We start from the raw sequence: 93,993 nt of genomic DNA, 5'->3' as shown, positions 1-93,993 counted from the left end.
CACTCCAATCCTGCCCATTCAGGGGAGTGTGACACTTCAGCTTTGCTCATGTGGGACATTCTAACTTGGCGCTTACAGTTGCGGAATCTGATAACGACTGTTATGTTAAAAATTGATGTTGCCTGATGGCGGCTCTTTGACGGAAACGCTTTCTATGAAAGCCTCTCGGATCACCTACGCAGGTCACCCCTCCGCGAACAAGGCTTTCACACCGAACATCGATGCAGAGATCGAATCCATCACCGCTCTGTCTCGCAACGGCCCTGGTGGGCAGCTCTCCCAGTTCCTTGATCCTATCGACAGGTTCTTTGCCACTCGGGTTGAAGGCACGATCGGTGAAACCTGGTTCCGTCTGAGGCATGTATGTTTCCTCGCATTCTGCAGTTCAAAGATGCGAGCAGTCCAGCAACAGACCAGCGCCGACAGCTGTGGCATGTGACGACACACGAAATTAACGCCGATGACGGACACTGTGGGTCGCGCACCTGAGTGCGCGTGGATTGGAACTACGGTCCCAAGCTCGAGTTCGTGCTAGCTGAGATCTGATCGACCGGGCCATCGTGACATGAGTGTTAGCGATGGCCCGGCTCGTACTTGTCATGAGATCATCGTGCTGATGGTTGAGCGACGTGGTTTTGCAGCCATGCCGCCACATCGGCGACGGCTACCATTTCCTGAGCGCCGCCCATTTTCAGAGCGACATGACCGGCTGACGCCTCGCGCTCCCCGATGATGGCCATGACCGGCACTTCAAGCTCCCGAGCGGCTACGATCCGCCGCGACAGGGTCTCGCTTTGGCTGAACATGCGTGGCCGGAGCCCGAAAGCCATCAAGAGGTCGTAGAGGTCCTTCGCAGCACTGTGCTGGGCATCCGATATGGGAAGGATCGCAATCTGATCCGGGGACAACCACAGCGGAAGCCGCCCGGCATTCTCTTCCAGAATGATCCCGATGAACCGGCCGATGGAACCAAAAACCGCGTGGTGGATCATGATTGGCACCTCAGGTTTACCATCCTCGTTCACGTAGCTGGCGCCCAGGCGGCCGGGGAGCACACTATCGAGTTGAACAGTGCCGCATTGCCATGCCCGACCCATTCGATCCCTGAGAGCGAACTCCAACTTCGGACCGTAGTAAGCCCCCTCGCCCGGCTGCATCTTAGGATCGAGACCACATTTACGAGCAGCATCAAGCAACTCGGCCTCAGCCCAGTCCCATTGCTCGTCCGACCCTGATCGCTTGTCCGGCCGCAGCGAAAGCGCCACCTCGATGTCCACGAACCCAAGACATGCGTAGACCTCCTGAAGCAAGCCCACGAAGCGCTTTACTTCGTCCCGAACCTGCGCTGGTCTACAGAGCACGTGAGCATCGTCCTGGGCGAATGCCTTGGTGCGCAAGAGGCCGTGTAGCGAACCAGATGGCTCATCGCGATGGCACTGCCCGAACTCGGCATATCTCATGGGAAGATCGCGCCATGACCTCTTGGCGTCGTTGAAGATCTGGACGTGGCATGGGCACGACATGGGCTTCAGAGCCATGTCCCGACCGTCTTCCCTCGAGATCGAGAACATGTTCTCCCTGAATTTTTCCCAGTGGCCTGACTTTTCCCAAAGCTCGCGCGCCAGGAGTTGCGGGGTATGCACCTCTTCATAGCCAAGGCGTCGCATGTGCTCGCGGATGAAGTCTTCGAGGAGCCGGTAAATGCGGTAGCCCCGGGGGTGCCAGAAGATCATGCCGGGAGAGTGCTCCTCTACGTGATAGAGATCGAGCCGCTTGGCCAGCATGCGATGATCGTGAAGTTCCATTGTCGTCGTGTCCTATTTTCAGAGATGAAGGCCGGACACGGACAGGCATACGCACAAAAAAGCCCCGCTCGCGTCCGGCGGGGCTGTGGTGATGTCTGGGCTGGAGGTGTTTAGAAGGCGCCCACGACAAAACCGGCCGCCACCGAGATGGTGGTGGTCGTTGCCGTCGTTGTGGTGTTCGCTGCGTATGCCATGACGATTGATATACTGGATGACGATGCCTAAGACAAAGTTTAAGGCCTTAGGTCACCACCTTTTTCTGGACGTAGCCAAGGTCCCTGCCCCTTCGCCGCCAGTTACTCTGGTCTGGCAAGCTTTGCTCCGTAGCGTCGAAAGGCATCTTCCTGGCCCACCGCAAAGAAGCCTTCCATGTCATTGAGGAAGTCACGGTTGTGGGCATCCACCGTGTAGGCCAGCCGTTCTCCGAAGTAGACGCAGGCCTTGCGCATATGTGTGATGATCACCGTCGGAGCCTTTGTCTGGGTCTCTTCGGCATCCTCACACATGAAACCGAGTGCGGTGGTGGGCCAGCGCTGGGAAAACAGCTCAACATCGACTTGATCGACAGATAGCGGCTCATCTCCCTCTTCCGGGAGGTCGTCGCGCAGAGCTTTGAAAAGTGCTGACTGCAGGCAATCGACAGGATGATACCTATTCACGGTGAGGCCCTTCACGCGGCGACCTCCAGATCGACAAAAGTTACCTTGTCGACGCCCTCGACGACTTTCGGTTCGTGCCCCTTTCTGTTGATCACCCACGGAGAAATCTGGATTTTCAGGCCAGACGCTTCCTCGAGCTTCGCGACCACGTAGTCCCGGAACTCTTCAAGGGACGCCCGCGGGCATCCTACGGGCAAATTGATGCCTCTCATGACCGGAAAGTGTGCTTGTTGGCGCTGTCATAGTAGAAGGTGCCCTCTCGGCGCCGTTCCCCACCTTCGAGGTTGCCGTACTGCCCGACGGAGATCCCTCCTTGGGAGTCGGGCATCAGGTTGTAGATTCCGGTTTGGGTGCTAACTCCAGTGGGGACGGGGCACAGAGCGAATGATGCCGAAGGTACTACGGCAAGAGCAACGAGGGTGGCAGCGAGTTTGTAAAATAGTTTCATCTGTTTCTCATTTTTCAGTGTGAGCTAGGTGTCAAATCAGGAAATGGCAGCGGCGTTCAGCATACTCAGTTACATCTGGCTGACACCTCAGCGAAATATTAGGTCCGGTAGTCATCACCCGTCATTCCGGACTTCGACGATAACCTGGAAATCGCACGGGCCAGTCTTGTTGGCTCTGATCTTTCCGGGGAATCCGCCTGTAACGACCTTAGGAGGATTTGCGGCAGGGATTGGAACGTAGTGACCATAGTTTGATCCACCACCGACCTTCTCCTTGGAGGCGCTTGCTTCGAGATCGCCAAGAACAACGCGGTATTGACCGCTACTTAACAACTCAGCGCGCGCGGTGCCAGGAGTGTAGCTGGATGAATATGAATAGGACCAGTTTCCGTCATCACGACTCCTGCTCCCTGAAAACTGCAATGATGTAAATGATTGCCATGTCCCGTTTACCATAGTTTCCAGACTGCATGAATACAGCCCGCTGCTGGTCGTTCCGGTCAACTGAATGTACCCATAAATGGTGTAAGAAGAGGCCGGGTTGTTTGCGATTGCTGCAAGAGTTTGAGTTGTGTCTCCGGGGATGTCATAGGGACCGTAGATTTGTTTTTTCGAAGGAACCGCAGTGCCTGATGTGCCCGTGTCACCACCTCCGCCCGCGCTGGTAGCAAGGACTGACATCCAGTCAGTGCCATTGCAAAGCATCATCTTCTTGTTGGCACTGTCGTAGTAGAAAGTGCCCTCCCGGCGCCGCTCCCCACCCTCCAGGTTTCCATACTGACCGACAGAGATGCCCCCCTGGGAATCGGGCATCAGGTTGTAGACCCCGGTTTGCGCGCTGACACCTGTGGGAACAGGGCAGAGGGCGCTCGCCGCGGATGGAAGAAGGGCTGATGCGATCAGCGCAAACAGGAGTTTTTTCATTCGGGACCTCATAAAATGCTCTAAATGCAGACATACGATTCTATTCTTAAATATGCAGTCGATCCGCGCGAGGCAAATCTTGGTGAGATCGAACAAAAAAGGCGCCCACGTCGGGCGCCCTTCAGGAAGACTGAGCAACTTCATTGTTCAGAAGTTCACGTACTCTTTGGTCATCTCTCCCAACTCATCGAACTCACGCCGGCGGCCGGTGTTGGGATGCCGATGCCAGCCCTCAGGTTCCCCCACCCCGTCCCAGGCATCGAACGCCGCCTTGGCCTTTTCGTAGGTCTCATAGCACCAGCGATCGTTGTAGGTGCCATACTGCCCGATCCGTCCCACGATGATCGCGTGGGTGAAGATGAAGTTCACGATGCAGGCGTACTCATCATCACGAATGGGACGGGGATCAGAGTAGCCTTCCTGGGAGAGTAGGTAGGTGAAGTACTTCGCGGTTTCGAAGTTGTTGGAGATCATCGTCCTCAGTGCCCAAATTCAGAGTCCTCGACTTCATCGCACAAAGTGCCGCGAACGAAAATCAGAATTTAGGCGCCGACGCCGCATCAGGATCGTAGTCGGCCGCGAGTTCTCGGGCCTCTTCCCAGGTCAGGATGCAGCCCGTGTGGTCACCATCCCGCCACGTCGAGGGCTCTGCCAGATGGACATGAGGCATGCACCGCAGAGCCACTCCTCGGGTGTCGCACCAGCCCTGGTCGACGCCGACACCCATAAAGCCACAAGGGTTGGCTCCACAGACGGGATTATGGCCGGGACCGCCCTCGAGGAGCATGGGCCCATCCTCGGTTTCGAGGAAGTCGAGCGAACAGGAAAGATCGTCCCTGCCCCACTTTTCAGAGATTTTCGGGTTCTTGCCGCTATGGCGCAAGAGTTCGAGGTCCATGATGCGCGTGTGCACCTGCAGCTCCTTGGCTTTCTCCACGATGCGCTGGGCGGCCTCGACAGCTTGCAGAGCCCGGTAAGCGTTCTCCGGCTCTGGATCACAGGTCCAGGCGTAGTAGGAGGAGACACCGACGATTTCCCCGTGCTCCACAAAGACCCGCCACTCTGATGGCCACGTCCCCTTGCCGGCAAACACGCTGCCATGGCGATGGGGATCGTCGGCCTCCAGGTACCGCGATGCGGTGATCCATGGGCGCGCGAGGAAGTGGATATCCTGTGCCGGGCCGCTCTGCCCGCGGGCGTACATCTCGATGAAGCGCTGGTCACGCGTGTCGATGCAGCGCCGGTTACGGACCGTCAGGTAACCCGGGCCGATCTTGACAGCCTCGCCGACACCAGTGAACTCACTCGCATCCTCGACTTGTCCGGTACCAGCGGCGGCTTTCAGCAAACTGCTACCGGACAGGTGGGTTCGAACCATGTGATCTGCCGGGACATCATCCATGGCGGCATAGAGGCGGTCGTAAATGGCCTCGAGCTTGGACTGCCGATCTGCAGCGGTAGTGGTGACCTCGGCATCTTCTGCGGCCTGCAAGTCGAAATCAGGATCGTTCTCGAGAGCTTTGCTCACCCGGCGCCGAAGGGCGCTCTTGTAGAGTTCAGGTGCATCCACTTTGCCTGACACCATTCCAAACTCGTCTTCGGTAAGGCTCAGGATCGTCCGCGCGGGGACGAACGGCACCCCTGCCAGCTCTGCAAGCTGCAGCCAATGTCGGGTGTCACAAGCATTGATCGGTGAGGCGCCAGGCTCGATCAGTTGCTCTGGCTCTTGCCAACTCGCCTGCTCCGCGTCGGCGAATGCCATCAGCTCCCCCATGCCTGTCAGCGCTTTCTTGAAATTCTTGGGCCCCTTCATGGCCTCCTTGAAGGTCATCGCCAAGAGCCTGCGGGCATCGCCCATCTGGGAGCGAACGTTGCCTGCAATCGTGGCGCGGGTGACGAAGTCGAGAAGCTGCTGTCTATTCATTACCCCTATTTATCCTTCAAAGGGTAATGTCACAATCCCTGTTGATCGTGTGTGTCATCTTTTCATAGCGAACGTCACGCGCAAGCAGCTCGAGGTCACATCTCTGCTCGAGATGAATCCAGACACCTGCCCCGGTCACGACGGATCGAAGCTCAGGGTTCTTTGTCATCAGGCTGCGGAGGATGCTTGCGAACAGAACTCTGAATTCGTTCGCGACCTCCTTGGCTGCAGGGCTTTCGCCTCCCTGTTCCAAAGCATGGACACTTTCAATGACAGGGCCGTCCTGTTCCGAGCATTCGATGAGGAAACCGAGCCTGCCCGGATACATGATGTCCTTCGGGGCCGGAAGAGGACGCGACGTCAGCAGCCGTAGCTCTCTTGCCGAGAGGTTGAACCGGTACCATTGTTCTTCCTCCCGCCGGTCAAGATGCTCAACCGCAGCGTCTTTGCCGGGAACCCAACGCAGTTCACCGAAACCGCCCCAATCCTCAGCCCAATCGTGCTTGAAGCGTTCAAGCATTTCCAGACCAAGATCGTGGACTTCATTCTCTGGGATAGCGCGTTTACGGATCTCCTGAAACGACAGGAAACCGCCTGCGGTCGAGAGGTAGTTGATCGTTTTGACCTCCTCTCGACCTTCTTGGCCATCATACCGGAACACGACGGCTTTAACCCCCGCGCCGGCCAATGTGGTTGCCAAGCTTTGCATCGAATGCGGCACACCCGCCTCCTCACTTCATACGCTGGACCTTGCACAGTTCGTTAAAGAGATCGCTAACCACGCTTTTAAGGGTCAGCGCCACCTGCAGGAAACAGGTAAGAAGGCAGGCACTGATGAGCGAACAGAATATCGAGGACGAAGGTTACTTCCCGCAGGATGAGATCGAGATCGGCAAGTATCAGGAACGCCCCAAGATCATCCGGTCGATCACGCTACAGGTCGTGGCCCGGCTCCTGGAAACATACGACTGCGGCATTGAGATAGGCGGTGAGGAAGAGGAGATGCCGCCGTTTCTCAGAGTACAGACCTTGGGCGGCCTGCAGTTCTCGGCACATGTTCTCGACGAGGGTGAGTTCGTCTTGAGTCCTTACGACGAAGGCGACGAGCTGGTCATGGGGGCAACGTTCGATGTCGTAGGCGAAGGCTTGTCCGCCGATCAGCTCCACACCGTGGTCAATCGATGGAACCGCACCCACAATCATGGCACAGCAACCCTGAACGAAGGGCTGGTGGCGATCGACTTTGTGATCGTGGGCGAAGGCCTTCTCTCAACCAAGTTCGTGGAAATGATCGAAGGGTGGTTCACCATCGTCAGCGACTTCGTGAACTTCGTGAAGAAAGAGGCTCTGGACGAAATCTCCTGAACTTAACCGTGAGACAAGGTTCCGGTGATAGCATCGTGTGACCTATTCAAAGTCATTGGCCCATGAAGACATCACGCATTTTACTGACGACTGGCAGCAACATCGGCCTCCTGGCTGTTGTCGTTGCCCTTCTGCATTCTCCGGATGACACAAGCGAGCAAGTGGCGGTGCTCCAACCGAGCACGTCTCTCGAAGCAACCGCCTTGCCCGTTTTCCCGGAGGCGACCGAGGAAGCAGTAGAATCCTTGCTGCTCACGCCTGGCCGTCATCTTGATCCGGGACCCCGCTCGCGGCCTGTGAGCCCTCGCCAATTGGATGAACGCACGTCGCAAGGGGAGGAAGCGCCGGAACTGGCGGAGATGGAGACAGCCGCCATTGAGCCGCCGATCCCCATGCGGGTCATCGCTGAGGTTGCAACCCCGGCGGTGCTCGATGCAGAGGGCGGTTACATAGTGAAATTTTCAGAGTCTGCGAACAGCGATTCAATTGAAGGCGAAGATGTCCAAGCCTGGCCTCTGTTCGGGAACGAATACCGCGTCGCCGACTTCCCAGGTTACTGCCAGGTGGTGGCGTTCTCCAAAGACCATGGGCTGCTATGGCCCCCGGCGCTCTCCAACACCGTTTCGACCGATGCGCCTGAACTCCAGGCAGTCCAGCTGCGTCTGTCAGACCCAATGGCTCGCGCTGGCAACTTGCCTTCTGGCCTCGGGTCAAACGCAGTAGACAGCTGGGTCGTCTGCATGGAGCGAACCCTCGATGATGGTGTCTTCCCTTTCGTGGAGGCAGCAGCTCTCGCTCGTCTTGATGGCGTCAGTCTTGGTGAGCCGAGCCGGGTCTACTTCAAGAAGGACTAGGCCAGATGTCAGACGAAATCCTTCAGGAGTTCATCAGCGAAACGATGGATGGCCTCACCGATCTCGACGTCTATCTTGTCCGGCTGGAGGCAGACCCAAACAACCCCGAGCTTCTGGACAAGATTTTTCGGGTGCTGCACACGATAAAGGGGACGTCCGGATTCCTTGGGTTGAAAACGCTCGGAGCGGTGGCCCACGCCGCGGAAGGCCTCCTGGACTTGTACCGGAGCGGCGCCCAGGTGGACAAAGATGGTGTCAGCATCATCCTGGCGGCGCTCGATGCGATTCGGGATATCGTGAATGGAGTGGATGCCGAGACCGGTAAGGAGCCGACAGACGACCAGGGACTTCTGCTCGATCTGATCAGGGACTTCACCAAGGCCCTCGAAAATCAGGCGCTCGATACATCGACTGAGCCTGGGTCAGAAAGCACGACTCCAGCGACTGTCGGGGGTCAAACGCCAGACCCGGTCCCTATGGTGGCCAAGCCTGATGATCGAGCCCTGCCCCATGAGGAAGAAGTCCACGGAGGCGTACCCCGGCAGCCTAAATCCGTCCGGATCGATGTAGACCTGCTCGATAATCTGATGGACCTCGTCGGTGAGTTCGTCCTCGTGCGAAATCAAATTCAGCAGGTGTCCCGCGCGATCAACGATAGAGACCTCAAGGGGCCGGTCCAGAGCCTGTCAAAAATCGCCTCCGAGTTGCAGGAGAGCGTGATGAAGACGCGCATGCAACCGGTGGGAACCGCCTTCAAGACATACCACCGGACGGTTCGCGACCTGGCGAGCGATCTTTCCAAGGAAATCCAGCTCGAGCTCCGGGGCGAGGAAACCGAGATTGACCGCCAGGTTCTCGAACTCATCAAGGACCCCCTCACTCATATGGTGCGGAACTGCGCCGACCATGCCTTGGAGAGCCCGGAAGAGCGGGTGGCCGCAGGAAAGCGGCGCAAGGGCACGATCCGCCTCGAAGCCCGCCATGAGGGGGGATTCATCATCCTGCGCGTTGAGGACGACGGACGCGGCATCAACGTCGACAAGGTGCGCAGGAAGGCGATTGAAAAGGGCATCGTCACGGCTGAACAGGCGGCCAACATGGCAAACAACCGGATCAGGTCACTGATTTTCGATGCCGGGTTTTCCACGTCTGACTCCGTATCCGCCATCTCCGGCCGGGGGGTCGGGATGGACGTGGTGAAGACAAACATCGAGAAGCTGGGAGGAACTCTCTCGGTTGAGAGCGAGGAAGGCGTAGGGACCACCTTCTCGATCAAGATCCCCCTGACCCTGGCCATCGTGTCTGCGTTCACCTTCTCGGTCGGCTCTGAAATCTTTGCCCTCCCCCAGCTCAACGTGGTCGAGATCATGGATCACACTCATCCCAGTACGAGCTATCGCCTGGAGAGCATCAATGGGGAACCCTTCCTGCGGTTGAGAGGATCTGTATATCCCCTCATCGACATGGCGACGGCATTCGGGCTCGAGGGAAATGGGGCGACGACAGTTATGGTTTGCCAGGTGGGTTCTGAAATTTTCGGCATCCTGGTCGACAAGGTCCTCGATACCGAGGAGATCGTGGTGAAGCCTCTCAGCAAGGCGCTCTCCAAGGTGAAGGTCTATTCGGGCAACACCATTCTTGGCGATGGGCGGGTCATCATGATTGTCGATCCAAACGGGCTGTTCTCCACCTTCAACATCCCGGCCAAGATCTCCGATCAGGATATGGAAGAGGATACGGTCGAGGTCGAAAACGACATCGTGAGCGTGGTCCAATACCGTGCCGGCGGAGCAATGCCGCGTGCTGTTCACCTGTCCGTCGTCAGCCGGATCAACATGGTTCCGTCCTCTTCCATCCATCGCACTTCAGACGGCCGGCACATGGTGCAGAATGGGAGCTCGATGCTCCCGCTGGTCACCTTGCCGGACCATACCCCTGACTGGTCGCAAGAGGAGCAGAAGGTCATCATCTTCGAGGATGAGGATTGCTCCATGGGGCTGCTGGTTGATGAGATCATCGGCGTGGTCGAGACGGACGTTGTCATCGACATCACCTCCGAAACCCCTGGTATCATTGGAAGTGCGCTGATCAACGGCAAGCCCACCGAGATGATCGACGTGAGCTACTACCTCGATCAGGCAGTCTGCAATTGGTTCAATGGCGAAAGGCGCTACCGAGTGAGTGGCGAGGTTCGGGTCCTGATTGTCGATGACAGTCAATTTTTCAGGAACATCCTGTTCTCGATGCTCGACACGCGAGGCTACGAAGTAAAAGTGGCCAGTGGTCCGTACGAGGCCCTAGACCTCCTTTCCCGGGAGAGCTTCCATGTGCTTGTCAGTGACATCGAAATGCCCGAGATGAGCGGTCTGCAGCTCATCCGTCATATCAGGGAACAGGGCCCGCAGAAGGATATCAGATCGGTAGCCATCTCATCACATGGGGAAGAAGAAGACCGTGCCGCGGGGCTCGAAGCGGGCTTTGACGCCTACCTTTCAAAGACCGACCGCGACAGCATCTTCGAGTTCCTCCAGGAGCAGGTCCACATGACGGAGGAAAGAACGTGAAGAGGTCTACACAAGCACATGGCACCCGCTCCCACCTACTCTTCGAGGTCGCGGGGAACATGGTCGCCCTGCCCGTACGGAACATCAAGGATGTGCTCTTTGAAGCGCGAGTGACCAAGGTCCCTCTCGCCAGCAAGGAGGTCTACGGAGTTCTGAACCTCAGGGGTCGGATCGTCACGGCGATCAGCAGTCGTGCGATTCTGAATTTGCCGACCCGCGAGCCCGGGGACGACTTCACGGCGATTGTTGTCGATCACCATGGTGAGGACTATGCGATCATAGTCGACACCGTCATCGAAACGATCGCCCTGGCGGAGAGTGAGCGCGAGGAGACGCCCCGCACTCTGGACCCTCACTGGCGCCGGATATCCTCAGCCATCTACAAGACAAAGGACCGACTGCTGCCGGTCCTCGATCTCGATGAGATGCTGTCGTTCCTGGATGAGGGTATCATCCAGATCACCTGATCACTTGGCGGTGTTGGTCAGGATGACCTCAACACGGCGGTTCCTGGCGCGACCGTAATCGGTGTCCCCAAGCACGGCCGGCTCATACTCTGAAAATGATACCGATGTGATGTCCGCTGGCCGGAGATGCTGAGACAGCAGATAGGAGGTGACCGCATTGGTCCGGCGCTCGGCAAGGGTCTTGTTGTCCTCTTCCTTGCCCACGCTGTTGGCGTATCCACGGACCTCGATCTCGTAACTATCGTACTTGGAGGCTTCCGCCGAGAATGCGTCGAGCTGTTTGCGTTGCTCGTATGTGAGCTCATATTTGGCGCTCTCAAACTCCAGCACAGCGCGCTCTCCCCTCAACAAGGGGTCGTAGTGAGCCAGCTCCATTCCTCGAGCGTAACCTTTGCTTTCCGCGCGCTCTTGCTGGAGGACTGCCTCCTCCTGAGGCGTCCAGTTGTCGGTCTCAATTGTGGGGATCGTGTACTGGCGCGCGCATCCGGCCAGAGACATGCCACACAGTGCAATGGCGATCAGGATTTTTGAGTTGGTCACGGAATGTCCCTCTGAAGGTGATTTCAGAGGGACAGGTGGTGACGGTATCTTAAGCGTGGGTTTGCGGGCCGTAGCATGATGGGCCATAGCGAAATGGCCTAGAAGAGACGACGCTTCACTTGATGCCCATGAAGTCGGGCAGCGGGGCGCCGATCTCCTTGCAGTGCTGCAGGGTCGCCATGAAGACGACGGCGTACTGGGGAACATCGAGCTTACCCTGCACCCACTTGCCGACGGTGGCCTTGTTCACGCCAAGGAGTTCGGCCAGACGGCTCTGACCACCGTAACCAAAGATGTCGGTCAGGGCTTCAGCAAATTCGCTTCCGGTCGCGTGGACTTTTTTGTTCTTATCTTCTTCCTTCTGCACGAAGACCTCCGACAGGGTATAGGCGCGAGCGCCGGTCTGCTCGAGGACGCCTTTGCGCACCAGAGCGTTGACAGTACGCTGGTCGCCGAAGGCTGCCAGATCGTCACCTTGGAAGAAGCCGCCGCTCTTCTGGATCTTGTTGACCATCTCTTCCTGGCGCTGCGACAGAGCAATCTCCTTGGCATTTACCGTGGTTTCGGTCACGGCGTTGGTCTCAGGGGCGAATTTGGTCAGCATCAGTTGATCTCCTTTGAGATATTTATGCCTGAAGCATAAACTGATGTCAACATTTTTATGAATAGATTACAAGGATAGGTCCAATTTCTGCCTTGGCTTGGGTGTTCTTCCCAGAGTTTTGATCCTGTTCGCTCTCTTCTCCTGAAGGCGCATGATCGGACCTGCGCTCAAACTGCGGGTGTCCTGCACTCCCGTGGAGAGCTCATCCGCCACGGCCTGAGTGCAAAGCGCCCTGCCCTGCTCGGAGTAGAAGCCGCCATTGAACTGCGTTCGGCTCATGACGATATCCTTGAGGAGCTTGAACGTAGGCTCATCCGGGGTCATGGGCGCTGTCCAGAACCGATCAAGCGAGCCTGGATTCGCAAGAGGGGTAAAATTCCAGAATGCTGTGCCAAGAGCCTTTACCGGAATGCCGCGGGAAATCGCCTCGAGCCCGAACGAGCTGTTGATGGTCACGCAGCCAAGGCATCCATCTAGGACTTCGCTGACCTGGCACTTGTGAACGAAGACCACCCTGTCCTGAATATTCAGGGATCGGGCAATGCGATAGGTGAGATCACGGGTTCTGGTCCACTTGCAATCATAGGGATGACTTTTCAGGACCAACGCCGTGCCCGCCGGAGCCTGCTTTGCGAAGGAGGACAGCAGATAGCGGATGAAGTCTTCGTTGCGCTGGAAGGGGCTGTATTTGCGAAGCTGGAAGTCACCCTCGAGCTGCAGTGCCGCGAGGTAGTGGCCGTTGGTTTTCAGTGTCCGGAAGGCCTCCACATCGCCCTCTTCCGAGCCGCCCATAGCCCTGCGCGCCAGACGATGCGCCCATCCCGCCATCTCTGCGAGTGGAGAGCGTTGCCGGTGGTATTCGAAATGCGGGTACTTTCCTGACAGCGCCTTACCGAACGCGTGGTACCGTCCCAAGGTCGGCAGGAAGTCCTTCAGCCACGGGTCTACAGGATTGCGCTCGGGGACCCGGAGCCGGGTCGCGGTGCTGGCGGCCTGACGAAGGTCTTCTGCCGATGCCGGCAGGCTGCTGCGCGCGTTGACCCCATAGTGGTCCAGGGTGATCCAATTGGGGCGGAAGTAGCCTTCCTCGAAGACCCACACCCGCAACTCGGGGTTGGCTTCGGCGAGGATCTCGATGGCATCTTCATGGTACCGGCGACGATCGCCAAAGAGAACGAGGTCGGTAATGCCAAGTCTGCTGCAGATACCAATCAGGTGGCTCGGCCATTGCGCCGGGGTTCCGGTGTAGCTCTCAGCCTGGGGGAAGAACGCATCGTCCCCACCCCAGAAGTTCACCTTGTGGACCGCATGGCCACGCACTTTCAGAGCGTCGGACAACTCTCTGAAAAATGGACCAATAGGACCCTGCAGCATCAAAAAGCTGCGCTTGTTGGCTGCCTGGATCATGTCAGGGCCACCCGAAGCTTGCGGGCGCGGCGTTTCCACCAGACGCAGAGAATGTAGCTGCGCGGCGCCTGAGGCCATCTGCGGCCGCTTAGAATGAGATCGATGGTCTGCTCGGGCGTACTTTCCTGCCCGGTGTAGGGATCGACATAAAGCGGGTATGCGCAGAAGGCGCCGTATACCAGTTCCTCGAGGGTAAGCACTCGCCCGCGGTCATGTCGGGTGCCAATATCGTCGGTGAGACCCCAGCCCGCGTAAAACGGAACGCCATGGCAGACCACGTTCACTCCGAAGAGGAGCGCTTCGAACCCTGTTTGAGAGGAGGCGACGTGCACGTTGTCCGCTTCGCGCAACAGCTCAATAAGGTCGCCACCTGCAGCGAGGCGGACATCCAGCGCGTGGAGGGTGTCTTCGCTGACGGCCCCATTCCGTAGTTTGGCGACGACGTCTGGGTGCGGACGGTAAGCAATGTCTGCTTTCGGGTGGCGGGTACGGACCTGAGACAGAAGCCCCTCATTCCCCGCAATCCCTGGCGCACCGTATCTCAGGGAGGCATCGTCACCGACCTGCCCGATCACGAGGATCTTCTCGCGCCGGTCGGCACCGCGATCTGGCCAAAGCGATTTGCGAGCGCCGGTCGTTTTCAGATTATACTTGGTGATACCTTTTGCGCGCATTGTGTCGACAAGAGCCTGGCCACGCAGCCGCTCCTCTGGAGTGAATTGGTGCGTGGCCAGGAAGAGCTCGAGGTTAGAAGGTTGGCGCGCGTCATAGTGGATGCCCTGGCGCGAGAAGCAGAGGCTTGCGGGCATGTTGAGTTTGATCCCAAGCCCGGAAGACCGGATGAACCCATCCTCCACCAGGAAGAGTTCGACACCCGCCGCTTCGGCAGCGGCCGCAAGACCGTCCGTGGCCGAGGACGCCCAGCAGATAACACGCCCACCCCTGGTTTGTGCGTCCCTGATTGCGCGGTCATAGTCACGCAGGGCGACGAATTCGGCATTCTCCTTGCCTCCGACAAAGAATAGGAAGTTTGCGCGCTTCCAACGTGTGATACCGAGGCAGAAATTGAATTTGGACTTCAGTTCTTTAAATGAAACGGGCTGCATGGATGCTAGGTGAGCTCTTCGCAAGTGTTGTCTTCGAGAACTGCAACGATTTTAGGATCGAGTGGCCGCAATTCTTTTTCGTGAATGTTGTGACCAATATCCCGCAGAAGGGTTTCGGCGGAATTTACGTCGAGCTTTCTCAGTTCCACGCCCTGAAGAGCTGGCAACCCGTAGTCCCACCACGCTATCCGCTGGAAAGCCTCAATGAGCTCATCGGGAAAGATTTTTCGGATTACCTTGGCAGGTACCCCGCCGACCACGGTGTATGGCGGAACGTCTCGGGTCACGACAGAGCCGGCGGCAACAACTGCGCCGTTTCCGATGGTGACCCCACTGCGGATGGTGACGCGACCGCCGATCCAAACGCTATGCCCGATGGTGATCAGCTTATCCTGATCGCCCTCCTCTCGGTCATAGGCGGCGCGGGCCCGGCCGACGCTCTCAGGATTCTGGTCGTAAAAAGCGGCAACCTCAGGCCACCGCCGCGACCAAGTGCCCTCGAAGATAGGATGAGGCGAGATCGCGCCAACACGGTGTTCCGGCGCCCCTGTCTGTAGATTGGGACCGATCGCGGTGAACCGGCCGATGCCCCCAACCCGCCGAAGGATGGTCTCGCCTCCTCCCAGATAGGTGAAGGCGCCAATGCGCTGGACATCGTAGCGACCTGCGCGCAGCTCGCAGGGACACTCCATCTCCACACGCATGTTCCGGCCGACACCGAAGTGGAGCTCATCATTGCGCGCCGAGAAGGTTACGCCATGGCTTTCCAGAAAGTCCCTCTGCGCCTTGATCACTTGCGCCCTCCATAGAGCGCGGCGCCCAGGGCTCTCGCACATGCACTTTTGCTGTCTCTGAAAAACGCGACGGGTTTGCGCTGGAACTTGTTTTGGAGACGCTCGGAGACGGTCAGGACGACGCCGGCGGCAACTAGCCGTCTCAGGACCCCGCGCGCTTTGTCACGGAAAGCCGGGGATAGCTTGGCAGCGGTGTGCACTTCCTTCCCGCTCGCCGCTGCGGAACCCTGCTTCCATATGACCCGGTCGCTATCTGCGATCTTGCCGGGCGGGATCAGCCATGAGGTGGCGCGTGCATTGAAGGAGTCTTCGAACGGGATGCCTTCGAAGATTGCTGCATCCGCCGCCCCGGGCGCATTCAGGAACGACAGGAATGCTTGGACTGCTTCATGAGCGGGGAGGTTCGCTTCAGGGAAAGATTCTGAAAACTGCGAGGTCCAATCCCTGGAAAAGCTCTCAATCTCGTTGTGGAGCGTCCTGGCAAGGTTCTGACGCCGCAGTTCCGGTGCCGAGCTCTCCTGGCGGGTGACCGCTTGTCCCCTTGAGAAATACTGAAAGCTCTCATCTGCGTTCAGGAAGACGCTCTCGAACATCCGCAGATGACGTTTGTATGGATGCGCTGAACTGGAAGAATGAAGCCTGTCGGCGAAATAGCTCTGCGCTCGATGTCGCCCCGGGGCGAGGGTCTGGTCGATCTCCTGAAACGTGCTGAAGTAGAGCCCGAGCGTGCCCTCCAGTTCGAGGAGCCGGCTGATGCCCGCCTGAATGGTTCCAGCGTGGCCAATGTCGACGAAGGCAATCTCAGAGCCATCGCGATCGAAGTGCAGGCCCATGCGCTCGTATGCGAGCCTGAGTTCCTGGGCCTCCTGCGCGGCGTTCGACAGGATCTCGGCTTGGATTGCCGGGGACAGAACCAGGAGCTGAAGCTTCCCGAGGTGCCTCTTGTAGCTCATCTTGTCACCGGAACAAAGGTTTACTCCGAGGTGCTCAAGTTCGCTCCTCACTTCAGGAGTGATCTGCTTCAACCCAAAGCGGGACCGCAAAAGCGTCTCCACGGTGCAGTCTTCGAAAGGTGTCTGCAGCACCTTCAGGATGTCTTCCTGGGACCGGATAGAAGCAATACGAGTCGAACGGCGGGATGCCGGCAGGTAGTGCAGGCGCGGATCTCCAGACAGCCGGGGAAGCACCTCGCAGCAACGCTTGGCTATGTGACCGTCACGAGCGAAGAAATAGATATCCTTGATACCCTGCGCACGAGCGCTTTTCAGGATCCATTGCGCGAACCCCATGAACATCGGCCCGAGAACGCCATAGCCAAGCACACCTGCGTCTCCGCCAGTCATGCCGCGGCTTGCATCGAAGGGTTGGGACGTCAGCCTGCGCGCCGCAAGTCCCTGGATCGAGGCCCTGAGCCTTGGGTCGGAAATCGCATCCTGGGCGGAGGCCAATCCCGGAACGCTGTTGTAGACCGCGGCCGACGACGGCAGGTAACCGATTTTCAGCCCCGCCGCCTGCCCCATCGCAACATCAGATTTCAGATTGTCGCCGATGTGCAGAACATCCGAGGCGGGCAGCCCTTCATGCTGAAGGAGAATCTGAAAAAGAGAGCCTGAGGATTTCAGGCATCCATACACGGATGACAGGTAGAGCGCGTCCACGTGGTAGCCTGCGTCTGCAAGGCGCTCGCGCACGAACTCCGGAGAGAAATAGGTGTCCGAAGTGCACACGATGCGTTTGCCCATGGCCCGAGCAGCCTGGAACAGCTCCCAGCCAGCCCACCGCCGCTTGAGAAGCTTGCGTTCGGCGTCCAGTTCGCAATCCAGCAACGCCCTGGTGAGTTCTTCCGGCCACCCGTGACGCTCACCGAGCGCCTGGTAGCGGCTTTCAAGAGTGACCTCCTCCCCTACCCCAAGATGGCGCGCGCACCCTCTTGCGTTTCCCCTCTCGGACAGGAAGTCGATCGCCGGATGACCTGCCTCACGAAGAAGGCTGTCGATCTTCGGCTGGATGAGCGGAAACAGGTTTTCTGGGGTTCGAACCTCCCTTTCTAAGAGAGTCTCAAAGATGTCGAAGGAGATAAGCTGTGACGTCTCAACCAGCGCCCCTAGCTCAGCAAGAACTCTCGACGACTGAGCGGGATTCTGAGTTATATTGCTCACTGGGGCCGGAGCAGCCCGAGGCGGTGTCGGCGCAGTTACTTCAGCGGAAGGCATGGAGGAGGTTCTGATGGCCTCGAGCTTATCGATATGCCGATAGCCCCAGTAAAAGCCGAGCATGTCCCGAAGCTTGTCCTTCTGGCTGTCGAACTCGACATGCTCAATGTCGTTTCTCACGGAAGAATGCCGGATGTTGGAGTAGCCCATCGCGAGGCAATCCGCCCAGAATTTCGGACTGATGATGCCATGCATGATCGAGCGGTAGCGCTGGGCTACGTCAGAAGCGGTGATGGGGATCACGGGCTTGTGGAGGTAGGTAACCTCCTTGCCCATGAGACAAGCCTCCTCGAGGCCCGAGGACGAGATCGACACCACCTTGGAGACATTCGGATGGGCCATGGCCTTGTAGGCCGGGTAGTCGACCACGCGAGCCCTTGGCAGGCTGCCCACGAAGCTCAGTACGGCCTCGTCACCGCTGCGCATGTAAGGGTGGCGCAGGTAGAGAAGTTCACTGCTCTGCTCGCAGAGCCGGGCGATCTGATCCTGAAAATCCAGAGCGGTCAGAAAACGACCATCACAGCAGACACTTTTGTCCTGCCCCATCTGCCCCAGGAAGAGCGCCGTGTTAGGCGCAATGGGAAGCTCCGAGCGTTCCCAGCCCTTGAAGGCCTGAACCCTTAGCCGATCGCCGTAGAGCTCCATCTGGCGGTGAGACACCTCCCAATGGCACAGCAACGAATGAATGCTGGCGTGGCTTGCCCTCACGGCGAACAGGATGTCGTCCATGAAGCGGACAGGGTGAAGCCAGATATCGACGTATTCGGCACCTGTCAGAACGATGAGATCACGCGTCGGCTCGCTGAGTTCGTAGCCGACCAGGAGGTCTCCGGCCCCGATGACCCCCTTCAGGGCAGCGAGCGACATTTGAGAGATTTGGGCCGCCGCGAAAGGAAACTGGGTTGCTCCATTGGGGAGATCTATGTCGCTGCGAGAGAAGAAATCACCCCTGTCGATAAACGGGCCACCGGGCGTGCCCCAAGTGACCACAGCCACGTCGTGCCCGACCGCGTCCTTCACGGGCCGCCGGAGTAACTCGCTGAACCAGCGAAGGTTGGACTGCTGTTCGGCATCGGACGTCATCAGAAAGTCCGAGCACAGGATCACGCGTTTCAGGGTCTGTTTGGTCATGAGCTTTTCCCGGGCACAAACAGGCCGGGCCAGGAGACTTCTCTGGCCCGGCCTGGGATCATTGCTTGGCGATATCGTCGAGGCGGAGGAGGTGCTCGATCAGGTCCTTGAGAGCATGGATTGGCACCATGTTCGGGCCGTCGGACGGCGCGTTGTCGGGGTCTTCGTGGGTTTCGATGAAGAGGCCGGCCACTCCGATTGCTGCGGCTGCGCTGGCGAGCGCCTTGACGAATTGACGTTGGCCGCCGGAGGTGGTGCCATTGCCACCGGGCTGCTGGACGGAATGGGTCGCATCGAAGATCACCGGGTAGCCGGTCTCCGCCATGATCGGCAGGCCGCGGAAATCAGACACGAGCGTGTTGTAGCCAAAGGAGGTGCCGCGATCGCACAGCATGATCTGCTCGTTGCCAGTGGAGGCAACCTTCTCTGCGACGTTCGCCATGTCCCACGGCGCCATGAACTGGCCCTTCTTCACGTTGATCGCACGCCCAGTCGCGCCGGCGGCCAGAAGAAGGTCCGTCTGGCGACAAAGGAAGGCCGGGATCTGCAGGACATCGCAGACTTCAGCCACGGGGGCACACTGTTCCGGCGCGTGGACGTCCGTCAGAACCGGCATGCCGAACTGGGACTTCACGTCCTCGAGGATCCTGAGCCCCTCATCGATGCCGATGCCGCGCGGGGTCGCAACCGAAGAGCGGTTGGCCTTGTCGAACGACGACTTGTAGATCGGCTTCACGCCCAGCGCGCTGCAGATCTTGGCAATCTTCTCAGCCATCATCATGGCGTGGTCGCGGGACTCGATCTGGCAAGGTCCGGTGATCAGGGCGAGCCTGGCATCGTTCGCTATGGTAATGCCACCGACAGATACCTGTCGGTGGGGAACTGAAACTGCGGTCATTTTATCCTCTGGGTGCGAAATATACCCAAAGGTCATAAAGAATAGAATCCAGTTAATCAAGAATAGATATGACTCAGTAGTCCTTCAGGAGCACAGCAACCATGCGGGTCATTGCAGCAAAGGCAGCAATCACTGTCAGGGCGAAGAGGAAGCTCAGCAGCCGCCGCGGGTAGGCCGCGAAATCCGCGAGATCCGGATGATCGATGATGACCAGGTGCTTGGTGGCTTGCATCGCCTGAATTTTGGCCATCTCGAGCGTCTTGCGGGCAGAGGCATAGTCTTCGTTGGCGAACTGAAGCTGGCTGTTGAGCATATTGAAATGGATGGTCGCATCGGCAAGGTCTCCAGCCTTGTCGCCGGACATGCGGTTCCTCATCTCCTCGATCTGCTCTTCAAGGTTTGCGATTTTGCGCTTCTGGGCGACGACCTGGTGGGTGTCATCCTGCAGATAGGTCTCGAGCGAGCCCAGTTCACCCTTGGCTGATGCGAGGGCTGCCTCCAGCTCAGCGAGGGTCTTCGCGACCACGCCAATGTCGGTTTCTGGATCGACCATCTGAGATGCCGACTGGGCCTGTCTGATCTGATCGGTGATCTCGAGGACCTGCGCCTGCGCGCGTTCGAGATCTTTCTGGGTGTAGGAGATCATCGCATCAGAGGAGGTGCGTGCAAAGGCGTTGATGTAGTCTTCAGCCTTGTGGATGAGGAATTCATTGAGGTCCCGGGCGGTCTCCGGATCAAAGGCATTGGTCTCCAGCGTCGACACGGCCGCCTCTTCATCGAAGGTAAAGTCGATCATCGCCCGGTAGTGCGAGAGCTTCGCCTTTACCGGACTGCCTTCAGAGACGTACCACAGCTGGTCGACAAAGGGCCCGCTGAGAGCATCAGCGCCAAATTCATCGAAGACCGCTTCCATCATGTCCCGTGAGAGAATGTAGTCCCGCACGAGGAGCTGGTCCTGCTTGGCGGCGCTCGCGCCCCCAAGGATGCCAAGATCAAGGCTTGTGGCAGCCGAGACTTCCCCCTGTGATTTGATCGTGAACCGGCTTTCCGACACGAAGCGATCGCCTGCCAGGACGAATAGGTAGATGGCCACCAAAAGCGCGGGGATGAGGATGGTCAGATGCTGAATTTTGAGTTTTCTGAATTTCATGATTATCGGCTTTGGAGGCTGTTGAAGGTGCGGAAGGCGCTGTCGACATCATCGAAGGTCTCGATGCGGCCATGGCGGAGAAGAACGCATTTGTCGCAGAACTCACGCACGGTGCTTTCATGGTGGGAGATCAGAACCACGCGCGATGACCGGACTTTCTCCAGCAAGGCCTGACGGCTCTTTTCCTTGAACAGGCGATCGCCCACCGAGATGATTTCGTCGATGAGGTAAATATCGAACGACACCGCGAGGCTGAGGCCGAAGGCGAGCCTGGACTTCATGCCGCTCGAGTAGGTCTGGACAGGCATGTCCATGTAGCCATTGAGCTCAGCGAACTCTTCGACCTCTTCCATGATGCTGCGCACGTTCTGACCATAGATGCGGGCCACGAACTCAACGTTCTCGCGACCGGTCATGCTGGGTTGGAAGGTCCCGCTCAGGCCCATGGGCCAGGACACACTGCCGACCGTCTTTATGCGCCCGGAGTTGGGCAGCTCCGTCCCGGAGATCATCTTCACCAGGGTCGACTTCCCTGCCCCGTTCATGCCGAGAATGCACACGCCTCTCTCCGCTTCGATGTCGAGCGTGACATCATCGAGGATGAACTTCTTGCCCTTGGGCGTTCTGAAAAATTTCGTGACATTCTGAAAACTCAGCATCATGTGCCTCTGATCGATGCCTTGGGGCTGCGCTCTGCGTAAACCAAAGCCGCAGTCCCAAGGGTGAACACACCGAGTATCACGGCAAGGGTGTAGCCGATGTTAAAGTGGCCGCCGGGAAAGTTTTGAAAAAGACCGTATCGAACCATCTCGGAGATGTTCAGAAGCGGGTTCCACAGGAATACCTCACGACCGAACTGCGGGATCATCGAGGCGCAGAAGAACACGCCAGAGGTCAGGAAGAGGGCTCTGTTGAGGATCGGGACCACCCGCTTTACCACTCCCGTCAGAGACAGAACTGCCGCTGTCAGGATACCACACGCAAAACCCAGCAGGGCTGCAAAGGCAAATCCGAAGAAGACATAAGGGAACCGGGCGATCTCGTTGATCATCTCAAAGTAGAAAGCCACGATGACCAGGATCATGAAACTGATGGTGTAGAGCAGGACCTCCAGGATGCACCGGGCAATCAGAGTGTCGATCGGCTTCATGATGGGATAGGACAGCAGGCTCTTGTTGGCGTCGATCGCCGTCATCCCGCGGACCATGGTCTTCGAGAACAAATGGAATGGCATCACGCCGGCGACCATGAACACCAGCACATTCGCGCCATGCGGTGCCCCCCGGTCAGTCAGAGTAAAGATTGCCGCAAAGAAAGCCACATGGATCATCGGCTCAAGAAACGCGGTGGCCAGCCCGAAGAGGTTCCCGCCAAAGCGCTTCTTGGCTTCTCGAAGAAGCAGGGCATCGATCACCCGGAGCCGCGTTCGCAATATGTCTCTCACGCTCATGTCCAGTCCTTATGGGAAGACGACAGCGTTGGCCGTCATCGCAAGTTGGTAGACGATCTCGAGGACGTCCTTCGCCATCACCAACCCCTTGGTGTCGAGCTTCGGCAGGGCAATGATCTGGTCACCGTTGGCCACCACGGTCTCGGAACCCACGATCTGCGAGCTTCCGTTCGGATGGTTCACGATGAAACGCTCGCGATCAGCGTTTCCAGAGAGCCCGCCCGCGAGCATGACGTAGTCCTTCACGCGAAGACCTGGTTCGAAGACGAAAGCGTTGGAGATCAGGACCTCTCCAGTTAGCGTGACGACATCGGATTTTTCAGGAATGACGATCCGGTCGCCATCGCGCAGAATGATGTCCGACACCTGCCCGCCCCTTGCGAGGATAACCTTTCCGGGGAACTCAACCTGGGAGGCGCTTTCAACAAAGCCGCGGATGACCTGTGCCTCGCTCGCCCGTATGGAAGCAGCTGCGCCGGTTGTAGAGCGAGCGGTGGCTTCCTTCTGAAGACGCTGGAGGCTTTGGTTGAGAGCCAGCTTCTGCGCCCTGGCCACCGACGCCCGCTCGATGTGGATCGCATTCGTCAGGGCGACTGAGGGGTCAACTGCGATGAAGGAGAGGAGCTGCTTGAGCGAGGCTCCCTTCTTGAGAGCATAGTTCTTCTGGCCCTCCACCGCTCCGGTGATTGCCACCGTGATGGTGTCTGATTTAGCATCACGCGTGAAGTAGACCTCATCGCCGTTCTTGAGTTGGAACCCCGAGAAGTCCTTCATCAGAAGGTAGATGTCCTTGCTATCACTGTCGGCGGTTCGGCGTACCAGCGCATGGGTGGTCCCGGGCAACGGATCAGCGGATGCCACGAGCGTCTTGCCGGTCATCTGCTGGGCCGCAAACTCGAAGGCGTTGGTGTTCCTGGCACCCCCTGCGACCGTCACCGAAGGGCGTCGGTCATTGACGATGATCGTGTCCCCGCTCTGAAAATCAAATTCAGAGAGTATCCCCTGGTCCATGAAGTCGTAGAAATCATAGGACGCCTTCACGAAGGTGCCCCGGCGCACATCAACATCACGGTAACTTCCGGCGCCAGGATGAATGCCGCCCGCCCTGATGATGTAGTCGAGGACGGTGTCGTTCTGGGTGCCTTCGAATCGCCCGGGATGGACCACATTGCCGGCCACATAGACGGAAATCGGATTTACATCAGCGAGCGTGGCGTAGACCGAAACGTTGTCCCGGTAGATATCGCTGACCGCCGCCTTGATCGAAGCCTGCACCTCGGACATACGCTTTCCCGAGACCTTCACAGGCCCGACATCGGGGATGAAAAGGTTCCCCTCTGCATCAACCATGATCAGGTTCTCAAACTGTTGCGCGCCCCAGATCCGCAGAAGGATGCGGTCCCCAAAGCTGACCAGCCGATTGGGATCGGTGATGGCCGAGCCAGGGCCCGGCGGCGTCGATCGGAACAGCGAAGCTCCATAGGGCTCGACTTGAGCCTCTGAGCGAGCCTGCTGCCCTTCCTGAACGGGAGAACTGTCATTCTCTGGCGCCGCCGCGCCCAATGTGGTGCCGAGCAATGCGATGGAGGCTGCCACAACGAGAGCTTTGAAGGGGACTTTCACTTGTAGATGCCTTTCGTTCAGTGCGATCCGGAAATCACGTTGGAAACGACGAGCTCGCCGCGCCCCTGGCTGCAATGCGCGGTCGGGCTGCCCCCCTGCTCCATGCGACAGGTCTCTCCGTTCGCCGAGACGTACGTTCCCGGAGCCAGGGACTGAGATGTCGGCCTGACGGTTTGCCGATCTTCTGCGAGGCGGAAGTCTCGCACCTGCGGGGCGCGGGTGTCGCTGTATGTGACCGGCCCCTGCGCGCAACCGGCGAGGGCCGCCGTCGCGATCAGCGTGAGGGCGATTGCGCGCATCATTGAACCCTCACGATACCAACCGGTTTGCGGCCATCAATGACAAGGCAGGCTTTCATAGCCTTGGTGCGCATCCGTGAAATGGCGGTTGCCATGCTGTCGTCGGGATGCACAACCGGCTCAACCTGTCGCATGACGCTCTTCGCCAGGGTCATCTGTTCCGGCTTCACGTCGTCCGCCGAAATCTGTCCCACCAAGTCGCCGTTCTCATCAATGACACCGGCAATTCCAAAGCCCTTGCGCGCCATCACCCACAGAATGAGCGTTGCCGGCGTGTCAGGCGAAACGAGTGGCATGCTGTCACCGGTCAACATGACTTCACCCACGCGCCGGGTGCTTGCCCCAAGGCTGCCGCCGGGATGCAGGCGATTGAAGCTATCCCGGGTGAAGTCACGCATGGCAGCAAGGCCCACCGCAAGCGCATCTCCGAGGGCGATCTGTGCCGTGGTCGAGCTGGTGGGGGCCAGACCAAGGCAGCACCCCTCATCGGCTTTGGGGATGATCAGCGGGACCGTGGAGGCTTTGGCCAGCTGGCTTTCGACGCCCATGGTAACGCCGATGACCGGGATTTTGTTGTCCATCGCGTACCCCAGGATCGGCAGCAGTTCACTGGTGTTGCCGGAGTTGGAGAACGCAAGGAGAACATCGTCCTTGGTCAGCATACCCATGTCTCCATGGGAGGCTTCTGCAGGGTGCACGAAGTGGGCGGGAGTTCCCAGTGACGACATGGTGGCAGCAATCTTCGTTGCCACGTGCCCGGATTTACCCATGCCGCTCAGGATGACCCTCGCCGAAGTGGAGAAGATGACCTCAAGGGCCCGATCGAACTCCTCCCACCCCGCATCGTACTTTGCCGTCAGGGCACGTACGATATCTGCTTCCGCATGAAGGAGGGCCGAGACGGCTCTCCGCTTACAACTTGTTTCAACCATTGGCGTGTTATCCATTAAGACGAATGCTGTTTTGTTAACAAGCAAGGTTGAAACAAGGATTAAAAAGGTTGAAGGAAGAACTGATTTCCGCGAGTGAACGAGCCACCTCCTCCAAGAAGGAAAGGCCCTCTAAGCCTAGGAAGCATATGCAGGCTGCCGAGAACCGACGGAGGTCAAACGTGCCTGCGGCCGAGCCTGTCCCTCTGGTCGTGGACGTCCGCGTGACCAACCCTGGAGACATTGCCCCCGCAGTGGGCGTCGCAATCTCGGAGCCCTTCTGGATGAAGCTGCCCAAGGTGGCGTTCTTCTGGCTCCGATTGCTCGTCTTCCCGTTTGTCGTTCTGAAATTCCTCATGGAGGTGGCGGTCTGTGCCATCTTGCTGGGGATTTTCGGCGTACTCGGGGCCTGGGGAGCGGGGCTATTCACTCAGGAACAGGTGATGCCATTCATTGCGGACTTCGGCGATCGCACACTCGCCCTGATCCGAGCCCTTGGCTTTCCGATCTGATCGAATTTTCAGGAAGTTTGCATCCGGGTGCGCACCTTGATGACACTGCAAGGAGCCTGCCATGCCCAGAAACAACCTCACGACCCCTCATCGCGCTGCCATGGTTGCCCGCCGCATCCTGGAAGGTGGCGCGATCGCCAGTTCCACCACGGAGCTCGGCGGCGTTCGACCTTCAATCGAGAGCGAGAACTACATCCGCGCTGCCGCGGCACACATGGGGCCGGATGTCCTGGAAGCTGCGGCCCGAATTCAGGCGAGCTACGACGAGAACCAGGCACGCAGGCAGGAACAAGCTGCGGGTTTTCAGGGTGAGCCCGCTCCAGCAGACGCGGGCGCACTCGAACACCATGAAGATGAGGTGGTGGATTTCGGCCAGAACGCGGAAGACGCTGCCCTGAACATCGCAACGGCTGCCATCGTCCGACATGAGCCCCGGCAGACGGCCGTTGGGGAGCCACGCACCGATCAAACATGGCACCGGTTCACCAGCCTTGCGATGAACCGGACCCAACGCAACTATATGCAGAATGCCGCCACAGGCCTCTTCCGAGCGTTCCCATGCTTTGGGGAAATCGCGAACCGCGAGGGAGCCAACGCAGCAAACCGACTGAAAACGGTTCTGAGAGTTCAGCCGCAAAGGCATGACCCCCAGATGCAAAGGATCGGCCAGCTCGCGCCTGCCATTCGCCACCAGATGAACTTCAACGCAGAGGACGAACTCGAAGTCGTGGGCCGCTGGATCCGCGACAACGCCCTGGTGCTCAGCTCGAGCTCTGTCCGCTTTCCGGACCTGCTGCCCAACTACGCGCCGAAAATCATGTTTGCCGTGAGTGAGGATGAGACCTTCCTGCTGGTCGAAGAAAACATCGGTGTGGCTGATTACGCCTTTGAAGAGCGAACTGGCGACATCTCGGTGACAGTGAAACCGAACAAGACAATCAACAACGGCGACACGCTCAAGATCTTCAACTGCTACGGTCAGGAAGAGGCTCTGAGACAATCTCATGGCTTCGTGGACTTTAACGAGGGGAGCAACCTGTCGATCATCCGGGTTGATGCCTCGCGCCTCGCGCTGATCTACACAGGAGATCGCACGCTGAATGGCGGAGATCGGCTATACGGTCGTCTCGAGGCTCCGGACGATGTCTATGATCAGGCTTTGAAGGCGTCCATCTCAGGGCAACTGGAGCCAGTTGGTGTGCTCGACGCCGGCAAAGGCGGGACCGCTCCGGTGGATGGCAAATACATCTACTCCTGGCCCGGCGGCCGTCAGTACTACCAGGCACATCCTGAAAAGCTCGCCGAGCTCGTCGAGATGATGACCGCTCGCGAAAGCATCGAGTTCACCATGGATGCCGCAGGGCTGCCACGCAAAGCCCCCACACGCCCAGCGCTTGCGGCGAGCAGACCCAGACCCGCACAGGCCACCCGCGCAGTTGTCGCCCCTCAGCCGGAAGCACCTGCCGCAGAGCAATCGGCCGCGCCGACTCCCGAGGTCAACGAGCCGGAGGCGCCTGTGGAAAGGCCCAGCATCACCCCGGCACGAGCTCGCAGAGCGCGCCCCTCGAACAAACCCACCAAAGCTTTGGCAGTCCTGCGATCGGATTTGGGCTTCGCTCTCGCCTCCGCTCCAAAGGAAGGACAGGAGCAGCCGGTGAAGGCAGCTGTGAAGCCATGTGACGATGGCAGCTGCCTGGTGATCACTGCGGCAGACGGAAACGCGCTTCCGCTTGCCAAGAGCTTTGTTATCGAACACCGGACCGACCTGCAGGAGCCCGGTCAGGAGATCGGCCGGTTTGAGGACGGCATCCCGAAGGACGACATCGAAACGGCGATTGCTGATGCGGTTGCCCAGCTTTCCGGGCCCCGTCCGTGACAAGACAGGGCCACTGGTCCTGTCACCCTTAACCCCTTGTAATTCAGTGATCGTCAGTTCCCTCTAGAAGAGAGGACGAAAGAATGACGGCACATGACCTGGCACCGGTGATCGATGACACCGAAGATGAGGGCATTCCCTCAGAGATCACCCTAGTGAGCATGGCGGGGGCGCTCTACGGGGACGCACTCCGAGAAAGGCTCATGACCGCGAGCCGAAACGCCGGAGGACATGGGGATGTCAGGATCAACGTCCTGCTCTCTCCCGGTAGGTCCATTGCCATCCTCAGAATGCTCTTCCTGCCTTTCAATGGCGGGGTGTCGTGCTCGGTCAACCCATCAGACTTCAACGCCACATTGAAATGGATCGAGGGGCAGAGCTGTAAGGGCCATCCCGACATTACCGCAGCTGGTGACCTGTGCGCACTTCGGAGGAAGATGTCTCAGCTCGATGTTCTGCGCGTCGATCATGACGCGGAAATTGTCTTCCGGTCTCTGAAGCATGCCAACTGCCCCGCCCCTCGCGCTGTCAACGTCATCGGATAGGCATTGACTGTCGGAGCCTATCCTTTAAAATAGGATTAAATAGTTGTAGCACGGCCATGATTGGCTATCTTGAAGGAAGCATTCAAACCAAGCGCTCGGGCATGGTTGTCGTCAACGTCAATGGTGTTGGCTATCTGCTGCACTGCGCAGCGTCGCATGTGAGCGGGATGGAGATTGGCGACAGCGAAGCCTTCTACGTTGAGACCAAAGTCTCTGAAAATGACATCGCTCTCTATGGGTTCGAGACCGAGGAGGATCAGGAAGTGTTCGTCCGCCTGACCAAGGTCCAGGGCGTCGGTGGCAAGTCCGCGCTGGCTGTCCTCAGTGCCCTTGGATTCGGGGGCCTGTGTAATGCTGTCGTCGACAAGGACCAAAAGATGATCTGCCAGGCGGACGGCGTCGGACCCAAAACCGCTGTGCGCATCATCAACGACCTGAAGGCCTTCGCCGAAGAAAACGCCCAGGGCATCCTGCCCGGACAGCTGGACCCCAAGCAGGTCCGCAAGGTTGAGGTCTCGGTCATTGCCGGCCTCATGCAGATGGGCTTCAAAAAGCCGGAAGCCGATGAGACTTTCAAAAAGGTCATCAGCGAGTATGACGGGGAGCCGGAGGGGCTACAGGTCGGTGCGATCCTGTCAGACTGCCTCAAGCAGCTGGGCGCGCTTCAGGGACAGGCCCAGTCGGCGTGATAAGGTCAGGTTTCGGCGCAATTGGGACTCTCACCACCCGTCGTGCTGGAGGTGAACGCTCCCAGCTTCCAGGTGAGGTGCCATATCGAGAAAGGCTACATCGACAGGCAGGTCGCGCTCTGCGCCCATATTTTGCATCCAACCCATGATCCTAAACCTGGTCGCCAGCGTGTAGCCGCCGGTCACCAAAATATCGACGTCAGAATCTGGCGTGACCCTGCCGCGGGCAAACGACCCGAAGACCCGCAGGGAAACACCCTCGCGCGCAGCTCTCTGAGCAATATCTTCGCAGAGCTTCGCAAGCGCATTCCGGCGTTCAAGCGACCTTTGGGCTCTGATTTTGTCTAATCGAGTCATTCTACACCTCGGGAGTCAGTAGGCGTCAAGCCTGTCGTATCCACTGGTCTCAAGCTACCTCTGTGCAGCGCCATTGTGTCCGACATTCATACCACGCTGGATGAGGTTCTGTGGCTGCTGAATTCTTCCTATTGGACTTCAATCATCGAGCAACCCCCAATAAACAAGCAACCCCCCGGTTTTGAGCTCGGCCTCTCGACCGGTCGCCTGGGGGGTGTTGTTGTGAGAGAGCTATGTGCGGTCCGGGTGAATGTCAACGTACGTGCGCCCGAAGGGCATATCTCCGCAGAATACAAATGGGTGAATCCGCAGTCATGAACTCTAGGCCTCATTTGCCTGGATGGGAATATTGATGCCGACGCTTCCCAGCATCTGGTAGATGTGGGCAAAGGTCTCGTCCGAGGACATGGCTTCGTGCTTGCGTTGGGACAGGAAGGACTTGATGTCAGCGCTGAAGGCGATCGCGGCATCGACGAGCGGGTCGGTTCCCCCCTTGTAGGCGCCGACCCGGATGATCTCTTCCATATCCTCGTGGCGAGAAATCAGAGTCTTTGCCTCCTGCATGATCCGGTACTCCACGTCGTTATGGCAGTCGGGCAGCATACGCGAAACGCTTTTCAGAAGGTTGATTGCCGGGTAGCGGCCTCCTTCCGCGATCTTCCGGTCGAGCACGATGTGACCATCGGTGATGCCGCGCACGGTGTCGGAGATCGGCTCGTTGTGATCGTCCCCATCTACGAGCACCGTGAAGATGCCGGTGATGTCGCCACTGCCGGTTGTGCCGGGCCCGGCCCGCTCGAGCAGCCTCGGCAGCTCTGAAAATACAGTGGGCGGATAGCCCTTGGTGGTCGGAGGCTCGCCTGCAGACAGGCCAATCTCGCGCTGGGCCATCGCAAAGCGTGTCACGCTGTCGAGGAGCAGAAGGACATGCTTGCCCTCGTCGCGGAAGTGTTCAGCCACCGTAACGGCCGTCCAGGCCGCCTGACGGCGCATCAGGGGCGGCTCATCGCCAGTGGATACCACGAGTACAGCCTTTGTCATGCCTTCCGGGCCCAAGTCCTCCTGAATGAAGTCCTGAACCTCCCTGCCCCGTTCACCGACGAGCCCGATGACAATGACGTCCACATCCGCGTTACGGGTGAGCATCGACATCATTGAGGACTTCCCCACCCCGGAGCCGGCAAAGATGCCCATACGTTGGCCCACGCAGACCGGGGTGAAGACGTCCATCGACTTGATCGCGGTCTGCATCTTGTGGCCGACGCGCTTGCGCATGAACGCATTGAGAGGATCGCCTTTGAAAAATCTCGGGGTACGCCCCTGAGGGAGGGGTCCGGCACCATCCATCGGCCGGCACAAAGCGTTCACAACGCGACCGATCCAGAGGTCATCGGGGTAGATGACGTCACCGTCGGTGCAGGTCCGTACCTTGTTGCCGACACCGACACCATCCCAGGTGCCAAACGGCAGCAGCACCACCCCACTGTCTGAAGAGCCTACCACTTCAGCGAGCACATCCCCTCGTCGGCCGGACACGCAACATCGCTCGCCGATGCCCACAGCGTCTTCGAGGCCGGAAGCAATGAGGCTCATGCCCGTGATGTGTTTGACCTTGCCGAAGGTTGTGGAGCTGTCCAGATCGCGCATCTGGGCATTGAGGTGGGTGATCTGGGTCTGCATGAGGAAATAAACCATCACTTAAAAAGAATAGGGCAGAATATAACAGACCAAAGGTTACAGGAAAAGAATTAATGGATCTCAGTTCCATGAGCGTCTTCCAGACCGCCTCTCAACGGATGCATCACCTGTCGGTGCGCCAGGAGGTGATCTCGGAGAACATCGCGAACTCGGACACGCCGGGTTATGAGGCACGGGACGTGCAGAGCTTCTCGGACTATGTCTCCGGGGCCCGCACCCACGGGCTGGCGGCCACCAACCCCCGGCATATCTCCTCCGGCCGCGCTGGTGATGTCGCTGTCGAAGAGGTGAACTCCTGGGGCACGAGCCCGAACGGAAACAGCGTGATCCTCGAGGAGGAGACGATCAAGTCTGCAGATACCGCGGACAACTACATGCTCGCCTCCATGATCTACAGCAAGGCCAACAGCATGCTGCGCTCGGCCATCAGCGGAAGGGGCTAACTCATGGATGCTCTTTCCTCGATCATGAAAATCGCCGGCAGCGGCATGCACGCCCAGTCGAAACGCCTGGAGATCACCTCTGAAAACGTCGCGAACGCGAATTCCACCTCCGACACCCCTGGAGGTGAGCCCTACCGCCGCAAGACCGTGACCTTCGGAGAGATGGTCGACAAGTCCTCGGGAGCCTCAATGGTCACGATCGATGATGTTGGCCGCGACATGTCCGACTTCCCCATGGAATATCGCCCAAACCACCCCGGCGCCGATGCGCAAGGCTACGTGAAGATGCCCAACGTCAACACACTGGTCGAGATGACGGACATGCGCGAGGCCTCCAGGGCCTACGAGGCCAACATGAACATGTTCGCCAACGGTCGGCGTATGCGTGACCAGACAATTCAGATGCTCAAGTAAGGAACTATATGGCACTCTCACCCCCCCTTCTCAACGGTTCGGTGAATGGCGCCTACGGCGTCTCCAAACGACTGTCCCAGATGCCCGCGGAAACCTCGGAAGCGAATGCGCCCAAGGGGAGCTTCACTGCACTGGTCAAAGAGGCCGCCGAAGACGCCGTGGCAACCATCCGCAATGCGGACGTGGCCATGCAGGCCGGGCTACGAGGAGAAATCGGCACCCAGAAGGTCGTGGAAGCCACGATGTCTGCGGAGGCCACAATCTCAACCATCACTGCGACCCGCGACAAGCTCGTCGAGGCCTATCAGCAAATCCTCCGGATGCCGATCTAACGCGCCTATTCATAAAGCCTCACTTCGAGTCGCCATCTATCCTTGCAAAACCTTTACGGTTCTCGTAACAGTGGACGTGAAAAGAAGGATAACATGGACCAAGCTCAAGCAATCGACATTCTGTCTCTGGCCGTCTTCACAATTCTGAAGGCGGCCGGTCCCGTGCTGACTGCGGCACTGGGGATCGGTCTGACCATCGCCTTCTTCCAGGCCCTCACCCAAATTCAGGAGATGACGCTGACTTTCATCCCGAAGATCGTCGGCATCTTCTTAGTTCTGATCCTGAGCCTTCCGTGGATTTTTCAGAGGGTGAACGACTTCATTCTGAAAATCTTCGACCTCATCCGTATTGCGGGAGTGTCCTGACGTGTTCCTCAGAGCACTCTGCAGCTTCTTGCTCCTCATCCTCGCAGGGGCGCCCGCCTCTGCAGGAGGGTGGTCCTGGCTCCGATCTGATGGAACTGCTGCCGCACACAGCACTCAAGCGACTCCCCCGGAGACACAGATGGAGGATGCCGCACGTTGTGTGGTTGCAATCAGATCGGCTCAGGACCGCTACGGCATCCCGAACGACATCTTGCTGGGGATTGGCCTGCAGGAAACCGGTCAGAGCGATGACAGCGGCAAACTGACCCCCTGGCCATGGTCCGCGAATGCTGCTGGTAAGGGGCGGTGGTTCGACAGCAAGGCAAACGCCGTTTCGTGGGCGCGACACCAGCTCAATACGGTCACTTCGTCGGTGGACGTCGGGTGCATGCAAATCAATCTGCGCTGGCATCCAGATGCATTCGAAAACCTCGAGGCGGCCTTCGATCCAGACACCAATGTGGACTATGCGGCGCGCCTTCTGCTCAGGCTCAAGCAGCAATCCGGCACCTGGGAACTGGCCGCTGGCTCCTATCACAGCGCGACCCCCAAATATCGCCAGCAGTACCTGCGACTGCTGCGCAAGAAATTCAGCTACATCGAGCAGAACTCCGAGCACTACACGCAACTCGCCTCTGCAGGCGCCCAGCGCGTCACGACCGCTTCGGGCCCCGAGCGTAGAACTTCCGGGGCGATCTGGAGCTCCGCATTGTCGAAGTCCACCGGCTCGGGTGGCAGTTCACTGATTTCCAGCGGCCGCATCTCGTCGCTGTTCTCGAATTGACAAGGACCCTCTTTTCATGACGACGACTGTTTCATCGAAGTCTTCTTCCAAGCTTTCTTCACACAAGGATATCGGTTTCGCGTTGGGCATGGTCCTGGTGCTTGCCGTGCTGTTCATTCCGCTGCCGAAATTCCTCCTCGACTTCGGCCTCGCACTGTCTCTCACCGTCAGCGTACTCGTGCTGATGGTGTCGATGTGGATCCGCAAGCCTCTGGACTTCGATGCCTTCCCGACGCTGCTTCTGGTCGTGACCATGCTGCGCCTTTCGCTGAACGTGGCCTCTACCCGGCTCATCCTGTCCGAAGGCCATACTGGTACGTCGGCCGCCGGTGACATCATCCAAGGATTCAGCCAATTCATCGTTGGCGGGGACTATGTGATCGGCGTCGTCGTCTTCGCCATCCTCGTCATCATCAACTTCATGGTGATCACCAAGGGTGCCACGCGTATCGCGGAGGTCTCGGCCCGCTTTACCCTCGATGCGATCCCCGGCAAACAGATGGCGATCGATGCCGACCTTGGCGCGGGCGCGATCGATGACGCGACAGCACGCCGCCGCCGTGAGGAACTCAACGAGGAATCCGCTTTCATGGGCGCCATGGATGGTGCCTCGAAGTTCGTGCGCGGCGACGCCGTGGCGGGCATCATCATCACCCTGATCAACGTGGTCGGCGGGATCATCATCGGTGTCATGCAACATGGCATGAGCGTTGCGGACGCTGCCAACAACTACACCATCCTCACCATCGGTGACGGCCTGGTGTCGCAAATTCCTGCACTGGTGGTCTCCCTTGCCGCGGGCCTCCTGGTTGCCAAGGGTGGCCGTGAGGGCGCTGCGAACGAAGCGGTCTTTGCGCAGCTGAGCAAGTACCCCCGCGCCATGTACATGGCCTCGGGCCTGCTTATGCTGTTCGGCCTCCTCCCGGGCTTCCCGCTGCTCGTGTTCCTGTGCCTGTCGGGCGGACTGGCCGCTTTTGCCTACACCATCCAGAAGGATGCCAAGGAACGTGCCCGTATCGAGGCGGCCCAGGAAGCTGAGGAGAATGATCCCAACACGTCCTTTGCCGAAGAGACCCCTCAGGACATTCTCTACCTTGATGACCTGCGTCTCGATCTTGGCGCCGGCCTTGTCCCGATGATCTCCAGCATGGATGCGGCTCTGCCCGGCAACGTGCGCTCTCTGCGCAAACTCTTTGCCGAAGAATATGGCTTCATCCTTCCCATGGTACGCATCGTCGACAATGCAGAGATGAACAGCAACTCCTACACGATCAACCTGCAGGGCTCCCGAGTGGCGGAGGGCGAAGTGCGCCCCAAGGCGATGATGGTCATCGATCCCGCGAACGGGAAGATTGCCATGCCCGGTGAGAAGACCCGTGAGCCCACGTTCGGTCTCACCGCCCTTTGGGTTGACCCCAGCCTTGCCGAAGACGCGGAGAACGAAGGCTATACGGTCGTTGACCCCGAGAGCGTGATCACCACCCACCTGACGGAGACCATCAAGGAACACATGCCTGCCCTCATGACCTACGGGGCAACCCGTGAACTGGTCGAGGGTCTGGATCGCGAGTACCAGAAGCTCCTCTCGGACATGAACAACCAGGCCCCCACCGTTATGCTGCAAAGGGTTCTGCAAAACCTTCTGGCTGAGCGCGTCTCGGTGCGGAACCTGACGCTCATCGTCGAGGCCCTGACAGAGGGAGCGACGCAAACCTCGAGCCTGGTCAAGATCACCGAGCACGTTCGCCAGAAGCTCTCGAACCAGATCTGCCAGAACCTTGCCGACGGCAGTGGCTTCCTGCCTGTGGTGACCATGTCTGCCGAATGGGAGAACGCCTTCCTCCAGGCGGTCCGCAGGAACGGCGACGAGATTGATTTCGTCATGGAGCCCGCGCGCGTGCAGGAATTCGTTCTGGATGCCAAGAAGGTGCTGCAAGCATTCGCCCAGCGCGATGAGTGGCCGGCGGTACTCGTCACCCCAGAGGTGCGCACGTTCGTTCGCTCCATGCTCGAGCGCATCAGTCCGGCAACTTCAATCATCAGTCACAATGAGGTCCACCGGAAGATCCCGATCAAGACCGTCGCCGTGATCAACGCCGACTGATCCATGGACCTCACAGGGTATATCAGCAACTATCTGACTGGCTACTTCCTCGTCTTCGCCCGCATTGGCAGCATCATCATGTTCATGCCGGGCTTCGGGGAGAAGTATGTGCACTCGCAGGCCAAGGTTCTCTTTGCCGCAGTGCTCAGCCTGGCTCTCATGCCGGCCACCCCGGTGGGGCCAATCGAGGTCGATGACGTCGTTCTTCTCCTGGGCATGCTTGCGGTGGAGGTTACAGTAGGCGTCTGGATCGGCGTCATGTCGAGGACGATCATGTCGGCTCTGCAGTTCGCAGGCTACCAGGTTGGTCAGGTGTCCGCCCTCGCCAATGCCTTCGCCCCGAGCACTGGCCCCTTTGCCGGCGAGACCATGATGGCATCTTTCCTGACCATCAGCGGCATCGCCCTGCTCTTCATCACGAACACCCACCACCTGATGTTGCAGTCGATGATCTACTCCTATGAGGTCTTTCCCATGGGCCACCTGATGCTCGCTGACATGGCTGAGCAAGCGGCGCATATCGCGGGCAAGAGCATGTACATCGGCATGTCTTTGGCGGCGCCCTTCTACATTCTTGGGATCATGAACAACGTCGCGCTGGGCCTGGCGAACAAGATGATGCCGACCCTGCCGGTCTTCTTCGTGGCCTCGGCGATCCTGATTTCTTCCGGCTTGTTTCTGTTCGGGATCGCAGCCCCCCACATGCTGACAGGCTTCCTCGAGGAGTTCTCGGCATGGACCACAACCTTCGCCTTCGCAGGAGAGTGAGATGTCAGACGAGGACAAGTCCCAGAAGACAGAAGAGCCGACACCGAAGAAGCTTGCCGATGCCCGGAAGAAGGGGGACGTCCCGTCTTCCAAGGAGACCGGCAATGCCATGTCGGTCTTCATCCTCATGATCATCGTGGTCTACGCCATCCCCGCAGGCATCGGCCCTTTGAGCCGCGCTCTTTCGTCGCTATTCACGATCGCTGGGACCTTCAGGTTGGGCGAAGGCAGCGCTGGGCTGGTGGACATGGAGGACGTCCTTGGAGGTGTGCTCGTGCAAGTCATGGTGGTGATCGGCCCGATATTTGTGCTCATGGCGATGGCAGCCATCTTCGGCACCATTGTGCAGGGCGAGGTTGTGGTCGCCTCCGAGCGCCTGAAACCAAAGGCATCCAACATCTCGCCCGCCTCCGGGCTCAAGAAGATCTTCGGGACCAACAATCTCGTGGAGTTCCTGAAAAGCTTCGTGAAGGTCGCCGCCATCGGGATCATCGGGTACATGATTATCTCCAAGGCGATCTTCGGACTGGCACAGACCGAACGCTACCTGCCCGAGGCGATCTTGCCCTTCGTCGGCGACCGGGTGGCGCTCCTGCTGATCATCGTGGCAGCCTTGCTGGCCCCCATCGCGGTCATCGACATCATTTGGAAGCGTCAGCAGTGGCTGAAGAAGAACCGCATGTCGCTGAAAGAGATCAGGGACGAATTCAAGGACCAGGAAGGCGACCCCCACATCAAGGGCAAACGGGACGAGAAGCGTCGTGAGATGTCTCGCAAGCGCATGAAAGAGGTCGTGCCAACGGCAACGGTGGTGCTGACCAACCCGACGCACTTCGCAGTCGCCCTGAAGTACGACACAGCGACCGATCCAGTACCGCGGTGTGTGTTCAAGGGGACGGACGCCATGGCAAAGAAAATCAGAGAGGTCGCCCGGGAGAACGAAATCCCGATCGTCGAGAACCGGCCGCTTGCTCGAGCGCTCTATGCGACGGTCGATATGGGGGATGAAATCCCCACAGATCACTGGCAAGCGGTTGCAGAGATCGTCGCCTACGTCATGGACCTCAAGAAAAATATCCGTCGCCGGCCGCCGTCAGGTAGCGAGTTGCGGGAAGATTGAGGGGCTCATTTTATAAGAATAGCCGCCGCATCCAGCTTGCCATTTACGCCAACCAAGTATAGATATTGGGAGCGGGCTGCCACTGGTTGCCTGTTCTCCGAACTGGACAGCTTCGGCGGGGTACCCCGGCCAGTTGGAGGCGCACTGCTTGCCGGCAGTCGGTACACCACGGTAAGGCGCTAGAAGCACGACGACCCCTTGGCTCCGGCCGAGGTCTGCCAGTGAGGTGAGAAGACCCGCCTCATACACCACCTTGCGGTAAAGTAGCGTGGCCGCGCGAAGAGATCCGGGAACGAGTAGACCCATGCTCGTTGAAAACTGGGACCCCGGCACTGGCAATCAGCAATACGATCAAGAGAAGAGGGTCCTGTCATTCATTGGCAGGGCCTTTGTTCCGGGGCAATCACAGTTTACCTCATCGATCCAAGCGCACGCCCTCCTGAGCTACGGCGTAGCTGATCGTGTTCGGCACCATGCTCGCGCCTAGGAATTCACTGGCTCTGGCGGTAAATAGATCGGCACGAGCCTTAGATTTTCTGCGAAGTCTGAATACCGCCCTGGGTGTATCGATGCCTTCCGGGGCATCATCTGGCACCACGGCAAGGATATCGAAATCGCTCTCAGGCGAATTATCGCCACGCGCTCTGCTCCCGAACAGCCAGACCTCTGATGCAAGTAGCTCAGCCTTACACAAGCTCACGAGCAGCTTAACCTCGTCTGGTAAATCCTTGAGTTTCACCTCATGCTTCACACCAAATATCCCAATGGCAAGGTTTCCTGTCTCACTCAGACTATAGTGGCAGAGCTCTACTGATTTCCAAATGACGATTTCCATCATTCCAAGGCCGCATCCATTTCACGTTCCGAGCTTTTCCTTTGAACCGATATACAGGTTTGCAAGACCCGTCACACTTCCCTAGTCTATCCCAGCAACCGGGAGTAAGTCATGAGCATTCACAAGAAATCCGAAAGCCCTATAGAACCCGCATGCGATCTCGCGTGAGACGTAGTTGAAGCAGAACTTGAACGGCGCCTATCCCTACCGACCGACCAATGGGAGCCGGTCGACGACGCATCAGATGTCACCTCTGCTGCGCGGGCACATCTGGCCTCTATGACCAACAAGCCTGCGCGAGCACTTGGAAAGCCAAACGAGGAGTGAGGAATGTTCGTGTCAGTGGCTGGTCAAGAGAGCGACCTCTGGCTCGTGGTAGCTGCAGTTGTGGCTGCCCTGGCCCTTCTCACCGCAGCTTTCTACGTTCTGACCAGCCTCTGTCGCCGACCTGGTCAGGGATGTAAGTGGCAACGAAAGGTCTACAATGATCGAGGAAGGCTCCTTGCTTGGGAATGTCAGAGCTGTGGCGTGATCGGCTACTCATCCCGAGGATGTCGACCATCGACATGTCGTCGCGGAAGTGTGTCAAATAGTCTCTGAGTGCCTCCATGCACCCCTCCCCCTACGGGCTCCATAGCGCGCCACACGGACACGCCAGGTCAGGGGTGTGGTCGACATCGGTGATCTGGCGCCAAGCCCCCTTCCTCCATTCGAAGCCGACTGGTGCCTCAGTTGTGATGCCCTCCGAGCGCCCGCACGACGGGCACACTGGGGCGTTTTCAAATTTCGAAGCCATCCGAGGTCTCCTCTTTGTTAGGAGTATCGGTAGTCCGGCCCCGACGTGTGCAGAAAACAAGAAGGGCCCACCAGAAGGAGACTGGTGAGCCCTGTATCGTCCTCAATTGAGCGGTTACTGCAGGCGGATCCCGTTGAGGTCCTGATCCCCCGGAAGCTGGGACCGCTCGTAGATGATCTTGGAGATCGCCTGGGCACGGACCGGGTTCATCTTGGCAATGATCGGAGCGACCTTGCGCTCCTGCATCTGGCCGAGAACCATCACGGTGACCTCGATGTCGAGGGTGTTCATGATCGCAGCCGCCTCTGCGGGCTTCATGCCGCTGTAGACGGACACCAGCCGAGCGAGATCGGCAGTTTGTGCAGCCTGCACCTTGTCGAGCAATGCCGTGATCTCGCCTTTGAGCTCCTGCAGTTTGCGCGTCTCGATTTCCACCTTGTCCATGGCAAGCTCGGCCTCGGCTGTCTTGTCACGGGCCTCCTGCTTCTGCTTGGAGAGGATGTCTCGCTCGGTTTCGATCGCCAACAATAGCTCTTCCGGAACCGGCCCGGCATCGCACTGCTGCGCCTCTACGTCGGCGCCTTCTTCTGGCTCATCGTGGGAACTGGACTCCTCCGCGTCGGTCGCCAGGGCAAAGGTTGCCGAGCCCTGGTCGATCACGACGTTTTCAGAGAATGCAATCGACGTCACCTCCGGAAGCGTCATCGCTGCCTTGGCGCTGAGGGCCAAGGCAGTCGTGAGCAGAAGCAGTTGCGGGACCTTCAGGTTTGGTAGCCTCATTACGCGCCCTGCCTGTTCCAGAAGTTCTCGATCACCGCCGTTTTGGTATCCTGCCTCTCCGGGCCCCGCCGGGGGGCTCTGCCGGAGCGGCTATTGGTCCGGTTCTGCCCCTGTGCGACATGCTCCTCGAGGCTCAAGGTGAACTTCTCTGCCCCGGCCCGCATGTCGCTTACGGCATTCCTCGATGTGTCGATCGCAGAACAGAACTCGGCGATAAGCGGCTTCAGCTCTTCCACGGTGTCCTTGAACTTCTGCATGCGACGATAGCACACGACACTGACGATCATGGAGGCAGTCACTGCGAAGAGGAGTACGAGATCAATCAGCGTCGAGAACATCGATGAATTCCTTGTTGTTGAAATTGGTTTCGGTGACCTGGATGGCCATCATGCCGTTCTTGCGGCGTCCAAGAGCGCCGTGGCAGAGCACTTCGCCAGCACACTGAATGGTGGCCTCCTGATCGGGTTGGATGTTGAGATTGAGCACTTTGCCAGGCTTCATCGACAAGATTTCTTCCAGGGGGACCTGCTCCTCGTGGAGAACAGCCCGCACCTCGATTTCAGAACTTTCGATTTCAGAGACAACGTGGCCCCGCCAGGTAGGGTCTCCACCGAGCTTTTCACCGAAGAAGACCTTGGCCAGCAGGTTACGGATGGGCTCGATCGTCAGGTAGGGAATGACGAAATCGATCCGACCGCGGCGTTTGTCGATCTCGACGTCCAGGCGCACGTAGATGGCTGGCGAATTCGGCTGACCAACGGTGGCGAACTGCGGGTTGGTCTCCACCCGCTCGATATCGAGGCTGACATCCGTCAGCTGGGCAAAGGCGTCCTCGAGATCCTTGAGAATGACCTTTGAGAGCCCCCGCCCGATGGTCTGCTCGATGGATGTGAAGTTCCGCCCTTCTGTCGGTGCCGGCCTTGAATTTCGGCCGCCGAGCTTGATCTCAAGCGTGGAGTAGAGCAGCTTCGCGTCCACGCCCATCACGATGTTCCCGTCCCAGGGATCGGCATGCACAATCGGCAGCAGCCCAGGCACCGGAATCTTTGCGATACCGTCGGCACAGGACAGGTACTCGATCGAGTTCAGGGTGATGTCAGCCGTAGCTGAGGTGTAGTTTTTCAGAGAGTTGCTGAGCGACATCACCATGCGCTCGAAAATCACATCGAGCATGGGCAGCTTCTCGAAGTTGAGCATGGACATGTAGATGATCCGCTCTTCGAGTGTGCTGAACTCTCTGACCTTCTTCGCGGGGGTAGCGCCACCCATCATCTCGTCGATATCCGACTGAGACAACTCGTCCGGACGGCCGGCGTCGAGGGATTTCTCCATCTCGCGGGCCATCGCATCCTGATCGGGGGCTTCTGCTTCCTTGTTTTCTTCTGACATGGGCTTCTTCACTGGATAATGAGATCGCCGATAAGGATCTCGTGTGGTGCATCGTTACCGGCCACAGCTTTCGCGCGCTTTAAAAGCTCGCTGCGAAGTCGAACCAAGCCGAAGCTTCCCTGCAAGTCTCGCTCATCGAGTTGACGCAGGTAGTCCTGAAAGGCATCGCGCATGTAGAGCTTTCGGCTTTCTAGTTCGGCTGCGGCCTCCGCCCCGTGATCTTCGTAGACCATGGTGAACTTGATCTTCATGAAGCGCGACGTCTTGCGCCCGGCCGCTGTGTAACCGGTGATGTTGACGATCATCTCATCAAAATTCAGGTAGGAATATTTCTGCCCTTCGCCCGCCGCCTCGTGGCTCTCGTCAGCCCGGTGTTCATCTGTGGCCGCATGTTCGGTCTGCTCCTCCTCGCTGGAGCCGGACAGCGCGCTCATCACGCCGTCCTTGCCCACGCTAAGAAAGAGACCACCGGCGAGAGAGAAGGAACCAATCAAGAGCAGGGCGACGATCTTGACGATCTTGGAGGCCCCCTTCTTCGCGGCAGCCCCCAGTTCCTCCCCGGTCCCGTCGGTATCAGGAATATTGGTGTCTTCTGCGCTCATCAGGAGGCGCCTCGGGTGCGACCTGCAGCGTAGCTAACTTCATAATCAATCCTTCCGTCGTCGCGGGTCACTTCAACATCAAGCATGCGTACAATCTCTCCTTCTATGTGGAATAAATTTCCAAGAATAAACCTTGCAGAAAATATACACGAGTAAGGTTTACAGGCAAATGAAAACTGTCTATCCTTGGCGGCATGAACAAAATTTATTGACACCCGGTGGTATCTTGAACGCTATTCTATCCAATCTCCGCGGGCTAGGTCCTGCCCGTCTGGCCGTGCTCGGCGGCGTTGGCCTGGTCCTCGCGCTCGCTCTCTTCTTCGGTGTGAAACAGGTCACAAAGCCAGTTTACAGCACGCTCTACAGTGGCCTCAGCCCTTCCTCGGCGTCCGAGATCGTTTCCGCGCTCGAAGGTGCGGGCATTCCTGTGCAGGTCAGCCCTGACAGTGCCGTGGTCTCAATTCCGAAATCCAGCTTTGCCTCTGCCCGGATGCTTCTAGCCGAAGCCGGTCTTCCCAACGAAGGGGCGCCCGGCTGGGAGCTCTTCGACGGCGGAAGCAGCATGGGAATGAACAGCTTCCTGCAACGGGTCAACCGACTGCGGGCCATGGAAGGCGAACTTGCGCGCAGCATCCAGACGATCGCCGGCGTTGACGCAGCTAGGGTACACCTCGTCCTGCCAGAGCGTGAAGCGTTCAGTCGCGAGCGTTCGACGCCGAAGGCCTCTGTGGTCATCCGTACGACCGGCTCCTACTCCATGGACGAAGAGCAGGCTAACGCCATTCGGTTCCTGGTGTCTTCGGGCGTCGCCGACCTCGACCCCGAACATGTCACCGTCATGACCGCAGACGGCAAGATGATCCTGGCAGAGAACGGCGACGAGGGCTCGACAGAGGCAACGATCCAGTCTGCACGCACCTTGCATGAAGATCGCTTCGAGCGGGACATCGAGCGTATTCTCTCCGCCCGGGTTGGCGCAGGGAATGTCCGGGTTAACGTCGCCGTTGATGTCGTTACCCAACGCCGGGTGGTTGTCTCCGAGAGTTTCAATCCCGATGAGCAGGTCGTTCGATCGACAGAGACCCGCAACAGCAATGAGGAGAGCACCTCCCGGGAAGGTAACAATGTCAGCGTCGACAACAACATTCCCGAGAACCTCATGGGCGATACCGGCCAGGCAGCCGGCACCCGCTCTGCCGCGCAAGACAACTCTGAAATCGTCAACTACGAGATCGGAAACACCCGGACTGAGACCGTCTATGAGCCCGGAGACATTCGAAAGATCTCCGTCGCTGTCCTGGTGAACGGCATCTATGACCGCGATGACAACGGTGACGTGACCTACGTCGAGCGGAATGCCGAGGAACTGCAACGCCTAGAGGAGCTTGTTCGCACCGCCGTCGGCTTCGACGTGGCCCGGGGAGACACGATCTCTGTGGATAGCCTGCGCTTTATCGACTACTCGATGGATGTCGGCGAGCCGGTGTCGAGCTCTGTCATGGATACCCTCAAAGAGAACATCATGACGATCCTCAAGTGGGTCTTCGTAGTTGTCGTGGTCGCCATGATCCTCCTCCTTGGCGTCAAGCCGATGCTCGCACGCGCATTCCCCCAACCGGCAACCGGTACTTCCGAAGACGGCGAGGGCGAGGCAGACGATGCGCAATCCGAGAATGGCGCCATTGCTGATGGAGAGAACACTGGAGCGCCCTCCGCTGCGGTCCAAACCAAGTCGGACGCGCTGGTGGCCGCTGAGAAGGCTGCCCGCGATGGGGATGACTTCATCGACGTGGTGTCCGTGAAAGGCGGCGTTCGCAAGAAGCGCATCAAGGACCTGCAGGACATGGTGTCCGGCGATCGCGAAGAGGCTCTGAAAATCCTTCGTGGATGGGTGCTCAAGGACGGATGAGTGTGATGAAGACCATCAACCTCTTTGAGCGGAACTTCGATCAGGAAGCTGCCGAGCGAGAACGACTGCGGCTGACCGGAGAGGATCGCGTGTATTCGCTCGCCGAGCACCAACAGGCAGTGGACGCCGCCGTAGTCAGCGCACGGGAAGAAGCCTTTCTGCAAGGGCATGCGGCCGGTGTTGCCAAGACCGAGAGTGAGATCGGGCAACAGGTGGCGAACGCCGCAGGAGCTCTCATCCCCTTGCTGCAGGTCATCACAACGGAGCTTCCCGACCACAAACGGGCACTCGAGGGACAGATGGTCGACCTCGCTTACAATGTATTCTCCAAGCTTGCGCCGGTCTTTGCCCAGCAGATGGGGCCCGAACTGATCGCCAAGCTCGTAGGGCAGCGCCTCGCACGACTGTCAGAAGGCCAGGTGCTCGCAGTCAAGGTCGCGCCCGGTCTGGTGGCACCGGTTGGCGAGTTGGTTGCCGGTCTCGGCGATACATCGGCTGCTTGCTCGCTCAGCGTGGAGCCAGATGAAGAACTTGGCCCTGCGGACGTCCGCGTCGAGTGGCGCAACGGCTTCATGGAGCACCGGGTCAGCACGCTGATCGAAGAGATCGAAGCCATGCTTCGCCCGACACAACAACAAACTCAAAACACTACAGAACAGCCTGAGGAGTAACACAGATGGCAGATGGACTGGAAATAAAGGATATCGACGAAGCGGCCGAGGCAGCGGCCGGCGGCGCTGCGCCCGCGCAGGTGGAGGAGCCGGAAGGCCGAAACATCGATGCGATGATGGGCGTAAACATGGACGTGCAGATCGTGCTCGGAAGCACCAAGCTGCCGATCTCGCAACTGCTCAAGCTCAGCCGTGGCTCGGTCGTAGAGCTGAACCGAAAGATCGGCTCGCCTGTCGATGTGATGATCAACAATCGCACTGTTGCACGCGGCGAGCTCGTCTCCACCGGAGACAACAACGTCGGGGTCTCGCTGACTGAAATCGTCAAACAGTTTGTGCCGGGCACCTGATTTGGCCATGGCGGCGGTTTCTGAAAATGTCCCACCCAGTCGACAGAAGTCGCTTGTGGAGATCGCTGCGAGGTTCGTCGGGCACAGCCTGGCGGACATCGAACGTGCCGTGATCATCTCGACGGTTTCCCGATGCCGCACCGATCGGGAAGCCTCTGAAAAACTAGGCATTCACCTCAAGACCTTACGAAGCAAACTTAAGAAGATTCAGGACGAAAGAATTCCCTGACATGAACAGACTTTTCCACCTCTCCGCGCTTATTCTCGGTGCCACCCTCATTGCTCAGCCGGCGGGGGCCCAGGAGGTCTCCGGGCTGCTCCGATCGGCAGCAGAGCAGCTCTCCGGGTCCAATCAGGGAACCACCGAACTCAGTGGCCGCATCCTGCAGATGATCGCCCTGATGACCGTTCTGAGCATTGCTCCGGGACTTCTGGTGCTGATGACGAGCTTCACCCGCTTCGTCATCGTCTTCTCGATGCTGCGCTCGGCCCTGGGGCTCAATCAGACGCCGCCCAACATGGTGCTGAGCTCACTGGCGCTCTTCATGACCTTCTTTGTCATGCAGCCCGTCTTCAATGATGCTTGGGAGGGAGGCCTCAAGCCGCTTCTCGAAGACAGCATCACTGAAGAGCAGGCCCTTGAACGTGTCTCGGAGCCATTCAAGGCGTTCATGTTTGCCAACACGCGGGAAAAGGACCTGCAGCTTTTTCAGGATATCGCCAAGATCCCATCCGAGCAGCCGACCACCCTCGAGACCGCCGGATGGCGCGAACTGATGCCAGCCTTCGTCATTTCCGAGCTTCGTCGCGCATTCACCATCGGCTTCCTGATGTACCTCCCGTTCATCGTGATCGACCTTATTGTCGCCTCCGTGCTCATGAGTGCGGGCATGATGATGCTGCCTCCAGTGATGATCTCCCTGCCTTTCAAGGTGATCTTCTTCGTGCTGGCCGATGGCTGGTACATGCTCGCAGGCTCGCTGATTGATGGCTACATGCCGATGGCCGGAGGCTGAATGACCGCGGAAGATCTGTCCCCTGAGCAGGGACTTGGCCCATTGGCCACTGAGAAGCTGGAAAATCACCCTCTCTATCCTCAGCTGAAGGCTCTGGCCGATGAGAGAGGAATAGAACTCTCGGGCAGCCATGCCTTGCAGCAGGTGCTCGAGGGACTCTCTGAGAACGAAGGCGTCGATGCGCGGGTTGTTTTTCTCATGGGGGTAATGCTTGAGCGCATCCTTCATCATGAAGAAAGCTCGCTCGTGGCAGAAGACATTCAAGAAGACAAGGCCGGCAGCCTTGACGAGTAATCTCGGCTGCCAACCTATTCATAAAGGAATTCAATGATGGACAATCTAGTTCGCACCGACATCAAACAGATCAAGGGCTCTGAAAAGGCAGCAATCCTCCTGCTCTGCCTGGGACAGGAACAGGGCTCCGACCTCATGAAGGACATGGATGAATCCGAAGTCCTGCCCGTAAGCCGGGCCATCGCCGGCCTTGGCCAGGTGACGACGGATGTAGTGGAGGACGTGATCACCGAGTTCATCGAGGCATTCTCTGCAGGTGGCGGCGTGCATGGCAACTTCGGAGAGGCCGAGGACTGGCTCAAACGGATCATGCCCGACGACGCCGTCGAAAGGGTCATGCGCGATATCCGTGGGCCCCTCAAGGGCAAGAGCATGTGGGCGAAGTTCAGCTCCCTCAATGAGAGCGTCATCGCCAACTATCTCAAGCTCGAAAACGCCCAGACGGTCGCCGCGATCCTTTCCCAGGTGAAGCCCGACGTCTCCGCAAAGGTGCTCCCGCTTCTGCCTGAAGCCATGATGCAAGATGTCATCGAACGCATGATCAAACTCGAGGCGGTGCCACAAGACGTTCTGGAGAGCATCGAGAGCACGCTCGAGACCGAGTTCGTGAATGCCGCGGCGCAGGTCAGCGGAGCGGATTCCTTCGAGCGCATGGCCAACATCTTCAACAAGGTCCCGCCCGAGCTCTTCGAGGCAATCTCCGGAAAGCTCGACAGCAGCATGCCGGAGGACATGGCGCGCATCAAACAGAAGATGTTCACCTTCGACGACCTTGCACGCCTCGATGCTCAAAGCCTGGGTGCAGTGATCCGGGCGGGCACCGAAGGTCAGCGGGTGCCGACCGCGCTCAAGGCCGCAAAGCCCGAGGTGCGCGACTACTTCCTGCAGTGCCTGCCGGAACGCTCCCGCAAGATGCTGACCGAAGAAATCAGGACCATGGGCCCGGTGCGAATGCGCGACGTTCAAAACGCCCAGTCGGCCCTTGTCGATGTGGCAAAGAACCTTGCGGATCAGGGCGCTCTCCAGCTGCCTCTCAATGACGAAGAGGACGTCATGGTCGAATGAGCACGGGTGGGGTCAAATACATCGCCGGGTCCGGCCCCTACTCGGCCGGAGGCAAGATTTCGGTCAAGCCTCCGGTCTCTGTCGAAGTCGGCAAGGCGTCATCGCAAGTCGATCTGAAAGCCCTGGCCGGTGCCGGCTGGCTCGACGGAAGCGTGAAGTCCGTGACCACAGAAGGAACTCTTCAGGTCCAGACCCGTCTTGGGCTGCTCTCTTTGCAGGTTCAGAGGGCCGACCTAGAAGTGGGCGCACGCCTGAAGCTGTCCTTCGATGCCGAGACCGGCCGCGTCAGTTTTCAGAGTATAGCCCCAGGACTGAATGAGGCACCGCCAAACTCGTCCGCGATCATGACTTCGATAGACAAGTCGGGCCCTCTCTCCACGGTCCCGGCAGGGCTCAATCAAAGCCTGCTTGGCACTGGCGATGTCGGAAGGGTCATGGGATCATCCATGCCGTCGGACGTCACCATCCGGGCGCTGAACGCTGTCTTCCCCCACATGAACGCGAATTCCTTCGCACTGGTAGTCGCTCTCTTCCCGATGGTCGTTCGAGGCGGTGTCCTGGCAGGCCTTGCAGCGCGGAAAGCCGGAGCAGGATACAATGGGGACACACGCCTCATGGCGCTTGCTCGGCGCATCTCTGCCAAGCCGATCGCGCCTTTGGATGCGGAGTTTGGGTATCTGACATGGCAGATGCCATTCTTCCACAACGGCACCCCCGATGAGGTGGAGTTTCTGCAGCGCCGCGAGGCGCCAATCGAAGATCCTGAAAATGAGATGGTGAGGACCATTCTGCGTGGCAGCTTCGGTCAACTGGGTCGTCTGGAGGTGGATGTGCTTCTCGACAGCGACCTGCTCACCATCGAGCTGTTTTCGGACCTGCGACCTTCAGACGACCTGATGGCCGACCTCGATCGCATCGTGTCTGTCTTCGGAGTCACCTTCGATTTCAGAGTCTCCCTGCTCTTCAAATGGGGAGAAGACGCGGCCGTGGTTCTGGATCAGGCCGCGTCACAGGATCAGCGGTAAGCGCTGCCCGAGAAGCTCGACAGTGAGCTGATGTCATAGGTCATCGCAGTGAAACCGCTTCCACCGTAGCCATACGATGGGCTGATCAGTTGCAGGATCGGGCTTTGCAGGGCACTGCTCTGCGGAGGGTCTGTAATATCTTTCACGACCGCGTACCTCTTGGTCAGCCGCTCGAGCTCCTCTGGGTCATGCAGGTCCTCGATATCGTATTTTTCCTCGAAGATTTCCTTCTGCTTGTCGACATCGAGGTAGATCACGTTCTCCGGGATATTCAGAGCCGTGCGCATGAACTCACCGAAATCCGCATCAGCCAGGACCTTGTACCAGCTGGTGAGCTCGGACGCCTTTTCCTGAAACTTCAGGATGACCCCCAGATTGGCGTTCTCGTCGGTGATCTCGCCGATGTACTCATTACTGACGTACTTGTCGACGATCTCCTGCCGCCATTGACTGGAGAGCGTGTTGTAGTTGGTTACGCCGCCGGCCTGGAAGTCCATCGCCTTGTAGAGGGCGGTAATCTTCGGGTCGTTGAGGCGGTTCACCAAGGAGTTCTCGTCGTCAATGTCGCTCTCGAGGATCTCCTTCATCATGCCTTTGGCGTAGATCTTGTCCTCAAGACCATAAGCCTTCATCACGAAGCTGAAGGTGTCATAGTCGTTGATGAAATCCTCCACCGACTCCACGTCAGGGGCGCTTTCATTGAAGCGCTCGATCGCACGCTTGTGGATCACCTCGTTGCGGATGCTTTCGAGAGACTTATCCTTGGTATCAGCCGCAACCTTCATGGCGACCGGGGTTGCGAGGCCGCTGATCGTTATCATGGCTCTGTTCCTTGTTCACTTGGTCCTAGATTGCGATTTCACGATGGAAGTCAAATCTGTGGCGCCATTCGAGCGCCTTGCGGGTGATCATGATCGACTGCTTGTCGGAGTAGTCTTCCAATGCCTCGATATCGATCCACCTCGCATCGGTAGATTCATGGTTTGCGCGAAGGGGGGCGCCCTGATGACAGGGCGCCTTGGCTCACGCCGCAGTGCTTTCAAGCTTGTTGGCCTTGCCGACAGCTTTCAGGGCCAGGTAGAAGTTCCCGACGCTGACGTTGTTGGCGGCTTCGAAGATCAGGCATTGAGCGTAGCCTCCCAGCACCGCCGCCAGTTTCCCCAGCGCGGCCTGGATTTTCGGAACCAACTCCTCGCGCTGTCTGGCATCGATCAAGGCGGTCTGGATGTCGTAATACGCCTTCTGAAGTGGGGTCTTCACGTCCTGTGGCTCAAGAAGGTCCTTTCCTCTCAGAACATCCGCGTGGTTCTCGATACTGATGACAGCGCGATTGCCGCGGTTCTTGATCACACAGCCATTCACGACGAGATATTCGTCTGGCTTCACGGTCAGCTTGAGTGACATGCTTCCCCCCTTACTTTTTGCCCGAGAGGCCGTTCATGATGTTCTGGTTTACCTCGATCAGAGGCGCGATCCGGCCCTCTCCACCGAGTACGGCGTCCGATTGCCGGTCGACCCACATGGCCAGGGAAATCAGATCGGCCCGGAGCTGGGCTGAAAGCTGGTTTCCATCAGCCATCAAATCAGCCTTCACTGTGATCCAAAGTTGCTGATTTTCATAGATTGCCTCGCGAACATCTGCCGTGATTGCCTGCTTGAGATTGTCCGCCTTGTCGAAGTCTGCCTGGACCTTCGACAACTTGTTGGTGATCCGGGACATGATCCTGCGCTCGATCTCTCGAGGTGTCTCCGTATTCCTGATGGTCTTTTTATATGCAGAAACACTCATTCTTTGGTCTTCTTCCCTTTGGTGTGTTCCTGAAAACTGTACAGCCTCCCAGTTAATACAAGTTGCAGGCCGAAGGCACAAAGGCGTGATCTCTCAGGCGGAATGTTTAAGAATAGATGGCAAACCTTTTAAGAAAGTGTTGCCATCATTTTCATTCCTTGGCAGAATACAAGCTCTGTGATCAGGAGAGAATACTTGCGCGTCGTCACGCTTCCCCGTCTTTTTGCCAGTTCCAAGAACTCTGAAAATCAATCGCGCAAAGTTCGCCCCGCGCTGGGCGGCCTATTCGCAGTCGCCCTCCTCGCCGGGTGCTCTGTGGACGTACGCGATCAGCCGGCGGTCACGCCCGCGTCGCGGAAGGCCCCTCCGCTCATTCTGAAACCTTACAATCCGCCTCCTATCCGGACCTCCGTCCAGACGCCGGTTGGCAACACGCCCGTTGGCAACGCTCCCATCAGTACGGTGGCGAGCAAGAAGGCTCCGCCCACCGGCCGAGGCCCCATCTCCACTGCCCAAAGGGCAGAAGCGGACGAGCGGGAGGACGAAGACGATCCGGTGAAGGTCAGCCTCTATGACTGAAGTCACTGCAAGCCGACGCGTTATCGAACGGGCGAGAAGGCTTGCCGCCACCCCTCAGCCCGAGGCGCCCAAGAAGCGAAGAACCTGGCTGCCCAAACCAGTCCTCGCAAAGAAGCACTACGTGTTCCTGTTCCTTGTGACGGGAACCTACCTTCTCTTCGAGCTTGCATTCAATGCGCGCCTCCTCGACGTGGTGGGATCCACCATGGATGAGGAAGTCGTCGACGAGATCGAGTTCTTTGGCCGCTTCATTTCAGGTATTGCCCTGACCCTGGTCGTCTGGCCGAAGATCCTGAAAAAGACCGTGGTGGCAAGTTACTCGCGCGTTGCCACGGCGTTCTTGATGGCGATGGCGCTGCTGGCGTGCTGCGGTGTCAGCTATCTGGTCCAGGAAGGCATCCTGAAAGCTATCACTGCAAGTTCGAGCGCAGAAGCCCGCCGGGCTGCAGCGACAATGGTCCTGTTGACCGAAGCTGTCCATTCTAAGGACATCGTCCTCAATGGGCTGCCAGCTGAGACCGTGGATATGTCCTCCCCCGAGGCCAAGACCTTCCTTGCGCTGCTCCCTGCCCTGGCTCTCAATACCGACGATCTGGAAGGCAAGACCGAGAGGGAAGTCCAGGAGGTTGTTCGCAGACGGACTGACGAAGCGATCGGCGGCGTGGTTCACTACTACAACACGGTCTACCTTCCCAGCGAAGTCGGCGTGAAGGAAAGCTATAATGGCTATCTGAAAATCGCGCAGGCCTACGAAGAGCAGCTCGACAACATCTCGGTCGAGCAGCACAAGGCATACCAGAAATACCTCAAGGGCCTCGGTCGGTACCAGCCATGGAACGTGCCGCAGCGCTATTTTCCCCGCGTGAGAAAGAAGGTTCGAGAGGGAGGCGTTCAAGTATCCGATCGCTGGTCGCCGCGGGACAAGAAAGGCTTCTACGCCCAGGTCGAAAAGCAGATCATGGCCGAGATCGAACCGCGCTATCGGTTCGAGATTAGCAAGAATTTCGGCGGATACCTTCCCCACACCTATGATTTTTCACAGTTCCAGGCTGATGAAACCATCCAATCGCGTTGGCAGAGGGACCTAAAGATCGATGTCGATAGCCTACAGCTCAAGTCGGACTGGAGCTTGGAGACGTTCGAGAAGACTTTCTATGACCCATGGGTGAACGCACTCGCCGATCGGGAAGTCGTGAAGGTCCTCGCACCAGTCTCAGACTTCGAAGAAGGCGGAGCCAGTGAAGATACCGGCCTGAACGCGATCCGAATTGCCTATGTGCCTCTTGTCGCCTTCATCTTCTCCTGCCTTGGTGCCCTTGTTCACACCTTCAAGACACTGTGGTTCGGCTCCATGGCTGCTCTCGGGCGAATATGGCTCGCCGCTCCGATCCTGCTCACGGCCATGTACTTCTCTCTGGGTACCGTCGTGATCCCGCAGATGTCGGTGGCCAACCCCGTTACCAATGCGGTCCTCTACACCAAGCTCGAGGAGCAAACTGCGGAAAAGGCAGGTCCCGTTCTGCCTTCGGTCATGAGAACGCTGGTTCAGCTCCAGCCACTGTTCTATCCGATATCGGAGGCCGTGCGCACCAAGGTACTCTTTGGCATCGAGTACAAGGCTGAAGAATTCGGGTTTTAAAAATTCGAGACACGCCGTCAAAAGAAAAGGCCCGCCGAAACCGACGGGCCTTTTTGTTGTATGTGGTACCGGGGGAGTGATCCCCCGGCCCCGCTCATCAGCGTCAGCCGAAGAGCGAGAGCAGCGACTGGGGCTGCTGGTTGGCCATGGATAGCGACTGGGTCGCCAGCTGCTGCTGCACCTGAAGGGATTGCGAACGAGCCGCTTCCTCTTCCATGTCCGCGTCGACCATCGAGCCGATGCCGGAGTCGAGCGTGTCCGTCAGGTTCTTCAGGAAGTCCTTCTGGGTCTCGATCGACTTCTCGGCGACACCGAGCGAGGTGGCCGCGTCGATGGCGTCGTTCAGGGCGCCTTCCACCGTGTCCAGAGCAGCCGACAGGGAGCCGGTGGTGTTCACGTTGATGTTGGCCAGGGTCGATTGGATCGCCTGCAGGTTCACCGAGCTGAAGGTGATCGACGTGGTGCCGAACGAGCCGCCAGCGCGGCTGATGCCGGTGATAACGGTCTGGGTCGAGGCCGCGCCAGAAACCAGGTCGTTGCCGTTGAAGGTCGACTGGTCGATGGTGGTCTGCACGCGGGCAGCCAGCTCATCCAGTTCCTTCTGGACTTCAGCGCGGTCGACGGCGTCCGACTGAGCGAAGGCGACACGCTCGGAGAACTGACGGGTCAGGTCTTCGACGTTCTCGGCGCCGACGCGCGCGGTTTTCACGCTGTTCTGGGTGAGGGTCAGGCCTTCGTCGATCGACTTGAACATGCCGCTGTCGCCGCCCATGGTCTTCGAGATCGAGAAGTATGCAGCGTTGTCCTTACCGGACGAGACTTTCAGGCCGGTGCTGATGCGGTCCTGGTTCTCTTGCATTTGGCTGTTCACGCTGCGCATGGTCTTGAGAGCGTTCATTGCCGAGTTGTTGGTCAGAATAGATGCCATTAGGAATTTTCTCCGTGTTTTCTTTGGCTGCCGCCGTTCTGGCGTTTTGGCTTGTGCCTACCCAGCCTATCTTTGAGGGGGCGGTTAAAAAGAAGTATACGACTTACATTTTTTCGTCGAAACGCCGTCGCGAGGCAGTTGGATCCCCGACTTTCCTTCCGGATTTCTCATACAATCCATCAAGGGAATGCCGTTTCTGAATGCGTTTGACCTCACGTGCGACAGCCGAGGTCGCGGCCGAAATCCGCTCGATCAAGATGCCGTTGGCGTTCACGAGACGTTGCAGCTCTCCAAGGTTCTCGCGCAGGTCCGGAAGGTCATGGGTGCGAGATTTCAGGATCGGCTCCACGATGGGCTCGTGGATTTTCAGCCTGGCGTAGATATCCTGCTTCCTCTGGAACAGAGGTTCGATCTGCTGCACGTCCCCCTTCTCGAGGGCGATGTTCTCTTCCTGAAGGAGAACGATCAGGTCCGAGACCGCGGCGGCGAACTTGCCGATGGCTGCCTCATCCCTTTCATCGAGACCTGCCGGTTCCGTGGTGTCCCCGGCCATACGTTCCATGATGCGCTTCTTGAGGCGCGACTCCTGCTTTCGCTCGTTCATTTCTTACTTGCTCTTGGTTTGCGTGTCATAGGCGGAAAGCATGCCTGAGATGCTCCGCGAAATTCCTGTAGTGCCGCTTTCCGCAACCGCGTCAGCGTATTCCTGGCTCAAGACGGAGCGCCACATCTTCTCGGCGTGCCCCCCACTGAAGGAGCCCATGTCCACCGTGGAGAACATCTGCTCGAAGGTCTGCGCCAGGAACATTGCCTCGAACTCCTTGGCTGCCTCGTTCGATTGCGGCGATCTTTGCTGGTCCCCCGCCCTGGGTTGCGTCTGATAGCTCGACGATTGGATTGAAAGGTCTGCCATGTGGATCCTCAGATAATCTCGAGATCGGCGTGGAGGGCACCTGCTGCCTTGATGGCTTGCAGGATCGAAATGGTTTCCTCAGCCCCTACCCCGATTGCATTCAGCCCATCTACAAGGTCCTGCAGGCTCACATCACCGCCCTCGAGGACGACAAAATCAGCATCCTTGGTCTGCACCTCGATGTTGGTCTCGGGAACCACAACGGTGGTGCCGCCGATGGTGATGGGTTCGGGCTGAACAACTTCCGGGGTCTCTTCGATTTTGACGGTGAGCCCGCCCTGGCTGACGGCCACGCGATCGATACGAACGTTGGAGCCGATGACGATCGTTCCGGACTTCGCATCGATGACCACCTTCGCCTTGGTGTCCGGCGTCAAGGTCAAGTTCTCCAATTCAGCGATCATCATCGGCACATCGTCGCCCGGCGCCCGGGAAACCCGGATCGTGGTGGGATCAAGCATCCTCGCAGCTTTTGACCCCAGATGAGTATTGATCGCATCAGCAACCCGCTTTGCCGTCGTGAAGTCGGGCTCTTGCAAGGCAATCCTGATGTTTTCCAGTGAGTTCAGGTCGAAATGGATTTCACGCTCAACCGTGGCGCCGTTCTCAATTCGCGCGACGGTGGGCACCCCCTGCACCACGCTGGCGCCATTTCCCTGTGCCGCATAGCCTGCCACGCTGACGGGCCCCTGTGCGACAGCATAGACACTGCCATCGGCACCGGACAAAGGCGTGACCACCAATGTGCCACCGCGCAGGGAGGAAGCATCCCCCAATGAGGAGACTACCACGTCAATGGTCGACCCCTGACGGGCGAACGGAGCCAAGGATGCAGTGACCATGACCGCGGCAACGTTGTCCGTGCCGATGTCTTCCTGCGGAACATTGCCTGCGCCGAGCTTCTGCAGCATGCCCTTCACGGCCTGGCTGGTAAACGGGCTGTTGCCGGCGCTGTCGCCGGAGCCGTTGAGGCCCACGATGATGCCATAGCCGACCAATTGGTTTTCCCGGATCCCCTCGAAACTCGCAATGTCCTTGATCCTGACTTCGGCCGAGGCGACCTCCGGGGCTGCAAGGATCGATGCCGCCAGAAGGAATGTGGTGATCAGCCCCCTCAGGGCGCCGGGTGATCGCTTGAAGTGCATGGATGGCCTCATTTATTCATGAGGACGATACATGTGGCCGATTAACGCTCCGTGAACGCTGGCGCGGACCGCCTACTCAACCAACCTATCCTTATGTTGACAGAGCGGCGAGCAATCTATTCTTCTGTTAATCGATATTTCTCGTTGACTAATCTTGCCTATCCTTTTAAGTAAGCGTTACTCGTTTGATTAGACGATTAGAACAAACCTTTTTTCAGGAGAGCACATGCAGGTTTACTACTACGAGCCGAACGACGACATTTTTGTGAACACAAGCCAGGACATGATGGAAGTCGGGATCGAGACCATCCGTGTCAATGAAGACTTCTTCAATATGGACCTGTCGATGATCGGCCAGGGTGGTCATGAAACCCGCGCGGTCCTCATCTCGCACGACGAGAACAACACCCTCGACTTCATCCGGTCCGTTCGCGCCGGCAAGAAGCAGAATGCCAACCCCCTTCTCATCATTCGCGACTTCAAACAGTCGACCAGCACCGCGGACCTGCTCAACGCTGGCGCCGATGACGTCCTGGTCCGCCCGTTCAAGAATGTCGAAGTGGCCGCGCGCATCAATGCCGTCAACCGGCGCACCCACGGTCATGTCAGTCCCAGCGTGACGATCGGCGACATCGTGGCATTCCTCGATGGCCGCGACCCCGAGGTGAACGGAGAGCGCATGGAACTCACAGGCCGCGAGCACTCGATCTTCAACTACCTGGCACTCAACGCCGGGCGCGTGATCCCGAAAGAAAGCCTCTTCGAGGCAGTCTACGGCATGCAGGACAACACCCCGTACGACAAGGTCATCGACGTCTACATCTGCAAGCTGCGCAAGAAAATCCGCCAGCGCACCGGCGAAGCCTACATCCAGACAGTCTACGGCCGCGGCTACATGTTCAAGGCGCCGGAGGACAAGGAAGATGCGGTGCCGGATATCAGCCAGATGGCCGCGAGCATCTCGAAAGGTGCTCAGGCCGCCAGCTTCGTCGGACACTGAAACAACGGGCCGCGGGAAACTGCGGCCCTTGCCATTTCATGAGAAGCGCAGCAGATCTCTGGATTGGCGTCGCCAGCCACTCATGTGTCCTTCAACTCTTTAAGAGCAGAGTGTGGCCGGGTCGCAGATTTTGTGAACGGAAGCACAACCTCATCCCCTCGATCAGATGCCCGAGCGCACTCATCCAAAGAGAATATTGAGTTGATCGCATCTTCACCGAGCAAACGCCAATGCCCGGGAGAGAGGTCATTCGGCAGCGAAAGCCCGCCCAGTTGCTCCCGATGTAGAGCCGCCACGAAGTTGCCAGTGGCTGCGAACATACGACGGACCTGATGGTATCGTCCTTCTGTCACACTGAGCAGTACCTCCGTGTCAGAGACGACTGTCAGGTCCGCCGGAGCGAGTGGTTTTTGCTCCCCCTTCAGCATCAGGCAACCCGAGGCGAAGAGCTCGCCTTCCGTTCCGATCAGCGGGCGGGCGAGCGTGACACGGTAAGTTTTCCTAAGTTGGCGCTTCGGGCTGATGATGCGGTGCAACAGATCGCCATCGTCCGTCAGCAACAGCAGGCCGGAAGTCTGTTTGTCCAGACGACCAACAGTGGAAAGTACTGGATCGCGCCGTCGCCATCGCTCGGGTAATAGGTCATAGACAAGATCGCCATCTTCAGCGTGCGAGCACGTCACACCCAAGGGCTTGTTCAGGATAACGACCATGCCGGCGATGGGATCGAGGTAGTTGCCATCTACCGACAGCCGAGTTGGCAAGTCCGTGGTGACCGGAATGCGTTTCGTGACATCGCGAACGATCGTAGAGTCGAAGCAGATTGCCCCCCTCCTGACAAGTGATGACACTTCTCTGCGCGAGCCGTAGCCCAGCGACGAAAGGAGCTTGTCGATACGGAAGGTAGGCACTTTTGTCACGACAAGTCTTTCCGAGTTCGATGTAGGGACACCAGTTGGGACCGAGAGGATCCGTACTTTGCACTTCACATAGTGGCAGATCGCATCGAGGAGAAGAGTACTCGACAACCAGATGTCGTCTCTGACGTCCCTCATCCGCCCTTTCCGGGAACCTTGCACCCAAGTCTTGGTTGGGCATAGGAGCGCGACCAACCCTCAACAGAGGAACCCCTTCTCTGAATTCCGCTGGCAATGATTGCTCCCCATAGCTAGCGCAGGCAGGTCGCGCTCACCTCGCAACGATTTCAGAGTCCTGACTTGGTATCCCGGTTCAGCGCTTCAAATGGGTTCCGTCGGACAGGATCACCTCGTCCATAGGGACGTCCCAAGGCATCGGATAGATCGTAGCCAGTAGACATCCGGCAAAACCAACACCAATGCACCGCGGATGCGGATCGATCCAGGTCAGTGTCCGGTCGTAATAACCACCGCCGTTGCCCAGACGGTAAAGATCCTCATCCACTCCGACGAGAGGAACAATGACGACGTTCGGCACGCATACGGCCCCATCGGCGGGTACGTGAATATTCCACACGCCCCGCACCATCCTGCAGCCCGGCGTCCAGACACGGAACTCCAGCGCGCTTTCTGGCTCTCCTACCACCGGAAGGAGCACTTTGGCCCCCGCTTCGTGGGCTGATATCATCCAGGGCCGAATGTCCGGCTCACCCCTGATCGGCCAATATGCGGCGACAGTGACGCCAGGCCGGGGCCGGACAGCCTTCCGGAGTTCGTCGATGAGGGTAGCGGTCGCATGTCTGCGGTCCACAGACGAGAGCGCGCGGGCCGAAATCAAACGGGCCCGCTCAGCTCTTCTGAACCGCGCCACGTCCCTTGCGGTCTCGGGATCAACCGGGTGCCCATCAACAAGGAGGTGAGCAAAGCAAGGCTCCGAGCCTCTGTCAGCGTCTTCGTCGTCCATGCTACCTTGACCTCCACCTTCGGCACACCGGCGTCAGGCTATCCTGCAGGGTAGCGATTGAACAACCGTCAAAGAGAGTTCGAATTACTAAAGCAAAGGGGCGCTGGTCTTGGAATCCAAGCAGCGCCCCTTCACATGTTCACTCGCGGTTAGCCGGCCAGCAGCTCAAAACCAGCACGCAGGACCTTCAGACGCTTCTCCGCATTTGGATTCTTGCGCACATAGACATATGCCCGCTCCCCTTGAGGGCCCTCATGCCGCGGCTTGAAGATGGTACCTTGAGGATACTGCCGCCCAGTAAGGTCCACCCCCTCGTTCCAGTAGTGGCTTTCGACGGTCCCGTCCGGCAGGAAGGCCTGGCCACGCACCACCGGCAGACCAAGCTGCTCATAGAGGAGACAGGCGGTCACGGCGCATTGGCCAACATAGGGGGCCTCAGGCGCCCAGTCGTCCGGGTTCTGCGCGGTCAGGCGGCACCAGGACTTCTTGACCAGGTCGAAGACCTTCTGCTGGGTGATCGATGCCTGATGATCCTGAAGCATCTTCTCACGGTGGCGGGCAAACCACGACAGCAGAACGACGGCCGGACCTGCGGTGATCTCGCCCTCATCGAGCATGCGGATAGCCTCGAGCGCCGGCACGATCTCCAGGCGGATGTCCTCGTGCTCTTCCACAAGACCGAAGATACCCTGGTCTTGGGCACCCGCCAGGTCGGTCAGTGCTGTAAATGTGTGGATGACTTCCGAGGAGCCACCTGGCGACGGCATAAAGGTCGGGCCGGTTTTCAGAGAGTTTTCCTCGAGGGTAAGCCCGGCTTCCTCGAATGCCTCGCGCACGGCGACATCCTTCGGCAGTTCATTCGTCTCCACCATCCCTGCGATGACCTGCAACGGACGGTTGGGGACGTCTGCGACGATATTGCCAGCAAGGTGCTGGCGGATGAGAGCCACGCAGTCGAGTTGCGGATCGTAGGGCAGCACCGCCACGGCATTTCCGCGATCGGCCACCTCCCGGGTCAGCTCGCCACTGAGCGATCCGTCAAACATCCTGAATCTGTAACGCAGCGTCCGGATCTTGAAGAAGCCTTTGTATGCGAGCCCTTCGGAGATGACCTCGATATGGGTCCTGTCAGTGCTCTTGGGCTCATCGAGGCCATTAAGGTTTGCGGCTTGGCTTTGGTCGCTCATTGAAAACAGTCCTTATTTGATCTGACTGTATCATAGGCCTATCTGACTTAGGATAGATTTCTTTCCGAAAAGGCGAAAAAATGAAAAATAGCGAGGCAAAGCACGACATGGTCTGTCGTGACCTCAATGGCGAGAAAGTCGTCCTGCACAACAGGGTGGGCCCTTGTTCGTGGGAAGTTGGTCGATGGAATGAGATTGAAGAGAGCTTCGACTTTGACGGCTCAGTCGTGAACGTCGTAGAGCTTGAGTTCACGGGGGAATTCGACACGGACAGCAGCATGCTGTCGCCCGCGCCGTGGTTCAAGGATCACATGTAGTTCAGGAAGGTCAACTTCGAGATTTTGGCGGTGACGCTGTAGGTGGCTTCGAGCTGGGTCTCGAGCGCAGACATGCGGGAGGCTGCCTCGTATTGGTCCACCCCCTCAAGAGCGAGGATCCGGCTGTTGTAGATCGACGTTTTGTCTTGTTGACGGGTCAGGGTCTCGTCCAGGAACTCGCGCTTTTTGCCGATGTCAGCCTGCTCGATGCCGAGCTTCTTGATCCCGCTGGCCATGGAGGCAATGGCCTCCGCCATCCATGCATTGTACCCTTCGGCATTGTCGATGTCGGCCGGGTCGAGACCTGCGATCATCGAGACGCCTTTGAGGATTTCGGTGAAGGCCGGATCATTCGCCTGGACACCGTACTCCATGGTGTAGTCTTCGGCGATGACCGCAGTGATCCGCGCATTGTCATTGCCGGCCCCGTCATTCAGCGGAGTTCCCTTGAAGAACGTGCCCTCGAAGTTTTGCGCAGGGGTTGCCGCGTTCGAGCTGTCGAAGATCGCATCCAACTCTGCGATCTTGGCCGCGGCATCAGCTGCATCCGCGATGTTGGTTCCCACAATGCCTTCCACGACATCCTGCGGCGAGTAGCCGGTAGCGTTGTTGGTGGTGGCATAGGGCGTCATCGGAGTCGTGTTCGCATTGATACCGGCGAAGAGGTACTCGCCGTTGTAATTGACATTCAGGTGCGAAATCAGAGCGTCCAGGGTTGCCTTGGCTTCTGCTTGCAGAGCTTCGACGGTCGGCGCCGGAGACGCCGAGTTCGAAACCGCGAGGTTCATGAGGTCCTGAGCTTCATTGCGGAAGTCATCCATGGTGGTGTCGAGAAGCTCGAGCTTGGTGTCGAGGATCTTGTTTCCATCGATCAAGCGGTCGTTCTTGTCCATGGCGTTGCGAAGAGCGATCGACTGGCCGGATTTCATGCCCAGATCGCGTGCGACATCCGCTTTGAATCCGGTGGCAAGTTCGGTTCCGACTATCTCAAGCTCAGAACGGTTGCGCTCAACTAAACGACGTCCAAGGATATTCGAGTGAAGTGTTGAAAGGCTGTAGATCATGGTGAACTCCTCAGACCATAGCAATCAAGCTGTCCATCATCTCGGACACGCTTTTCATGATTTTCGAATTTGCTGCATAGCTCTGCTCAATCAGCAGCAGCGTCTGCAACTCGTCGTCGATGTTGACGCCCTGCACGCCAAGTCGAGTTGCCTCAATGGCCTCCGCGGATGTCTGCGAAACGGTGTAGGCATCCTCTGCGGAGGTGCGTTCCGTCTGCTGGGCCGCCACCAGGTTGGAGGCATAGGTCTTCAGACTCACGTTGTCCGGCAACTGAGTGTCTGAGGAGAACGACATGGGCTCATTGAGCCCGCTGATGAAGGCCTCGATCATAGTCGAGTCCCCTGACGCCCCCTCGCTGGTGGCTCCGATACCATCACGCATGCGGTACACGGCGCCGCCCTGCTCGGGGTCCACCAACTCGTTGACCTTGATGCGCGAGGCGAGCCCCTCAAGGTTTGCAGGATCATACTCGGCACCGGTGGTGCCATCGACGAAGATGCCGGCATCACCCGAGGCTCGGCTTGGATCGTTCGCCTCGAAGGACTGAATGAGGCCTTGTGCCATCTCATCGAGCTGACGCTGGAACTTTGGCATGACCTCCTGCTTGAGGGTCATGAGCCCTCCCAGGCTCCCGTTCTCGAAGCCCCGCGCTCCGGTGGCGCCAGGCGTGATCTCCTGGTCACCAGCCATCATGACACCTGTGTCAGCGTTGAAGGTGACGGTGTTCACGCTGTCGCCCTCTACAAGAGGGGAGCCGCCTCCGGTATAGACGCTGGTGCGGCCATCCGCCCCACGGGTGGTCTTGATATCCACCATGCCCGAAATGGAGTCGACGAGCTTGTCCATCTGGTCGAGCGCCTCGGTCGAGTCGAGAGTGCCTGGTTCCAGCTTGAGGATGTTCTGATTGAGCTCCGCCAGGTCATGCATCATCTCGTTGAGGTCGCTGACCTCATAGCGGATCTCGAGATCGATCTCGTTGCGCACCTGTGCCAGCATGTCCGACGTGGACCGAATGTTGTACGCGATATCCTTGGCAGAGTTGACCGCGGCGCCGAGGACGCTGGTGTCGCCCGGGTTGTTGGCAAGCGTGAGCAGGTCCTCTTCGAAGTCACCCAAGACGGATGCCGGACTCTGTTCGTCGTTGGGTTGGCCAAGAAATGCCGTGTAGTCGTCGATGCCTTCCGCAATTGTCCTCTCGCGCTCCATCTTGGACGCTTCGGAGCGATACATGCGGTTGATCGACTCGTTCACCTCGCGATTGATCTCGCTGACAAAGACGCCGCCGCTGTAGGGCGTGCGCGTCGTGAAGGATACGGTCTTGCGAACGTATCCTTCGGTGTTGGCATTGGCGATGTTGCGAGCGGTCGTCTCGGACCACTTGCTGGTCGCGCTCAGGCCGCTAGAACTGGTGAAAAGTGCTGAAACAAGGCTCATGAATGAATTCTCCTGAATGCGGGAGACGCGTCAGCGCCTCCCGCCGCGGGTTATCGCTTGATGCTCGTGGTTTCCTGCAGCATCTCGTCCGCCGTGGTTATGATCTTGGCGTTCGAGGAGTAGGCGCGCTGCGTCTGAATGAGGTCTGTGAGTTCGGTCGCGATGTCCACGTTCGAACGTTCCAGGGCGTTGGAGACGACCGTACCGGCGCTACCGGTTCCGGCTTCCAGCAGGGTCATGGTGCCGGAGTCCCGCGACAGCGAGAAGGAGTTGCCGTCGACTGCGGACAATCCGTTTTCGTTCTGCACATCGGCAAGCGGAATCTGGTACAGAGCCTTGCGGGTGCCGTTGTCGAAGATGCCGGTCACGTCGCCGTTTTCACTGATCTCGGTGCGTACAAGGCTGCCGGCTGTCGAACCATCGACCGTGGTCTCAGGAGGCGTGTAGTCGCCAGCGAACTGGGTCATTCCGTCCGAAGTACCCGGGGTGCCGATATCGACGCTCACAGTAGACGGGGTACTCCCGTTATTGACGTCGATCGTGGCCTGGCCCGTTGCGGTGTCGAAGGCGAAGGTTGCCGGCGCGGTAGCCAAAGAGGTCACGTTGCTGTAGCTGGCGATGCCACCGGCATTGGAGCCACTGTCATCGAAGGTCACGTCGACCGTGCCATAGGCGTTTCCGTCGGCATCGGAGATTTGCATAGTCCAGACGTTTTCGGTCGAGGTCGGCTGCCAGGAGAAGACCATCTTCCCCTTGTCCCCGAGCGGCGAATACACGTCGGCGGAATGCGTGAAGGGCGAGCCCGGAGTGGCAAGTCCGGTGGCTTGCGAGGGCATGTTGCCAGACACCGAAATGCTGGTGGTCGCCGAACTCTGCATCCCGACCTCGTTCACGTTGACCGCTTCCATGTCGGCGAACGAATTGCGGTCCACGACCCCGATGCTGTCGCCAGCCGTGTCGTACTTGTAGCCGTGGAGGTAGTAGCCGGCAGAGTTCACCAGGTAGCCGTTTTCATCGGGAGAGAACTCCCCTGCCCGGGTCAGCATGTAGTTCGCTTCATTCGGATCGTTCGGCGTCTTTGCCACCACGAACATGCCCTCTCCCGAGATGTAGAGGTCCGTTGCGTTGCTGGTAGATTGGAAACTGCCCTGCGTGGAAACTTCAGTTCCTTCGACCCCGCGCACGCCCTTCGGAGTACCCGCGCTGCCGGTCGCGGCAGTCGAGGTGACCATGGACACAAAGCTGCGCTTGTAGCCGACGGTGTTCGCGTTTGCGATGTTGCTCGAGATCGCGCTGACCTTGTTGCCGTTGGCCGTCAGGCCACTGATGCCTGTCTGCATGGCGCTACTGATTGTCATTCGAGAATTCACTCCTTGGGAATACTGATTTATCCCAACGAAGCTACACGATGGGGTTTATCCAGTGGTTAAGCCTATGTTCACCGAACATAGGAATCGTCGACTATTCATGCAAATCAGCGAAGAATGACAAAAGTAATCCTTCTATTCCTGGGGTCTTCAGGTGCGTCAGGCAAAAGTGGCTCCGTGTCGGCCTTGCCCTCAACGCGATCGATCTGGTCTCCAGAGATCCCCGCCTCGAGAACTGCCCGCCGGGCCGCATTCGCCCGATCCGTAGACAGCTCCCAGTTTCCGTATGTCTCCCCGCCAAAGGGGGTCGCATCCGTGTGGCCTGCGATCGCAATCCTGTTGGGGATGTCTTTCACCACCGAGCCGAAAACCGACATCATTCTGCGGGCCTCGTCCGTCAGCTCGCTCGAGCCCTTCCCGAACATCGAGTACTGGTTCTGCTCAACGAACTGGATGCGCAATCCATCGGTGACCTCGTCCACGAGGATTTGGTCGGCATATTCTCTGAAAATTGGTGAGACCTCTTTCAGGGCGGCAAGCTGGTCGGCCAGATCCTTGAAATCAGAGTCTTCTGTCACATCCATGCCGAGATCCTGGTCCGCCAGGTCTCTTGCCGCTCTCGCCTGAGCCAGAAGGCTTTGGTAGTCCTCTCGGCTGAGTTCCACCACGTCCCAGTAATCGAAGGGGGTGCTGGCAGTCTTTTCGGGCGGCGTTGCCACTTCTGGCGTTTGATCCTTCTCGTCCTGTGCCTGAATGTCTTCTCCTGAGGCCTTTCCGCCGTCAGAGATCGCAATGATGCCCGTCTCGACCTGCACCGCCTGAGTAGCGTCCTCCACCTCGTAGGGATTGAAGTACTCCGATATCCGATTGCGATCTTCTTCGTTGGTGGTGTTGACCAGCCACATCAGCAGGAAGAAGGCCATCATCGCGGTGACGAAGTCAGCATAGGCTACCTTCCACGAGCCATGCTCTACATTCCCGTGCGACCTGCGCCTTCTCTTTCGCCGTATGATCGTCGGCTGCTTATCCTCTCGCAAAGCCATCGGTCAGAGATCCATCCCGGTTTTCCTCGCGGCCTCTTGCGTGGCGCGCTCTACCTCCTCGAATGTCGGGCGAACGTCGGCGGAGATGACCTTCCGGCCGTACTCCGCGCAGATTTCAGGCTGATACTCGTTCAGAAACGCGACGATCGCAGTCTTGATCGCGATGTAGTAGGCAAGCTCCTGCTCGCCCCTCGCGCGGATGGCGTTGGCCAGGGGGCCAACCACGCCGTAGCTCAGCAGAACACCCAGGAACGTACCCACCAGGGCGCCGCCGATCAGCATACCGAGAACTTCCGGCGGTTGGTTGATCGAACCCATCGCCTTGATGACGCCCAAGACCGCGGCAACGATGCCCAGCGCCGGCAGGCTGTCCGCCATCACGTTCAACGCATTGGGAACACGGTTCAGGTCTTGTTCGATGGTCTCGATCTCCGTCTCGAGCAGGGCCTCCATCTCGTGGCTCTTCTTCGATCCCAGAAGAACCAGGCGGAAGTAATCTGCGATGAAGCGGGCATTCCGAGGGTTTTTGCTGACGAAGGCGAAACTCTTGAAGAACTTGCTCTCTGTTGGGTTGTCGAGGTCATTCTCTAACTTGCGCAGGTCTCTCTTCCCGATCCTGAAAAGCATGTAGAGCAGAGAGAAGAGCTCGAGGTATTCCTCCTTCGAGTGCGGCCTCCCTCTGAGGACCGCGCGGCAACTTTTCAGAGTGTCCTTGATCACGCCGCGCGGGTTGGCGATGACAAAGGCACCGACTGCAGCCCCACAGATGATCAGCACCTCGTAGGGCTGCCACAGAACCCAGAGATTGCCGCCCATTGCCGCGAAGCCACCCAGGACGCTTCCGAAGACGACGATGAAACCCAGAAGTGCGATCATGACCAGTTTGCCTCTTTGCCTAGGAGGCAGGTGATGGTCGGGCCTTAAGATGGGGTTTTCCGGGGCCATCCTGGATGCAGGCGGCTAACAGGTGTCCTGGATTTGTCATCTTCGCACTACACAAATAGGGCATAGGCAGTGCGAAGATGACAGACACTGAAGAGACCATGGGTCCCGATATCTTCAGTGGGACGTCGAATTCAGAGTTTCGTCGACATCCCGAATGGCCCCTTCCGCCCGCGCGATCCTGCTCTGCGCGTTTTCCAGCTTGAGAGGCTCGAGGGGAGCGGCGGTATAGTGCAACCCGCTAGCAATACTCTTGAACGCTTCGGTCTCGAAGATGTCCGGATAGGCCTCCAGCACGGATTGGATGGTTTCAGGATCGCCGGCACGGTGAGCGGCCAATAGGAGCTGGGCAGCATCCCGCTTCGTGACCTCATCGGAAAATTCAGAGCGAAGCTTATTCAAGGCGTCCCTCACCCCGGGCCAGTCAGCTTTGGTGGCGTAGGCATCGGCCCGCATGCGCAGGATCTTGGCCGTCGGTTCCTTGGGCTCGACCCGCAGCAGCGCGTCATCTTCTCCGGTGTTGTTGAAGGCCTCGATCTGCAGCGCCTGCGCCTTATTGACGATATCCAGGTCATCGCTGGCAAGTGGCTGCTGCAAGACAGGCAGGGCAGCTGCATACTGGGCACCAGCAATCAGTGCCTCAGCCTGGTGGAGTTTTGCCTTTAGGATGTCAGCAGGCTCCACCGCCAAGACCTCGAGTTCGTCGGCGAGCTCCAGATAGTCTGCGATCTCCCCGTACTCCACCGCGGCAAGACTGGTAGCCCCACTGTCCATGAGCGTTTCCGCGTACATCGAATGGGCAGTATGGAAGCCCGGCGCATACCGATAGGCTTCTACGAGCTTGATGTGTGAGGCAGCGAATTCCCCAAGTGAGACCTCTCCACTGAGGCCCTTTTCGTAGAGCTCCATGAAGACGTCTCGTGCGGTTACGGCATTTTCCTTGGCCGCCTCGCTCTCCGGGAACGCGCGGAATACCTTGGCGAGTGCCAGGAGTGCTTCTACTGGCTTGTGGAGTTCCATCGAGACATTGAAGAGGTCCAGCAGGGCCTGCACCTCCAAGTCGTCCCCTTTCCAGCCCAGCGCGTTGTCCATGAGAAATGTTTCTGCGTCCTCAAGCGGCATGGCTCCGGTACGAAGACCAATCTGAACGATCCCCAGGCGTGCGCGCTGGGCGTAGATATCGGCTCCGTTGGAAGCCAACCGGTAGGCGTCGAATGCATCGAGGTCGCGGCCGATCTTCTCTGCTGCGAGACCGATGAGGAAGTTGTAGGCGGCGGTCTCCTTGAGCTTCGGGTAGTCGTCAAAGTATTCACCGACCTCCTTGGCCAGCGTCCACTGCCCGGTCTCGATCGCCCCCTCGAGGATGAGTTTCAGGAAGGCCTCCTTATGGGACGCAGGCTGATTATCGAGATAGGTAAATGCACCCGCGAGGAAAGGCTCGGAGGCCTCGAATTCACTGCGGGTCAGATGCCGGATGGCATTCCAGTAAGAGTAGCCCGCCCATTCGGCATAGCGGGCATCGTCGAGCAAACGATACTCAGGCTCTCCCTCCCCTGAGGCAGCTTTGAGACCATCGCGTACCACGTCGAGCTCGAGGGCCGTGTCTCTGGGCAGGGCATCTCGTTCGATATCTGCCACAACTGAATGGCCCTCAGGCACCAGCAGGTGAGCAAGCTGAAACTCGCCAAGTCGGAGACGGGCGCTGAGGGTTTCGAAGATGTTCCCGGACTTGGCCGTCAGGTCCCCAAGCAGACGGGCCCGGTCCTCAGTGTAGTTCTCGGCGGAGTAGCGGGTGAGTGCCAAGTCGGGCGGCATCTGCAGTTTTTCAGGTTCGGGCTCCACGACGTCTTCTGAAGACAAGCCGTCAGCGGCATCAACATCTACAGGCGGAACGGGTGCATCACCAGCATGGGAAGCATCCTGTGGCTCGCTGGAGGAGGTAACTTCCGCATCGACAGGAGCTGGTTCCTCTACCCCTTCCGACAGATGAGATTGGCTGCTCGGCGGCAGCTCAGCGTTTTCAGAGTCTGCGGACAATGTTCCCGACTGAGGGGCCTCCGGCTGGGGACCTGAACTTTCCGCAGTCAGCAAAGCCTGTAGGTTGTCCGGCCGATGGATCGGCTTTGGCGTGAGCATCGTGAACAGCCCTTCGGGACGGAGAACCGGGCGGGGACTGTCGGCTGGCGGCGTGGCGTTTGCGAGAGCTGTCGTCAGAAGCAGGATCGCAGCCGCGGTAGGGTAAGGCTTGATGTTCAACATGTCTCAAAGAATAGATTGCTTGCGGCAGTATGCGCGGAACCTTTGATATTGTAAACTATTCTTGCTGAAAAATATAAGAGTGTTTAACCCTTGGGCTGTAGGGTAGAGCTTAAAGGAGAGTTTTATGGACAACAGCTCATACGTCGCCCTTTCCGGGCAGATGGCGCTCCGCCGGCAGCTTTCAGTGGTCGCCAACAACATGGCAAACGCCAACACGGCCGGCTACAAGGGCGAGCATGCGCGCTTCGAGGAGTATCTGCACAAGCAGGGCCCGGGCAAAGACAAGGTTTCGTTCGTCATAGACCAGGCGAGCTATCTTGATACCCGGCAAGGTGGGCTCACCCAGACGGGCAACCCGCTCGACATCGCCCTGCAAGGCGAAGGTTGGCTCGCATATGAAGGCCAGGGTGGTCAGACGTTGTTTGGCCGAGATGGCCGAATGACGATCAGTGCGCAGGGTGATCTGGTCACCGTGAGTGGCAACCGCGTCCTCGACGAGGGCGGTGCGCCGATCTCCATTCCACAGGGTTCCGGGCAACTGTCGATCTCCAGTGATGGCGTGGTCTCGGGACAGGATGGCACTCAGATCGCGACCGTGGGTGTTTTCAGAGTCGATGACATCCAGGGCTACGATCGCCTGGGGAACGGGATGTTCGCGGCTCCAGAGGAGTTGGGCGAGGCAGCCCTCCTGCCCGAGGAGACTACGCGGCTCGCGCAAGGCTTCGTGGAGGAATCCAACGTCCAGCCGATCGTGGAGATGACCAAGCTCATGGAAGTCCAGAAAGCCTACGAGCGGTCGTCAAAACTCTCTGAAAATGTAGACGACCTGAGGAAGCGCACACTGCAAACCCTCGGACAGAAACCCTAAGAACCACATAGATAGAGAAATTTCATGAAAGCACTCAGTATCGCAGCAACGGGCATGCAGGCCCAGCAGTTCAACGTCGAGGTCACCTCGAACAACATCGCCAACATGAACACCACCGGCTTCAAGACGCGCCGGGCAGAGTTCCAGGACCTGATGTACCAAAGCCAGGACCGTTCCGGCTCTCTGACATCCAACTCGGGTACCATCAGGCCGGTCGGCGTCGATGTGGGCCTGGGCGTGCGCGCAGCTGGGGTGACCCGTATCGGGACCCAAGGCAGCCTTGCCAACACGGACAACAAACTGGACCTGGCGATCGATGGTCAGGGGCTCTTCCAGGTCAATATGCCGGATGGCACGACAGCCTACACCCGGGCCGGCGCCTTCCAGCTCTCCCCCGAGGGCATGATCGTCACCAACGAAGGGCACGAGGTCGCCCCGGGCATCGCAGTGCCGGAGAACACCGTGGACATCGAGATCAACCAGCAGGGTGTCGTGATGGCCTACGTCGGCAATGACACTGAGCCCCAGGAACTCGGGCAGCTCACGATCGCGACCTTCACCAATGAAGCCGGCCTGAAAGCGCTGGGCGGAAACCTTCTGCAGGAAACTCCCGCCTCCGGCGCAGCGATCAATGGCGAACCCGGGGAGCCTGGATTTGGACGCCTGATGCAGGGATACGTCGAGCAATCCAACGTTTCTACCATTCAGGAGATCACCAAGCTCATCAGCGCCCAGCGCGCCTACGAGATGAACTCGAAGGTGGTCGAGACGGCCGACCAGATGATGTCGACCTCCTCGAACATGCGCTGATCGTGATGAGCTGGATCGCTCGCATATTCGCCGGAGCCATCTGTGCGCTTGGAACGGTCGCCCCCGCGGCGGCCGTGACAGTGACCGAGCTCGTGGAAGAGCGCGCCATGGAGCAGACCGGGCGCGACATCCCTGCAGGCGCGAGATACTCGGTGCGACTGGCTGGCAGCGAAGACGCCGACGCAGTGGTGATCAACGACTGGTGGCTCGATCCGATCTCGGGTCAGTTCCTGGCCAACGTCGTCATGGAGAGTGGAGTCGTCCAGAGGGTTGGCGGCGTGGTCATCGTCACCATGGATGTTCCGGTGCCCACGCACAGGATTGCCGCGGGCGAAATCCTCTCCGAAGGCGATCTCGAGATCAGAAGCCTGCCCAGCGGGCGCGTGGGCTCCTATGCTGTTCTGGACAGGAACGATCTCATCGGCATGCAGGTACAGAGAGTTCTCATGCGCGGACGCCCGGTCCAGAAGCAATCCATCTCTCCGCCCATCATCATCGACCGGGGCGAGATCGTGACCATCAGCTACGAAAATGATGGCCTCGCACTGACTGCAAAGGGAAAGGCCCTGGCGTCCGGCTACAAGGGGCAGGACATCCGCGTCGTTAACCTTGTGAGCAACAAGACGCTGGTAGGGGTGGCCTCACAAGAAGGATTAGTTGAGGTCATTCGTTGAAACATTTCAGGATTTCCACCGCTGCCACTCTGGCAGCGCTTACTCTCTCGGCGTGCGGACTGCAGGACGTCGGCCGCGAGCCCAAGTTTTCTGACATCTCGGTCCAGGAGGATACCTTCCCTGAGGCTAGTCACATTTCGGTGCCAATGCCGGAGCCAGATGGTCCCGTGCGGGAACTCCAGCGCGCTGAAAGCACCTCGCTCTGGGCATCAGCGGGATCGGAGTCATTTTTTCAGGATCAGCGGGCATCGAAAGTCGGGGACATCCTGACCGTCAACATCGAGATCAAGGATGAAGCTTCCCTCTCCAATGAGAGCGAGGTCGGAAGATCATCGGAAAGCCAGGTCGGCTTCCCTACGTTCTTTGGCTATGGCGGCAAGCTCGCGGAAGTTCTGCCTGGTGTCGGCGCTGAAGACCTGCCCATGGGAAGCCCTGTGGTCGATCTGGGCTCAAGTTCCAGCAGCCAGGGGTCGGGTTCGGTGGATCGCAATGAGAAGATCTCGCTCAAGGTCGCTGCAATGGTGATCGACAAGCTGCCCAACGGCAATCTCGTCATCGCCGGCCGGCAGGAGGTTCGCGTTAACTATGAGCTTCGGGAGCTTCGAGTTGCCGGGCTGGTTCGCAAGGAAGACATCAGCGGCGACAATACAATCGCCTACGACAAGATCGCCGAAGCCCGGATAGCCTACGGTGGCCGCGGCTCGATCGCCCGGGCACAGCGCGCTCCCTATGGACAGCAGGTGATGGACATCGTGCTCCCCTACTAAGGGGACAAAGCCAAAAAAATCTATGAAATCGGAATGTTCAACCCGGCAGGCAACTGTCGGGTTGAATTCTTCTTTAACAATCCAACCTATGTGCCTGACCAAAGGCTTGAGATAATGAAGAAGACACTAGCAGTTCTACTGGGCACCGTATTGACGTTCACCGGCGTAGGCTTCGGCACGGGGAAGGTTTTCCTGGCTACGGAGGCCAAGGCTGATGTCGTTGACCATGACGGGGCGACTTCGGCTGAAGATCATGGCGGAGGCCACGGAGGTGGACATGGGGAAACCGAGGCAGCGAAGGACGTTGTAATCGAAGTCGGCCGCGTGATGGTTCCGATCTATAAAGCTCGTACGATCACCTACGTGATTGCCCAGGTGGGCGTTTCCATGCCGGACAACGACGAAGCCTCATTCCTGCGCAGTGAAGCCGGCGCGACCGAAATCCGGAACGACATCATTGGCGCAATGATGCAGCTTGAGAAATCTCCCATTCTCAATGGGCCGTCGATCGACAGTGAGAAGCTTTCAGAACACGTCTTGTCGAGCCTCGAGGATGACTACTCCGGCATCAAGGATGTGCTCTTCCTGAGCCTGACGAAGACTGAGACCTCACGAGGCTGACGCTATCGGGCTTGGGACCCGCCGGTCTATTCAAGGGCGACACGCAGCTCGTCGGGCATGCTTCCCAGTTCCCCTCTGTAGACATAGTCACACGACACTTGGTAGAGGTCCCATAGCCGACAGGCCCATTCCGGTTTCAATGCTTTCTGGCCGGCTTCGATCTTGATGTAGCTGGAGCGATCGATCCCAATGGCATCGGCGATCTCGGATTTGCTCAGGTTGAGGGCGCCACGAAGACGCTGAAGCCTCACAGCGACATGACGAGGGTCCGCGGGTGATGATCCTGCTGCATAGGACTTCCTTTCTGCGAGAGCTTCGTCGATGAACTGGTCGACAGGCTGCCCGAAGTATCCCGCGAGAGCGATCGCGTTCTCAACACTGGTGCTCGACAGCGACCGGGATATGAGCTTGTTTATGATGTCTCTGGAGATGCCGGTTTCCTGAACGATGTGAGTGATAGTGGCACCGGTCTGCTCCTTGCGCCAAACAAATGCGTCTCGAAAGTCACCTGGGCTGAACTTCATCACCGTCTCCTTACACGCAATCTCCTTAGCATATTCTCGGGCTGCGTGAAGGCGTGCACTGAGAGGAGCAGCGAAGGGGCGCGATCTGGCAAGACGGCATCCTTGATCCAGCCAGCACGGATCGCCGCTATGCTGGTGCAGGTCTCACACATCCAGGCGCTCGTGGCTTGGTAATGCTCCGGTATGCGAACGGCATTACCGGTAGTGTGTCGTGCATAGCAAGGCAGAACATTGGCCCTTCCAGAATATAGCCAAAGTTGGATCTTCCTACCGCTTTCTTTACGTCCGCTCGGGACGCGCCCCGAAAACTACTATTGAGGAGGAACGTTGAGATCGCCCCCCAGAGCTCAGCGGAGATATCATCGAATATCGAGGGGGTGATCGCCTTACCACCATCACCCGAAGAAGATCAGAAACGCGAATAGTGCCAGTAGCGCAATACAAATCACAATAACACCGACAGCAATATTTCTCAGCGACCTCTCGATTGCGACCTGTATATTTGCGATCGTCGCGACTATCCTCTCAAGATCGAAATGAGTTGCCGAAACGGCGTTCATAGAGTCTGGATTGAGGGATGCGGCCGACGAATCCTTATCACGGCAGTTGGCAATTTCTTCATTTGAATTGTTTCGTTTGGGAAATCCCAGAGGAAATCCGGACAACTCGATGACAGCCTCAATTGTCGTGATGGACCGCGCCCCGTAAAGTTTTCGATAGCAGTCTAACACCGGACTGAATTTCCTGTCATGAGGCATTACATAGACTATCCTATCCCCTATAGATTCATAGAAGAATGGATACTTATAGAAAGCCCCGAGAATTGTGACATTAATACCCCCCTCAGAGACTTCATTCAAAATTCTCAAAATCCTTTCGTACTCGGCGTCTGGCAGATGAACCTCGATAAAGTATTTACCCCGAAAGACTTCGAACCGGGATGGTTCACAATGTTCACCGCCTCGCCAAATGTACAGGTCCCCTGACGCCTCATGATCGAGGCAGTCGAGTGTAAAAATCTTATCAAAGTCGCATTGAATAGATGCCTTCAAATAATCGTCACCTGTTACTTTAGGGCTTGAGTAGAATACAGAATCCTCTTGGTAATCTGTCCCCACTTCCTCTTGGTAATCTGTCCCCACTTCCCCTTCCTCATCGTACTCAAACTGGCCAGGAATAGCGTCCGGAATCTCTGCCTCACTAACCAGATTACCGCCTGAATAGATCATCATTCCGGAGATATGTTGTCGTATCGGCTGGGCCATTTCCGACTTCCGGAACCTAACAGCTTGGTCAACTGACACCCTTGATGTGCGGCGAAAACCTGTCGCGCTGAACCTCAGTGAGGTTTTTTCGTTCTCTTTAAATTCTCGTGTCTCTCCGCCCTTCTTTGACGAGTAGAATACACTAAGCGTGTCATTCTCATCGGAGAAGGAGTATTCTTCATCGATTTGCTTCATGAGCCGTAACCCCCGTCTAGCATCTATCACCAGCCCCCTCTTTTTCGGAGTCGCAGACCTGCACACTCGAGGTCAGGCGTGGGTCAGCTAAACACTTCCAACACAACCTGTCGACAAGGGGACATGTCAGGCCGTGACGAAGAGCTAGGCCTAGCGGAGCTTGGCAATGGCGCAGCCAAGCTCCGCTTCGATCTCACACTGCTCGGAAGCCCTCTCGGGATGAACGTCCGTCTGGTTGGACAAGACACAGGCAAGCGAAGGGCAGGTTCGAGCTGACATCTGCCGAAGACACATACTTTGTGCAGCCTGGGCCTTACATAGCTCTAGACGACGCCCCAAACCTCGCTTGAGCCCACCATCTTGCCGTTTCCAAGAATGAGTTGAGAGGTGCCGTTCGCATAGCTGACGCCTTCGACCTGGGCCATGACGCGCGGATCATACGTAATGGCTTTGCCCTCTTCGTCGGCTGCATCGATGGCAAATGAGTAGACCCCATCCTCGACTGGGTTTCCCTCGTCGTCATTGCCGTCCCAGTCCAGGGTAGTTTCCACGTCTGCTCCCACAGCTCCCATCTCCAGGGTCCGGACAACCGTGCCTTCAGCATCGGTGATGACCACCTTTGCATCGCTTGATGCGCTGGCGAGGGTAAACTGCGCATCCGCCGGCTGACCCTCATCCACTTGGAAGGTATCGTCCGTGATCTCTACCGTACGATCGATGAGGCTCACGTCCGAAAGCGACGAGCTTGCGCTGAGCTTGGCGACGATGTTCTCGAGGTGATCGTTCGACTTCACGCTCTGTTCGACTTGAGAGAGCTGGGCAATCTGCGAGACGAACTCAGTGCTATCCTGCGGTGCCAGCGGATCCTGATTTTCCAGCTGCGCAGTCAGCAAGGTGAGGAAGTTCTCGAAGTCTGCGCCCAGCTGACTGAGAGCCTCGTTCGATGAAGAGCTCGACGTGGTGGTGGTTTGCGTGGTGGTGGCTGTGGTTACGGCGTCCATGTGTCAGGTCCTGATGTCGATGGTGTTGGATGAAATGATCGAAGCGTGCTCGCGGGGGCTGTCGGCATTTTCAGAGTCTTCTGCGCCGAAGCGATTGCCTTCCGCGTCTCCGCCCTGTCCTCCGCCGGGCTCACGCTCCGCGAACTCAAGATCGTCACTGGAGATCTCAAACCCCTTGCTTTGCAGGAGCTCGTGCAGTTGGGACTTGTCGGCTTTAAGCATATCGAGAACCACCGGATTTTCTGCCCGGATGACAGCACGCATCTTGCCGGACGCATCCGCTTCCACATCGACCTCGATCTCCCCAAGGCCCCGCGGCGCGAGTTCGACCTTGATGTGGTTCTGCGTGAACTGAGCCGACCGCATCTGATTGACGATGACACTCGAGAAGCGCGCAGCTTGGGCACTCTGAATGTTGGCTGCATTGGCATCTGAACTTCGGGCTTGAGCCGCCTTCTGCAGCAGGCTTTCAAACTCGTCCTGCGTGAGCGGACTCCCATTGGCAGTGCTCCCCATCGAATTCAGAATGTCCAAGCGGTGCGGCAGCTGGTCGAGCGATTTGATCGAGGTGGCATCCCCTCCAGAGGTGGCGCTCAGCAGCACCTTTCCCGCTGTGCCAGCATCCTTGGCCGCATTCATGAGCGCCATGGCCTTGATCCGAGCCTCATCACTATGATCCAGGCCAGTCATGGCAAGAGGCGTAGCCTCACTCCTTATCGAAGATGCTGCCGCCTGATCGCCACTCAGGAGTGAGAACGCGGAGGTCACCGAGTTTCCCGCGCCAGACTGCGGCAGCGGCCGAGAAGCACCGGCCAGCTGCGCCATCCCTTTTGTCAGCCGACTGTCGCCGGAAAACACGGACGCCAGGATCGCGAGCTTGTACTCGTCGGACTCGACCTCCTCTAGCTTGGCCTTCAGAAGCTCCAGTGACGCGGAGAAATTCTCAAGAAAGCCGGTTCCATTTTCATCGTCAAACTTGGCCATGAGCAAGCCGAGGACATTCCCCAGATCGGCATCGCTCAGATCACTCAGCCCGAGTTCCTCAAGTGCAGAGGCGTCCAAGCTCTCGCCGGACGCCTGCAGGTCCGAGAGCTTCGCCATGAGCTTTTCATAGGCCCGGACTGCGTTACTCAGGTTCCTGCCTTGTATGGCGCTGGCGGTGGCGGCCTCGTCGGCAGTCTTGCCAGGGACAGCGTTTTTGACCTTGCCCAGCGCACCTTCGAGCTCTTCGATGATCTCAGTGAGGTCTTCGACCGGGTCCTGCTCCTCCACAGAACCATCTTGGCTTGCCTGCGTACGCTGGGCCTCTTCCGCAGTCACAGCCTTCTTGCTCTCCTGCGCTGGGCGTGAAGAGGTTCCTGCCTTCTCAGCCAGGCTCGCAAACGAAGCCGAGCCCACATCTGAAGTCGAGCCCTGCTCCTTGGGCAAGGACTTTTTGGCCTTACCTGAGGCCGCAATGGTTTGAAGGATATCCATCCGGAAGATTTCTCTTAATTAAACCTTGCCGGGATAGTATCAGCGAAAGCTTTCTCAGTTTCAAAGAACAGGAGCCAAAATCCATGAACTTCGAGGAGTTCTCGCCTGAAGCCGCGCTTCGAGGGTGTTCCACCTTCGAGAACCTCAGCCGCGAAGCGTTGCAGGACATCGCGACCGGCATTGAGCTCATCGAGCTCAATGACGACGAATACCTCTTCCTTCAGGGTAATTCGGATGAATTCCTGTACCAGGTCATGTCAGGTGAGATCGAGTTGGTCCGAAGTGAGGTGTTTGCCAGCCAGGATCACGTCGGCATCTATGGCGCCGGCGATCTCGTCGGGGTTGATGTTCATCTACTCAGTGATCCCACTCCCGTTCACTTCATCAGCGCAAAAGCCAAGGGGAGCGCTCGGGTCATGAGGGTCCCTGCCCGGCTGCTGGATCACCTTGGTCGGGAACACCCCGAGGAATATGATCGCTTGCGCCGAAGAGCGCTGGTGCAAAGCCTTGAGCACGCGCCAACCAACAACTTCGTGGAAGCCCTGATCGAGGTGTCATCAGACCTCAAGTCTGCGACGTGTCCGACATTCACCGATGGGCAGATGCTCTTTGAGCAAGGAGATACTGCAGACTACGTCTATCTGCTCCTCAGTGGTTCGGTCCGCATCGAGAAGTCGGCCGCCGATGGAAGCCAGCAAATGGTTGCGCGCCTTCGCCCGGGTCAACTCTTTGGAGAGGCGGGCCTCAGTTCAGGGGCAACGCGGCGGGCAAGTGCGGTTGCGGAGGGCGCATCCTACCTGCTCAAGCTGAGCGTGAACCAGTTCCGGCTGCTGATGGATGGCAACCCGTCGCTCCGGAAGGCGTTGGAAGAGCAGAACAGGCTCTATAGCTCCCAGCATTCGAAATACCACATGCCAGCCTTCATCCAGCACATGAAGATGTCCACTCGCCTGTCCCTGCTGACACTCATGACCGTGCTTTCGGTGCTCTGGGCGACCTTCGGCATCAGCATGTCCTACATCGAGGATGCGATGATCTCGACGCAGCAAGGCGTGGTGCAACGTCAGGCGGCCGACATTCGATCGAACATTGTGTCCCTCATCGAGAGGACAGATGCGGCCTCCTACTCTCTGAAAACTTATGCGCTCAAGCAGCACGAAGAAGATCCTGAAAATCTCACCAGCAGTTCATTCCGCAACCTGGAGGTCTACTACGTCCATGGCGAGTCCCCGGAACTCCCTCAGGTGCCTAAAGCCGCAGAGAAGGTTGTGCGCGAGCTGCTCGAGGCGGCGTTCACAGGCCAGGAGATTGCGGATGGTTTCGTGAAGAGGCGGCTTGGAAATGACGCGATCGCATATTTCAGAGTGGAGCCCGTGCAAGCCCCGGATCAGAAGACTCTGGGGTATATTCTCAGTGGCCTCTACCCCGAGGAGTACAATGAGGAACACGCGGTGGTGCTGTCTCCCGGGGAAGACAAGGAGCTCCCCGACTTTGCCGGCCAGGTGTCAGACCTGCGCTCCGCAGTCGATGGCGTGGCTGACGCGAATGACACACGATATTCGGTGTCGAAATCGAGCGTCGCCGAGAGTGGCCTACGCCTTGAAATCTTCTCCTGGGAGCCACTCACCGAACAGGAACGCATTCTGGCCGACCTTAGCTTTTGGGGCGTGGTTGCAATCATGGTGTGCTCGGTCATCGCGGCCTTCATCACGTTGGCACTGTCGTCATGGACGCTGCAACCAATTCACCACCTGTCTCACGCGCTCCGTAGACTTTCGGAAGGTCAACGCGGAATTGTCGTGCCCTTCGCCTCTCGTCGGAATGAGGTCGGGAATCTCGCCGGCGCGATCCACCAACTGCAGACCACGATCCAATATCAGGAGCGCATCGTTGCCGAGCAGATGAAGGAACAGCAGGTCAAAGTTCACCGCCAGGAAGAGAACCGGCGCGCGATCGCAGCCTTCAGAGTAAGGTTCGAGGATTTGATTGGCGAGCTGATCACATCGGTGAGCACCGTTTCCTCAGTCTCTGAAAAGCTCCTGTCGGGCTCGAAGAATGCAGCAGAGGGCACCAGCAACATCCTGCAGACCGCGCAGGAGACAAAGCGCAGTGTCGAGCAGGTAGAAAACCTGGCACGCGAGCTGAGGGCCGCAGCTCAGCAGATCGATACCCACACGGAGGCATCGGATCGCTCTCTGGCAGAAGCCAGCCGGAACATGGAAGACGCCAAGAGCACAATCCAGCAGCTCGGACATGTGGTCGACGAGGTGGGAACGATCGCGGAAACGATCAGCCGCATTGCGGATCAGACCCGAATTCTCGCATGGAATGCCAGGATCGAGGCTTCAAGAGCCGGCCGGGCCGGAAAGGGCTTCGGCGTCGTGGCGACGGAGGTGAGCAAGCTGGCCAACCAGACGTCAGATGCGACAGGAGATATCCGCCAGAAGGTAGAGAATATCGAGAGCGCCTCACAAGGCGTCGTCGCTGCCCTGACGTCGATCGACACCGTCATGAAGCGGATGCTGGACGAGCACGTAGAAATCCGGGGAGCTGTGGGAACACAGACTGAAGCCACCCGGCATATCGCCGAGGACGTGGTCCAGACCTCCAGGCAAACCCGCGAGGTTTCAGAGAGTTTGGGTGTGATCAGCCAGTTGGTGGCCGCCTCGCAACATGGCTCGGAAGAGTTGGCACGCAGCTCCGAGTTGCTCACAGGAAAAACAGAGGACTTCTACAAAAGAATAGAGGGCTTCCTGAAATCGGTTTCCGATTGACCTGTCCATGGGGCATGCAAAGAAAGCACGTTTTCTTCAGCAATCCGCCCGAGGGGGTTTGACTTCCGGCGCAGTGTTAAAATAGGATTAACCGTCTTTTACGGAGATCCTGATGCTCGATTTCGAAATGTGCGACTACTGCCGTATCCCGGCTGAAGACGCACAGCCGATACTTTTCAATTTCCTGTGCTACCTTGATGAGAGCATGGAGCCGTCTGAGCTCGAACGTGTTCTGTCGAAGGTGTCTGGTCCCGAAGAGAACTGCGCCAGCTTCATGGCGAGCAGTGACGAAGCACTCTTCGCGCTCGCGGTGGCTTTCCGTCAGGAAAACCGTGCGGCCCATCTGACGCTCATGTGGTTTCTCGCGTGCTGTGACTATGCGACCCCGGTCACCCAGCTCCTCGAGGGCCTGCGGGCTCTCAAGCACGTGTACCGTCACAGCGGCCGGCAACTGAAAACCAAGCTGTCGGCGGCGATCACGAGCTGGGAGGAAATCGCGGATGCCGAAGATCAGTACCCTCTCGACGATATCGAACTGATGCCTGCCTCCACCCATCTGATCTCGACGGAAATGATCGTCATCAAAGATGTCGGCGATCCCAACAGCAAGGACGGGCGCGAGATAAAACGGCGCTACGGGGCCATCATCGACAAGCCGCTGCCTCTCAAGGGCAATATCGGCGATGTCGCACAGGTTCATCAGCAGCTCTCGGAAAAATTCCCATGGGCCGCCAACGTCGTCGACAGCGTTTGCGGACAGCTGTCTCTCATGGCACGTGGTCGCGGCGAGAATACCCATGTGACCCTGCCGCCGATCCTGCTCGTGGGCAATCCAGGGTGCGGCAAGACACGCTTCCTTCGGGAGCTATGCGAGATGCTCACCGTCCCCTTCTCGATCATGGCCTGCGGCGGCACCAGCGACTCCGGTGGCTTTCTGCCTGTCGCCCGCGGCTGGGTGAACACACGCGTTGCCGGGCCCGTCCAAGCGATGCTCGAGAAGGAGTGCGCCAACCCTGCGCTGATCCTCGATGAGATCGACAAGGCCAGTGTGCACTCACAGAATGGCTCGCTAAGCGACTCCCTGCTGACGATGCTCAACGGCGATCAGAAGTACTACGACACCTGCCTGATGGCGAATGTGGACTTTGGCGGCATCAGCTTCCTGGCGACGGCGAACTCGATCGTCAACATGCCGGAGGCGTTGAAAGACCGCTTCATGATCGTCACCATGGACACTCCGTCGTCCGAGCACTTCGAGGTGATCTATGAGGGGCTGCGGTCCTCGGAAGCCCGGCGTCTCGGAGTGAGTGTCGATGACTTCCCCGAGCTCAATGAGATGGAAATCGAGGAACTCAAGGCAATGCTCGACTACCCCAAAGCCTCGATCCGCTCAGTCGAGCGCGCCTATCGCACACTGTCCGGCGACAAGGCACTCAAGGAACGGGTGGACAACGCGCAAGCCCACGTCAGCCGGAGCCTGCACCTCAGGGCCTGAGGAGACCTTTGTACAAGTCGGCTAAATTCTGACGAAACCCCTTGTTGGTATCCGGGAAGAAATACCCGGATACCAACACCATGAAGACATATCAGACATCCAACAGGTCAAAGGGGCGGCCATGCTCCATGCTCTGATCAACACGACCAACAACCTGCTCCTGCGCGCAAAGGCGGTTCCGGCAGGAAAGGTCTCCCAGGCGAAAAGCCTGAACCTGCCTGCCGATGAGCCAATTATTCTGGTTGGCTATTTCCACGATGCGCCGATCTTCATCTACGACAAGGAAGATGCCATCCTCGAGCTGCTGGAGCATGGCGTTCTGACCCCTGAGTTCGATGGCCCAAAAGCGGTCTTCATGCACCCCCATGTCGACGACACTGTGATTTCCCACACGACCATTTTCAATGGAGCCATCACGCCAGGCCGAGAGGGGTCCGTGCTCGCCATCTGATAGAATAGATCACACAGAATAAGCCGCTTTCACAGCCCGGACTCCCATGCGTCGATGTCTACAGGAGCTGATTAAGTAACTTCTCAGCCTCAATCCGACCGCGAATAGTAACCCGGTATAGCCATTGCACCTGTTTTCTCCGGTCTCCTTTATGTGCGTCCGCATATCCAAGCTCCACCAGGGAGTGCATATTTTTCACGCAACGCACGTCTTTGGGCACCGGCAACTCCATTGCCCTGGTCCATCCTGCTCCTCCGTATAGGCTGGATGCCTCGCTTGCCGCAAGGAGCGCGATCAGTGCCGTTTGTTGCTTGTCGTCCATGTTGTTCCAGGTTCATCAGCAGCGTGAAGCCCCGTCACTTTACACCAAGCCAGCCGTTAATCTTCTGAAAATCCGCCTCTGGTAGTTTTCTCTGGTCAAATTCAGAGGCGACCATGCTCTTCCACGGAGCGATCACAGGAGCACATAGTACAGACGAAGAAGGGCTTCTGGTCGACACCCGCCTTGGCGGCGACCTGATCTCGGGCGGCTTCTCAGAAGGCCGTCTCAAGGCATCCCCCAGTCACTTTCTGCACTGTGAATTCGCACCCGACCGGGTAGAGGGCTGTGACGACATCTTCGATGTCTACTCACCGGCGGCACCGACCAAGCTGGTAATCCCGAAAGTGAAGATCGTCGACAAGTTCGGCCTGTCACTTCCAATCATCGACGTCGGTTTTGCCTTCGAGTTCCCGCTGGCCAAGCCCGGGATCTCGCCCGAACAAATCTTGGATTGGGAGCGCAGCTCCGGCGTCCGGATTGCCGATGGCGTGGTCCTGCAATGGGTCTCGGATGAGAAGTACAGCGCCTGCCCTCTGGATCGCGAAACAAGCAGAGTTCTCAGACCCAGGTGAAAAAGGCCCCTGAAGACAAATGGTATCTTGCTCGGTCGGTGGCATCTCCCACGAAGACCGAAGAATTTTTGGAGAAGATTGATGGCAGCAAGCAGTTGGCCGAACGTTTCTGAGCACGGAGTTGAGCTTCTTCTGAAGCCCGACACGCGTCAGCTTTCTGAAGGCGAGAAGAAGAACAATCTCGCGATCGTCAGATCGACGAAGGAAGGGTTTGACAAGAACCTGGAGATCGCGCTCATTCACGAAGGCTTCGAAAAGATGTCTGCAGATGGGGTCCCTGTGTTCGTCGCCGAAGGAACCAAGGTCCGGCTGACCGCAAGCCTTCTGAAAAGGCTCTTCGGCAGCTTTGAAAAGTACGAGCTGAAATCTGCCGCAGACCAAGCTCGCATTCGCTACGATGGTGAGATCACCCCTTGGGTCGAGCCGGTCGCTGTCGAAGAGGTCAGCGGCTACGAAAAGCTTGTTCGCGAGGCGGCTGAGGGCAATCCTATCGAGGAACCGTCGCCAGCTGAAGAAGCCGCCGCGCCGGTGGAAAATACCCCTGACGATGCCATGGCGGCGACCGCCACGAACGCTGGTCACAAAGAGCTGGGAACGACAGTTAGCGAGCAGGCCCTGCCAGAGGGCTTCGTAGTGCAATTCGGCTCCTACCTTGTGCACGAGGGCGTGCCCAGAGAGGCTCGGGATGACTTCCTCGCAGCGGTAGTCGATATCACTGCTCAGTTCTCCTTTGCGCAGGCATTCGAAGGCAAGACCAAGTCTCCGCAGGACATCCGGCGTGACTACAAACCGCTGGCGACCAACAAGGAGCTGGCCAAGAGCCGGGTCGTCGACTGCGTCGTGCCTTTCGTAAGGCAGTTCCTGCAGAAGTCGGACGAACAGCGGCATGAGTACGTTGAGTTCGCCTCGGAGCATACCCAAGAGATGGACGCGTATATCGACGAGTTGACCGGTTTCATGGATGACTTCGTCAAGGTCGAAACCGCCAAGAACGTGGCGAGCACCTACGAGCGCAACCTGCGCATGACCGGTGCCCGGGCTATCAGCATCCTATCCACCATCGAGGACCAGGCGCAATTCAACCGCATCTCGCGTGAGTTTGCGGCAAAGGACGAAAGGCTCTCGGTTCTCAACAGTTCAGCCTACTCGAACTACAAGCTGCCGATCACCAAGGTGCGCAAGAACGACGAGTTCCGCGAACGGCTCGACGGCATGTGGGCAGACTTCAAATCAAGCCTCGAGAACAGCGCACCGGCTCCCTAACGGGCCGGTGCAGAGAGACCTCGCCATGATCCCGGACAACATCGACCTCCATCTCGCGTCTTCCCTCTCGGCCGCTTCGGAAGCCATTCGACACGAGATGGACTCCCTTCACGGCAAACGCCTGCTTCTCATTGACACCGCTCGCCGCGGTGAAGGCCGGCCACTGCCGGATGATGAGCCCCTGCCAATGACTGAACACGGTTGCCGTGTCGAAGTGGTCGACATCCGCGGGAAGAGCCGGGCAGAGCTCGAAAGCCAACTCGAGAGTGTCCATGGGTGCGTTCTGTTGGGGGGCAATACATACGTTCTGATGCATGCCATCAGGGAGACCGAGTTCGCTCGCCTTTTGGAGGATCGGGCATCTCGTGGTGGAGAGCCATTCCTGGTCATCGGAGAGAGTGCTGGTGCCCTGGTCATGGGAGAGAGCATCGCTCATGCCAAGTTTGTCGACGACCCCCAAGCAGCCCCTGAAGTCATCGAAGAAGGCATTGGGTGGGTCGGCAGCCGGGTTCTACCCCACGTGGGATGCGAGAAATATGGACTCGGAGAAAAGGTCGAGGCAATCATCGCGGCAGACGATGATCCGATAAGCTTTCTGCAGATCCACGAAGAGGAGTTGGCCTCCTCATGGAGTGAGCCAATGCATCAGATGGCATGCACTGCCTCGTGATTTTCACAAGCCAGGAACTCGTGCGGGCGGTTGCGAGATGCGCTTGTCGCAAAATATCCTGTGAAGCAGATCTATGAGCCTCGCAGTATCTCCCGCTGCCAGCCTGTAATAGACTTTTTTGCCGTCACGACGAGTTCTTACGAGGCCGTCTTCCCGTAGCCGAGCGAGCATTTGACTGGTTGCGGATTGGCTGACCCCAATCTCCCGCATCAACTCCCCCACAGATTTTTCTCCAGCGCAGAGATGACACAGGAGCAATAATCGCTGTTCGTGAGCTATAGATTTCAGAAAACTCGTAGCCTCTGCAACGTTGCGAGACATATCGTCAGCCAGTGGTGGGCGGGCAGTCTGGAGTAATTTTGTCACGACGACTCCCTGAAAACTCTGAAATAATAAAGCGGACAATCGCCCACAGCTTCATACTCTGAAGTTCACATGTCAATGAGTAAGCGACCGAGATCCACGCAGTGGCATATTATGATCGGCTTGTAACCGGACAGGAACTAACTATATTTTGCGATAGCTTCAGGTGGCGGGACTTTCTGCATGCACCCCGGGTCGATCAGAATGCTGAAGCTGCGCACCTCAAGAGGTTCGGCAAACGACGGTAAGGCGCACCCGCTTCAATACACCATAAGCCTCCTGTTGGGAGTTTGTGGTGCTTTTCCCCGCTTGCATTGCGTTTTCACGCTGTAGGCCTCAAGAAACCTTCAGGGCGCAGTCACAGCCATCAACCCGAACTCGGCCAGGTCCCCCAGCGACTTGATTGTGCCGCCCCCGGGCACTGGCGTTTCAACATGATCGCGATTGGCGACGTAGGACTCGGGATGAGGAATGTTCGAGATCCCATGCTCATCAAGGCCACGTTGCCAGGCGACCAAGGCGTTGTCTTTAAGCGCATCCCGGGGTTTCATCCTGATCTCGTCCGAAGAGTAGAAGCGGGACAGCAGATCCTCGTCGGGAATAGCCGCCGGCGCAGGTGCAGTTTCGGTCACCACATCTTCCGGGATGGGAGCCTCATAGCGCGGCGCGGCCGACACGGGTTCCAGTTCATCGAGGTAGTCTTTCATCTTCTCGGGAGAGACCACCGTGTTGGAGATTGACATACTCGAGGGGGTCTTGTGATCAGAAATAGACGCGCTGGGCGGCACCGCGGTCACCAGACTGACACTCTCCTTGAAGTAACTCGAGAAGCTTGAATATCCTGCAGCAGACAGCATGCAGATCACGAATATGCTGCCCATCACCTTCTTGGCACGGTTTCGGTACCGCCCATTGGCAGCGACCTGCTGAATGGCCACGGAAGCCTTCTCGCGCTTGGCTTTCTCGGCATCTTCTTTGGCCTGCCGCTCTTTGGATTCGAAGTGAAGAGTAGTCAGCGAGGAGTGAGCCTCCAGCAACCTTCGGCAGCAATCAAGGTAGGAACCCGATGTCATTTCGATCTTGTCAGCGTTGCTTTGACTGAAGGCCTCGAGACGGGAGCGCATGAGACCCCGCTCTAGCCTGACCATCCAGCCTGCGTCATTGATGGTGAAGGAAAAGCTGTCGCAAATGACTGCGGATGGTTTGCCGACGACGGCATCTGCAGGAACGGGGAAGCGGTTTACGTAAATCGTGTTCATGAAGTGTCCTTTGAAAATCGGCTTGGTCAGAAATCGCTCTGTTTGCGCTCGAAGAACTCGTCGAGATCAATCAGCCCCTGATGCTCGAGGTAGTCCTCAAGGCCGTCGACTGCTTGGTCGACATGCGGCTCCACCAGCTTCGCCTTGGAGATATGTTCGGCATTGAAATGGGACACGGCGCCTGCACCTTCTGTGTGGTAGGAGCGGCGGCCGCAGTTATTGAGCGTGTACCACAGCGACCGGTCGATCTTCTTGAGCCAACGGAACTCTGCGGAGGCAAAGACCCCGCCATTGTCCCTAGACCACTGGAGCAGCCGGAAGAGTGCGGTATTCGTGTAGGCGTGGTTGGAGGTGTACTTCTCCATCATCTTCCCGAACTTCGGGTCCGAGTTCACCTTGTCGAAGAGAGCCTTGATCTGTTGGTCGAGCTCCTCCCCTTTCTTGGTTGTGTAAAGGACCGCGATCTTTTCCTTGAACCCACGCGCGTTCTTGTCTCTCTTTGCATTGATGTAGAAGGCGGCGCAGAGAGCCTGAACATAGGGGGCTGCTTTCTCTACGCCCTGCCAGGGCTCGCCGAGCTGCTTTTCGAAGGCCACAGTCGCGGCGTCGTGATCCAGGCCGTCGATGGCTTCCGACAGGTCGACCTTGTTGTCCCGCATCCACTCCATCGGTGTCTTGGCTGGATCCTCGATTTCGTCGCCATTGTCGGGGTCAAAACCGGCACCAGTGCTGAAGACTTTCCAGTGCTGGGCCTGGTAGTCGGCAAGAGACGGCCCGAAGCCGCCGGCGAGGGAGAACTGTCTTGAGAACCCGCGGCCCTTCATCTTGAAGAGGATGCGAACCGCGAGCCCCATGATCATGAGAGCGAATAGCCATTTGAAAACGCTGGCCGCCATCTGAGACATCATCATCATTTCGGCATAGCTGACATCGAATGGGTCAATGCGGCCGTTGAACGTGCCCTTCATGAATTCCAGGTAGCCCTGCGCCTGGCGGCCGAAGGGCAGCAGCCCGATCATCGACAATCCTTTGACTGCGTAGAACTGGGCGATATCGAGAGCAAACATTGCCCAGACAATCACGTTGCGCGCGAAGGTCCAGATCAGCCAGACGACAAAGCACACCAGGGCGAACCCGATCAGATACGTCAGTTCTTGGTCTTGGGGACGATCCCCCCCTTGTTGGGAAGCCATGGCAGTCTCTCGTTAGGTCTGCCAAAAGAATATGGAGAGCTCGTTAATCCCAGATTATCTGATGATCGTCTGCAGGTTCTTCAGGAAGGTCTTCTTGTACCGCTCCTTGTGCTGAGTGGTCCAAGAATGGTACCGCCCTATCCCTTCAAGGACGTCTCCATTGGACAGGTCAATGTTCTGGCGCAGGATCCAGGCGCCGGCGTGGATGTTGAAGCAGCCGTTGTTCAGAAGCTGATCTTCCGCCCGGGCCTCGTTCCCGCGGAAAAACTTGTCGGCGATCTCACCCGTCCACACCCCGTCGTTGATCTGCATGGGTCCCAGGTCTCGCGTGCCATTGGTGTTTTCAGAGTATTGCCCGACCTTCCCGCCTTCCGTGCGCATGATCGCGGCAATCACGACCGGCTGGATGCCGTAGGCCGCGGCCGCCTGGCTAATGCACGCTGCAGTCACCAGCGAGATCACTTTCAGTGTCCTCGCCCAGCGCGCAGATCAACCACCGGCTTGCGCCATATCCGGGAGCGCAGCGCGGCAATCATCTCATCGTGGATGGCGGTTACCGGAAGGTTCTCGCAGATGAGCTCGGTCAGGACATGAACGTAGGGCTTCTGCCGCGCCTGGAGGAGGTCGTATTTCTTCGCAATAGCCAGCAGCTCGTCTCGCCAGAGGGCGCCGCACAAAGCATGAGGCGCGAGTTGCATGAGATAGGCCGCGCGGTCGGGAACATACCGGGCGTCGTCTCGGACCTGTGGCCATCGGTAGCCTCGCTTTGTCTTGACCTTCGGACCCATCTTGGTCGCCCGGTTATAGGGTCTCACAGCCTGATCGCAGGTTTCGAGGCGCCCCCATCCTGCTGGAAGCTTCGAGAAGCAGCGGCTCTGGATACTCTCGTCGCACAGCAGCCACATCTCTCTCGTGGCCATAGGATAAGCGAGCCCCTGACGATCCAGCCTGCTAGGGCTATCCCCCTCGCCTTTGATTTCGACGCCGACAATATGAGTGGAAGTGATCGCCGCCACGTCCAGGGATGCACCTCCCCAATCCGCAATGCTGAGTTCGGTCACGAGGATCGACTCCGGATAGGCCTTGGCAAGCCAGGTCATCGCCAGAGATCTGAGTTCGCCAGCTTTCATCACATGATGTCCCCGATGAAGCCGTATTTCTCCTTGGGAGTGGCAGCACCTGTCGCCCCCGAGCCGGCCTCACCGGGCTCGCCAGTCTCCGTTTCGCCTGTTACCCCTTTGTCCTCCTCCAAGGGAGCATCAGTCACCTCCGCGATCAGCAGATCATGGGGGTCGCGGTCAGTATCCGAAGCCTCGTCGGTAATTTCGTCCGGCCTCTCCTCTTCGATCTCGCGGTCGTTCACTGCATTGCCTCCCTTTGCAGGTTCTGGTTGGGCGGCGGCGCCCAATGGACGCGACGGCTCTCGTGGTGTGTCATCGGAGGTCATTGCCATAGGTTGGCTTGGAACCTCTCCTGTCTGCTGCCTGCTGCCGGGCTTCTCTGCTGCGCCTGCCTTCTTCCTCTCTCGAGGCGGCGCCGTGAATGGGTCTGTGGGGCGGCCGGCAAGTTCCTCATCCACCTCCCTCAGGATACGAGGGCTGATCTCCCCACGCTCGCAAAGCTCGTCGAGGCCGACCTGCAGAAGACGCCGGAACACCTCCTGGGGACGGCTGTGCCGCTGGCAGGCATGCCAGAAGGCGAGGAGGCGATCATCCTCCTCGAGCCCTGGCTTGAGATATATCTGCACACCCTTTGCTCGCGGCATGGCTCAAGGCCTCAGGCCTTCACCTTGATGTACTTGTAGAGGCCCTTGGCATTCGAAAATTCAGGATCCTCGGGCATCACCCCGTTCGGGAAGTGCCCCGCGATGGTACTGAACAGCGCAGACCCTCCGCCGACAAAGACGACAGCATTCAGGTTTGCGGCCGAACCCAGACGCCTCTCGACTTCCCGGGCGATCTTGCGCTCGTGTTCACCGACGACGGCTTCGACCAGTTCCGCGACATTGTGCTGCTTGTTCCACAGCTTGACCTCACCGGTGCGGACCGCAGCATCAAGCTGATCCAAGGGGAACTTCTCCTTGATCTTGAACTCTCGGCGGATTGCTTTGCGCACGCCGTTGTAGACATCGAGGACACCGATGTTCTCTGTCCCCGACATCGAATGGTCGATCGCATTGCCTCCGACCACGACGGCGATGTCCGTTGTCCGCCCGCCGATGTCGACAATGGCAACAGCGCCGCGGACATCCGCCCTCTGTTCAAGATTGTCATCGAGCACGTAGTCGAACCATGCAGCCACGGCTTGGCAGCCAACACGGACATTTTCCACGATGGGCATCGTCCCGCCGTCAGAGCCCTTCACGCCAAGCTTGAGGTTCGACGTCTTGGCTTCGATGTGCTCGATGTCCCTTTCGTCATCGAGGAAGTAGTCTGCTACCGGCAGCCCCGTCACAAGGTTCACCTTGCGGCCGGCATATCCTGATTTTCGAAGAGCGTGATGCACCAGCACCCGGTTCAGTTGAGAGGTGTGGAACCCGTCGAACTGCGTGTTTTCAGACTCGATCTCGTTGGAGACCGTGAAGACATCTCCCTCTTCGGTCTCATACTGGTCGATGCCTCCCCCATTGAAGGAACTGAGGCCCGAGCGCCCCTGGCGTACCGAGGAGCGAATGATCTGTATGACCATCTTCCCGGTTTCAGGATCCTCGCCAACGAGTTTGGTCTGCGCGTAGCCGTCATCGACAGCGACATTGAGGACTTTGAGTTTCTTGGTATCGGTCATCGTTCACCTGCCTTTGCCAGGCAAGTAGGCGAGGACCGTTAATCTCGTGTTGCTGATGTAGATGGTTGGCTCCCCGAAAGGAGGAGTTGTGTTTGCGGCAGCGTTATACATATGCCTCTATAAGTGACCGGAGGAAGGCTACCATGGAACAAAGCAAACTCATGACGGCCCTTGAGAGGCATCTGGAAAAGTTGTCCGAGCGTCTCGGCAAACTCCGCGCCCCTCTTCATGCATATCTCGCTGGCGGCGTCGCAGTGAACTATTATACGGGGCACAGGATGTCCGATGACGTTGATATGAAGTGGTCTCACCGTTTTTCTATCCCGCCTGATCTGCAAATTTTCGAAGTACCGAACCCGGATGACCCAAGTGACATCCGCTTGGTGACGATGGACGGTGGATTCTCCGATGTCATGGGCTCATTCCCCCCTGAATGGGAAGAAAATTCCCCGGAGATCTGCCGAGTTGGAGACATCGTCTTACACGTAATGAATCCCGTTGACTTGGCCGTATCCAAGGTGGGGCGCTTTCAAGATCGAGATCGCGAGGATATCCGTGAACTTGCGGCGCACGGTCTGATTGACCCAGAGAAGTTCGAAGAGAGGTTGGCAGAGGCTCTAGACTATTTTGTTGGCGACACCACGTTTGTGAAGCATAATGCAGCAGATGCGACAGAGATCGTTAGGAATGCTAGAAGCACACCCACATTTCGCTGACCCACAGGCACCCGCCCGGGCTCGGGAAGATGACGCGCTGTCTCTTCTCGCAGAGGTGGTCACGGGGAGGTATTTCCCAACGGGCACCGAGAACGAGACATATCTTCGGCAACTTGGGTATGTCGCCCAGCTCGCTCGACACCGTGTCAATGACCCAGCCGATCACCTTGGCGAAGTAACTGCGTTCTGCAAAAGCCAGATCGATGGTAGATCGAGAACGGCTGCAGATTTCCGAGATCCGTTCCAAGAACGGTGGGGAGCCCCTTGGCACATGGACATTGCCAAGATCCGCGTAGAGCTGCCTCTCCACCTGATGAAACGAGCTGCATTGGCGCAGCGTCATCCCTAGGCTGATCCCCTCGCGCTATTACGACGCTAGCTAGTGAGAAGCCTGAGGGATCACATAACTGCCAGTGAGTACCACCATCAGAACAGCGGTCTCCGGTCGTAATCCTTCGGGCGAGTAAGCTTGTCGTCCGTCAGAGGAGGTCTGACGGGCCCCGCGAAGTAGACCCGAATGGCACGCAGGGCCGACTTGAAATCATACCCCCTGCGTTCAACCGCATAGAATGCTCCTAGGACGGTAATCAGGACCAATAGTGTCCACCCTCGGATGTGCAGCAGGAACGCGATGAGAAAGATCGCGACCCGGGCGTCGAACATGAAAAACCTGGGGGATTTGAAGGTGTGCCGCCAGTGGGCCATCAGTCGTCCCCTTCATGGCGGTTGCTGAGATAGCGGTACCGCTCCTCACTGATCTCACCTTTGTCCAGGAGCTTCCTGGCGGAATCTGCCATGGAGCTGCCCTTGCAGTTACCCTCCTCAAGGATTTTGCGAATTTCCTTGGGCCAGTCATCGACATCGATGTCGATGAGACGTCGGCGCACGTCGTCATCGAAGACCAGGTACTCGCGACACCCGACCATGCCCCCGCCTTCTCGCGGTAGGAGGATCTGCGTCACAACCATTCTCAGGGTATCCAGAATGTCGATCGCCATCGCCCTGCGTTCATCGCCAGGGAACGGCATGACGGCGCGCCTGAGGGTCTCAGCAACACCGATGGTGTGCATGGTGGAATAGAGAACGTGCCCCGTCAGGGCAGCCTCCACAGAGGCCTGAATGGTCGCCTTGTCCCGGCTCTCACCAATCAGGATAATCGTAGGCTTGCGCCGCAGAGCGTTACGGACGCAGTAGCCGAATTCGCCTTCTTCATCATGGCTACTCCCGCCTCGCGGCCTCAGGTGGGAACCGACTTCCGACTGAAAGACTGTGGAGCTTGGCATCTCGACCTTGTCGTAGACAAATTCGATGGGCTTCGAGAACTCCACCATCTTTTCGTTGGCGTCCTCTTGCTCGAGGATCATCCTGATCCCGGATGACAGCAGGGTCGATTTCCCCGAGCCCGTAGGACCAGTGACCAGCACCATGCCCTTCTGCGGTCTGAAGTTGTCAATGATGTCCTGCTCGACACCCAAATCTCGAATGTCGAGAGGGATCTCTGGAAGAGTACGAATGGACAGCTGGATGCCATCGCCACCGATGCTCCGACCACCAGTGATGTTGACCCTAAACCGGAGACGGCCGCCGCCTGAAACCTTGATTTCGTGCGACGGATCGAGATCGAAGCCAGACTTGATCTCAGCGGGGCCGTTCTCGCCGTAGATATATCGTACGACGCCCTCTACCTCGGGAACCTTGATGCTCCGGCTGGTGATCTTGATGATCTTCCCGCCGATTTCCGCGATTACAGGAAGATCGGACTGGACGGTGATTTCCGATGCCTTGTTGCGGGAGCACCAGAGCAGCATTTCGTCGAAGGTGTCTTCCCCCATACGCCCATCAAACTCAAAGATGCCGCCGCTATACCCGCGGGAGAACGTGCTTTCCTCGGCCATAAAACCTTCCTCGTTGTCTTGGCGAGGAAGTGGCTCCGCTTGGTTAACAACTGGGTAAGCGTCCAAGTGCTCATGGGCTGGGACCGGAGTGGATGAGAACCGCGGAAATCGGTGGATAAATCGGACGCCTCTTGTTGAGCCTGTTGATGACCTGTCAGTCTCGGACCAGCTCTCGACCTCCCGGCTCCTCTATATGCGCCGGCACATCCGAACTCAGGAGGACGACATGACTGGGGTATGGAAAACGATCCAGACGATGGAGTGCGAAGCCCAAGAGGGATCGCGCGTCACCGTCTTTCGCCAATCGGACGGCACAGATACGAGGTTTGTCTTGGGGAACGGGCGTCACATCCGCCCGAACCCGGATGGCACCTTCCAGATTCCGGACAGCGATATTGAGCTGAGCGTGATGGCTCTGTAAAAAAAATCTGACAACGCAGGGAACCTGCTCTCGTCCTTCTGTGTTTGTAGATGAGCGCGGGCTAGCAGCTTCGGACGAGTAGCTTCGACGGATCATGCGGCTTAATCTGCAATTCGCGGTATCTTATTGTAGATTTAGCCCGCGCTCACCCTCGCCCTCGCTGATCAGCACAGTCGAGATATTTCCGAGACCTGCGTAGCGCATTTCCATCTCGGTCTCGTCAATATGAACCAGAGCCGCCACAGCCACGCGCCGCCCGATAAGATGCACGGTAATTTGGTGCATGAGATGCGCATCACCGAAAGCCCGCGTACCTTGAGTAGGCGCGCGACCGCCTGGCGCGCAATGACGACATCCCGGTGGTTGCGAGGGGGATCTCCCCGAGCGTGGGCGAGCATGATGGTCCCTTGGGATCAGGCACGCCGCAACTGAGACAACGCATGGGTCAGGCTGAGCGCCGTGCGGGTCTCGGGCGGGTGATTGCCCAGCTCGACAATCGTCACGGCCACTGCCGGGCGCATTCCTACAACGTAGGTCTCGGCCGTCAGCAGACGCGAAATCCCCGCCAGCTGGGCAATCACCCGCCCGACGTACGTGTCGACGATCTCCAGCGAGCTGATGTCGAGGATCACGCCCTTGACGTTCTCTTTGGCGATCCGGTTGGAGAGGGTCTCCTGCAACTCGACGATTTCGGTATCTGTGACGTCGCCCTGAATGGAGACGAGAAGGGCGTTCTCGACCAGATTTATGGACGTCATTCCCGACACGTCAGGAGGCCTCGGTGGTCTTGATCACATAGCCGACCTTTTGCAGCGCATCGGACAGCGCGGTGCGGATGCTCGACCGGGTCGACACGGTGCCCACGTCAATGCCGAGCTGCACCATGGTCTGGGCGATCATCGGGCTGATGCCGCTGATGATGCATTCAGCCCCCATCAGACGCACGGCGGCTGCAGCCCGCAGAAGGTGCTGCGCCACCTGCGTGTCGACGGTGCCGACGCCGGTGATGTCCATGACCACCACCTCGGCCTGCCTCTCGAGGATGGTCTGCAGCAGGTTCTCCATGACCTCCTGCGCCCGGACGGAATCCAGCGTGCCAATCAGCGGCAACGTGAGAACCCGGTCCCAGAGTTCGACCACGGGGGTCGACAGTTCGAGCATTTCCTGGCGCTGACGCTCGATGAGCTGTTCGCGCTCGCCGATGAAAATCTCGTTGGTATAGATCGCGAAGGCATCGACGAGGCGGGTCACCATTAGAACGTCGCGAATGAGCTTTCCGCCCTCGACGCCGGGCATGGCCTCGAGCCGCTTGAACAGCGGCGCCTTGAGGGCCAGCACAAAGGTTGCCATTTCAGTCGGCGTGACGCCGCGGCTGACGCGTTCCTTGCTGACGTCGGCCAGAACAGCGCGCAGGACTTCCCAGGCATCGTCATCGAGGCTGAACTCTTCGTCCACCACACCTACCCGTACCCCCTTGCCGAAGGCTTTCAGGAGTTCCTGGTTCTGTGCGCGACTTTCAGAGTCGGAGAAAAGGTCCGATCGTTTCACGCCCTCCTTCACCTGGGTCCCAAGCCATTCCTCCACAACACCGGAAAAGTCGGTTTCGAGGATGGTCAGAATATTTGCCGTCGCTGTCTGCGGCATGTTCGGGAACCCCAGTGAATTTGTGATGAGATAGGTAAGACAAGGTCGCCACGAAGAGTCAACGCTTACCCGAAGTTCAATAATTAGATGACAGGAAATCACGCACACTTGGCGCCGAACGTGAGGCACGCGGGCGCGGCAACCCACCTATGGCTTCATTTGGTGTCAAGCTGCGGCGGAAAGGCGCATCAATGGAACTTTCCTCCGGACAAACCGTTCTACCGGACACATCAGGAGGAGATGTCACGGTGCATGAGAGCTCGACAATGATTTCGTCCGACAAGGTCAACGGCACCGCGGTCTATTCCCTCACCGGCGAGCACATCGGCACGATCGACCACCTCACCATCGACAAGCGACCGGCAAGGTGGCCTACGCGGTGATGGGCTTCGGAGGCTTTCTGGGGATGGGGGAAGATCACCACCCGATCCCCTGGGCCAAGCTGAACTACGACACCAGCCGTGGCGGCTACGTGACCGACATCACGTCCGAGCAGCTGGAGGGCGCGCCAGAGCGCGGCGACGACTGGCACCGCGACCGCGACTGGGAGGCCCGCACGCACGACTATTACGGCGTGCCCAACTACTG

At 58.2% G+C, this 93,993-nt stretch carries 101 protein-coding genes and 1 pseudogene; 42 read left to right on the top strand and 60 right to left on the bottom strand.

The features are described 5' to 3' along the window. Nucleotides 1-605: 605 nt before the first annotated feature. The 7 genes from thrS to G0D83_RS14660 all read right to left on the bottom strand — a co-directional run bounded on the left by thrS (nucleotide 606) and on the right by G0D83_RS14660 (nucleotide 6,481). The gene (thrS, locus tag G0D83_RS14690; RefSeq protein WP_164195328.1) at nucleotides 606-1,805 is read right to left on the bottom strand and encodes a threonine--tRNA ligase; all 1,200 of its coding nucleotides are present in this window, start codon (nucleotides 1,803-1,805) and stop codon (nucleotides 606-608) included. A 296-nt stretch (nucleotides 1,806-2,101) separates the two neighbouring features. Then, a complete protein-coding gene (locus G0D83_RS14685) occupies nucleotides 2,102-2,479 on the bottom strand; it encodes a hypothetical protein (RefSeq protein ID WP_164195326.1) in 378 nt (125 codons plus the stop codon). After that, complete coding sequence (locus G0D83_RS14680) at nucleotides 2,476-2,676, bottom strand: hypothetical protein (protein WP_164195324.1); 201 nt, start codon at nucleotides 2,674-2,676, stop codon at nucleotides 2,476-2,478. The genes G0D83_RS14685 and G0D83_RS14680 overlap by 4 nt, the downstream gene beginning before the upstream one ends. 350 nt (nucleotides 2,677-3,026) lie before the next feature. Continuing rightward, nucleotides 3,027-3,836: a hypothetical protein gene (locus G0D83_RS14675; protein WP_164195322.1), complete on the bottom strand. Its 810-nt coding sequence runs from the start codon at nucleotides 3,834-3,836 to the stop codon at nucleotides 3,027-3,029. A 147-nt stretch (nucleotides 3,837-3,983) separates the two neighbouring features. After that, a complete protein-coding gene (locus G0D83_RS14670; protein WP_164195320.1) occupies nucleotides 3,984-4,310 on the bottom strand; it encodes a hypothetical protein in 327 nt (108 codons plus the stop codon). A 61-nt stretch (nucleotides 4,311-4,371) separates the two neighbouring features. Then, nucleotides 4,372-5,760, bottom strand: a complete 1,389-nt coding sequence (locus G0D83_RS14665) for a hypothetical protein (RefSeq protein ID WP_164195318.1) — start codon at nucleotides 5,758-5,760, stop codon at nucleotides 4,372-4,374. A gap of 16 nt (nucleotides 5,761-5,776) precedes the next feature. Further along, on the bottom strand, nucleotides 5,777-6,481 hold the full coding sequence (locus tag G0D83_RS14660) for a hypothetical protein (RefSeq protein WP_164195316.1): 705 nt from the start codon (nucleotides 6,479-6,481) through the stop codon (nucleotides 5,777-5,779). Nucleotides 6,482-6,594: 113 nt separating this feature from the next. Here G0D83_RS14660 and G0D83_RS14655 point away from each other — a divergent pair, with 113 nt between their 5' ends. From G0D83_RS14655 to G0D83_RS14640, 4 genes are all read left to right on the top strand, one after another. Next, nucleotides 6,595-7,125 (top strand): YbjN domain-containing protein, encoded by a 531-nt coding sequence (locus G0D83_RS14655; RefSeq protein WP_164195314.1) that lies wholly within the window; start codon nucleotides 6,595-6,597, stop codon nucleotides 7,123-7,125. Nucleotides 7,126-7,187: 62 nt separating this feature from the next. Further along, nucleotides 7,188-7,979, top strand: a complete 792-nt coding sequence (locus G0D83_RS14650) for a hypothetical protein (protein ID WP_164195312.1) — start codon at nucleotides 7,188-7,190, stop codon at nucleotides 7,977-7,979. A gap of 5 nt (nucleotides 7,980-7,984) precedes the next feature. Beyond that, the gene (locus G0D83_RS14645; RefSeq protein ID WP_164195310.1) at nucleotides 7,985-10,543 is read left to right on the top strand and encodes a hybrid sensor histidine kinase/response regulator; all 2,559 of its coding nucleotides are present in this window, start codon (nucleotides 7,985-7,987) and stop codon (nucleotides 10,541-10,543) included. After that, nucleotides 10,540-11,010, top strand: coding sequence for a chemotaxis protein CheW (locus G0D83_RS14640; protein ID WP_164195307.1), 471 nt, complete (start codon nucleotides 10,540-10,542; stop codon nucleotides 11,008-11,010). Before G0D83_RS14645 ends, G0D83_RS14640 begins: the two co-directional genes overlap by 4 nt. Here the strand turns inward: G0D83_RS14640 and G0D83_RS14635 are convergent, their stop codons facing one another. The 13 genes from G0D83_RS14635 to G0D83_RS14575 all read right to left on the bottom strand — a co-directional run bounded on the left by G0D83_RS14635 (nucleotide 11,011) and on the right by G0D83_RS14575 (nucleotide 25,172). After that, nucleotides 11,011-11,550, bottom strand: a complete 540-nt coding sequence (locus tag G0D83_RS14635) for an OmpA family protein (protein WP_164195305.1) — start codon at nucleotides 11,548-11,550, stop codon at nucleotides 11,011-11,013. A 115-nt stretch (nucleotides 11,551-11,665) separates the two neighbouring features. Further along, complete coding sequence (locus G0D83_RS14630) at nucleotides 11,666-12,154, bottom strand: helix-turn-helix domain-containing protein (protein WP_164195303.1); 489 nt, start codon at nucleotides 12,152-12,154, stop codon at nucleotides 11,666-11,668. A 66-nt stretch (nucleotides 12,155-12,220) separates the two neighbouring features. Next, nucleotides 12,221-13,561 (bottom strand): hypothetical protein, encoded by a 1,341-nt coding sequence (locus tag G0D83_RS14625; protein WP_164195301.1) that lies wholly within the window; start codon nucleotides 13,559-13,561, stop codon nucleotides 12,221-12,223. Further along, the gene (locus G0D83_RS14620; RefSeq protein ID WP_164195299.1) at nucleotides 13,558-14,667 is read right to left on the bottom strand and encodes a beta-3-deoxy-D-manno-oct-2-ulosonic acid transferase; all 1,110 of its coding nucleotides are present in this window, start codon (nucleotides 14,665-14,667) and stop codon (nucleotides 13,558-13,560) included. The genes G0D83_RS14625 and G0D83_RS14620 overlap by 4 nt, the downstream gene beginning before the upstream one ends. Nucleotides 14,668-14,672: 5 nt before the next feature. Next, nucleotides 14,673-15,461, bottom strand: coding sequence for a CatB-related O-acetyltransferase (locus G0D83_RS32650; protein ID WP_370457242.1), 789 nt, complete (start codon nucleotides 15,459-15,461; stop codon nucleotides 14,673-14,675). After that, nucleotides 15,458-18,805, bottom strand: a complete 3,348-nt coding sequence (locus G0D83_RS14610; protein ID WP_164195296.1) for an HAD family hydrolase — start codon at nucleotides 18,803-18,805, stop codon at nucleotides 15,458-15,460. The genes G0D83_RS32650 and G0D83_RS14610 overlap by 4 nt, the downstream gene beginning before the upstream one ends. A 58-nt stretch (nucleotides 18,806-18,863) precedes the next feature. Next, complete coding sequence (kdsA, locus tag G0D83_RS14605) at nucleotides 18,864-19,703, bottom strand: 3-deoxy-8-phosphooctulonate synthase (RefSeq protein ID WP_164195334.1); 840 nt, start codon at nucleotides 19,701-19,703, stop codon at nucleotides 18,864-18,866. Between the two features lie 73 nt (nucleotides 19,704-19,776). Beyond that, nucleotides 19,777-20,853 (bottom strand): hypothetical protein, encoded by a 1,077-nt coding sequence (locus tag G0D83_RS14600; RefSeq protein ID WP_164195294.1) that lies wholly within the window; start codon nucleotides 20,851-20,853, stop codon nucleotides 19,777-19,779. A 2-nt stretch (nucleotides 20,854-20,855) separates the two neighbouring features. Beyond that, the gene (locus G0D83_RS14595; RefSeq protein WP_164195291.1) at nucleotides 20,856-21,512 is read right to left on the bottom strand and encodes an ABC transporter ATP-binding protein; all 657 of its coding nucleotides are present in this window, start codon (nucleotides 21,510-21,512) and stop codon (nucleotides 20,856-20,858) included. Beyond that, nucleotides 21,512-22,303: an ABC transporter permease gene (locus tag G0D83_RS14590; protein ID WP_164195289.1), complete on the bottom strand. Its 792-nt coding sequence runs from the start codon at nucleotides 22,301-22,303 to the stop codon at nucleotides 21,512-21,514. The genes G0D83_RS14595 and G0D83_RS14590 overlap by 1 nt, the downstream gene beginning before the upstream one ends. A gap of 9 nt (nucleotides 22,304-22,312) precedes the next feature. Next, nucleotides 22,313-23,926 (bottom strand): polysaccharide biosynthesis/export family protein, encoded by a 1,614-nt coding sequence (locus G0D83_RS14585; RefSeq protein ID WP_164195287.1) that lies wholly within the window; start codon nucleotides 23,924-23,926, stop codon nucleotides 22,313-22,315. A gap of 17 nt (nucleotides 23,927-23,943) precedes the next feature. Beyond that, nucleotides 23,944-24,228: a hypothetical protein gene (locus G0D83_RS14580; RefSeq protein ID WP_164195285.1), complete on the bottom strand. Its 285-nt coding sequence runs from the start codon at nucleotides 24,226-24,228 to the stop codon at nucleotides 23,944-23,946. Then, nucleotides 24,225-25,172, bottom strand: a complete 948-nt coding sequence (locus G0D83_RS14575) for an SIS domain-containing protein (protein ID WP_164195282.1) — start codon at nucleotides 25,170-25,172, stop codon at nucleotides 24,225-24,227. Before G0D83_RS14575 ends, G0D83_RS14580 begins: the two co-directional genes overlap by 4 nt. 53 nt (nucleotides 25,173-25,225) lie before the next feature. Here G0D83_RS14575 and G0D83_RS14570 point away from each other — a divergent pair, with 53 nt between their 5' ends. The 4 genes from G0D83_RS14570 (at nucleotide 25,226) to ruvA (ending at nucleotide 28,776) form a co-directional block, all read left to right on the top strand. Beyond that, nucleotides 25,226-25,666: a hypothetical protein gene (locus tag G0D83_RS14570; RefSeq protein WP_164195280.1), complete on the top strand. Its 441-nt coding sequence runs from the start codon at nucleotides 25,226-25,228 to the stop codon at nucleotides 25,664-25,666. A gap of 61 nt (nucleotides 25,667-25,727) precedes the next feature. Next, entirely contained in the window at nucleotides 25,728-27,542 is a 1,815-nt protein-coding gene (locus G0D83_RS14565) for a hypothetical protein (protein ID WP_164195278.1), read from the top strand. An 83-nt stretch (nucleotides 27,543-27,625) separates the two neighbouring features. Then, nucleotides 27,626-28,087 carry a hypothetical protein gene (locus G0D83_RS14560; RefSeq protein ID WP_164195275.1) on the top strand — a complete coding sequence of 154 codons (462 nt, stop codon included), beginning with the start codon at nucleotides 27,626-27,628 and terminating at the stop codon, nucleotides 28,085-28,087. A gap of 56 nt (nucleotides 28,088-28,143) precedes the next feature. Continuing rightward, on the top strand, nucleotides 28,144-28,776 hold the full coding sequence (gene ruvA, locus G0D83_RS14555; protein WP_164195273.1) for a Holliday junction branch migration protein RuvA: 633 nt from the start codon (nucleotides 28,144-28,146) through the stop codon (nucleotides 28,774-28,776). 30 nt (nucleotides 28,777-28,806) lie between these two features. On the opposite strand, the gene G0D83_RS32775 is transcribed toward ruvA, so the two are convergent. After that, nucleotides 28,807-29,133, bottom strand: coding sequence for a nucleotidyltransferase domain-containing protein (locus G0D83_RS32775; protein ID WP_164195271.1), 327 nt, complete (start codon nucleotides 29,131-29,133; stop codon nucleotides 28,807-28,809). Nucleotides 29,134-29,454: 321 nt separating this feature from the next. After that, nucleotides 29,455-30,813, bottom strand: coding sequence for a flagellar protein export ATPase FliI (fliI, locus tag G0D83_RS14545; protein ID WP_164195269.1), 1,359 nt, complete (start codon nucleotides 30,811-30,813; stop codon nucleotides 29,455-29,457). A 71-nt stretch (nucleotides 30,814-30,884) separates the two neighbouring features. Here fliI and G0D83_RS14540 point away from each other — a divergent pair, with 71 nt between their 5' ends. From G0D83_RS14540 to flhB, 8 genes are all read left to right on the top strand, one after another. Then, on the top strand, nucleotides 30,885-31,274 hold the full coding sequence (locus G0D83_RS14540; RefSeq protein WP_164195267.1) for a flagellar basal body protein: 390 nt from the start codon (nucleotides 30,885-30,887) through the stop codon (nucleotides 31,272-31,274). A 3-nt stretch (nucleotides 31,275-31,277) separates the two neighbouring features. Next, a complete protein-coding gene (gene flgC, locus G0D83_RS14535) occupies nucleotides 31,278-31,688 on the top strand; it encodes a flagellar basal body rod protein FlgC (RefSeq protein ID WP_164195264.1) in 411 nt (136 codons plus the stop codon). An 8-nt stretch (nucleotides 31,689-31,696) separates the two neighbouring features. Beyond that, a complete protein-coding gene (locus G0D83_RS14530; protein WP_164195262.1) occupies nucleotides 31,697-32,020 on the top strand; it encodes a flagellar hook-basal body complex protein FliE in 324 nt (107 codons plus the stop codon). Between the two features lie 93 nt (nucleotides 32,021-32,113). Beyond that, the gene (fliQ, locus tag G0D83_RS14525; protein ID WP_164195260.1) at nucleotides 32,114-32,386 is read left to right on the top strand and encodes a flagellar biosynthesis protein FliQ; all 273 of its coding nucleotides are present in this window, start codon (nucleotides 32,114-32,116) and stop codon (nucleotides 32,384-32,386) included. A gap of 139 nt (nucleotides 32,387-32,525) precedes the next feature. Continuing rightward, nucleotides 32,526-33,170, top strand: a complete 645-nt coding sequence (locus tag G0D83_RS14520) for a lytic transglycosylase domain-containing protein (RefSeq protein WP_164195257.1) — start codon at nucleotides 32,526-32,528, stop codon at nucleotides 33,168-33,170. Nucleotides 33,171-33,186: 16 nt separating this feature from the next. Then, a complete protein-coding gene (gene flhA, locus G0D83_RS14515) occupies nucleotides 33,187-35,274 on the top strand; it encodes a flagellar biosynthesis protein FlhA (protein ID WP_164195255.1) in 2,088 nt (695 codons plus the stop codon). A 3-nt stretch (nucleotides 35,275-35,277) separates the two neighbouring features. Then, nucleotides 35,278-36,042 (top strand): flagellar biosynthetic protein FliR, encoded by a 765-nt coding sequence (locus G0D83_RS14510; RefSeq protein WP_164195253.1) that lies wholly within the window; start codon nucleotides 35,278-35,280, stop codon nucleotides 36,040-36,042. Nucleotide 36,043: 1 nt separating this feature from the next. Beyond that, nucleotides 36,044-37,162 (top strand): flagellar biosynthesis protein FlhB, encoded by a 1,119-nt coding sequence (gene flhB / locus G0D83_RS14505; RefSeq protein WP_164195251.1) that lies wholly within the window; start codon nucleotides 36,044-36,046, stop codon nucleotides 37,160-37,162. Between the two features lie 415 nt (nucleotides 37,163-37,577). Here the strand turns inward: flhB and G0D83_RS14500 are convergent, their stop codons facing one another. The 5 genes from G0D83_RS14500 to fliL form a co-directional block, all read right to left on the bottom strand. Further along, nucleotides 37,578-38,000 carry a nucleotidyltransferase domain-containing protein gene (locus tag G0D83_RS14500; RefSeq protein ID WP_203595610.1) on the bottom strand — a complete coding sequence of 141 codons (423 nt, stop codon included), beginning with the start codon at nucleotides 37,998-38,000 and terminating at the stop codon, nucleotides 37,578-37,580. 907 nt (nucleotides 38,001-38,907) lie between these two features. Continuing rightward, entirely contained in the window at nucleotides 38,908-39,573 is a 666-nt protein-coding gene (locus G0D83_RS14495; protein ID WP_164195249.1) for a MotE family protein, read from the bottom strand. Further along, a complete protein-coding gene (locus G0D83_RS14490) occupies nucleotides 39,573-39,911 on the bottom strand; it encodes a hypothetical protein (RefSeq protein WP_164195247.1) in 339 nt (112 codons plus the stop codon). The genes G0D83_RS14495 and G0D83_RS14490 overlap by 1 nt, the downstream gene beginning before the upstream one ends. Continuing rightward, nucleotides 39,892-40,962 (bottom strand): FliM/FliN family flagellar motor switch protein, encoded by a 1,071-nt coding sequence (locus G0D83_RS14485; protein ID WP_164195244.1) that lies wholly within the window; start codon nucleotides 40,960-40,962, stop codon nucleotides 39,892-39,894. The genes G0D83_RS14490 and G0D83_RS14485 overlap by 20 nt, the downstream gene beginning before the upstream one ends. Before the next feature lie 8 nt (nucleotides 40,963-40,970). Then, nucleotides 40,971-41,564, bottom strand: a complete 594-nt coding sequence (fliL, locus tag G0D83_RS14480) for a flagellar basal body-associated protein FliL (protein ID WP_164195240.1) — start codon at nucleotides 41,562-41,564, stop codon at nucleotides 40,971-40,973. A gap of 169 nt (nucleotides 41,565-41,733) precedes the next feature. Here fliL and fliF point away from each other — a divergent pair, with 169 nt between their 5' ends. Genes fliF through G0D83_RS14440 form a run of 8 tightly spaced genes read left to right on the top strand, consistent with a single transcriptional unit; the run spans nucleotide 41,734 to nucleotide 47,894 of the window. Beyond that, nucleotides 41,734-43,473 (top strand): flagellar basal-body MS-ring/collar protein FliF, encoded by a 1,740-nt coding sequence (gene fliF / locus G0D83_RS14475; RefSeq protein ID WP_164195238.1) that lies wholly within the window; start codon nucleotides 41,734-41,736, stop codon nucleotides 43,471-43,473. 5 nt (nucleotides 43,474-43,478) lie between these two features. Beyond that, complete coding sequence (locus G0D83_RS14470; protein WP_164195236.1) at nucleotides 43,479-44,144, top strand: FliH/SctL family protein; 666 nt, start codon at nucleotides 43,479-43,481, stop codon at nucleotides 44,142-44,144. Between the two features lie 5 nt (nucleotides 44,145-44,149). Then, nucleotides 44,150-44,494, top strand: coding sequence for a FliM/FliN family flagellar motor switch protein (locus G0D83_RS14465; protein ID WP_164195234.1), 345 nt, complete (start codon nucleotides 44,150-44,152; stop codon nucleotides 44,492-44,494). A 55-nt stretch (nucleotides 44,495-44,549) separates the two neighbouring features. Continuing rightward, nucleotides 44,550-44,723 (top strand): helix-turn-helix domain-containing protein, encoded by a 174-nt coding sequence (locus G0D83_RS14460; protein ID WP_164195232.1) that lies wholly within the window; start codon nucleotides 44,550-44,552, stop codon nucleotides 44,721-44,723. 1 nt (nucleotide 44,724) lies between these two features. Further along, nucleotides 44,725-45,510 (top strand): flagellar type III secretion system pore protein FliP, encoded by a 786-nt coding sequence (fliP, locus tag G0D83_RS14455; RefSeq protein ID WP_164195230.1) that lies wholly within the window; start codon nucleotides 44,725-44,727, stop codon nucleotides 45,508-45,510. Beyond that, a complete protein-coding gene (locus G0D83_RS14450; RefSeq protein ID WP_164195228.1) occupies nucleotides 45,511-45,804 on the top strand; it encodes a hypothetical protein in 294 nt (97 codons plus the stop codon). A 36-nt stretch (nucleotides 45,805-45,840) separates the two neighbouring features. Beyond that, nucleotides 45,841-46,869 carry a flagellar motor switch protein FliG gene (locus G0D83_RS14445; RefSeq protein WP_164195226.1) on the top strand — a complete coding sequence of 343 codons (1,029 nt, stop codon included), beginning with the start codon at nucleotides 45,841-45,843 and terminating at the stop codon, nucleotides 46,867-46,869. Further along, a complete protein-coding gene (locus tag G0D83_RS14440; RefSeq protein WP_164195224.1) occupies nucleotides 46,866-47,894 on the top strand; it encodes a hypothetical protein in 1,029 nt (342 codons plus the stop codon). The genes G0D83_RS14445 and G0D83_RS14440 overlap by 4 nt, the downstream gene beginning before the upstream one ends. On the opposite strand, the gene G0D83_RS14435 is transcribed toward G0D83_RS14440, so the two are convergent. The 3 genes from G0D83_RS14435 to flaF form a co-directional block, all read right to left on the bottom strand. Next, entirely contained in the window at nucleotides 47,885-48,715 is an 831-nt protein-coding gene (locus tag G0D83_RS14435) for a DUF1217 domain-containing protein (protein ID WP_164195222.1), read from the bottom strand. The two genes, G0D83_RS14440 and G0D83_RS14435, sit on opposite strands and share 10 nt — an antisense overlap. Before the next feature lie 202 nt (nucleotides 48,716-48,917). After that, nucleotides 48,918-49,298, bottom strand: coding sequence for a flagellar biosynthesis repressor FlbT (locus G0D83_RS14430; protein ID WP_164195219.1), 381 nt, complete (start codon nucleotides 49,296-49,298; stop codon nucleotides 48,918-48,920). A gap of 10 nt (nucleotides 49,299-49,308) precedes the next feature. After that, a complete protein-coding gene (flaF, locus tag G0D83_RS14425; RefSeq protein WP_164195217.1) occupies nucleotides 49,309-49,683 on the bottom strand; it encodes a flagellar biosynthesis regulator FlaF in 375 nt (124 codons plus the stop codon). A gap of 195 nt (nucleotides 49,684-49,878) precedes the next feature. On the opposite strand from flaF, the gene G0D83_RS14420 reads away from it, so the two are divergent. After that, entirely contained in the window at nucleotides 49,879-50,262 is a 384-nt protein-coding gene (locus tag G0D83_RS14420; protein WP_164195215.1) for a hypothetical protein, read from the top strand. Next, nucleotides 50,255-51,901 (top strand): hypothetical protein, encoded by a 1,647-nt coding sequence (locus tag G0D83_RS14415; RefSeq protein WP_164195212.1) that lies wholly within the window; start codon nucleotides 50,255-50,257, stop codon nucleotides 51,899-51,901. The genes G0D83_RS14420 and G0D83_RS14415 overlap by 8 nt, the downstream gene beginning before the upstream one ends. 103 nt (nucleotides 51,902-52,004) lie before the next feature. On the opposite strand, the gene G0D83_RS14410 is transcribed toward G0D83_RS14415, so the two are convergent. From G0D83_RS14410 to G0D83_RS14395, 4 genes are all read right to left on the bottom strand, one after another. Beyond that, entirely contained in the window at nucleotides 52,005-52,829 is an 825-nt protein-coding gene (locus G0D83_RS14410) for a flagellin (RefSeq protein ID WP_164195210.1), read from the bottom strand. Between the two features lie 103 nt (nucleotides 52,830-52,932). Further along, nucleotides 52,933-53,433: a hypothetical protein gene (locus tag G0D83_RS14405; RefSeq protein WP_164195208.1), complete on the bottom strand. Its 501-nt coding sequence runs from the start codon at nucleotides 53,431-53,433 to the stop codon at nucleotides 52,933-52,935. Nucleotides 53,434-53,436: 3 nt separating this feature from the next. Further along, entirely contained in the window at nucleotides 53,437-53,742 is a 306-nt protein-coding gene (locus G0D83_RS14400; protein ID WP_164195205.1) for a rod-binding protein, read from the bottom strand. A gap of 8 nt (nucleotides 53,743-53,750) precedes the next feature. Further along, nucleotides 53,751-54,887, bottom strand: a complete 1,137-nt coding sequence (locus tag G0D83_RS14395; RefSeq protein ID WP_164195203.1) for a flagellar basal body P-ring protein FlgI — start codon at nucleotides 54,885-54,887, stop codon at nucleotides 53,751-53,753. A gap of 226 nt (nucleotides 54,888-55,113) precedes the next feature. Here G0D83_RS14395 and G0D83_RS14390 point away from each other — a divergent pair, with 226 nt between their 5' ends. Beyond that, the gene (locus G0D83_RS14390; RefSeq protein WP_164195201.1) at nucleotides 55,114-55,887 is read left to right on the top strand and encodes a response regulator transcription factor; all 774 of its coding nucleotides are present in this window, start codon (nucleotides 55,114-55,116) and stop codon (nucleotides 55,885-55,887) included. Between the two features lie 80 nt (nucleotides 55,888-55,967). On the opposite strand, the gene G0D83_RS14385 is transcribed toward G0D83_RS14390, so the two are convergent. The 3 genes from G0D83_RS14385 to G0D83_RS14375 all read right to left on the bottom strand — a co-directional run bounded on the left by G0D83_RS14385 (nucleotide 55,968) and on the right by G0D83_RS14375 (nucleotide 58,955). After that, complete coding sequence (locus tag G0D83_RS14385; RefSeq protein ID WP_370457241.1) at nucleotides 55,968-56,807, bottom strand: pseudouridine synthase; 840 nt, start codon at nucleotides 56,805-56,807, stop codon at nucleotides 55,968-55,970. Nucleotides 56,808-57,117: 310 nt separating this feature from the next. Continuing rightward, nucleotides 57,118-57,768 (bottom strand): 5-formyltetrahydrofolate cyclo-ligase, encoded by a 651-nt coding sequence (locus G0D83_RS14380; RefSeq protein ID WP_164195196.1) that lies wholly within the window; start codon nucleotides 57,766-57,768, stop codon nucleotides 57,118-57,120. Between the two features lie 149 nt (nucleotides 57,769-57,917). Next, nucleotides 57,918-58,955 carry an NUDIX domain-containing protein gene (locus tag G0D83_RS14375; RefSeq protein WP_164195194.1) on the bottom strand — a complete coding sequence of 346 codons (1,038 nt, stop codon included), beginning with the start codon at nucleotides 58,953-58,955 and terminating at the stop codon, nucleotides 57,918-57,920. Between the two features lie 80 nt (nucleotides 58,956-59,035). Here G0D83_RS14375 and G0D83_RS14370 point away from each other — a divergent pair, with 80 nt between their 5' ends. Then, nucleotides 59,036-59,272 (top strand): hypothetical protein, encoded by a 237-nt coding sequence (locus tag G0D83_RS14370; RefSeq protein WP_164195191.1) that lies wholly within the window; start codon nucleotides 59,036-59,038, stop codon nucleotides 59,270-59,272. Here G0D83_RS14370 and G0D83_RS14365 read toward each other — a convergent pair. The 6 genes from G0D83_RS14365 to G0D83_RS14340 form a co-directional block, all read right to left on the bottom strand. Then, nucleotides 59,263-60,336 carry a flagellin gene (locus G0D83_RS14365; RefSeq protein WP_164195189.1) on the bottom strand — a complete coding sequence of 358 codons (1,074 nt, stop codon included), beginning with the start codon at nucleotides 60,334-60,336 and terminating at the stop codon, nucleotides 59,263-59,265. The genes G0D83_RS14370 and G0D83_RS14365 overlap by 10 nt on opposite strands. A 10-nt stretch (nucleotides 60,337-60,346) precedes the next feature. Then, nucleotides 60,347-61,771, bottom strand: coding sequence for a flagellar hook-associated protein FlgK (gene flgK / locus G0D83_RS14360; RefSeq protein ID WP_164195186.1), 1,425 nt, complete (start codon nucleotides 61,769-61,771; stop codon nucleotides 60,347-60,349). 50 nt (nucleotides 61,772-61,821) lie between these two features. Further along, on the bottom strand, nucleotides 61,822-63,129 hold the full coding sequence (locus G0D83_RS14355; RefSeq protein WP_164195184.1) for a flagellar hook protein FlgE: 1,308 nt from the start codon (nucleotides 63,127-63,129) through the stop codon (nucleotides 61,822-61,824). 116 nt (nucleotides 63,130-63,245) lie between these two features. Continuing rightward, a complete protein-coding gene (locus G0D83_RS14350; protein WP_164195182.1) occupies nucleotides 63,246-64,181 on the bottom strand; it encodes a flagellar motor protein MotB in 936 nt (311 codons plus the stop codon). A gap of 3 nt (nucleotides 64,182-64,184) precedes the next feature. Continuing rightward, a complete protein-coding gene (gene motA, locus G0D83_RS14345) occupies nucleotides 64,185-65,057 on the bottom strand; it encodes a flagellar motor stator protein MotA (RefSeq protein ID WP_164195179.1) in 873 nt (290 codons plus the stop codon). Nucleotides 65,058-65,240: 183 nt separating this feature from the next. Then, a complete protein-coding gene (locus G0D83_RS14340; RefSeq protein WP_164195176.1) occupies nucleotides 65,241-67,382 on the bottom strand; it encodes a hypothetical protein in 2,142 nt (713 codons plus the stop codon). Between the two features lie 124 nt (nucleotides 67,383-67,506). Here G0D83_RS14340 and flgF point away from each other — a divergent pair, with 124 nt between their 5' ends. From flgF to G0D83_RS14315, 5 genes are read left to right on the top strand one after another with little or no spacing between them, the layout of a single operon-like run. Continuing rightward, on the top strand, nucleotides 67,507-68,250 hold the full coding sequence (flgF, locus tag G0D83_RS14335; protein ID WP_164195174.1) for a flagellar basal-body rod protein FlgF: 744 nt from the start codon (nucleotides 67,507-67,509) through the stop codon (nucleotides 68,248-68,250). Nucleotides 68,251-68,274: 24 nt separating this feature from the next. Next, entirely contained in the window at nucleotides 68,275-69,060 is a 786-nt protein-coding gene (flgG, locus tag G0D83_RS14330) for a flagellar basal-body rod protein FlgG (RefSeq protein ID WP_164195172.1), read from the top strand. A 5-nt stretch (nucleotides 69,061-69,065) separates the two neighbouring features. Next, nucleotides 69,066-69,734 (top strand): flagellar basal body P-ring formation chaperone FlgA, encoded by a 669-nt coding sequence (flgA, locus tag G0D83_RS14325; protein ID WP_164195169.1) that lies wholly within the window; start codon nucleotides 69,066-69,068, stop codon nucleotides 69,732-69,734. After that, on the top strand, nucleotides 69,731-70,501 hold the full coding sequence (flgH, locus tag G0D83_RS14320) for a flagellar basal body L-ring protein FlgH (RefSeq protein ID WP_164195167.1): 771 nt from the start codon (nucleotides 69,731-69,733) through the stop codon (nucleotides 70,499-70,501). Before flgA ends, flgH begins: the two co-directional genes overlap by 4 nt. A gap of 33 nt (nucleotides 70,502-70,534) precedes the next feature. Then, complete coding sequence (locus G0D83_RS14315; RefSeq protein WP_164195165.1) at nucleotides 70,535-71,122, top strand: hypothetical protein; 588 nt, start codon at nucleotides 70,535-70,537, stop codon at nucleotides 71,120-71,122. 26 nt (nucleotides 71,123-71,148) lie between these two features. Here the strand turns inward: G0D83_RS14315 and G0D83_RS14310 are convergent, their stop codons facing one another. The 4 genes from G0D83_RS14310 to G0D83_RS14295 all read right to left on the bottom strand — a co-directional run bounded on the left by G0D83_RS14310 (nucleotide 71,149) and on the right by G0D83_RS14295 (nucleotide 75,583). Further along, a complete protein-coding gene (locus tag G0D83_RS14310; RefSeq protein WP_164195162.1) occupies nucleotides 71,149-71,646 on the bottom strand; it encodes a helix-turn-helix transcriptional regulator in 498 nt (165 codons plus the stop codon). Nucleotides 71,647-72,041: 395 nt separating this feature from the next. Beyond that, nucleotides 72,042-73,106 carry a hypothetical protein gene (locus G0D83_RS14305; protein ID WP_164195160.1) on the bottom strand — a complete coding sequence of 355 codons (1,065 nt, stop codon included), beginning with the start codon at nucleotides 73,104-73,106 and terminating at the stop codon, nucleotides 72,042-72,044. Between the two features lie 323 nt (nucleotides 73,107-73,429). Beyond that, on the bottom strand, nucleotides 73,430-74,107 hold the full coding sequence (locus G0D83_RS14300) for a flagellar hook assembly protein FlgD (RefSeq protein WP_164195158.1): 678 nt from the start codon (nucleotides 74,105-74,107) through the stop codon (nucleotides 73,430-73,432). 3 nt (nucleotides 74,108-74,110) lie between these two features. Beyond that, the gene (locus G0D83_RS14295) at nucleotides 74,111-75,583 is read right to left on the bottom strand and encodes a flagellar hook-length control protein FliK (protein ID WP_164195155.1); all 1,473 of its coding nucleotides are present in this window, start codon (nucleotides 75,581-75,583) and stop codon (nucleotides 74,111-74,113) included. An 83-nt stretch (nucleotides 75,584-75,666) separates the two neighbouring features. Between G0D83_RS14295 and G0D83_RS14290 the strand changes: the two genes are divergently transcribed. The 3 genes from G0D83_RS14290 to G0D83_RS14280 all read left to right on the top strand — a co-directional run bounded on the left by G0D83_RS14290 (nucleotide 75,667) and on the right by G0D83_RS14280 (nucleotide 80,303). After that, nucleotides 75,667-78,357, top strand: coding sequence for a cyclic nucleotide-binding domain-containing protein (locus G0D83_RS14290; protein WP_164195153.1), 2,691 nt, complete (start codon nucleotides 75,667-75,669; stop codon nucleotides 78,355-78,357). A gap of 112 nt (nucleotides 78,358-78,469) precedes the next feature. Next, nucleotides 78,470-79,852 carry an AAA family ATPase gene (locus G0D83_RS14285; protein WP_164195150.1) on the top strand — a complete coding sequence of 461 codons (1,383 nt, stop codon included), beginning with the start codon at nucleotides 78,470-78,472 and terminating at the stop codon, nucleotides 79,850-79,852. A gap of 121 nt (nucleotides 79,853-79,973) precedes the next feature. After that, nucleotides 79,974-80,303, top strand: a complete 330-nt coding sequence (locus tag G0D83_RS14280) for a hypothetical protein (RefSeq protein ID WP_164195148.1) — start codon at nucleotides 79,974-79,976, stop codon at nucleotides 80,301-80,303. Nucleotides 80,304-80,361: 58 nt separating this feature from the next. On the opposite strand, the gene G0D83_RS14275 is transcribed toward G0D83_RS14280, so the two are convergent. After that, nucleotides 80,362-80,625 (bottom strand): hypothetical protein, encoded by a 264-nt coding sequence (locus G0D83_RS14275; RefSeq protein WP_164195146.1) that lies wholly within the window; start codon nucleotides 80,623-80,625, stop codon nucleotides 80,362-80,364. Nucleotides 80,626-80,738: 113 nt separating this feature from the next. Here G0D83_RS14275 and G0D83_RS14270 point away from each other — a divergent pair, with 113 nt between their 5' ends. The 3 genes from G0D83_RS14270 to G0D83_RS14260 all read left to right on the top strand — a co-directional run bounded on the left by G0D83_RS14270 (nucleotide 80,739) and on the right by G0D83_RS14260 (nucleotide 83,130). Beyond that, nucleotides 80,739-81,197, top strand: a complete 459-nt coding sequence (locus G0D83_RS14270; protein ID WP_164195145.1) for a hypothetical protein — start codon at nucleotides 80,739-80,741, stop codon at nucleotides 81,195-81,197. An 81-nt stretch (nucleotides 81,198-81,278) separates the two neighbouring features. Further along, nucleotides 81,279-82,460: a hypothetical protein gene (locus G0D83_RS14265; protein ID WP_164195144.1), complete on the top strand. Its 1,182-nt coding sequence runs from the start codon at nucleotides 81,279-81,281 to the stop codon at nucleotides 82,458-82,460. Between the two features lie 25 nt (nucleotides 82,461-82,485). Next, the gene (locus tag G0D83_RS14260) at nucleotides 82,486-83,130 is read left to right on the top strand and encodes a Type 1 glutamine amidotransferase-like domain-containing protein (RefSeq protein WP_164195143.1); all 645 of its coding nucleotides are present in this window, start codon (nucleotides 82,486-82,488) and stop codon (nucleotides 83,128-83,130) included. 3 nt (nucleotides 83,131-83,133) lie between these two features. Here the strand turns inward: G0D83_RS14260 and G0D83_RS14255 are convergent, their stop codons facing one another. The 7 genes from G0D83_RS14255 to parM form a co-directional block, all read right to left on the bottom strand. Next, nucleotides 83,134-83,451: a metalloregulator ArsR/SmtB family transcription factor gene (locus G0D83_RS14255; RefSeq protein ID WP_164195330.1), complete on the bottom strand. Its 318-nt coding sequence runs from the start codon at nucleotides 83,449-83,451 to the stop codon at nucleotides 83,134-83,136. A gap of 389 nt (nucleotides 83,452-83,840) precedes the next feature. Continuing rightward, nucleotides 83,841-84,752, bottom strand: coding sequence for a hypothetical protein (locus G0D83_RS14250; protein WP_164195142.1), 912 nt, complete (start codon nucleotides 84,750-84,752; stop codon nucleotides 83,841-83,843). Between the two features lie 26 nt (nucleotides 84,753-84,778). After that, the gene (locus G0D83_RS14245) at nucleotides 84,779-85,945 is read right to left on the bottom strand and encodes a hypothetical protein (protein WP_164195141.1); all 1,167 of its coding nucleotides are present in this window, start codon (nucleotides 85,943-85,945) and stop codon (nucleotides 84,779-84,781) included. Between the two features lie 54 nt (nucleotides 85,946-85,999). Continuing rightward, the gene (locus G0D83_RS14240) at nucleotides 86,000-86,407 is read right to left on the bottom strand and encodes a lytic transglycosylase domain-containing protein (RefSeq protein ID WP_164195140.1); all 408 of its coding nucleotides are present in this window, start codon (nucleotides 86,405-86,407) and stop codon (nucleotides 86,000-86,002) included. Nucleotides 86,408-86,409: 2 nt separating this feature from the next. Beyond that, nucleotides 86,410-87,075 (bottom strand): hypothetical protein, encoded by a 666-nt coding sequence (locus G0D83_RS14235; RefSeq protein ID WP_164195138.1) that lies wholly within the window; start codon nucleotides 87,073-87,075, stop codon nucleotides 86,410-86,412. Beyond that, nucleotides 87,075-87,710: a hypothetical protein gene (locus G0D83_RS14230; RefSeq protein WP_164195135.1), complete on the bottom strand. Its 636-nt coding sequence runs from the start codon at nucleotides 87,708-87,710 to the stop codon at nucleotides 87,075-87,077. The genes G0D83_RS14235 and G0D83_RS14230 overlap by 1 nt, the downstream gene beginning before the upstream one ends. Before the next feature lie 11 nt (nucleotides 87,711-87,721). After that, nucleotides 87,722-88,729 carry a ParM/StbA family protein gene (gene parM / locus G0D83_RS14225; RefSeq protein WP_164195133.1) on the bottom strand — a complete coding sequence of 336 codons (1,008 nt, stop codon included), beginning with the start codon at nucleotides 88,727-88,729 and terminating at the stop codon, nucleotides 87,722-87,724. 143 nt (nucleotides 88,730-88,872) lie between these two features. On the opposite strand from parM, the gene G0D83_RS14220 reads away from it, so the two are divergent. Continuing rightward, nucleotides 88,873-89,445 (top strand): DUF6036 family nucleotidyltransferase, encoded by a 573-nt coding sequence (locus G0D83_RS14220; protein ID WP_164195131.1) that lies wholly within the window; start codon nucleotides 88,873-88,875, stop codon nucleotides 89,443-89,445. Between the two features lie 426 nt (nucleotides 89,446-89,871). Here the strand turns inward: G0D83_RS14220 and icmT are convergent, their stop codons facing one another. Together icmT and G0D83_RS14210 are read right to left on the bottom strand one after the other, a co-directional pair. Continuing rightward, the gene (gene icmT, locus G0D83_RS14215) at nucleotides 89,872-90,150 is read right to left on the bottom strand and encodes an IcmT/TraK family protein (protein ID WP_164195129.1); all 279 of its coding nucleotides are present in this window, start codon (nucleotides 90,148-90,150) and stop codon (nucleotides 89,872-89,874) included. Next, on the bottom strand, nucleotides 90,150-91,340 hold the full coding sequence (locus tag G0D83_RS14210; protein ID WP_164195126.1) for a type IV pilus twitching motility protein PilT: 1,191 nt from the start codon (nucleotides 91,338-91,340) through the stop codon (nucleotides 90,150-90,152). The genes icmT and G0D83_RS14210 overlap by 1 nt, the downstream gene beginning before the upstream one ends. Before the next feature lie 226 nt (nucleotides 91,341-91,566). Between G0D83_RS14210 and G0D83_RS14205 the strand changes: the two genes are divergently transcribed. Next, nucleotides 91,567-91,761 carry an MHC class I heavy chain gene (locus G0D83_RS14205; RefSeq protein ID WP_164195124.1) on the top strand — a complete coding sequence of 65 codons (195 nt, stop codon included), beginning with the start codon at nucleotides 91,567-91,569 and terminating at the stop codon, nucleotides 91,759-91,761. 123 nt (nucleotides 91,762-91,884) lie between these two features. On the opposite strand, the gene G0D83_RS14200 is transcribed toward G0D83_RS14205, so the two are convergent. The 3 genes from G0D83_RS14200 to G0D83_RS14190 form a co-directional block, all read right to left on the bottom strand. Continuing rightward, the gene (locus G0D83_RS14200) at nucleotides 91,885-92,046 is read right to left on the bottom strand and encodes a hypothetical protein (RefSeq protein WP_164195122.1); all 162 of its coding nucleotides are present in this window, start codon (nucleotides 92,044-92,046) and stop codon (nucleotides 91,885-91,887) included. A gap of 128 nt (nucleotides 92,047-92,174) precedes the next feature. After that, complete coding sequence (locus G0D83_RS14195) at nucleotides 92,175-92,519, bottom strand: STAS domain-containing protein (protein ID WP_164195119.1); 345 nt, start codon at nucleotides 92,517-92,519, stop codon at nucleotides 92,175-92,177. A 10-nt stretch (nucleotides 92,520-92,529) separates the two neighbouring features. After that, nucleotides 92,530-93,405: an STAS domain-containing protein gene (locus G0D83_RS14190; RefSeq protein ID WP_164195116.1), complete on the bottom strand. Its 876-nt coding sequence runs from the start codon at nucleotides 93,403-93,405 to the stop codon at nucleotides 92,530-92,532. A gap of 266 nt (nucleotides 93,406-93,671) precedes the next feature. On the opposite strand from G0D83_RS14190, the pseudogene G0D83_RS14185 reads away from it, so the two are divergent. After that, nucleotides 93,672-93,993, top strand: a pseudogene (locus G0D83_RS14185) (PRC-barrel domain-containing protein); the annotation flags it as partial.

The sequence above is a fragment of the Salipiger sp. PrR003 genome (assembly GCF_010500785.1).
In the GTDB taxonomy this organism is placed as follows: Bacteria; Pseudomonadota; Alphaproteobacteria; order Rhodobacterales; family Rhodobacteraceae; genus Salipiger; species Salipiger pacificus_A.
The sequence above is the reverse complement of the archived record's forward strand: the minus strand, read 5'-3'. Positions and strand labels throughout refer to the sequence as shown.

Excerpts from the sequence above, each read along its gene's own strand:
- G0D83_RS14675 (WP_164195322.1), bottom strand. The coding sequence starts at position 3,836 with ATGAAAAAACTCCTGTTTGCGCTGATCGCATCAGCCCTTCTTCCATCC.
- G0D83_RS14210 (WP_164195126.1), bottom strand. The coding sequence starts at position 91,340 with ATGGCCGAGGAAAGCACGTTCTCCCGCGGGTATAGCGGCGGCATCTTT.
- G0D83_RS14670 (WP_164195320.1), bottom strand. The coding sequence starts at position 4,310 with ATGATCTCCAACAACTTCGAAACCGCGAAGTACTTCACCTACCTACTC.
- parM (WP_164195133.1), bottom strand. The coding sequence starts at position 88,729 with ATGACCGATACCAAGAAACTCAAAGTCCTCAATGTCGCTGTCGATGAC.
- G0D83_RS14265 (WP_164195144.1), top strand. The coding sequence starts at position 81,279 with ATGGCAGCAAGCAGTTGGCCGAACGTTTCTGAGCACGGAGTTGAGCTT.
- G0D83_RS14620 (WP_164195299.1), bottom strand. The coding sequence starts at position 14,667 with ATGCAGCCCGTTTCATTTAAAGAACTGAAGTCCAAATTCAATTTCTGC.
- fliL (WP_164195240.1), bottom strand. The coding sequence starts at position 41,564 with ATGAGCGCAGAAGACACCAATATTCCTGATACCGACGGGACCGGGGAG.
- motA (WP_164195179.1), bottom strand. The coding sequence starts at position 65,057 with ATGATCGCACTTCTGGGTTTCATCGTCGTCTTCGGAAGCGTCCTGGGT.
- G0D83_RS14625 (WP_164195301.1), bottom strand. The coding sequence starts at position 13,561 with ATGATCCAGGCAGCCAACAAGCGCAGCTTTTTGATGCTGCAGGGTCCT.
- G0D83_RS14445 (WP_164195226.1), top strand. The coding sequence starts at position 45,841 with ATGGACAATCTAGTTCGCACCGACATCAAACAGATCAAGGGCTCTGAA.
- G0D83_RS14400 (WP_164195205.1), bottom strand. The coding sequence starts at position 53,742 with ATGGCAGACCTTTCAATCCAATCGTCGAGCTATCAGACGCAACCCAGG.
- G0D83_RS14275 (WP_164195146.1), bottom strand. The coding sequence starts at position 80,625 with ATGGACGACAAGCAACAAACGGCACTGATCGCGCTCCTTGCGGCAAGC.
- fliP (WP_164195230.1), top strand. The coding sequence starts at position 44,725 with ATGAACAGACTTTTCCACCTCTCCGCGCTTATTCTCGGTGCCACCCTC.
- G0D83_RS14680 (WP_164195324.1), bottom strand. The coding sequence starts at position 2,676 with ATGAGAGGCATCAATTTGCCCGTAGGATGCCCGCGGGCGTCCCTTGAA.
- G0D83_RS14295 (WP_164195155.1), bottom strand. The coding sequence starts at position 75,583 with ATGGATATCCTTCAAACCATTGCGGCCTCAGGTAAGGCCAAAAAGTCC.
- G0D83_RS14365 (WP_164195189.1), bottom strand. The coding sequence starts at position 60,336 with ATGATCTACAGCCTTTCAACACTTCACTCGAATATCCTTGGACGTCGT.
- kdsA (WP_164195334.1), bottom strand. The coding sequence starts at position 19,703 with ATGACCGCAGTTTCAGTTCCCCACCGACAGGTATCTGTCGGTGGCATT.
- G0D83_RS14645 (WP_164195310.1), top strand. The coding sequence starts at position 7,985 with ATGTCAGACGAAATCCTTCAGGAGTTCATCAGCGAAACGATGGATGGC.
- G0D83_RS14580 (WP_164195285.1), bottom strand. The coding sequence starts at position 24,228 with ATGATGCGCGCAATCGCCCTCACGCTGATCGCGACGGCGGCCCTCGCC.
- G0D83_RS14575 (WP_164195282.1), bottom strand. The coding sequence starts at position 25,172 with ATGGATAACACGCCAATGGTTGAAACAAGTTGTAAGCGGAGAGCCGTC.
- G0D83_RS32775 (WP_164195271.1), bottom strand. The coding sequence starts at position 29,133 with ATGACTCGATTAGACAAAATCAGAGCCCAAAGGTCGCTTGAACGCCGG.
- G0D83_RS14305 (WP_164195160.1), bottom strand. The coding sequence starts at position 73,106 with ATGAAGCAAATCGATGAAGAATACTCCTTCTCCGATGAGAATGACACG.
- G0D83_RS14220 (WP_164195131.1), top strand. The coding sequence starts at position 88,873 with ATGGAACAAAGCAAACTCATGACGGCCCTTGAGAGGCATCTGGAAAAG.
- G0D83_RS14300 (WP_164195158.1), bottom strand. The coding sequence starts at position 74,107 with ATGGACGCCGTAACCACAGCCACCACCACGCAAACCACCACCACGTCG.
- G0D83_RS14195 (WP_164195119.1), bottom strand. The coding sequence starts at position 92,519 with ATGACGTCCATAAATCTGGTCGAGAACGCCCTTCTCGTCTCCATTCAG.
- G0D83_RS14655 (WP_164195314.1), top strand. The coding sequence starts at position 6,595 with ATGAGCGAACAGAATATCGAGGACGAAGGTTACTTCCCGCAGGATGAG.
- G0D83_RS14410 (WP_164195210.1), bottom strand. The coding sequence starts at position 52,829 with ATGGCATCTATTCTGACCAACAACTCGGCAATGAACGCTCTCAAGACC.
- G0D83_RS14315 (WP_164195165.1), top strand. The coding sequence starts at position 70,535 with ATGTTCAACCCGGCAGGCAACTGTCGGGTTGAATTCTTCTTTAACAAT.
- G0D83_RS14470 (WP_164195236.1), top strand. The coding sequence starts at position 43,479 with ATGAAGACCATCAACCTCTTTGAGCGGAACTTCGATCAGGAAGCTGCC.
- G0D83_RS14485 (WP_164195244.1), bottom strand. The coding sequence starts at position 40,962 with ATGTCAGAAGAAAACAAGGAAGCAGAAGCCCCCGATCAGGATGCGATG.
- ruvA (WP_164195273.1), top strand. The coding sequence starts at position 28,144 with ATGATTGGCTATCTTGAAGGAAGCATTCAAACCAAGCGCTCGGGCATG.
- G0D83_RS14260 (WP_164195143.1), top strand. The coding sequence starts at position 82,486 with ATGATCCCGGACAACATCGACCTCCATCTCGCGTCTTCCCTCTCGGCC.
- flgF (WP_164195174.1), top strand. The coding sequence starts at position 67,507 with ATGGACAACAGCTCATACGTCGCCCTTTCCGGGCAGATGGCGCTCCGC.
- G0D83_RS14280 (WP_164195148.1), top strand. The coding sequence starts at position 79,974 with ATGCTCCATGCTCTGATCAACACGACCAACAACCTGCTCCTGCGCGCA.
- G0D83_RS14375 (WP_164195194.1), bottom strand. The coding sequence starts at position 58,955 with ATGAGCGACCAAAGCCAAGCCGCAAACCTTAATGGCCTCGATGAGCCC.
- G0D83_RS14590 (WP_164195289.1), bottom strand. The coding sequence starts at position 22,303 with ATGAGCGTGAGAGACATATTGCGAACGCGGCTCCGGGTGATCGATGCC.
- G0D83_RS14350 (WP_164195182.1), bottom strand. The coding sequence starts at position 64,181 with ATGGCTTTGCGAGAGGATAAGCAGCCGACGATCATACGGCGAAAGAGA.
- flgK (WP_164195186.1), bottom strand. The coding sequence starts at position 61,771 with ATGAGCCTTGTTTCAGCACTTTTCACCAGTTCTAGCGGCCTGAGCGCG.
- G0D83_RS14520 (WP_164195257.1), top strand. The coding sequence starts at position 32,526 with ATGGAGGATGCCGCACGTTGTGTGGTTGCAATCAGATCGGCTCAGGAC.
- G0D83_RS14290 (WP_164195153.1), top strand. The coding sequence starts at position 75,667 with ATGAACTTCGAGGAGTTCTCGCCTGAAGCCGCGCTTCGAGGGTGTTCC.
- G0D83_RS14540 (WP_164195267.1), top strand. The coding sequence starts at position 30,885 with ATGGATCTCAGTTCCATGAGCGTCTTCCAGACCGCCTCTCAACGGATG.
- flgG (WP_164195172.1), top strand. The coding sequence starts at position 68,275 with ATGAAAGCACTCAGTATCGCAGCAACGGGCATGCAGGCCCAGCAGTTC.
- G0D83_RS14595 (WP_164195291.1), bottom strand. The coding sequence starts at position 21,512 with ATGCTGAGTTTTCAGAATGTCACGAAATTTTTCAGAACGCCCAAGGGC.
- G0D83_RS14255 (WP_164195330.1), bottom strand. The coding sequence starts at position 83,451 with ATGTCTCGCAACGTTGCAGAGGCTACGAGTTTTCTGAAATCTATAGCT.
- flgC (WP_164195264.1), top strand. The coding sequence starts at position 31,278 with ATGGATGCTCTTTCCTCGATCATGAAAATCGCCGGCAGCGGCATGCAC.
- fliI (WP_164195269.1), bottom strand. The coding sequence starts at position 30,813 with ATGCAGACCCAGATCACCCACCTCAATGCCCAGATGCGCGATCTGGAC.
- flhA (WP_164195255.1), top strand. The coding sequence starts at position 33,187 with ATGACGACGACTGTTTCATCGAAGTCTTCTTCCAAGCTTTCTTCACAC.
- flgA (WP_164195169.1), top strand. The coding sequence starts at position 69,066 with ATGAGCTGGATCGCTCGCATATTCGCCGGAGCCATCTGTGCGCTTGGA.
- G0D83_RS14665 (WP_164195318.1), bottom strand. The coding sequence starts at position 5,760 with ATGAATAGACAGCAGCTTCTCGACTTCGTCACCCGCGCCACGATTGCA.
- G0D83_RS14440 (WP_164195224.1), top strand. The coding sequence starts at position 46,866 with ATGAGCACGGGTGGGGTCAAATACATCGCCGGGTCCGGCCCCTACTCG.
- G0D83_RS14500 (WP_203595610.1), bottom strand. The coding sequence starts at position 38,000 with ATGATGGAAATCGTCATTTGGAAATCAGTAGAGCTCTGCCACTATAGT.
- G0D83_RS14495 (WP_164195249.1), bottom strand. The coding sequence starts at position 39,573 with ATGAGGCTACCAAACCTGAAGGTCCCGCAACTGCTTCTGCTCACGACT.
- G0D83_RS14370 (WP_164195191.1), top strand. The coding sequence starts at position 59,036 with ATGAAAAATAGCGAGGCAAAGCACGACATGGTCTGTCGTGACCTCAAT.
- G0D83_RS14270 (WP_164195145.1), top strand. The coding sequence starts at position 80,739 with ATGCTCTTCCACGGAGCGATCACAGGAGCACATAGTACAGACGAAGAA.
- G0D83_RS14610 (WP_164195296.1), bottom strand. The coding sequence starts at position 18,805 with ATGACCAAACAGACCCTGAAACGCGTGATCCTGTGCTCGGACTTTCTG.
- G0D83_RS14490 (WP_164195247.1), bottom strand. The coding sequence starts at position 39,911 with ATGTTCTCGACGCTGATTGATCTCGTACTCCTCTTCGCAGTGACTGCC.
- G0D83_RS14340 (WP_164195176.1), bottom strand. The coding sequence starts at position 67,382 with ATGTTGAACATCAAGCCTTACCCTACCGCGGCTGCGATCCTGCTTCTG.
- G0D83_RS14395 (WP_164195203.1), bottom strand. The coding sequence starts at position 54,887 with ATGCACTTCAAGCGATCACCCGGCGCCCTGAGGGGGCTGATCACCACA.
- G0D83_RS14465 (WP_164195234.1), top strand. The coding sequence starts at position 44,150 with ATGGCAGATGGACTGGAAATAAAGGATATCGACGAAGCGGCCGAGGCA.
- G0D83_RS14560 (WP_164195275.1), top strand. The coding sequence starts at position 27,626 with ATGACGGCACATGACCTGGCACCGGTGATCGATGACACCGAAGATGAG.
- G0D83_RS14415 (WP_164195212.1), top strand. The coding sequence starts at position 50,255 with ATGACTGAAGTCACTGCAAGCCGACGCGTTATCGAACGGGCGAGAAGG.
- G0D83_RS14390 (WP_164195201.1), top strand. The coding sequence starts at position 55,114 with ATGCAGGTTTACTACTACGAGCCGAACGACGACATTTTTGTGAACACA.
- flaF (WP_164195217.1), bottom strand. The coding sequence starts at position 49,683 with ATGAGTGTTTCTGCATATAAAAAGACCATCAGGAATACGGAGACACCT.
- G0D83_RS14600 (WP_164195294.1), bottom strand. The coding sequence starts at position 20,853 with ATGAAATTCAGAAAACTCAAAATTCAGCATCTGACCATCCTCATCCCC.
- G0D83_RS14205 (WP_164195124.1), top strand. The coding sequence starts at position 91,567 with ATGACTGGGGTATGGAAAACGATCCAGACGATGGAGTGCGAAGCCCAA.
- G0D83_RS14235 (WP_164195138.1), bottom strand. The coding sequence starts at position 87,075 with ATGAAAGCTGGCGAACTCAGATCTCTGGCGATGACCTGGCTTGCCAAG.
- fliF (WP_164195238.1), top strand. The coding sequence starts at position 41,734 with ATGAAAACTGTCTATCCTTGGCGGCATGAACAAAATTTATTGACACCC.
- G0D83_RS14430 (WP_164195219.1), bottom strand. The coding sequence starts at position 49,298 with ATGTCACTCAAGCTGACCGTGAAGCCAGACGAATATCTCGTCGTGAAT.
- G0D83_RS14450 (WP_164195228.1), top strand. The coding sequence starts at position 45,511 with ATGACCGCGGAAGATCTGTCCCCTGAGCAGGGACTTGGCCCATTGGCC.
- G0D83_RS14405 (WP_164195208.1), bottom strand. The coding sequence starts at position 53,433 with ATGAACGAGCGAAAGCAGGAGTCGCGCCTCAAGAAGCGCATCATGGAA.
- thrS (WP_164195328.1), bottom strand. The coding sequence starts at position 1,805 with ATGGAACTTCACGATCATCGCATGCTGGCCAAGCGGCTCGATCTCTAT.
- G0D83_RS14355 (WP_164195184.1), bottom strand. The coding sequence starts at position 63,129 with ATGACAATCAGTAGCGCCATGCAGACAGGCATCAGTGGCCTGACGGCC.
- flhB (WP_164195251.1), top strand. The coding sequence starts at position 36,044 with ATGTCAGACGAGGACAAGTCCCAGAAGACAGAAGAGCCGACACCGAAG.
- G0D83_RS14230 (WP_164195135.1), bottom strand. The coding sequence starts at position 87,710 with ATGCCGCGAGCAAAGGGTGTGCAGATATATCTCAAGCCAGGGCTCGAG.
- G0D83_RS14245 (WP_164195141.1), bottom strand. The coding sequence starts at position 85,945 with ATGGCTTCCCAACAAGGGGGGGATCGTCCCCAAGACCAAGAACTGACG.
- G0D83_RS14530 (WP_164195262.1), top strand. The coding sequence starts at position 31,697 with ATGGCACTCTCACCCCCCCTTCTCAACGGTTCGGTGAATGGCGCCTAC.
- G0D83_RS14250 (WP_164195142.1), bottom strand. The coding sequence starts at position 84,752 with ATGAACACGATTTACGTAAACCGCTTCCCCGTTCCTGCAGATGCCGTC.
- G0D83_RS14380 (WP_164195196.1), bottom strand. The coding sequence starts at position 57,768 with ATGGACGACGAAGACGCTGACAGAGGCTCGGAGCCTTGCTTTGCTCAC.
- G0D83_RS14565 (WP_164195278.1), top strand. The coding sequence starts at position 25,728 with ATGCCCAGAAACAACCTCACGACCCCTCATCGCGCTGCCATGGTTGCC.
- G0D83_RS14435 (WP_164195222.1), bottom strand. The coding sequence starts at position 48,715 with ATGATAACGATCAGCGGCCTCGCAACCCCGGTCGCCATGAAGGTTGCG.
- G0D83_RS14510 (WP_164195253.1), top strand. The coding sequence starts at position 35,278 with ATGGACCTCACAGGGTATATCAGCAACTATCTGACTGGCTACTTCCTC.
- G0D83_RS14630 (WP_164195303.1), bottom strand. The coding sequence starts at position 12,154 with ATGCTGACCAAATTCGCCCCTGAGACCAACGCCGTGACCGAAACCACG.
- G0D83_RS14310 (WP_164195162.1), bottom strand. The coding sequence starts at position 71,646 with ATGAAGTTCAGCCCAGGTGACTTTCGAGACGCATTTGTTTGGCGCAAG.
- G0D83_RS14650 (WP_164195312.1), top strand. The coding sequence starts at position 7,188 with ATGAAGACATCACGCATTTTACTGACGACTGGCAGCAACATCGGCCTC.
- G0D83_RS14200 (WP_164195122.1), bottom strand. The coding sequence starts at position 92,046 with ATGCACCAAATTACCGTGCATCTTATCGGGCGGCGCGTGGCTGTGGCG.
- icmT (WP_164195129.1), bottom strand. The coding sequence starts at position 90,150 with ATGGCCCACTGGCGGCACACCTTCAAATCCCCCAGGTTTTTCATGTTC.
- fliQ (WP_164195260.1), top strand. The coding sequence starts at position 32,114 with ATGGACCAAGCTCAAGCAATCGACATTCTGTCTCTGGCCGTCTTCACA.
- G0D83_RS14285 (WP_164195150.1), top strand. The coding sequence starts at position 78,470 with ATGCTCGATTTCGAAATGTGCGACTACTGCCGTATCCCGGCTGAAGAC.
- G0D83_RS14190 (WP_164195116.1), bottom strand. The coding sequence starts at position 93,405 with ATGCCGCAGACAGCGACGGCAAATATTCTGACCATCCTCGAAACCGAC.